Source organism: Carnobacterium funditum DSM 5970 (assembly GCF_000744185.1).
In the GTDB taxonomy this organism is placed as follows: domain Bacteria; phylum Bacillota; class Bacilli; order Lactobacillales; family Carnobacteriaceae; genus Carnobacterium_A; species Carnobacterium_A funditum.
Map to the genome: position 1 here is coordinate 1,512,672 of NZ_JQLL01000001.1, position 115,343 is coordinate 1,628,014.

The 115,343-nt window shown below is 35.3% G+C and carries 97 protein-coding genes, 2 tRNA genes, 3 rRNA genes, 4 pseudogenes and 1 other annotated feature (2 of these 107 cut by a window edge); of the genes and pseudogenes, 44 read left to right on the plus strand and 62 right to left on the minus strand.

Translation table 11 applies throughout. The features are described 5' to 3' along the window. From tyrS to BR44_RS07020, 3 genes are all read left to right on the plus strand, one after another. On the plus strand, positions 1 to 575 hold the 3' portion of the coding sequence (gene tyrS, locus BR44_RS07010; protein ID WP_034551509.1) for a tyrosine--tRNA ligase. Its footprint begins 688 nt before the window's first position; 575 of the gene's 1,263 nt are visible here — the last part of the coding sequence; the start codon falls outside the window, past its left edge; the stop codon is at positions 573 to 575. A 66-nt stretch (positions 576 to 641) separates the two neighbouring features. Further along, positions 642 to 1,139 (plus strand): GNAT family N-acetyltransferase, encoded by a 498-nt coding sequence (locus tag BR44_RS07015; protein ID WP_034551510.1) that lies wholly within the window; start codon positions 642 to 644, stop codon positions 1,137 to 1,139. Positions 1,140 to 1,182: 43 nt separating this feature from the next. Continuing rightward, on the plus strand, positions 1,183 to 2,643 hold the full coding sequence (locus BR44_RS07020) for an amidase (RefSeq protein ID WP_034551512.1): 1,461 nt from the start codon (positions 1,183 to 1,185) through the stop codon (positions 2,641 to 2,643). 55 nt (positions 2,644 to 2,698) lie between these two features. Here BR44_RS07020 and BR44_RS07025 read toward each other — a convergent pair whose 3' ends face one another. The 6 genes from BR44_RS07025 to BR44_RS07050 form a co-directional block, all read right to left on the minus strand. Beyond that, positions 2,699 to 3,346 (minus strand): SDR family oxidoreductase, encoded by a 648-nt coding sequence (locus tag BR44_RS07025; RefSeq protein WP_034551513.1) that lies wholly within the window; start codon positions 3,344 to 3,346, stop codon positions 2,699 to 2,701. A 107-nt stretch (positions 3,347 to 3,453) separates the two neighbouring features. Further along, positions 3,454 to 4,638, minus strand: a complete 1,185-nt coding sequence (locus BR44_RS07030) for an amidohydrolase (protein WP_034551515.1) — start codon at positions 4,636 to 4,638, stop codon at positions 3,454 to 3,456. Positions 4,639 to 4,894: 256 nt separating this feature from the next. Continuing rightward, positions 4,895 to 6,025: a sodium ion-translocating decarboxylase subunit beta gene (locus tag BR44_RS07035; protein WP_034551516.1), complete on the minus strand. Its 1,131-nt coding sequence runs from the start codon at positions 6,023 to 6,025 to the stop codon at positions 4,895 to 4,897. Between the two features lie 22 nt (positions 6,026 to 6,047). Continuing rightward, positions 6,048 to 6,416, minus strand: a complete 369-nt coding sequence (locus tag BR44_RS07040; protein ID WP_034551518.1) for a biotin/lipoyl-containing protein — start codon at positions 6,414 to 6,416, stop codon at positions 6,048 to 6,050. 14 nt (positions 6,417 to 6,430) lie between these two features. Then, positions 6,431 to 6,715 (minus strand): OadG family protein, encoded by a 285-nt coding sequence (locus BR44_RS07045; protein WP_034551520.1) that lies wholly within the window; start codon positions 6,713 to 6,715, stop codon positions 6,431 to 6,433. Positions 6,716 to 6,726: 11 nt separating this feature from the next. Then, entirely contained in the window at positions 6,727 to 8,115 is a 1,389-nt protein-coding gene (locus BR44_RS07050) for an oxaloacetate decarboxylase subunit alpha (RefSeq protein ID WP_034553085.1), read from the minus strand. A 366-nt stretch (positions 8,116 to 8,481) separates the two neighbouring features. On the opposite strand from BR44_RS07050, the gene BR44_RS07055 reads away from it, so the two are divergent. After that, the gene (locus tag BR44_RS07055) at positions 8,482 to 9,387 is read left to right on the plus strand and encodes a Gfo/Idh/MocA family protein (RefSeq protein ID WP_034551522.1); all 906 of its coding nucleotides are present in this window, start codon (positions 8,482 to 8,484) and stop codon (positions 9,385 to 9,387) included. A gap of 71 nt (positions 9,388 to 9,458) precedes the next feature. On the opposite strand, the gene BR44_RS07060 is transcribed toward BR44_RS07055, so the two are convergent. The 3 genes from BR44_RS07060 to BR44_RS07070 all read right to left on the minus strand — a co-directional run bounded on the left by BR44_RS07060 (position 9,459) and on the right by BR44_RS07070 (position 11,514). Beyond that, the gene (locus BR44_RS07060; RefSeq protein WP_034551524.1) at positions 9,459 to 9,641 is read right to left on the minus strand and encodes a hypothetical protein; all 183 of its coding nucleotides are present in this window, start codon (positions 9,639 to 9,641) and stop codon (positions 9,459 to 9,461) included. 10 nt (positions 9,642 to 9,651) lie between these two features. Further along, positions 9,652 to 10,344 (minus strand): NAD(P)H-dependent oxidoreductase, encoded by a 693-nt coding sequence (locus BR44_RS07065; RefSeq protein ID WP_034551527.1) that lies wholly within the window; start codon positions 10,342 to 10,344, stop codon positions 9,652 to 9,654. Between the two features lie 135 nt (positions 10,345 to 10,479). Continuing rightward, complete coding sequence (locus BR44_RS07070) at positions 10,480 to 11,514, minus strand: DUF7309 domain-containing protein (protein ID WP_051912592.1); 1,035 nt, start codon at positions 11,512 to 11,514, stop codon at positions 10,480 to 10,482. 249 nt (positions 11,515 to 11,763) lie between these two features. Here BR44_RS07070 and dhaK point away from each other — a divergent pair, with 249 nt between their 5' ends. The 3 genes from dhaK to dhaM are packed head-to-tail and all read left to right on the plus strand — an operon-like array spanning position 11,764 to position 13,723. Next, positions 11,764 to 12,753, plus strand: a complete 990-nt coding sequence (dhaK, locus tag BR44_RS07075) for a dihydroxyacetone kinase subunit DhaK (protein WP_034551529.1) — start codon at positions 11,764 to 11,766, stop codon at positions 12,751 to 12,753. Positions 12,754 to 12,768: 15 nt separating this feature from the next. Beyond that, positions 12,769 to 13,356 (plus strand): dihydroxyacetone kinase subunit DhaL, encoded by a 588-nt coding sequence (dhaL, locus tag BR44_RS07080; RefSeq protein WP_034551531.1) that lies wholly within the window; start codon positions 12,769 to 12,771, stop codon positions 13,354 to 13,356. After that, entirely contained in the window at positions 13,349 to 13,723 is a 375-nt protein-coding gene (gene dhaM / locus BR44_RS07085; RefSeq protein ID WP_034551534.1) for a dihydroxyacetone kinase phosphoryl donor subunit DhaM, read from the plus strand. The genes dhaL and dhaM overlap by 8 nt, the downstream gene beginning before the upstream one ends. A 141-nt stretch (positions 13,724 to 13,864) precedes the next feature. On the opposite strand, the gene BR44_RS07090 is transcribed toward dhaM, so the two are convergent. From BR44_RS07090 to BR44_RS07100, 3 genes are all read right to left on the minus strand, one after another. Then, positions 13,865 to 14,590 (minus strand): MIP/aquaporin family protein, encoded by a 726-nt coding sequence (locus BR44_RS07090; protein WP_034551536.1) that lies wholly within the window; start codon positions 14,588 to 14,590, stop codon positions 13,865 to 13,867. A 193-nt stretch (positions 14,591 to 14,783) separates the two neighbouring features. Further along, complete coding sequence (gene glpK / locus BR44_RS07095; protein WP_034551537.1) at positions 14,784 to 16,301, minus strand: glycerol kinase GlpK; 1,518 nt, start codon at positions 16,299 to 16,301, stop codon at positions 14,784 to 14,786. 711 nt (positions 16,302 to 17,012) lie between these two features. Next, a complete protein-coding gene (locus BR44_RS07100; protein WP_034551539.1) occupies positions 17,013 to 17,570 on the minus strand; it encodes an NADPH-dependent FMN reductase in 558 nt (185 codons plus the stop codon). Between the two features lie 175 nt (positions 17,571 to 17,745). Here BR44_RS07100 and BR44_RS07105 point away from each other — a divergent pair, with 175 nt between their 5' ends. Next, a complete protein-coding gene (locus BR44_RS07105; protein ID WP_342668068.1) occupies positions 17,746 to 18,087 on the plus strand; it encodes an OsmC family protein in 342 nt (113 codons plus the stop codon). A 202-nt stretch (positions 18,088 to 18,289) separates the two neighbouring features. After that, positions 18,290 to 19,249, plus strand: a complete 960-nt coding sequence (locus tag BR44_RS07110; RefSeq protein WP_034546336.1) for an IS30 family transposase — start codon at positions 18,290 to 18,292, stop codon at positions 19,247 to 19,249. A gap of 74 nt (positions 19,250 to 19,323) precedes the next feature. Here BR44_RS07110 and BR44_RS07115 read toward each other — a convergent pair whose 3' ends face one another. Next, complete coding sequence (locus BR44_RS07115; RefSeq protein ID WP_034551540.1) at positions 19,324 to 19,851, minus strand: YehS family protein; 528 nt, start codon at positions 19,849 to 19,851, stop codon at positions 19,324 to 19,326. A 329-nt stretch (positions 19,852 to 20,180) separates the two neighbouring features. Here BR44_RS07115 and uraA point away from each other — a divergent pair, with 329 nt between their 5' ends. Then, positions 20,181 to 21,443, plus strand: a complete 1,263-nt coding sequence (gene uraA, locus BR44_RS07120) for a uracil permease (RefSeq protein WP_034551541.1) — start codon at positions 20,181 to 20,183, stop codon at positions 21,441 to 21,443. 54 nt (positions 21,444 to 21,497) lie between these two features. Here the strand turns inward: uraA and BR44_RS07125 are convergent, their stop codons facing one another. From BR44_RS07125 to BR44_RS11915, 3 genes are all read right to left on the minus strand, one after another. After that, positions 21,498 to 22,070: an NUDIX hydrolase gene (locus BR44_RS07125; protein WP_034551543.1), complete on the minus strand. Its 573-nt coding sequence runs from the start codon at positions 22,068 to 22,070 to the stop codon at positions 21,498 to 21,500. 180 nt (positions 22,071 to 22,250) lie between these two features. Then, the gene (locus BR44_RS11910; RefSeq protein ID WP_245592939.1) at positions 22,251 to 22,469 is read right to left on the minus strand and encodes a hypothetical protein; all 219 of its coding nucleotides are present in this window, start codon (positions 22,467 to 22,469) and stop codon (positions 22,251 to 22,253) included. Between the two features lie 134 nt (positions 22,470 to 22,603). After that, positions 22,604 to 22,732 (minus strand): DUF488 domain-containing protein, encoded by a 129-nt coding sequence (locus BR44_RS11915; RefSeq protein WP_245592940.1) that lies wholly within the window; start codon positions 22,730 to 22,732, stop codon positions 22,604 to 22,606. 313 nt (positions 22,733 to 23,045) lie between these two features. Between BR44_RS11915 and BR44_RS07135 the strand changes: the two genes are divergently transcribed. Further along, on the plus strand, positions 23,046 to 24,236 hold the full coding sequence (locus tag BR44_RS07135) for a coenzyme F420-0:L-glutamate ligase (protein WP_034551544.1): 1,191 nt from the start codon (positions 23,046 to 23,048) through the stop codon (positions 24,234 to 24,236). A gap of 47 nt (positions 24,237 to 24,283) precedes the next feature. Here BR44_RS07135 and BR44_RS07140 read toward each other — a convergent pair whose 3' ends face one another. From BR44_RS07140 to gloB, 5 genes are all read right to left on the minus strand, one after another. Continuing rightward, positions 24,284 to 25,030, minus strand: a complete 747-nt coding sequence (locus BR44_RS07140; protein WP_169740197.1) for an FUSC family protein — start codon at positions 25,028 to 25,030, stop codon at positions 24,284 to 24,286. 421 nt (positions 25,031 to 25,451) lie between these two features. Then, positions 25,452 to 26,252 (minus strand): tryptophan-rich sensory protein, encoded by an 801-nt coding sequence (locus BR44_RS07145; protein ID WP_034551545.1) that lies wholly within the window; start codon positions 26,250 to 26,252, stop codon positions 25,452 to 25,454. A 268-nt stretch (positions 26,253 to 26,520) separates the two neighbouring features. Continuing rightward, positions 26,521 to 28,080 carry a histidine kinase N-terminal 7TM domain-containing diguanylate cyclase gene (locus BR44_RS07150; protein ID WP_034551548.1) on the minus strand — a complete coding sequence of 520 codons (1,560 nt, stop codon included), beginning with the start codon at positions 28,078 to 28,080 and terminating at the stop codon, positions 26,521 to 26,523. 324 nt (positions 28,081 to 28,404) lie between these two features. Continuing rightward, positions 28,405 to 29,409 carry an adenosine deaminase gene (gene add / locus BR44_RS07155; protein ID WP_034551550.1) on the minus strand — a complete coding sequence of 335 codons (1,005 nt, stop codon included), beginning with the start codon at positions 29,407 to 29,409 and terminating at the stop codon, positions 28,405 to 28,407. A gap of 644 nt (positions 29,410 to 30,053) precedes the next feature. Then, on the minus strand, positions 30,054 to 30,755 hold the full coding sequence (gene gloB, locus BR44_RS07160; RefSeq protein ID WP_034551552.1) for a hydroxyacylglutathione hydrolase: 702 nt from the start codon (positions 30,753 to 30,755) through the stop codon (positions 30,054 to 30,056). A 586-nt stretch (positions 30,756 to 31,341) separates the two neighbouring features. Between gloB and fabV the strand changes: the two genes are divergently transcribed. Then, positions 31,342 to 32,538: an enoyl-ACP reductase FabV gene (gene fabV / locus BR44_RS07165; protein ID WP_211249868.1), complete on the plus strand. Its 1,197-nt coding sequence runs from the start codon at positions 31,342 to 31,344 to the stop codon at positions 32,536 to 32,538. 93 nt (positions 32,539 to 32,631) lie between these two features. On the opposite strand, the gene BR44_RS07170 is transcribed toward fabV, so the two are convergent. The 12 genes from BR44_RS07170 to BR44_RS07225 all read right to left on the minus strand — a co-directional run bounded on the left by BR44_RS07170 (position 32,632) and on the right by BR44_RS07225 (position 44,451). Further along, a complete protein-coding gene (locus BR44_RS07170) occupies positions 32,632 to 33,543 on the minus strand; it encodes an EamA family transporter (RefSeq protein ID WP_034551553.1) in 912 nt (303 codons plus the stop codon). 560 nt (positions 33,544 to 34,103) lie between these two features. Further along, positions 34,104 to 34,574: a YbaK/EbsC family protein gene (locus BR44_RS07175; protein WP_034553093.1), complete on the minus strand. Its 471-nt coding sequence runs from the start codon at positions 34,572 to 34,574 to the stop codon at positions 34,104 to 34,106. A 189-nt stretch (positions 34,575 to 34,763) separates the two neighbouring features. Then, positions 34,764 to 35,552 (minus strand): glutathione-dependent disulfide-bond oxidoreductase, encoded by a 789-nt coding sequence (yghU, locus tag BR44_RS07180; protein WP_034551556.1) that lies wholly within the window; start codon positions 35,550 to 35,552, stop codon positions 34,764 to 34,766. Positions 35,553 to 35,632: 80 nt separating this feature from the next. Further along, positions 35,633 to 36,112 carry a 23S rRNA (pseudouridine(1915)-N(3))-methyltransferase RlmH gene (gene rlmH / locus BR44_RS07185; RefSeq protein ID WP_034551559.1) on the minus strand — a complete coding sequence of 160 codons (480 nt, stop codon included), beginning with the start codon at positions 36,110 to 36,112 and terminating at the stop codon, positions 35,633 to 35,635. 64 nt (positions 36,113 to 36,176) lie between these two features. Further along, positions 36,177 to 36,359, minus strand: coding sequence for a CxxH/CxxC protein (locus BR44_RS07190; protein WP_034551561.1), 183 nt, complete (start codon positions 36,357 to 36,359; stop codon positions 36,177 to 36,179). Positions 36,360 to 36,562: 203 nt separating this feature from the next. Continuing rightward, positions 36,563 to 37,813, minus strand: coding sequence for a S1C family serine protease (locus tag BR44_RS07195; protein ID WP_034551564.1), 1,251 nt, complete (start codon positions 37,811 to 37,813; stop codon positions 36,563 to 36,565). 253 nt (positions 37,814 to 38,066) lie between these two features. Beyond that, complete coding sequence (locus BR44_RS07200) at positions 38,067 to 38,879, minus strand: MBL fold metallo-hydrolase (protein WP_034551565.1); 813 nt, start codon at positions 38,877 to 38,879, stop codon at positions 38,067 to 38,069. 136 nt (positions 38,880 to 39,015) lie between these two features. Continuing rightward, positions 39,016 to 39,921, minus strand: coding sequence for a two-component system regulatory protein YycI (locus tag BR44_RS07205; protein WP_051912595.1), 906 nt, complete (start codon positions 39,919 to 39,921; stop codon positions 39,016 to 39,018). A 3-nt stretch (positions 39,922 to 39,924) separates the two neighbouring features. Beyond that, positions 39,925 to 41,217 carry a YycH family regulatory protein gene (locus BR44_RS07210; RefSeq protein WP_034551568.1) on the minus strand — a complete coding sequence of 431 codons (1,293 nt, stop codon included), beginning with the start codon at positions 41,215 to 41,217 and terminating at the stop codon, positions 39,925 to 39,927. After that, entirely contained in the window at positions 41,204 to 43,057 is a 1,854-nt protein-coding gene (gene walK / locus BR44_RS07215) for a cell wall metabolism sensor histidine kinase WalK (RefSeq protein ID WP_034551570.1), read from the minus strand. The genes BR44_RS07210 and walK overlap by 14 nt, the downstream gene beginning before the upstream one ends. 6 nt (positions 43,058 to 43,063) lie before the next feature. Then, a complete protein-coding gene (gene yycF, locus BR44_RS07220; protein ID WP_034551571.1) occupies positions 43,064 to 43,771 on the minus strand; it encodes a response regulator YycF in 708 nt (235 codons plus the stop codon). A gap of 161 nt (positions 43,772 to 43,932) precedes the next feature. Beyond that, positions 43,933 to 44,451: a PTS sugar transporter subunit IIA gene (locus BR44_RS07225; protein ID WP_034553097.1), complete on the minus strand. Its 519-nt coding sequence runs from the start codon at positions 44,449 to 44,451 to the stop codon at positions 43,933 to 43,935. Between the two features lie 278 nt (positions 44,452 to 44,729). Here BR44_RS07225 and BR44_RS07230 point away from each other — a divergent pair, with 278 nt between their 5' ends. Both BR44_RS07230 and BR44_RS07235 read left to right on the plus strand, forming a co-directional pair. Continuing rightward, the gene (locus tag BR44_RS07230; RefSeq protein WP_034551572.1) at positions 44,730 to 45,158 is read left to right on the plus strand and encodes a DUF948 domain-containing protein; all 429 of its coding nucleotides are present in this window, start codon (positions 44,730 to 44,732) and stop codon (positions 45,156 to 45,158) included. A gap of 46 nt (positions 45,159 to 45,204) precedes the next feature. Next, on the plus strand, positions 45,205 to 45,618 hold the full coding sequence (locus BR44_RS07235) for a YtxH domain-containing protein (protein WP_034551573.1): 414 nt from the start codon (positions 45,205 to 45,207) through the stop codon (positions 45,616 to 45,618). 70 nt (positions 45,619 to 45,688) lie between these two features. Here the strand turns inward: BR44_RS07235 and BR44_RS07240 are convergent, their stop codons facing one another. After that, entirely contained in the window at positions 45,689 to 47,146 is a 1,458-nt protein-coding gene (locus tag BR44_RS07240) for an alpha-amylase (protein WP_034551575.1), read from the minus strand. 141 nt (positions 47,147 to 47,287) lie between these two features. Between BR44_RS07240 and BR44_RS11315 the strand changes: the two are divergent. Next, a pseudogene (locus BR44_RS11315) lies at positions 47,288 to 47,504 on the plus strand (DUF378 domain-containing protein). Positions 47,505 to 47,660: 156 nt separating this feature from the next. Here BR44_RS11315 and BR44_RS07245 read toward each other — a convergent pair. The 15 genes and pseudogenes from BR44_RS07245 to dnaA all read right to left on the minus strand — a co-directional run bounded on the left by BR44_RS07245 (position 47,661) and on the right by dnaA (position 64,769). Continuing rightward, on the minus strand, positions 47,661 to 48,059 hold the full coding sequence (locus tag BR44_RS07245) for a general stress protein (RefSeq protein ID WP_245592998.1): 399 nt from the start codon (positions 48,057 to 48,059) through the stop codon (positions 47,661 to 47,663). Between the two features lie 260 nt (positions 48,060 to 48,319). Further along, a tRNA-Lys gene (locus tag BR44_RS07250) sits at positions 48,320 to 48,392 on the minus strand. A gap of 203 nt (positions 48,393 to 48,595) precedes the next feature. After that, positions 48,596 to 49,888, minus strand: a complete 1,293-nt coding sequence (locus BR44_RS07255) for an adenylosuccinate synthase (protein WP_034551577.1) — start codon at positions 49,886 to 49,888, stop codon at positions 48,596 to 48,598. Between the two features lie 187 nt (positions 49,889 to 50,075). Further along, positions 50,076 to 51,461, minus strand: coding sequence for a replicative DNA helicase (gene dnaB / locus BR44_RS07260; RefSeq protein WP_034551579.1), 1,386 nt, complete (start codon positions 51,459 to 51,461; stop codon positions 50,076 to 50,078). Positions 51,462 to 51,645: 184 nt separating this feature from the next. Beyond that, the gene (gene rplI, locus BR44_RS07265) at positions 51,646 to 52,098 is read right to left on the minus strand and encodes a 50S ribosomal protein L9 (protein WP_034551581.1); all 453 of its coding nucleotides are present in this window, start codon (positions 52,096 to 52,098) and stop codon (positions 51,646 to 51,648) included. A gap of 2 nt (positions 52,099 to 52,100) precedes the next feature. Beyond that, positions 52,101 to 54,097, minus strand: a pseudogene (locus BR44_RS07270) (DHH family phosphoesterase). Positions 54,098 to 54,296: 199 nt separating this feature from the next. After that, complete coding sequence (gene rpsR / locus BR44_RS07275; protein ID WP_034551584.1) at positions 54,297 to 54,533, minus strand: 30S ribosomal protein S18; 237 nt, start codon at positions 54,531 to 54,533, stop codon at positions 54,297 to 54,299. A gap of 33 nt (positions 54,534 to 54,566) precedes the next feature. Then, positions 54,567 to 55,094, minus strand: a complete 528-nt coding sequence (gene ssb, locus BR44_RS07280; RefSeq protein WP_034551586.1) for a single-stranded DNA-binding protein — start codon at positions 55,092 to 55,094, stop codon at positions 54,567 to 54,569. Positions 55,095 to 55,141: 47 nt separating this feature from the next. Beyond that, the gene (gene rpsF / locus BR44_RS07285; RefSeq protein WP_034551587.1) at positions 55,142 to 55,441 is read right to left on the minus strand and encodes a 30S ribosomal protein S6; all 300 of its coding nucleotides are present in this window, start codon (positions 55,439 to 55,441) and stop codon (positions 55,142 to 55,144) included. 414 nt (positions 55,442 to 55,855) lie between these two features. Beyond that, positions 55,856 to 58,417: a DNA gyrase subunit A gene (gene gyrA / locus BR44_RS07290; RefSeq protein ID WP_034551588.1), complete on the minus strand. Its 2,562-nt coding sequence runs from the start codon at positions 58,415 to 58,417 to the stop codon at positions 55,856 to 55,858. Between the two features lie 20 nt (positions 58,418 to 58,437). After that, positions 58,438 to 60,381 carry a DNA topoisomerase (ATP-hydrolyzing) subunit B gene (gene gyrB / locus BR44_RS07295; RefSeq protein ID WP_425393558.1) on the minus strand — a complete coding sequence of 648 codons (1,944 nt, stop codon included), beginning with the start codon at positions 60,379 to 60,381 and terminating at the stop codon, positions 58,438 to 58,440. Beyond that, a complete protein-coding gene (gene recF, locus BR44_RS07300) occupies positions 60,378 to 61,499 on the minus strand; it encodes a DNA replication/repair protein RecF (RefSeq protein ID WP_034551590.1) in 1,122 nt (373 codons plus the stop codon). Before recF ends, gyrB begins: the two co-directional genes overlap by 4 nt. After that, positions 61,499 to 61,750 carry a S4 domain-containing protein YaaA gene (yaaA, locus tag BR44_RS07305; protein WP_034551591.1) on the minus strand — a complete coding sequence of 84 codons (252 nt, stop codon included), beginning with the start codon at positions 61,748 to 61,750 and terminating at the stop codon, positions 61,499 to 61,501. Before yaaA ends, recF begins: the two co-directional genes overlap by 1 nt. Before the next feature lie 265 nt (positions 61,751 to 62,015). Beyond that, the gene (dnaN, locus tag BR44_RS07310; RefSeq protein ID WP_034551593.1) at positions 62,016 to 63,158 is read right to left on the minus strand and encodes a DNA polymerase III subunit beta; all 1,143 of its coding nucleotides are present in this window, start codon (positions 63,156 to 63,158) and stop codon (positions 62,016 to 62,018) included. Positions 63,159 to 63,431: 273 nt separating this feature from the next. Then, complete coding sequence (gene dnaA / locus BR44_RS07315) at positions 63,432 to 64,769, minus strand: chromosomal replication initiator protein DnaA (RefSeq protein WP_034551594.1); 1,338 nt, start codon at positions 64,767 to 64,769, stop codon at positions 63,432 to 63,434. 731 nt (positions 64,770 to 65,500) lie between these two features. Between dnaA and rpmH the strand changes: the two genes are divergently transcribed. The 4 genes from rpmH to jag all read left to right on the plus strand — a co-directional run bounded on the left by rpmH (position 65,501) and on the right by jag (position 67,753). Continuing rightward, a complete protein-coding gene (gene rpmH, locus BR44_RS07320) occupies positions 65,501 to 65,635 on the plus strand; it encodes a 50S ribosomal protein L34 (protein WP_034551597.1) in 135 nt (44 codons plus the stop codon). An 89-nt stretch (positions 65,636 to 65,724) separates the two neighbouring features. Next, complete coding sequence (gene rnpA / locus BR44_RS07325) at positions 65,725 to 66,063, plus strand: ribonuclease P protein component (RefSeq protein WP_034551598.1); 339 nt, start codon at positions 65,725 to 65,727, stop codon at positions 66,061 to 66,063. A gap of 36 nt (positions 66,064 to 66,099) precedes the next feature. After that, entirely contained in the window at positions 66,100 to 66,933 is an 834-nt protein-coding gene (gene yidC, locus BR44_RS07330; RefSeq protein WP_034551599.1) for a membrane protein insertase YidC, read from the plus strand. Between the two features lie 43 nt (positions 66,934 to 66,976). After that, entirely contained in the window at positions 66,977 to 67,753 is a 777-nt protein-coding gene (gene jag, locus BR44_RS07335) for an RNA-binding cell elongation regulator Jag/EloR (RefSeq protein ID WP_034551600.1), read from the plus strand. A 493-nt stretch (positions 67,754 to 68,246) separates the two neighbouring features. Here jag and BR44_RS07340 read toward each other — a convergent pair whose 3' ends face one another. From BR44_RS07340 to BR44_RS07365, 6 genes are all read right to left on the minus strand, one after another. Continuing rightward, positions 68,247 to 69,581: an amidohydrolase gene (locus BR44_RS07340; protein ID WP_034551601.1), complete on the minus strand. Its 1,335-nt coding sequence runs from the start codon at positions 69,579 to 69,581 to the stop codon at positions 68,247 to 68,249. Continuing rightward, positions 69,578 to 71,290: an adenine deaminase C-terminal domain-containing protein gene (locus tag BR44_RS07345; protein ID WP_034551604.1), complete on the minus strand. Its 1,713-nt coding sequence runs from the start codon at positions 71,288 to 71,290 to the stop codon at positions 69,578 to 69,580. The genes BR44_RS07340 and BR44_RS07345 overlap by 4 nt, the downstream gene beginning before the upstream one ends. A gap of 85 nt (positions 71,291 to 71,375) precedes the next feature. Beyond that, positions 71,376 to 72,437: an ABC transporter substrate-binding protein gene (locus BR44_RS07350; protein WP_051912597.1), complete on the minus strand. Its 1,062-nt coding sequence runs from the start codon at positions 72,435 to 72,437 to the stop codon at positions 71,376 to 71,378. A gap of 44 nt (positions 72,438 to 72,481) precedes the next feature. Continuing rightward, on the minus strand, positions 72,482 to 73,519 hold the full coding sequence (locus BR44_RS07355) for an ABC transporter ATP-binding protein (RefSeq protein WP_034551605.1): 1,038 nt from the start codon (positions 73,517 to 73,519) through the stop codon (positions 72,482 to 72,484). A gap of 55 nt (positions 73,520 to 73,574) precedes the next feature. Further along, positions 73,575 to 74,354, minus strand: a complete 780-nt coding sequence (locus BR44_RS07360; RefSeq protein WP_034551607.1) for an ABC transporter permease — start codon at positions 74,352 to 74,354, stop codon at positions 73,575 to 73,577. Beyond that, positions 74,347 to 75,186, minus strand: coding sequence for an ABC transporter permease (locus tag BR44_RS07365; protein ID WP_034551608.1), 840 nt, complete (start codon positions 75,184 to 75,186; stop codon positions 74,347 to 74,349). Before BR44_RS07365 ends, BR44_RS07360 begins: the two co-directional genes overlap by 8 nt. Positions 75,187 to 75,910: 724 nt before the next feature. On the opposite strand from BR44_RS07365, the gene treP reads away from it, so the two are divergent. Together treP and treC are read left to right on the plus strand one after the other, a co-directional pair. After that, positions 75,911 to 77,377 (plus strand): PTS system trehalose-specific EIIBC component, encoded by a 1,467-nt coding sequence (gene treP, locus BR44_RS07370; RefSeq protein WP_034551609.1) that lies wholly within the window; start codon positions 75,911 to 75,913, stop codon positions 77,375 to 77,377. Between the two features lie 23 nt (positions 77,378 to 77,400). After that, positions 77,401 to 79,068, plus strand: coding sequence for an alpha,alpha-phosphotrehalase (gene treC / locus BR44_RS07375; RefSeq protein WP_034551611.1), 1,668 nt, complete (start codon positions 77,401 to 77,403; stop codon positions 79,066 to 79,068). Positions 79,069 to 79,118: 50 nt separating this feature from the next. Here the strand turns inward: treC and treR are convergent, their stop codons facing one another. Then, positions 79,119 to 79,844: a trehalose operon repressor gene (treR, locus tag BR44_RS07380; protein WP_034551613.1), complete on the minus strand. Its 726-nt coding sequence runs from the start codon at positions 79,842 to 79,844 to the stop codon at positions 79,119 to 79,121. A gap of 253 nt (positions 79,845 to 80,097) precedes the next feature. Next, positions 80,098 to 80,916, minus strand: a complete 819-nt coding sequence (locus BR44_RS07385; RefSeq protein WP_034551615.1) for a 3D domain-containing protein — start codon at positions 80,914 to 80,916, stop codon at positions 80,098 to 80,100. A 907-nt stretch (positions 80,917 to 81,823) separates the two neighbouring features. Between BR44_RS07385 and mnmE the strand changes: the two genes are divergently transcribed. Both mnmE and mnmG read left to right on the plus strand, forming a co-directional pair. After that, on the plus strand, positions 81,824 to 83,212 hold the full coding sequence (gene mnmE / locus BR44_RS07390) for a tRNA uridine-5-carboxymethylaminomethyl(34) synthesis GTPase MnmE (protein ID WP_034551616.1): 1,389 nt from the start codon (positions 81,824 to 81,826) through the stop codon (positions 83,210 to 83,212). Positions 83,213 to 83,288: 76 nt separating this feature from the next. After that, entirely contained in the window at positions 83,289 to 85,178 is a 1,890-nt protein-coding gene (gene mnmG, locus BR44_RS07395) for a tRNA uridine-5-carboxymethylaminomethyl(34) synthesis enzyme MnmG (protein ID WP_034551617.1), read from the plus strand. A 79-nt stretch (positions 85,179 to 85,257) separates the two neighbouring features. Here mnmG and BR44_RS07400 read toward each other — a convergent pair whose 3' ends face one another. After that, on the minus strand, positions 85,258 to 86,793 hold the full coding sequence (locus tag BR44_RS07400; protein WP_034551619.1) for a ClC family H(+)/Cl(-) exchange transporter: 1,536 nt from the start codon (positions 86,791 to 86,793) through the stop codon (positions 85,258 to 85,260). Positions 86,794 to 86,952: 159 nt separating this feature from the next. Between BR44_RS07400 and BR44_RS07405 the strand changes: the two genes are divergently transcribed. Together BR44_RS07405 and BR44_RS07410 are read left to right on the plus strand one after the other, a co-directional pair. Further along, positions 86,953 to 87,025 (plus strand) — tRNA-Val (locus BR44_RS07405). 324 nt (positions 87,026 to 87,349) lie between these two features. Next, on the plus strand, positions 87,350 to 88,021 hold the full coding sequence (locus BR44_RS07410; protein ID WP_034551621.1) for a DUF3159 domain-containing protein: 672 nt from the start codon (positions 87,350 to 87,352) through the stop codon (positions 88,019 to 88,021). Between the two features lie 222 nt (positions 88,022 to 88,243). Here BR44_RS07410 and BR44_RS07415 read toward each other — a convergent pair whose 3' ends face one another. From BR44_RS07415 to BR44_RS07420, 3 genes and pseudogenes are all read right to left on the minus strand, one after another. Next, on the minus strand, positions 88,244 to 88,645 hold the full coding sequence (locus tag BR44_RS07415; protein WP_034551623.1) for a DUF2177 family protein: 402 nt from the start codon (positions 88,643 to 88,645) through the stop codon (positions 88,244 to 88,246). A 16-nt stretch (positions 88,646 to 88,661) separates the two neighbouring features. After that, a pseudogene (locus BR44_RS11520) lies at positions 88,662 to 88,814 on the minus strand (DUF1295 domain-containing protein); the annotation flags it as partial. A 297-nt stretch (positions 88,815 to 89,111) separates the two neighbouring features. Then, entirely contained in the window at positions 89,112 to 90,905 is a 1,794-nt protein-coding gene (locus BR44_RS07420; protein WP_034551625.1) for a DegV family protein, read from the minus strand. Positions 90,906 to 91,942: 1,037 nt separating this feature from the next. Between BR44_RS07420 and rsmG the strand changes: the two genes are divergently transcribed. The 18 genes and pseudogenes from rsmG to BR44_RS07510 all read left to right on the plus strand — a co-directional run. Beyond that, the gene (rsmG, locus tag BR44_RS07425) at positions 91,943 to 92,659 is read left to right on the plus strand and encodes a 16S rRNA (guanine(527)-N(7))-methyltransferase RsmG (protein WP_034551626.1); all 717 of its coding nucleotides are present in this window, start codon (positions 91,943 to 91,945) and stop codon (positions 92,657 to 92,659) included. Between the two features lie 137 nt (positions 92,660 to 92,796). After that, positions 92,797 to 93,558, plus strand: a complete 762-nt coding sequence (locus tag BR44_RS07430; protein WP_034551627.1) for a ParA family protein — start codon at positions 92,797 to 92,799, stop codon at positions 93,556 to 93,558. Next, on the plus strand, positions 93,551 to 94,441 hold the full coding sequence (locus BR44_RS07435) for a ParB/RepB/Spo0J family partition protein (protein ID WP_034551629.1): 891 nt from the start codon (positions 93,551 to 93,553) through the stop codon (positions 94,439 to 94,441). The genes BR44_RS07430 and BR44_RS07435 overlap by 8 nt, the downstream gene beginning before the upstream one ends. A 26-nt stretch (positions 94,442 to 94,467) precedes the next feature. Continuing rightward, positions 94,468 to 94,656 carry a DUF951 domain-containing protein gene (locus tag BR44_RS07440; protein WP_034551630.1) on the plus strand — a complete coding sequence of 63 codons (189 nt, stop codon included), beginning with the start codon at positions 94,468 to 94,470 and terminating at the stop codon, positions 94,654 to 94,656. A gap of 43 nt (positions 94,657 to 94,699) precedes the next feature. After that, entirely contained in the window at positions 94,700 to 95,800 is a 1,101-nt protein-coding gene (ychF, locus tag BR44_RS07445; RefSeq protein ID WP_034551632.1) for a redox-regulated ATPase YchF, read from the plus strand. Between the two features lie 61 nt (positions 95,801 to 95,861). Continuing rightward, on the plus strand, positions 95,862 to 96,545 hold the full coding sequence (locus BR44_RS07450; protein WP_051912600.1) for a DUF1129 domain-containing protein: 684 nt from the start codon (positions 95,862 to 95,864) through the stop codon (positions 96,543 to 96,545). Positions 96,546 to 96,767: 222 nt separating this feature from the next. Continuing rightward, the gene (gene guaB, locus BR44_RS07455; protein WP_034551634.1) at positions 96,768 to 98,249 is read left to right on the plus strand and encodes an IMP dehydrogenase; all 1,482 of its coding nucleotides are present in this window, start codon (positions 96,768 to 96,770) and stop codon (positions 98,247 to 98,249) included. Positions 98,250 to 98,403: 154 nt separating this feature from the next. Further along, positions 98,404 to 99,096: a response regulator transcription factor CroR gene (croR, locus tag BR44_RS07460; protein WP_034551635.1), complete on the plus strand. Its 693-nt coding sequence runs from the start codon at positions 98,404 to 98,406 to the stop codon at positions 99,094 to 99,096. Positions 99,097 to 99,135: 39 nt separating this feature from the next. After that, positions 99,136 to 100,293, plus strand: a complete 1,158-nt coding sequence (locus BR44_RS07465; protein ID WP_245592941.1) for a sensor histidine kinase — start codon at positions 99,136 to 99,138, stop codon at positions 100,291 to 100,293. 139 nt (positions 100,294 to 100,432) lie between these two features. Next, positions 100,433 to 101,752 carry a serine hydrolase gene (locus BR44_RS07470; protein ID WP_034551637.1) on the plus strand — a complete coding sequence of 440 codons (1,320 nt, stop codon included), beginning with the start codon at positions 100,433 to 100,435 and terminating at the stop codon, positions 101,750 to 101,752. Positions 101,753 to 102,297: 545 nt separating this feature from the next. Then, positions 102,298 to 102,538, plus strand: a binding site (T-box leader). Between the two features lie 76 nt (positions 102,539 to 102,614). Continuing rightward, a complete protein-coding gene (gene serS, locus BR44_RS07475; RefSeq protein WP_034551639.1) occupies positions 102,615 to 103,892 on the plus strand; it encodes a serine--tRNA ligase in 1,278 nt (425 codons plus the stop codon). A gap of 191 nt (positions 103,893 to 104,083) precedes the next feature. Continuing rightward, positions 104,084 to 105,022: an NADP-dependent oxidoreductase gene (locus BR44_RS07480; RefSeq protein ID WP_034551640.1), complete on the plus strand. Its 939-nt coding sequence runs from the start codon at positions 104,084 to 104,086 to the stop codon at positions 105,020 to 105,022. Positions 105,023 to 105,169: 147 nt separating this feature from the next. After that, a complete protein-coding gene (gene msrA / locus BR44_RS07485) occupies positions 105,170 to 105,706 on the plus strand; it encodes a peptide-methionine (S)-S-oxide reductase MsrA (protein WP_034551642.1) in 537 nt (178 codons plus the stop codon). A gap of 494 nt (positions 105,707 to 106,200) precedes the next feature. After that, positions 106,201 to 107,762: ribosomal RNA gene (locus BR44_RS07490) — 16S ribosomal RNA — on the plus strand. Between the two features lie 204 nt (positions 107,763 to 107,966). Further along, positions 107,967 to 110,887, plus strand: a 23S ribosomal RNA gene (locus BR44_RS07495). 88 nt (positions 110,888 to 110,975) lie between these two features. Further along, positions 110,976 to 111,091: ribosomal RNA gene (gene rrf / locus BR44_RS07500) — 5S ribosomal RNA — on the plus strand. The 16S, 23S and 5S rRNA genes sit together here, the layout of an rRNA operon. Before the next feature lie 136 nt (positions 111,092 to 111,227). Continuing rightward, positions 111,228 to 112,589, plus strand: coding sequence for a L,D-transpeptidase family protein (locus BR44_RS07505; protein ID WP_034551645.1), 1,362 nt, complete (start codon positions 111,228 to 111,230; stop codon positions 112,587 to 112,589). A 303-nt stretch (positions 112,590 to 112,892) separates the two neighbouring features. After that, a pseudogene (locus tag BR44_RS07510) lies at positions 112,893 to 113,438 on the plus strand (sugar O-acetyltransferase); the annotation flags it as partial. 117 nt (positions 113,439 to 113,555) lie between these two features. Here the strand turns inward: BR44_RS07510 and BR44_RS07515 are convergent. Next, a complete protein-coding gene (locus tag BR44_RS07515) occupies positions 113,556 to 114,659 on the minus strand; it encodes an ABC transporter ATP-binding protein (protein ID WP_034551647.1) in 1,104 nt (367 codons plus the stop codon). Between the two features lie 304 nt (positions 114,660 to 114,963). Between BR44_RS07515 and BR44_RS07520 the strand changes: the two genes are divergently transcribed. Further along, positions 114,964 to 115,343 carry the 5' portion of a dCTP deaminase/dUTPase family protein gene (locus BR44_RS07520; RefSeq protein ID WP_034551648.1) on the plus strand. Its footprint extends 154 nt past the window's final position, so the window shows 380 of its 534 coding nt (coding positions 1-380); its start codon is at positions 114,964 to 114,966; its stop codon lies beyond the right edge, outside the window.

The following is a 115,343-nucleotide window of genomic DNA, read 5'->3' on the forward strand; positions in this document are numbered from 1 at the left end:
AATTTGGGAAAACAGCTGGCGGTGCCGTCTGGTTAGACCCTGAAAAGACAACCCCATATGAGTTTTATCAATTTTGGCTAAATCAAGACGATCGTGACATTGTAAAATATTTGAAATACTTTACTTTCTTAACCAAAGAAGAAATTGATGCTTTAGCTGAAAAAGTAACAACTGAACCTCACAAGCGAGAAGCACAAAAAACACTCGCACGTGAAATGACTTTATTTGTTCACGGCGAAAATGCTTTAACTGATGCTGAAAAGATTACAGCAGCTCTTTTTTCTGGTGATGTAAAAAGTTTGACAGCTAATCAAATTGAAGAAGGCTTTAAAAACATGCCCACCTTTGAAGCTCCTAAAGAAGAGCGAAATATCGTTGAATGGTTAGTTGATGTGGTTGGCATTGAATCTTCTAGAAGACAAGCACGTGAAGACATTACCAACGGCGCTCTTTCAATGAATGGTGAAAAAATTGCGAGTGTCGATCTTATTGTTACTCCTGAAAATTCATTCGATGAACGGTTTATTTTAATTCGTCGAGGCAAGAAAAAATATTTTCTAATAAGATTAGTTTAATCACCACAAAAAAAGGACGTAGGTTTAATCTGCAGTCCTTTTTAGTGTATTTAGGAGGAAACAGCTGTGATTCAACTTAAATCCGTTACAACACCAGAAGACATTCAACTAGTTGTCCAATTAGCTAAAGAAATATGGACTGAGCATTACACTTCTATTATAGGAGCCCCACAAGTTCATTATATGCTTACCAACTTACAGTCTAAAGAAGCCCTTTTAAAAGACTTGAAGCAGGGCAAAGAATATATTTTTGTCGAATCAAATCATATCGCTATTGGATATGTTAGTTATGAATTAATACCTGATCAACTTTTTCTTAGTAAGTTGTATCTGAAAAAAAGTGAACGCGGTAAAGGTACTGGACGTTTTATTATGAATTACTTAAAGGAAATCGCTCGAGAAAATAAAAAAGATGCGATTGTTTTAACAGTTAATAAAAATAATCCTACTAGTATCGCTGCTTATAAAAAATTCGGATTTCTTTTACTAAAAGAACAACTAGTTGATATTGGGGACGGTTATGTTATGGATGATTATGTTTTTCACTATCCCATCTCTCATTAAGACGCATTCCATAAAAAAATTAGTTAGAAACGAGGTTTCTCATATGAAAATAGATCGAGAAAATGATGGATTAGCTAGTGCCAAAAGATTACACGAGAATAAAACAACTCCTTTTGAATTAGTAGAAGACGCCTTTAAACAAATTGAGATCGAGAACCCAAAATGGAATGCCGTTATCCATTCTCGCAAAGAAAAAGCATTACAAGAAGCCCTAAATAAAGATTTTTCCAATACCTTATTCGGTGGTTTGCCTATTCTAGTCAAAGGCCTGGGCCAAGATATCGCTGATGAACCCAGCACCTCTGGATCGCGACTTTTAAAAAATCATTATGCTAAACAAACTAGTAACTTTGCAAAAGCACTAGAAAAAGCTGGGTTCATTGTTATTGGTCAAACCAATACACCTGAATTCGGGTTTAAGAATATCACAGATCCTAGTTTGTATGGACCGACACGTAACCCTTGGAATAGGGATTGCACACCCGGTGGTTCAAGTGGGGGCGCTGCTGCTAGCATTGTTTCAGCTATGGTTCAAATCTCAGGAGCTAGTGACGGAGGCGGTTCTATTCGGATACCTGCAGCTTTTTCAGGGCTTGTTGGTTTAAAACCTACTCGTGGAAGAACACCAATTGGTCCTGGTTCTGGTCGTGGCTGGCAAGGTGCCTCTATCAGTTTTGCATTAACCAAATCCATCCGTGATACAGCTGCCATGATGGACGTGTTACAAACGGTTCAAGAACTTGCTGCTTTCCAAACGCCTCTTTTTGAGGTTGGTTACCTAAATACTTTACAAAAAACTGCTTCAAAAAAGTTTAAAATCGCTTATTCACTAGCTTCTCCTGTTCATGGACCGGTCAGTTTAGATGCTAAAAAAAGCGTCATGATGACGGTTGATTGGTTGCGCCAACAAGGCTACGAAGTTGTGGAATGTACTCCTGATATAGACGGAGTTGCTTTAATGCAAAGTTATTACACTATGAATGCAGGAGAAACGGCTGCCATGATGGAAAACTTAGAGAAGTCTCTCCAAAGAGCCTTAACCATCAACGACATGGAATTGATGACTTGGACCTTATACAATACAGGGAAATCTATTTCTGCTGCTACCTACTCCAATAGTTTAACTGCTTGGGATACTGCTGCAGAAACGATGGCACACTTTCATGAGACTTATGATTTATATTTAACGCCTACTACTGCTGATACAGCACCCTTGATTGATGCTAAATTACAAACTGATGAACAGATTGAACAGATGAAGCACGTTACTGAGCTTACAGCATCAGAACAACAAACTCTCGTTTGGGATATGTTTGCAGCAAGTTTAGCTATTACTCCCTTTACACAACAAGCTAATTTAACGGGGCAACCAGCTATTAGTTTACCCGTTTATTTGACTAAAAAGGGTCTACCGTTAGGAATCCAGTTCACTGCTCCCAAGGGCAAAGAAGACTGGCTGCTATCAATAGGATATGAAATGGAACAGGCAGGATTATTTATTTAGGTATAGAAAACAAAAAATAGCGCATCCTTAAAGCTTTTAAGGATGCGCTATTTTTTTATCCTATTTGATTTAAAGCTTCTTTGATTTCTGTATTACCTGAAATTAAATCAAATGCTTGACGACTTATATTTGAATGATCTAAAGCTGAAACAATTGTGCTCGCTACATCTTCTCTAGGAATAGATTCAATAGCTGTTTCTTTTCCAAGTTGGATTTTGCCTGTTCCAGGCTCATCTTTCAACATGCCCGGCCGAAAAATAGTGTAATCTAAATCACTTTTTTCTAGCATTTGGTCAGCATAATGTTTAGCCGCCATGTAAGGTTTCATGTCATCACTCCACTTTTCACGGTGATTCGATGCAATCGAACTAACCATTATAAAGCGTTTAACTCCTGCTTTTTCAGCAGCTTCTATTGTTTTTGCAGCACCGTCTAGGTCAATCATAATTGTTTTATCGTAACCGGTAGAGCCACCTGAACCAGCTGAAAAAACAACCGCATCTACCCCTTCCATTGTAAGCTGTATATCAGCCACAGAACCTTCTAAATCAGCAAGTTTGGCTGTTATTCCCTTGCTTTCAAAATCTGCTACTTGTTCTTCTTTTCGAACCATTGCTCGAACTTCATGTTGTTTACTTTCTTGTAGCTTTTCTACTACCATTTTCCCAATTTGACCATTTGCACCGACAACTAATACATTCATCTTTAAAATACCTCCTCATTTTATTATTAGTTTAACAAAAATATCAATATAAGCCACTGAAAGGAACTCAGTGGCTTTTTTTATTTGTTTTTTAAAATTAATATTGACTAGTCTAATGCAAAATAACCACATACTACATCACCTACTGCTTTTGCAGCAACCATAATTGTATCTTCATCTACATCAAATTTAGGGTGATGGTTATCATAATAGGTTTTCTTTCCTTTTGGTTGACAACCTACGAAGAAAAAACAACTAGGTATTTTTTGAGAATAATAAGCAAAATCCTCATTTGCCATTTGCATCGGAGTTTCAACCACTTCTTTTAAATAGTCATCAAGTCCATTCTCCAGATAATCTACTACACTACTGGTTAGTTCAGGATCATTGAACACTGACGGACATCCTTCTTCAACGGTCATAGTCGTTTGAACAGCAAACATTTCTTCTAAACCCTTTGCTAAACGTGCTACCTCACTGTTTAATAGTTCAAAAGTAGCTTCTTTCATATAACGCATATCACCCTCTATTATAACAGCATCTTTAATCACGTTAAAGGCTCCTTTACCCTCAAATGAGCCTACCGTTACCGTACCAACTTCAAAAGGATTTAACCGTCGACTGATGACTGTTTGGAGTGCCGTTACAAAATAAGATCCGGCTACAATGGCATCATTCGATTTATGTGGTGTTGAAGCATGCCCGCCTATTCCTCGAATAGCGATTTTAAACTTTGCCCCTCCAGCCATAGCTGCTCCGCTTCGATAAGCGACGATACCAACTGGATAATCAGGCATCACATGAATCCCAATAATATGATCTACATCATTCAAAACACCAGACTCCATCATATATTTAGCACCACCAGGAGGGACTTCTTCAGCATGTTGGTGAACAATTTTTATCGTCCCTGGAATTTCGTCTTTTAATTCAATCAAGCACTCCGCTAATACCATAAGATAAGCTGTGTGGGCATCATGTCCACATGCATGCATCACACCTTTATTTTTTGATGCAAACGGTAGACCCGTTTCTTCTTCAACCGGTAAAGCATCAAAATCAGCTCTCAAAGCTAAAGTCTCTCCAAACTTTCCTCCAGTGATGGTTACAACAACTCCATTTCCACCTACATTCGTTTCTAAAGTTGCTGCTTTATCTTGGTAGAAAGCTGCTATGTAAGCCGCTGTTTCTTCTTCTTGGTAAGATAATTCTGGATATGCATGTAAATATCTACGAATTTCAATCATTTCTTCTCTTCGTGCATCTAGCGTAGCCATTAATTTATCTCTCATCTAAATTCCTCCAATTAAATTCAGCTTTACCTATCTTTCTCCTTTTTATTTACTATAGCCTTTTTTGGGGGGCTAGGACAAACGTCTCAGCCTTTTTCATATATCCGAATTTTCATTCTAGAACGTGCTCCAAAAAGCAGACCCGATGTCCGCTTCACAAATAATACTTGATGGTCTGTGACGATCTTGCGCTTTTTCGTGAAGTGAGTCGGGTCTAAACGCTTTATGTTCCACTTTTATTTTTTTATCAGTTGATTTAACCAAAGAATTGCAATAAAACACCTGCGGCTACTGCGGACCCAATTACACCTGCAACATTGGGTCCCATCGCATGCATCAATAAAAAGTTTGCAGGATTAGCTTTTACTCCTTCTTTTTGAACAACTCGTGCGGCCATAGGCACTGCTGATACTCCTGCTGCACCAATCATTGGATTAACTTTACCCTTTGTCATTTTACACATTAGCTTGCCCATCAACACTCCCCCTGCAGTCCCAATTGCAAAAGCAAGCAGTCCTAAAATAATAATTTTAGCTGTTTGAACGGATAAGAATAACTCTGCTTCAGCTTTTGCTCCAACCGTAATCCCTAAAAATACAGTAATGATGTACATCAAAGAATTTTGAAGCATATCAGTAATATTAGGGACTCTCCCACTTTCTTTAATTAGATTCCCCAACATTAACATACCAATCAAGGGAGCTGATGAAGGCAATAGTAAGATAACAAAAATAGTAACAACTATCGGAAAAACAATTTTTTCTTTTTGTGATACTGGTCTTAACTGCTCCATTTTTATCTCTCGTTCTTTTTTAGTCGTTAGTAACTTAATAATTGGTGGCTGAATAATTGGAACAAGTGCCATGTAAGAATAAGCCGCTAAGGCAATACTTGAAAGTAAATGTGGAGCCAATTGGCTTGTTAAAAAAATAGCTGTTGGTCCATCTGCTCCCCCAATAATTCCTACAGAAGCCGCTTCTGGACCTGTCATCCCCATAGCTAATGCTCCAAAAAAAGCAATAAATATTCCAATCTGAGCCGCACCTCCAAGCAATAAAGTCTTTGGATTCGCAATCAATGGTCCAAAATCGGTTGCTGCCCCTAAACAAAGAAAGATTAACGGTGGATAGATACCAAGATTGGTTCCTTGATACAAATAATACAATAACCCACCATTGTTGCCATCAATAGGTTGTGCCATCAATCCTCCTATTGGTAAATTTACTAATAACATCCCAAAAGCAATCGGAATCAATAAATAGGGCTCATACCCTTTTTTTATAGCTAAATATAGAAATGTACAAGCAATTCCAATCATAATAGCCTGTTTATATGATAAGTTAGCAAATCCTGAATTTATCAGTATTTCTTTTATTGCTTCAATCATAATAATAGCTCCTCATCTGACATTATAGTCTGACTAAACTAGCACCTGCCTCGACTGCGGTACCTTTTGATACCATAACTTCTTGTACTGTCCCATCTTCAGGTGCTACAATTTCATTTTCCATCTTCATTGCTTCTAGAACACATAAGACTTGCCCAGCTTTTATAGTCTCCCCCAACTGAACAAGCACATGAATAATCGTCCCTGGCATCGGTGCTTTTACGTCAATTCCATTTGAAACTGCAGATGCAACTCGTTCTTGTTGACTAAACTCATTTTTGGGAGTAATTTCTTCATCTTTACTTTTATTATGTTTAACACTCGCTTCATCAACTTCTGCTACTGAAACTTGGTAAACTTTATTATTTACTGTAATTTCATAAGTTTTCATCCTACTAAGCTCCTTTATCTTATTCGTTTTATGGAGGTTACTTGATAATATTTATCTTGCTGATCTTCATTTGCTAAAACTAAAGCTGTCAAAGCTGCTACTGTTTTTGTTTCTTCATCTTCTTCTAAAGGATCTTTTTTTATTGGAAGAACGACTTTTTCTTTATTTATAGAGTTTTCTTCCTTAAAAATATATTTAAATGAAATTAAAATCAGCTGCAGTCCAAAAAGTACGAGAAAGACCATCACAATAGATGTAATGGATATATTGATGCCTTCTAATAAACTAATACTAGTCATCTTAGCCCTCCTTACATGATAGCGTTAATTTTAATAACTTCCTTGGTTGGTAATTGTTTAGGTTGATACTTGTCCTTTAAAAATTTTTCGCCTAATTGAGGAAACATCGCATAAATTAAAACATCCTCATCCGTCTTAGCGATATGGCTTATTTCATTTTTTTGCTTTTCAAACTCAGGTTCCAATAAATCTGCTGGCCTTCCTGTAATGACTTTTTCGTCGCCAATTATTTTTTGTTTCATTGATTCACTAATAGGCGCTGGTGGAGTACCATACAGGCCACGAACATAATCTTTAATCTCATTTGGAATCATTTTATAACGTTCGCCAGATAAGACGTTAAACACCGCCTGTGTCCCAATCATTTGGCTCATTGGTGTCACAAGCGGAGGGAAACCTAGGTCTTCTCGCACTTTTGGTACTTCACGCAAAACTTCTTCATACCGCTCTTGTGCTTTTGCTTGTTTTAATTGTGAGTAAAGATTAGATAACATACCGCCTGGGACTTGATAAATTAAAGCCTTTGGATCAACTGTCATCATCTTAGGATCTAAAATCATTTCTTTTAAATAATGGTCTTTGATTGGTTTAAAATAATCGGCAATTTCTTCTAAGATTTCTTTTTTTAAATGGGTATCGTAACCTAATTCTGTTAAAACAATACTTAAAGATTCCGTGGCTGGCTGACTGGTTCCTCCTGAAAAAGGGGAAATTGCGGTATCAATAATATCTGCTCCTACTTGAACAGCTGTTAAGTAAGTCATTTCTGATATACCACTTGTTGCGTGTGTATGCACTTCTATAGGCAAAGAAGTTACCTCTTTAAGAGCTGGAATCAATTCTTTCACCACATAAGGTGTCAAAATACCGGCCATATCTTTAATGCAAACCGAATCTGCTCCTAATTCGTCCAACCTTTTAGTTAGTTCTTTATAATAATTAATTGTATGAACTGGACTAATCGTATAGCAAATTGTTAACTGCACATGTCCTCCATATTTTTTGATAGATTTTACGCACGCTTCCATATTTCTACTATCATTTAAAGCATCAAAAACTCGGATAATATCTATCCCATTCTCAATTGTCTTCTCAATAAACTTATCTACAATATCATCTGCATAATGACGATAACCCAAAAGATTTTGACCACGCAATAGCATCTGCAGCGGTGTATGTGTCATTCTTTTCTTGATTTCTCTCAAACGTTCCCAAGGGTCTTCATTTAAAAAACGTATCGATGCATCAAATGTTGCCCCTCCCCAACATTCAACAGCGTGGTAACCTACAGCATCCATTTTTTCTAAAATAGGCAACATTTCCTCTGTTCTCATACGTGTAGCCATCAGACTCTGATGAGCATCTCTTAAAACCGTTTCTGTAAACTTAACTTCTTTTATCTTATTCAACTTCTTCACATCCTATCTTAGACAGTTACTTATGTCTTAAAATTCACTGGTCTAGAATGAAAATAGGCAATATCCATATAATAACCTTGCTCCCCAGCCCACCTTTCTGCTCATTTTTATATCAGACAGGCTATTTTTAACCACATGCATAGAACGCTTACACCACTTGGAAATACTTTTGTATTTATTTTAACATAAGATAGGATAATCATACCTATCATCCTACTCAATTCATTTATTTCTTTAAAATTGAATTTGGACTCTTATTAAAGTACACTTTAATCTCTACACAAATACTACGCGCCTTAACTAATTTTATTTTTATTACAAAATAAGTTTTAATGGAGGAAAAAATAAATGAGAATCGGAATTATTGGGTTAGGAGATATTGCTCAAAAGGCTTATTTACCTGTTCTTAGTGAAAAAGAAGGAATTGAACTTGTCCTTTGTACACGCAATCAGGAGAAATTAGAGCGACTTGCAAAAAAATATCGTCTTTCAGAATATGTACAAACAGTTGAGGAACTAATTGATCTAAAGATTGATGCTGTTTTAATTTGCACTCCTTCTGCTACTCATTTTGAACTAACTAAAAAATTATTAGAGAATGGTATACCTGTTTATATCGATAAACCCATTGCAATGAATTTGAAAGAAACAAAACAAATCGTTCAATTAGCCATAGAAAAAGAATTGATTGCGATGGTTGGGTTCAATAGGAGATTTGCTCCGATGGTTGCGGCTTTAAAAAATGAAGGAAAAGCTGATATGGTTGTAATACAAAAAAACAGGTATATTCTTCCTGGTGATAAAAGAGACTTTATTGTACAAGACTTTATTCATGTCGTGGATACATTGCGTTTCCTAATGGATACAGAAGTAGTTGATCTAAACGTCCAATACCTAGAAAAAGACGGCTTACTTTATAACGTCATTATTCAATTAATTGGAAAAGAATGCACAGCTATTGGTATTATGAATCGAAATAACGGCATAACAGAAGAGGTTATCGAATACATGACTGCTGGAAACAAGTTAGTTATTAACGATCTTGTTAAAACGACTCAGTTTTCAAATGATACTAAAACGTTCATCGATTTCAATGGTTGGGAACCAACTTTGGTAAAACGAGGATTTTATCAAATTATAGACCATTTTATTGAATGTGTGGATTTGAATAAACAACCTAATCCATCTATTTCTGATTCTCTTATTACCCACGAGATTTGCGAAGAAATCTATGAGAGAGTTACAAGACATTAAGATATCTCTTTATTGTTGAATGATAAAAGCCCTAAAAAATAGACCTTTTTTAGGACTTTTATTTTAATTACTTAGTCATTCCAATCTCTTGGACTCCATAACCGTCCATCTAACTCACCTTCCATTTGATTTATTCGCTTAAACTGTTCTTTTACTAACTCTATCGTTGCTTTAAGTAAAGCTTTTTGCTTATATTCTTGGCTACTAGAAAATAATGTATTTAATTCTAATAATAGCCATTCTTCTTTATCCATGATTAACCTCCTAATTCATATCATCTATTAAAAGTTTTAAATCATCGATTGTTTCTCTATTCTCTTCTATCATTTCAATTACATATTGTAATTTTTCTTCGTTTTCTATCCCTAAAGAAGTTACATTCGTTTTTTCTAGTTGATTTAATAGCCATTTTTCGCGGGAAAATAAACTTAGTTCAGTACCATGTGTCAAAAATAGTTGATAGTCAATCAGTAGAGTCATCTTTTCTTCTTCAGTCATATAAACAAACTGATGAACAGCAAATATTTTAAGAAACTTCATCCCGGTTTTATGAGCCATTGCTTGAAAAGGTTTTGTCAATTCGTCTATACTGTATAATTCTTTTCCACCAGCTTGGTAATCTGTTTTTGCAGCCCCTATTAATAAAACGAGTGCAAATTCTTTGTTTTGTAGTTGATTGCCTTTTTTACCGTATGCAAAATCATCTGTTAATACTTCATCTTGCCATTGTTTAAGCAATGCTGGCGAACTATACCAGTAAAGTGGAAATTGAAAAATAATTCGATCATGTGCAGCTAATAATTTTTGTTCATTAGCAACATCAATAGGGGTATTCGAATAGATTCCCTCTAAATGATGAATCGTTACATCTTGATCATCAGGAATTGAATGAAGTAAATATTGTTGGCTACTTGATTCTTTAATTTCAGGATGAGAAATAATAATTAATGTTTTCACTTATTTATTCTCCTTTTCACGCTCTATTTCTTCAATTAGTACTTATACTAGAAATAACCCACTCTCTATTATAAATAAACGGAATAAGAAAAGAAAGGAAATGGTCTCTATCTTTGTTTCTCTCTCATTTATCTACTATCTTAAGTATTCCAACATATTTTTTTTAAAGACAGAAATCATTGGCAATTTCCGGATAGGCACTAATTCTATTTCCAAACAAACCAATAGCTCTTTTAAGTATCTAGCAACTAGATTGTATTGATTTATGTCCACGACAATTTTTGGTGGTTTTTTATTTCCTGACAAAACTAGTTGCATGAACACGCGCTGGATAGCTTCACTGTCACCTGGCTTTACGAACTCACTACATATAATCTCATTACTTTCACTATCTACTATTAATAAAACTAGTGGAAAGTAGGGTCTCTCTCCATCTGGTGGAGCTATAGGCGAATTCACAAAGTCTATATCGATCTCCCATATAGCTGAACCGAATTTTTGATTCTCAACTCGTCTCATTTCGAACTTTGTCAATAAAATTGGCGTAGTTTCCTTTAACAGGGGCTTTCCAATTACAATTCTTTCAGGTAAAGACAATAAACCGTCTATGTATTCTCCATTTTTTTGATACGTCCGAATTAAAATTTCTGACTCAGTCTTTTTTTCTTTATAAAATGTCAACTTCTCTTCAAAATCCTTCGCTGTTTCTATTAATTTTTCCATTACTTCAATTAGCAATGGTATTTCTAATTTGTCTATAATTGAAGGATAATAACCTGGATAATAGTCTACAAAGATTGGATATGATTTTTTTCCGCGAAATGTTACCCCGCTCATTTCAATAAGCTGATGTTCTTCTTTACTAATAGCTTTTTTATTTTCAAATTCTAAAGAGAGGCAGTTTTGAAATGGGATTATGTCCAGCATAGGACGAAATTTCTGTAACTTTTCCCCTATATTCGTCTCAAAAAAAGTAGCTAAATCTTCTACGTTTCGATAAAATAAAAAACCATAATTTTGTTCATTTTCACCTAATACAGAAATGATTATCGGTTCTTTACGATTACCTAATTGAATAGCAATCAAATCACTTTTCAAATACTCGTCCCAAAATTTTTCTTCATATAGCTGTTTAGCAAGCTGAAACAAACGTTTTTGCTGATCCATCATATTCTGACTCCTCTCAAATAAACAAACGATTTATTATATTCTATTATACCAAATTAAATCGGTTACAAGTTGATTTTCTTTTTTCTAAAATAAAGCTACTATAAAAATATACCAACGTTTTTATCAACTTATTACCGTAACATTAAGCGGCAATCTCTCATCTTCTAATCGTTGTATTTGTCGTTGCTTGGAAAAACGGTTACAATAAAGAGGAAACGTGCATGAATAAACTATTAGGAGGAATTTTTAATGAAAAAAATTATTAATAATCCCTCATCTATCTTAGATGAGATGCTCGCCGGTATTGCATTTACTTATGATGATTTAGTAGAGCGTTTACCTGAAACGAATGTTATTCATCGAAAAACTGCTCATAACAAGAAAGTAGCATTAATTAGTGGTGGTGGCAGTGGTCATGAACCTTCACATGCTGGTTTTGTTGGACAAGGTATGCTTTCTGCTGCTGTCTGTGGAGAAGTTTTCACGTCTCCTACTCCAGACCAGATCTTAGAAGGAATCAAGGCTAGTGATGAAGGTAAGGGTGTTTTTCTTATCATTAAAAATTATTCTGGAGACATTATGAATTTTGATATGGCAAAAGATTTGGCTGAAATGGAAGACATAGACGTTGAATTTGTGGTTGTAGATGATGATATCGCTGTTAAAGATAGTACCTATACAGCTGGAAAAAGAGGAATTGCAGGAACTGTTTTTGTTCATAAAATATTAGGTGCTGCAGCAGATGAAGGGTTCTCTTTAAAAGAGATTAAAGTCCTAGCTGATCAATTAATTCCAAATATTAAATCTCTTGGTGTTGCTTTACGTGCTGCTACCGTTCCAGAAGTTGGTAAGCCTGGATTTGAATTAGCTGAAGATGAAATTGAATTTGGTGTTGGCATTCATGGCGAGCCCGGTTACCGTAGAGAAAAAATTAAACCTTCTAAAGAGTTGGCAAAAGAAATTGTTGAAAAATTAAAAGACGAGCTACAATGGAAAAAAGGAGAAAAATACGCTGTATTAGTTAATGGTATGGGTGGAACACCTTTAATGGAACAATTTATCTTTATGAATGATGTAAAAGTTTTATTGACTAAAGAAGGTATCGTGTTGGCCTTTAAAAAAGTAGGCGACTATATGACCTCAATTGACATGCAAGGCCTCTCATTAACCTTAGTCAAGTTAGAGGATGATAAATGGCTTGACTATCTAAATGCTCCTGTAAAAACTATTTCTTGGTGAGAAAGGATGGATAAAATGGTATCTGTAGAAAATACAAAAAAATGGCTGTCTCTTTTTACAGCTCAATTAATTGAAAATAAAAACTATTTAAGTGAATTAGATACGGTCATTGGTGATGGAGATCATGGCAATAATATGGCTCGTGGAGCAACAGCTTTGAATGAGGTATTGGACTCTAAAGTTCCAGAAGATGTACCCTCTTTATTGAAATTAATTGGAATGACTTTAGTCAGTAAAGTCGGCGGAGCTTCTGGACCATTATATGGATCTGCTTTCATCAGTATGGCGAAAGCTAGTCAAGAAAGCTTAGATTTAACAGCTCTCTTAGAAGCAGGATTGGATGGTATTCAAAAAAGAGGAAAAGCAACAGCCGGTGAAAAAACAATGGTAGATGAATGGCTTCCTGTTGTTGAAGCTGTCAAAGAAAAAAAATTATCTATAGAATTAATTGAAGAAAGTGTCGAAAAAACAAAAGATATGAAAGCTACTAAAGGACGTGCATCTTACTTGGGAGATCGTTCAATAGGTCATATTGATCCAGGTGCTATGTCTAGTAGTTATCTATTCAAAACCATGATTGAGGCAGGTGTTTATAGTGAGTAAAGAATATGGAATTTTATTAATTTCACACGTAGAAGGACTGGCAAATGGCGTTGCAACATTATTAAATGAAGTTGCAGGAAAAGTTACGATAAAAACAGCTGGTGGAACTTCAGAAGGAACTGTTGGAACTAGCTTTGATAAAATCCAAGAAACCTTAGAATCATTTGAAGAAGATAAAATTTTAGCTTTTTATGATTTAGGGAGCGCGAAAATGAATTTAGAATTAGCCATTGAAATGTCTGACAAAAAGGTTACATTTTACGATATAGCTTTTGTAGAGGGAGCTTATACTGCAGCTGCCTTATTACAAGCAGAAGCTTCCATTGAAGCCATTGAAGACCAACTTATGCCCTTAAAAATAAAATGATGGTCATTTGTTTAATCTATTTTTAAATTTACTTTTTTTATGAAAAATTTTAATCACAAACAAGCTGATTTCGAATTACTTGATTAAAAAACCCTCTAATCTGACGATTAGAGGGTTTTTATAATGAGACCTTTTGTCCATTTAGCTTAATGGAATTAAAAGATACAATAGTGCTGCAATAACTCCTCCAATAATCGGTCCAACAATAGGAACCCATGAATACTGCCAATCAGATGTCCCTTTATTTTTAATTGGTAGTAATTGATGAGCTATTCTTGGTCCTAAATCACGTGCAGGATTAATCGCATATCCTGTAGAACCACCTAGTGATAATCCAATAGAAACAATCAATAACCCTACAACAATAGGATCTAATCCGTCTGTGAAATCTCCTCTTGTAAAAGCCAATAATGAAAAAACCAAAACAGCCGTTCCTAAAGCTTCACTAAAAATATTCCAAACAGAATTTCTAATAGCCGGTCCTGTTGAAAAAATCCCTAAAATTTTAGCTGAATCTTTTGTTTCTTCAAAGTGAGGGTAATAATTTAACCAAACCAATGTAGCTCCAACAATTCCTCCAGCGATTTGAGCAACACTATAAGGTAACACTAATGACCAACTAAATTTTCCTGCTACTGCCATCGCCACTGATACTGCAGGATTTAGATGAGCTAAACTTAAAAAACTCGATGCATAAATACCCAAAGTTACTGCAGCTCCCCAACCCAGAGCAATCGTTATCCATCCACTATCTTCACTCTTTGATTTGCGTAGTAAATTAGCAGCTACGACACCATCACCCATTAAAACTAAAACCAATGTCCCAATAAATTCTCCGAGCATTTGCGACCATACTGATGTGTCCATTTAATTCCCAACCCCTTTTTTCACTATTTTTAAGTCATCTGATGCTAAAATCGTAGTGCCGGATTCAGTCATTCTCTCTTCAATAATTAGCAAATTTATTTGGTCATCTTTAAATTTCCTCTATTCACCACACTGGTTTTACTGAAAATAACAGTCTCTTTATTTTTCACTTGATTTTAAATGCATCACTCAATTAATTGGATTCTTTTAGTGGTTTGTGTTTAAAAACTCTAGTAGCTGCAACGGCATCTTTCCAGCCATCATACAGGTTTTCACGTAAGTCTTCTTTCATTTCTGGTTCAAATACACCGTTACTCTCCCAATATTTCTTAATTTCTTCTTGGTCTTTCCAAAATCCAGTAGCTAAACCAGATAGGTAAGCCGCACCCAAAGCAGTCGTTTCATTTACTTTCGAGCGTTCTATTGTTGTGCCCAGAATATCTGCTTGGAATTGCATTAAAAAGTCATTCATAGCTGCTCCACCATCTACTCGCATAGTCTTTGTTTCAATGCCAGAGTCTTTGTTCATCGTTTCGATAACATCACGGGTTTGGTAGGCTAATGATTCTAACGTCGCTCTAATCATATGCTCTTTTGTTGTCCCTCGTGTAATCCCAAAGAATGCACCACGAGCATCTTGATCCCAATAAGGAGCACCAAGCCCAACAAATGCTGGTACCATGTAAACATTACCAGATGAGTCGACACGTTTAGCGTATTTTTCAGATTCAGGTGATTCTCTAAAAAACCTAAGTCCATCACGCAACCATTGAATAGCTGAACCCGCAACGAAAATACTTCCTTCCAGAGCATAGGTAATCTCTCCGTTAATACCATAACCAATAGTAGTTAACAGTCCATTTTCAGATTTTATTGGTTTCTTTCCAGTGTTCATAATAATAAAAGCACCCGTACCGTAAGTATTTTTAACCATTCCTTTTTCATATCCTGTTTGACCAAATAAAGCTGCTTGTTGATCACCAGCGATACCTGCAATAGGAACCTCAGCACCATAGAAATGATAAGCTACTGTATGTCCATATATTTCTGAAGATGATCTAACTTCAGGAAGCATTTCTTTTGGAATATCCAATAATGCCAATATTTCTTCATCCCATTTTAAATCATAAATATTGAACATCATCGTACGACTAGCATTTGTATAATCTGTTATGTGTTTTACTCCCCCTGTTAGATTCCAAACAAGCCAAGTATCAATTGTCCCGAATAATAATTCCCCATTCTTTGCGCGCGCTCTCGAACCTTCAACGTGGTCTAAAATCCATTTAACTTTTGTTGCTGAAAAATAAGAATCTATGATTAAACCTGTTTTCTCTTGAATAGAATCTTTGTGTCCATCTTCAATTAATTGATCAGCAATTTCAGAAGTTTGCTTAGATTGCCACACAATAGCGTTGTAAATTGGTTTACCTGTTTCTTTATCCCAAATAACTGTTGTTTCGCGCTGATTTGTGATTCCTAAGCTATCTACTTCTTGAGGCTTTATTCCTGATTGAATTAAAACTTCAGCAATAACTGAAAGTACAGATAACCAAATATCATTGGCATTGTGTTCTACCCAACCTGGTTCAGGAAAAATTTGTTCAAACTCTTTTTGAGCTGACCATAATGGTTGTCCTTTCTTATCGAAAATGATAGCTCGTGTACTGGTTGTTCCTTGATCAACAGACATAATATAGTTCTTTTCCATTACTCAAACCTCCTAATTTTTAAAGCGCTTTCAATTCCGTTCGCTTTTATACTTTAATGTTAATTTTCTTTGATGTAAAGGGAAATGCATTTAAATTTTTAACCTATTTTTTAAAAAAATGGGCATTATTTTAAAATCTGTATTGTATCTTGAAAAGTTCGAGAACAAATCAAAATTTGACTCATCCATAGTTTGTCTAGAAACCTACTAAAAGTCTATTTTGACACTCCTTTCCTTTTTATTTTCCCACACCCTATGGCTGCACAAAAAGAATAGCTTTATTGAACTTATATACACTTCTCTTTGTAATACATGGCTCAGTTTGATACCAGTATGAATCTTATTTTCACATTTTCACTAGTTGCTAAACCATTTAGGTACTGCACTTTTTTAAATGAACCAGTTAGAAGCGGGAAATTTTTTTAACCTTGTCTATTTTTGTGAATACAATACGATAAGCTAACTAATATCAAATCAGTGTTATAACAAAGGCGAAGAAGAGGTTAAACAACTATTTTATGAGTGTGCATGCTAAAAACCTGTTTACTTTAATAATGATAAAAAGGCTATGAGTGCTTCAGGTCAAAGTTTCTCAAAATTAATTTTTTCCTTTTATTTTTATCCAATTATTTAAAAAAAGCTGATAAATTAGCAACTTCTTTTTTTTAAGTTTTCTCATTAAGTCTTGCGTTAAGATACATCCTTCTTTTTTTATTTACTATTTTTTTCAATCAAATCTATAAACGCGTTGACGATGGTCTGAAAGAAGTCTAATGTTTCTTTTTTCGTAATTGAACCATCTTCTTCTAAAATACTCAAAACATTTCCGATATAAGCTTCTGGCTGTTGAACTGTTGGCATGTTCAAAAAAACTAATGACTGACGTAAGTGGTGGTTTGCTCCAAAACCGCTAATTGCACCTGGCGAAACACTAACAATGGCTGCTGGTTTAGTATCCCAAATACTAGCACCATATGGTCGTGATCCAACATCGATTGCGTTTTTAAGAACACTTGGAACAGAACGATTGTATTCAGGGGTAGCAAATAACACAGCATCAATTGATTTCATCGTATCACGAAAAGTTTCCCACGAATCTGGAATAGTATTTTTGTCGTCAAAATCTTGATTATAAATAGCTAAGTCACCAATTTCGATAAACGATATGTTATAGTCATCAGGGAATAATGTTGCAATCGTTTTAGCGACTTTTTTTGTATAAGACTCAACACGTAAACTTCCTACTAAAATACCAATGTTCTTTGTCATCATCTCAGTCTCCTTTATTTTTAAACTCTATTGAAATTAAGCATAATGTTATTTTATTTTATTTGCAAATAATACTACTTTAACGATAATTTCTTCTGTTTTCCTCGTGAATAAACAAGAAAAAATAACGCTATCATGATACAATAGAATCATAAATTAATAGTAGGTTATTTTTATGGCAAACCAAACATTTCATGCAGTAGCTAAATCAATTGGTGGGATGAAAGTTTCATGCACATCAAGGAATTTTGAATTTATCCTAGATGAGCCAAAAAGCTTAGGTGGATCAAATGAAGGAATGAACCCAGTTGAAGCCCTACTATCCTCTCTTGGAGGATGTAAAGTCATTGTAGCTCGCTCTTTCGCTAAAATGCATGGCATAAATCTGAAAGATGTTCGTTTAGAATTAGAAGGCGAATTGGATCCCGATGGTTTCATGGGTAAAAATAAAGATGCTAAAATAGGTTTCTCTACAATCGTGTCTAAATTTTATATCGAAGCTGATAATACTGATTAAGAAATTTCAGATTTTGTAGCTTTCATTAACCGTAACTGTCCAGTAGCTGATACCATTAAAAATGCTCCTGCTACTAAAACGGAAATTCATAAAATTTAACTTTCAAATCGTGGATTGTAAGATTAAGCTATACAAATAAAAAAGCCATTCGTGATACACTCTAATTGTATTTCCAACCATAGAAAACAAGGAGTGATCACAAATGACCTATACCCATATTACCATGGATGAACTAGTGATGATAGAAGCTTATTACCATCAAGGTATTCCAGTTGCTAAAATAGCTGCTTACTTGAATCGTACTCGAACACCGATTAATAATGTTATCAGGTTCTTCAGAGCAGGACATACAGCTTTCGAGTATTACCTACGGTATAAGAAAAACAAGAAGCAGTGTGGACGCGAAAAAGTTGTTTTACCAGAAGAACAACATCTTTATATCAAGGAAAAAGTAGCTGAAGGCTGGACGCCTGATGTCATTATTGGCCGTAAAGAAATGACAATAGACTGTTCCGTACGAACACTTTATAGACAATTTAAAGAAAAAACATTCGATGAAGCTACCCTTCCAATGAAAGGGAAAAGAAAGCCTAACGGACATCAAGAACGTAGAGGTAGACAAGCTTATAAACGAAATATCTCTGAAAGAATAATAGATTATCCAACATTTAAAGAAGAATTTGGTCATATCGAAGGAGATACCATTGTAGGTGTCCGCCACAAAAGTGCGGTCATTACTCTAGTAGAGATTTTATCGAAAGCTATCATTACCTTAAAGCCCAAAGGGCGTAAAGCCTGCGACATTGAGAGTGCTATGAATCAATGGTTCCAATCCATACCAAAAAAATTATTCAAATCAATTACTTTTGATTGCGGTAAGGAGTTCTCCAACTGGAAATCTTTGTGCAACCAGCATGATGTCGCTATCTACTTCGCTGACCCTGGAACGCCTTCACAACGAGCTTTAAACGAGAATTCTAATGGGCTTCTTCGAAAAGATGGATTGCCAAAAGAAATGGATTTCAACGAAGTTGATCAGGCTTTCGTATCGTCTGTTGCACACAAACGGAATATAATTCCAAGAAAGTCATTAAATTACCAAACACCGCTGGAAGTTTTTATGAGTTACATGGATGAAGATATTTTGTATAGCTTAATTTGACAAATCAGAAATTAAAAAAATGTGTATTTTTCTCTTTAAATTCAGAGAAAAGCACACATTTTTTATCGTTCTTTTTAGTCATTCCGATAACGGTTTGCTAATCCTTTCAGGAAATTTCTGGCGTACCGATCTCCACATTCTTTGTAGTTGCGTTGTCCTTCTCTTCTTAGAACGGCGCTCAATTCACTTTTTGATAAATGAACGCCTGTTTCGTCTAAAATTTCCAATATATCATCGCTAGTCAAAGACAGAGCTATTTTTAATTTTTTAAGCAATACATTATTAACGCTCTGATCATTTTTTATCATGACTTCTGCCTTTTTTATCAGTTCTCCTGGTTTGGATTCTTGTTTTCCTCTTTTAAAGACAATCAACCCATTTAAAAAGGATTCTAATACAGCATTTTTGCATTTTTTCATGTATTCATTTACTGAATATCCTTCAGCTTCTTCTTGTTCTTGTTTTGTTTTAACTTTTGTTAACATTTTTTGAACGTCTTCTTTAGTAATCTCAAAATCACCTAATTTGAAAATATCAACCATCTCTGCATCTTTAATATCTAGCGCGTATCTTAAGCGTACAAGTCTATCATTATTATTCATTTTCATATCCTCCGAGTCTTTTTGAATTAGGATGTTTGTTTCTAACCTAATTGATTAGTCTATTTATTGCATTATGCCATGAAATAGTACTCTTGGCCAGTCAGGAAAAGACAGCGCCCCCTATATTGAATGAGCTATTTCAGTAAAAAAATTATTCCATTATTGTAATTATTATTTATTACTGCTAGAATAACTGAAGCGAAGTCCTTTTAAACTAGTCCAGAGAGATTAGAAAGGGTAACAAATCAATTCTTTGATACCTTAGGTCCTTTTGCGAATAATATATTCAAAAGGCATTTTTTTGTGCCTAAAATTAGGAGGAATTATAGATGTCAAAGAAGAAGATTATTCAAGTTGATGAAAAGGTCCCAGCAAAGTTGCTTATTCCCTTGAGCTTACAGCATACATTTGCCATGTTTGGAGCATCGGTTTTAGTTCCTATCATTTTTGGAATTGATCCAAGTATTGTTTTGCTGATGAATGGACTTTCGACATTGCTATTCATCTTTATTACAAAAGCAAAAGCTCCCGCTTATCTAGGTTCGAGCTTTGCATTTATCGGACCGACCAGTATTATTATTGCCAATCAAGGATTTCAATATGCGCAAGGAGCATTTGTTGTCTTAAGCTTGATCGGTTGTCTTCTAGCACTTTTCATTCATCGTGTTGGTACAGGATGGATTAACATTGTCCTTCCCCCAGCAGCTATGGGAGCTGTTGTGGCTTTAATTGGACTAGAGTTAGCAGGGAATACGGTTAATGGCGGTTCAATTGGTGCCAACTTAATGACAGATACTGCGACGACTCAAAATTTCATTGTTTTTTTCATCACTTTAGGCGTGGCCGTCCTAGGTTCTGTATTATTTAAAGGTTTTCTATCTACCATTCCTATCTTAATATCGATTGTAATCGGTTATATTTCTGCTATCGCATTTGGCATGGTTAACTTCACGCCTGTTTTGGAAGCATCTTTATTCACTATGCCTCACTTTCAATGGGCAAAATTTGATCTCCAATCTATTTTAACTATGCTACCCGTTCTTCTAGTCTTAACTTCTGAACACATTGGACACCAAGTTGTGACGTCTAATGTTATTGGTCGAGACTTAATGAAAGAACCCGGCTTACACCGTTCTTTATTTGCCGACTATCTAGCTTCTGCACTCTCTGGTTTAATTGGTGGTGTACCTACTACTACTTATGGTGAAAACATTGGAGTTATGGCTATTACGCGCGTTTATAGCGTGCGCGTTATTGCTGGCGCTGCTATCTTTTCTATATTTATGGCGTTTATTGGGCCATTAGCAGCCTTAATCTCTACCATCCCAGGAGATGTCATTGGTGGAGTGACCTTCTTACTTTACGGAATGATTGGAACTAGCGGTTTACGTTTGTTAGTTGAATCAAAAGTTGATTACAGTCAATCAAGAAACCTGATTTTAACATCAATCGTCTTTGTTGCTGGTTTAAGCGGCTTAACCATTAATTTTGCTGGCATCGAATTAAAAGGAATGATTCTTGCAAGTGTAGTCGGTATTGTTTTAAGTGTTGCTTTCTACTTATTTGATAAATTAGGTTGGATGAATGAATAGATAAAAAAAAGAAGATTCCATGTATACCTGCATGGAATCTTCTTTTTTTAATTTTTAACTATTAGTTTTTGTGTATTCTTTTAATTTTTCATTTAATTTCTGATAAATGACTTTCATTGTAGGCTCATTGCATGCCTTAATAGCACTATCTAGGCTCATCCATTCTACCCCACTATTTTCATCGGGTTTAATAGAGGTCTCTTCATTTTCATCCGCTTCAATTAAATAAGTGATATTTAAATGCAAATGTTCAGCGATTGGTTTATCTTTTTTTGAGTGCGTTGGAACGTTTAAAATCTCAATTGAGTAGATATTATCAGAGATAGAATGAATATTCTTCAAACCTGTTTCTTCTTGTGTTTCTTTTAAAGCCACATGTAGTAAATCTGCATCACCATCTGCATGACCACCAAGCCATGACCAAGATTGATAAATATTGTGATATGCCATCAATACTTTTGTTCTAGCTTTATTCACTACCCATGCTGACGAAGTAAAGTGAGCGCCTTTATTTTCTCTTGTCAATAAATTATCAAAAGTCGTTAAGTAACGCAGTATTTCTTTTTGATCTAGCGCCTCTTGATCGTTATATGGCTTATATTGGCTAATTTGTTCGTTTAAATTCATCTAAGATTCTCCTTTGGCTAAATCTATTAGTTAGTTGTAACGCTAATTTAGGTTATTGTCTGATATCCATTATATCAAAAGAATAAACTGTGAAAAGGTCATTTTTCAAAAAATTAATTTTCTATATTAAATCAAACCGTTTTTATCTCCATCTCGATTAGATAGAAATGAGTAACTTATTTATTTTCTATTGCCTTCATCTTTTTTAGTGCTCTCTCCTAGTTGCTTAGGATAAATGAGAGTAGACCCTTCTACAACAGTTTTTTTCCCATGCATCCCTATGTTTTGTAAGATCATTTTCTTGTCTGTCATGATATGTTGAATGGTCAAACTTTTCAGGGTTAAGGTATTTGAAATAATCAAACGATGGCGCTTCCAAGGAACACTTTCAGAACACATATAGCAGACTCGTTTTTCACTACTTAAAGCAATTAGATCTTTGATTGCTTTTTAGTATTCTTTTGTCAGACTGTATGCGGCCTAATTTTGAAAAGAAGTGTTCCGCCAACCGTTTACCACTGATTGATTATTGCCTAGTTTTTCTTTCTTCTCCCGCCCAATGCAGGCATATGATGGTAACTGATCCCGTTTTCTGGTAACCATTTTCCTATAATTTCTTTATTAAATTGAGGCGTATAGTTACTACCAGGATAAGAACGCACGTCGATTAGCGACTCTATACCTTATTTCTTAAGCAAAGAAATGAATTCATCACTGCTATGAGTTGGATATCCTACTCTATGACTATCCATTTAGAATCCTCTCCTTTATTTTTCTAATTTACTATCGTTTTCCAATCTATCGTGCTAGAGACTTAAACAGTTAAAGATTGGACCCCGAATAGTTGTATATATACTAACTATCTATTATAATATACCATTATACCTTTATCTATTCATAAAGGTATAATGGAAGAATAGCGTATAGATCGTTGTACCTACTTGTATATAAAGTAATTTATTAGGAGAGATCCTATTGGAAAGAGCAGTTGGAACAGTCGTACGTGGTCTTCGCGGACCAATTATTAATGAAGGCGACGATATTGAAAAACTCGTAGTCGATACTGTATTAAATGCAGCAAAAGTTGAAGGCCTAACTTTTGAAGATCGCGATATTATAACCATTACCGAATCAATTATCGCACGCGCACAAGGAAATTATGTCACCATTGATGATATTGCCCAAGACATTCGTGCAAAATTCGGAGATGAAAAAATTGGCGTTATTTTCCCGATTCTTAGCCGCAATCGTTTTGCAAATGTCTTACGTGGCATTGCAAAAGGTACAAAAAGTATCGTCTTGATGCTAAGTTATCCTTCTGATGAAGTGGGTAACCAACTTGTCGATATCGATGAATTAGACGTAAGAGACGTTAACCCTTGGACAGATGTCTTAACAGAAAATGAATTCCGTGAACATTTTGGTTATAAAAAACACAGATTTACTGGTGTTGATTATATTGAATACTATCGCTCAATCATTGAAGCTGAAGGAGCGAGTTGTGAAATTATCTTCTCAAATGATCCAAAAACTATTTTGACTTATACAAAAAGTGTCTTAGCAAGTGATATCCATTCAAGAGCTAGAACAAAAAGGATTCTTACCAACGCTGGAGCTGAAAAAGTATACGGTCTTGATGATGTATTATCAAAGTCCATTAATGGTAGTGGATTTAATGAAGCTTACGGTCTTCTTGGATCTAACAAAGCAACCGAAGATACATTAAAACTATTTCCTCATAGTTGTCAGCCTATTGTTGACCATATTCAAGAAAAAATGAAAGAAAAAACTGGCAAAACAATTGAAGTATTGGTTTATGGTGATGGAGCTTATAAAGACCCGGTTGGAAAAATTTGGGAACTAGCAGATCCAGTCGTCTCGCCTGCGTATACAGCAGGCCTTGCCGGTACGCCGAATGAAGTAAAATTAAAATATTTAGCAGACAATAACTTCTCACATCTTCGTGGTAAAGAGTTAAAACAAGCTATTTCTAGTTATATTGTAAACAAAAAAGAAGACCTTGTTGGAGCGATGGAATCCCAAGGTACGACTCCTCGTAAATTAACCGATTTAATTGGCTCATTGTCTGATTTAACTTCTGGTAGTGGAGATAAAGGGACACCTATCATCTATATTCAAGGTTATTTTGATAACTTTACAGAGTAACTAACTTTGAAAAAAAACGATTCAATAAAAAAGCAAAAATCCTAATTTTAAAATAGGGTTTTTGCTTTTTTTAAAATCGTACTTTCTATCGCTTCAAAATCCTTTAATTGTTTTTTAAAAATAAACTTGTCTACTATTAAAACTAGCATTGTACCTAGTAGTATATAACTTACCCTTTTAACAGCGGCATAAAGAGTATTGTTTATTAGGGCAGTTGATGCAATTACCGATACAGTGACACAAATCATTTTATCTCGATAATTTTTTGTGAAACTATCTAAGTAACCACCTGCCACTACAATCATCGTTCGTATCGTATTGTTTTTAATGAATAAAAATATAAATAAGATGACGAGTGCACCAAAAATTGTACCTTGTACTCTGTGTTTAGATTGGATAGTACAGTTTTCAGAGTATAACTCTGTTAATGAGAATACGGTATAAACAATCCATCTTGCTTCTTGTAAATCGAAAAAAGCTACCATAAAGGCCGTAATAGCTGTTATCAAGCAAATTCTAAAGGCATATGCCCATCTTACTGTATGAATTGAGTGCTTTCTTCTAAATATATTTACGGGCTTGTACAAGCTATTGTCTTCGTCTATTTCGATTAGCTCAGATAGTTCATTTTTTGTGTGACTGCTTTTCCTATGAATTGTAAATTGAACAATCATAATCAGTACTGCTCCAGCTACTAACCCTAGTAATCGATTGTTAAAATCCATTCCAGTTACTGGACTATACAACATAAATAAGTATTGCCATCCAAAAGGTACAACTATTATTTTATTCAATCTAGAGCTAAGAAAATAACCCATTGTAGATCATGCAATAAAATTTAAAATTAAGCCAAGCCACATATTTTAGCTTGATAAATGGGTTAGCCTTCCTGAAATTAAATTTATACTTGTTAACTTCACTAGATTTCCCACCGGTTTCTTAGTTAAATCTTCTTGCATAAGTACTAGTAGGGTATTCAAAATAGTCATCCCTACCAGGTTATTGTTTGTTTCAAATACATATCCAAAACTGTATTTGACACAATTTTTTCAACAGCTAGTCCCTTCTTTATGACCACACACAACATAGTCACAACGGAAAATGACTTACAAGTGTCATCTCTTGTCCTTGATCCTGATAAATAAAAAAATAGACCCCTTAAAATAGAAAGTAAACACTACTTTAAGAGAGTCTAGTTGAACTTATTTTATTTTTTTATAAATAGATGTTACGTTTTGGAGCAGGAATTAGCTTCCATTTATTTAGTTTAAATTGAATAATAGCTCCGCTGATTAAAAATATCATATAAATAATCGAAACAATTGGCAGTAGCGAGTAGTCGCTATTTGATCCGGTAGAGGAAACTAAAAAATGATAGATTCCGTAACAAGCCCAGGCTGCAGGGAGAGTAAATACAGCATTTTTTAACCAAGCCATCATCCCTACTGCGATTATGAATGCCATGCTTAATAAGACAATACCCAATATTTCTTGTGAAAGACCCCCTCTGTTCCAATTAATTTTCACTAAGTAAGCTGCTATATTAACAATTGTCGCTATCAAGAGCCAACCATTATATAATCCAAATGTAAAAGCTAGAATATTTTTCTTATTATCGTTGTTTCTTACTATTATTCGATTGATAAAGGTTAAAACAACTGTAAATGCTAAAATAAAAATTGTAGAAATCAAAATTTGATCGTATAAGAATAGAACTACCCAACCAATATTAAATAATGACGACACCCAAAATAAAGGAGAAATGGTATCACTAATTGTACGATAACTTCTTTTATTTCGATTTAAGATCATAAGAATAAGGGAAATAAAAATTAGCGTATAAATGACTCCCCAGATACTAAATGTAAATGAAGCTGGCGTAATCGGAGTAAGGTATTTATCCGACATTTCTTTTTGAGTTATATTATTAATTAAACCAACACTACTAGCATAATTGATAACTAATAGAATAGTAAATACAAGAATATTTATCCAAGCTTTAAGAGCTGTTTTCATGATGTATTCCTCCCGAGATTTCTATCTTTATTTAATGAATACAACCAGTAACCATTTTTACAACAAATTAAACGAACCTTTTTTAACTATGGGCGACCACGATTTCAGGTCAAGAGCAATAGCCCTTTTATAAGGCTGTTATTCTCAAACACATTGATTTCGCTAGTTGTATTAGGAAGATTTATCTTTCATACAAAGATAGTAAAAAAATAAAACCCCACAATATTCAAGACAAATCAGACTAAAAGTTAAACTTTTTAACTGCTCTTCACTTTTCCAACGTGTAAACGTGTACTTGGTTCCGTCCTGATTGCTTTGCTGAATACAATGCTTTATCCGCTTTGTTCAATAGCTGATCTACCGTTTCCTTTGTACCTGTTATCGCTTCAGCTACTCCCATACTCAAAGTAACTGGAATATTTCCCTCAGAAGAATCTAGACTTTGTCTCTCTAACTGTTTACGTAAGTTATTTCCTAATAACTCAGCCTCTAGTGCTGTATACCCATTTAAAGATAGAGCAAACTCTTCCCCACCATACCTAGCAAAAACCTGTCCTTCTGTTAACTGATTTTCAAATAAGGTTACGACATGTTTAAGCAATTGATCTCCTATATGATGTCCGTAAGTATCATTTACTTTTTTAAAATGATCAATATCCATCAGCACTACTGTAAATGGGGTAAAGCCTTGCTCTGCTATTGCAAAATCTTGTTCACACTGTTCCATAAAAGCACGGCGGTTGAATATTTGGGTCAGTTCGTCATAGTTAGCTTGATACTCCAATTTATTTTGTAATTCTCTCAGTTCAGTGACATCTGTAAAAATCAAGATTAAACCTTTTCTATTTTTTACCTTGATTAAGGGTGAGATACGAATTTGGTAAACGCGTTTTGTGTCGTCAATGGCCAACTGCACCTCTTGGTTATTCCCCGTTAGCTCCAATTCTAGGGGGAAAGAATTACCTGTTAGTTCTTGCCAAGCTTTATAGAAATTCATTCCAATCAACTTATTCGTTAATTGCGGAAAATATTTCTCACAAATTTGATTAAATTCGTTCAACTGAATAGACTCATCCAGTACCATTACTCCATCATTTATGCTATTAAATATGACATTTTTTGCGATAGGTATTAATGTAAACATCCGCGATGAACTGATAGACCATAAATACAAGGAAGAAGAAAGCCATAAGACCATCGGAACAGGATCCATTCCTTCAGGGGTAAGTTCTAATAAGTATAAAAGAGCTGTCAACATAGGGATAAACTGTCCCAATATTAAGGATAGTAGCTCCATTCGATGGACTTTCGCTGTTTCTTTCCAACGTGAAATCGCAAGCAAAAGCGCTACTAGCATGCAAGAAAAGATGTAGGTCCCATGAATCATATACCATACCCCAATCTCTTGCTGAACGTAGGGAGCTCCTAAAATAGGATCTATTTCGAGTACTTTATAATGCAGATGATGCAAATCATTCGTTGCTACCACGATTGAAGTGATAATTGGAATAATAAGTAGAGAAAAAGCTTTTATTTTTGAAATATGAATGCCTAAATAATGCATAACAAACAGTAACCCTAATGTCGTAGAAATTGGCATACCTACATATTGAATAGCTGTCCAAAACTTTATCTGTTCTAAAGTTGTAGTCAATAACATGATTGCTGAAGCAAAACAATAAATGGCTATTGTTACGGTATAGGCCATAAAAAAATAAGCAATTTTCTTATAACGATAGCGTCTAAAATAGACATACAAACACAAATATAAGTTCAGCACGCCCGATGCAGAATTAAGAGCAACATAAGCTGTCAGTGGTGAATTCATAATTGGATATCCTCTCTTAATAATTTTTAATTTTACTATAACATATATATTTGTATTGGGTGATTAAACTTAATTCATGTGATTTTGTATGTTTTAATTTTCTACAAGTTAAGTATACAATAAGTACCTTTAGCGCTACAGAAATCTTTAATATTTTAGATAAAGTGAAAAGACCAGCAGCACTCCTTAAAAGCTGTTGGCCCAAATATCATGATTTAATTCTAAATGATTAACAACTACTTGATCAGACTATCTTATCTTTTCATAATGAATCGTTTCGTTATCTCTCTTTGTTCGTACCGTTAGGTTTATTATTTTTCTTTATCACACATAAGGTGCATATGCTTTCTCAATCACACTGGAAAGCTTTGCCTTTACTTCTACAGTCGTAAACGCGCCTGACAAGCCACTTAGATTCAAAGATTTCATCGTTGCATAGCTGATTCCAAAATGTTCCGTCAAAAGCATGTATTCTCTCGTCAACGTCGTGTTGGAAACCGTACGATTATCGGTATTGATGCAACAGGTTATTCCTTTTTCCAAAAAATCAAGTAAAGGATAGTCCTTCCAGTCCTTAACCGCATTTGTCTGGATATTGCTTGTCGGGCACATTTCAATAACCGTTCCTTTTTCCAAACAAAACTCCTGCGCTGCTTCATCTTTTTGAATGGCTATCCCGTGGCCAATACGTTTTGCTCCTAAGCGTATCGCTTGAACAACATTATGAGCACAACCGCATTCACCGGCATGAAGAGTAATTTGTAGTCCTTTTTCTTGCGCATAAGTCGTCAAGGGTTCAATGTGATCATTTGCAAAATCAGGTTCTGGACCTGCCATATCGAAACCAACCATTAAATCTTCTTTCGTCTTCATTACTTCGGACAACATCATAAGATTATCTTCGTTAGAATGCTGGCGCATGCCGCATATTAATAGATTTACTATAATATCATACTGTTTCATGGCACGACGAATCCCTTCACTGACTGCTGCAATAACTTCTGGTACGGTTAAATCTGCTTCTATGTGCAAGAGTGGAGCAAAACGCAACTCCATGTAGCGAACATTTTCTAAAGCTGCAGCTTTCGCAGTCGCATAAGCTGATTCTTCCAACTGCTCATAGGTCTGCATAAGCTTATGAATAATGTCAAAGCCCTTTAAATAATCAACCAAGTCAGTGCATTTTGCTGGTGCAATAACTTGATCAAGTAAAGCCATATTAAATTGCTGTTTTTCTGCTAATTTTTTTAATGTTTCCATGGGCACAGAACCGTCTAAATGACAGTGTAGTTCCACTTTAGGTAGTTGTTGAACGATCTTTTTCTGCAAGTTACTAACGCCCCTTCTAAAATTATTCTATATTTCATTCGTTATCCCGACTACGATAAATTTCTTCCTATCTCTTAAACTTTGGCACCAGAATATGTCGTTGCATAGATAAAATAAACGTATTCTAGTCTTATCCTTTATTCGCTAAAAATTTTCACTATCTGTTGCATTCTTTTCAGCCGTTACGAGTTGTTATGTAGATAGTAAAAATACTTCGCTCTTGTTCATTTCTCACGATGAGCGGTTCGTATTCTATTTTATAATGAATTTAATACTTAAAAATAAATAGCAAGAGTCATTAAATTCCCTGAGTTTGATAAAGAATAAATGAAGAATTTAATAGTTATAAATATAGCAGAAGTCTTTGTATTTCACAATCTAAAGTATGACTTCTTTAATAATTTTGTCTGTACTATTCGTTTCTTCTTTGGTAGTTGAGACGTGTATTGACTTCGATAGAAGATATGACTATTTCAACGATAGTCAAAAAAAGCTATCGCGTGTCAGCTTTTTTTACTTATGACAAGGTCCTTCGTTGTTTACTTAAATGAGGTTGGTGTTGCTTATTTCTGAAATTAGTTATCCTGACTATAAAACAACACATCAGAGTTTCTGACCCGCTTTTAAAGATTTTTAAGAATACTCTAGAAATCATCACGAGCTTTACGTAACTCTTTAAAGTCTTTCATTTTCTCTGCTTGAAGGAATAGATTGATTTCTTTCTCCCTACCAATCGTTGTAGGTAAAGATGGTTGTCCTTTTACCCGCAAATCATTAACTTCGTCTAAGGCTTCAGAAATTAATATGTTAGACGGCTGTATAGAATGTGCAAAGCGTAAATTGGTCTGCGTATATTCATGAGCTGCATATACTTGTACTCCGTCGTCTAATTGGTTGAATTTCTGTAAGGCATCATATTGAGCTTGATAATCTTTTGTAAAAACTCGGCCGCAACCTGCTGAAAACAAAGCATCCCCGCAAAAGAGCGCCTCTTTTGTTAAGAAGCTAATATGTCCATAGGTATGTCCAGCTGTTTTTAATACCTGGAAATTTTTACCTAATAAATGAAAAGAGTCCCCTTCCTCTACGATATGATCAGCTAATGGCTCCGTTTCTTTCGGCCCATAAATTGAAATATCTGGATAAGTTTCTAAAATCTGTTGGACCCCACCGATATGATCATCGTGATTATGAGTTAACAAAATTGAGTTTAAGTGTAGTTGCTTTCCCTCTAGGTAATCCATCACATGTTCGGCTTCTCCTGGATCAACTACCACTGCCTCTATACCTTCTTCAATAATCCAAATATAATTATCAGAAAAGGCTTTTATTAGGTGAATATTCATAAATCTTACCCCCTTATTTGAATGTTTGATAGTATGCCAAATACATTTTTGAGAATTTTCATAATATTTTAAAGTGCGTACTAAATCCACTTGTTCTATTCCTTTCATAAGTCATTAGAACTCATTTTTTCAAAATATATTTTCCTAAAGTAAGTTACTTTTCTGTATGACCTCTTACACAATTTAATAATTTCTCGTCTATGCAACTTTTTTTTTGTTTATTTTCTAGTTCTCTAAAGTTCATTCTAACAAACAGCTTTTGATATTGCGAAAAAATAGCCTAGCCGTGAGAAAAAAATTATTAGCAAATCCATAGCATCAATAGGAATTTAAGCATCAAATGCTTTTTTAAGAGTTCCTATTTGTTTACATCAATGAAACTCTGTAGAATCGTAAATGAAAAGAGTGGGAAAAACTTCCCACTTCTTAAATTTATTCTTAAACAAACGCCAGTCGTTCAGTATCGTCTACCAACTGATAAGCACAGGTAAGTAACTTAGACTTAATCTTTTGGTAGATTAGTTAATCATGAGAAGCTTTTTCTGGTATCATATTCTTATTAAGATGTTATGGAGGTAAATAAACAATGCTGAAATTTGAACATAAATTACGTGGAAATGTAGCGCTAGGTATAAATCCGATTGGGTGTAAACAAGAAGTAATGAATGAGATTGACTACGTGAAAAAGAAAGGGCCTTATCAAGGACCGAAAAAGGTATTAATCATTGGTGCGTCATCAAGCTACGGTTTAGCCACTCGAATTAGCCTGGCTTTCGGTACGGGAGCAGATACAATTGGCGTTTCTTTTGAAAAGGGTCCTAAGAGCGAAAAGAATTTAGGTACAGCTGGCTGGTACAATAACATCGCTTTTAGAGAAGCAGCTGAAAAAGAAAGCTTAATTGCTAAAAACTTTGTCCAAGATGCCTTTAGTCATGAAAGCAAGCAAGAGGTCATCGATTATATAAAGAATGACTTTGGTGGCAAAATAGATTTAGTTGTTTATAGCCTGGCAAGCGGTGTAAGAAAGGATCCTGATACTGGAGAGGTCTATCATTCTTCCATTAAAGCTATTGGAGAACCCGTTATTGGTCCGACTATTGATATGCAAGAACAACTTTACTATACTGAAACACTGGATTACGCAACGGATCAAGAAATTGCCGATACAGTAAAAGTAATGGGTGGAGAAGATTGGCAACTATGGATGGAAGCATTAAAAGAAGCAGACGTGTTGGCTGATGGAGTATTAACAACAAATTATTCTTATTTAGGAACCGAGCTTAACCACTCCTATTATGGTGAAGCTACCCTTGGCTGCGCTAAGGCAGATTGTGATGAAAAGGCAACTACTATCAATACGTTACTATCTGATATAAACGGTAAAGCTCAGATTGTGGTAGCTACTGCTGTTACGACTAAAGCAAGTGCAGTTATTCCTTTCTTCCCTGTTTATTGTATTGCACTTTACAAAGTAATGGCTGATCAGGGTACCCACGAAACACCTATCATGCACCAAGATCGAATTTATCGAGAAATGATTTATGGTGGCAAACCCGAGTACGATGAATTTGACCGACTTAGACCTGATAACTGGGAAATTGATAAAGATATTCAAGCTAAAACAAAGGCGTTAGTTCAAAAAATAAATGCAGAAAACTTTAAATCTGATATAACAGCTTACGACATGCTTTTTAAAGAGTTCTCAATTTTAAGTGGCTTCTTAGTTGAAAACTATGTAGAGCGAGACGTCACTTTAGAAGAATTAAAAGCATTAAAATATTAATTTTTTAGTATCTAATTCGTTTATAACGCAGTTTATCAAAAAACGGTATTTATCAAGAGCTTATAACTTCTTGATAAATACCGTTTTTTTAAATTACCTATTAATTAGTACGAGAGCAATGACAGTCAAAATGATGGCTACTTGGTTTTTCCTGGTAATTTTTTCTTTGAATAGTAAATATCCGCCTATATTAATCAGTACAATACTCCCAGCACTGTAAATTGGGAATACGACAGAAGTTTTTAAAGTCGCTAATGCAAGAATTAAAAAATAAGAAGAGAACAAGTTAGGTATCCCTACCGCAAAGCCTGTTAGTATATCTTTTTTTGTTATTTCTCCTTTTTTTCTAAACGCATAGAAAATACTAATTAAGAATGCTACAAAAAATAGGGCAAAGAGAAAGATATCTTTGTATTCATTTAAGGCATATTTTTGGTAAATCTTACTTGAAAACTCTGCCATACCTCCAAAAATAAATAACAACATAATGGTGGGTTTAATATCAAATTTTTCGAGAGACTTCTGTGATAGATTAACAATTAAGATAGAAACTAAGGATAGTAAGATTCCTATCCATTGAATGGTAGAAGGAAACTCTTTCCATATCAAGATTGAAAAAATCATTGGAATCAATATGCCAAGTTTAGCAATCGTACCTGAAATGCCTACCCCATTTTCCTTTATACTTTTTTGGTAGTAGACAAATGAAAGAAAAAAGAACGATCCGAATAATCCTCCAACGATTAATCCCCATATTATACTAGAATAGGGAGATAAAATATGCTCATTATTGCTGGATAGTAGTGAAAAATCCTTTGCAAAAGATACCTCACGAGTAATACCAGTTAATAATCCTCTAGAAAAAATCATAAACAGACTAATGGCGAATGCGATAAAGTAGTTGGCACTTGTTATGACATATCTGTTTGCATTTGATTTTTCTGTATATTTAAAAATAAGAGCAATAGACGCACTACATACAATGGCTAATATTAAATAAAACATAACGGTTCCTCTTTAAATTGCGGCATATTTTTGTTGGGTTTAGGCTTCTATACACCACTGATACAGATGAATAAAGTAAGATTCTTTAAAAAGAGAATCGTATGGTAACAATTAAAGTCCATTTTTTCAACTGATCTTTAATTGATCTTCCGTGAAGAAGCGTTTTTAATTTTGAAAGATGGCTCTCTGAATACGGCATAACGAACAGTAAGCCTACTGTTTTAGAAATAGGATACCCATAATAAATGGTTATTGTAGCGGTATACGAATTAAAGTAATAGCCTATTTCTATTCTAACGGTCGCGCGATTAAAATAGACAGATAAACAAGTTCAGTACGGTCGATGCAGAAAATAAGAGCCGAATAAACTATCAATGGACCAACTCTTCAGAAATTACCTTGTTAGAAATCTGTATAGCTTTGTACCTCATCGTCTAAGAGTTTAAACTGATGTAGAGACCCACTAACTACCCTTATTTCTATTCCTTCTTCAATGATCTAAACGTCATTGCTAGAAGAGGTCATGATTGGATAGACATTCATCACCAATCCTCCTTATTTTAATTCTCACTGTAAATAAATAACTCGTTTTCAAGTAAATCAATCATTTCTCTCAAATCTTTAACTAAAATGACCATCGTTTGATCAGGTCTAGCAGGAGCAAAAACCAGCTTTTCTTGTTTAAATAACTCCTCATCTACTATTATCGGAATAGTATTTTCATATCCTAAAGGTGTTACGGCACCTGCTCTTTGACTGGTGACCGATTCCATTTCATCTTCTTTCACAACGGCTACTTTTTCACCTACAACTTGCTTTAGTCGTTTAAAATTGGTGCGTTTCGTCGTGAAAGTTACGAATGAATAATATTTTCCAGATTTTCCTTTCAGAAATAATGCTTTAGTCTCTGTACCTGTAAATCCTTTTTCTTCTTTCATAATCACAGCAGCTTCATTCGTGTAAATAGGATCATGATGATACAATTCAAAATAAATGGAGTGTTTTCTTAAAAAATCTTCAAGATTTACTATCACCTTTGTTACTCCTCCTCATATATATCTGTTCATTTATTTAAAGACTGTCTGCTTATAATGCACCTTGAAATCTATTTCTATATTCTAAAACCTCATCTACTTATGGTCTGGTTCTGCGTAGTATCTTTAAATGAGGTTTTAGATTTACCAATGAGGAAAAAAACTTTAATACACTCTTTTCTTGAATTACTCCCCTAGCGGTTGATACTTCGCTGCCAGACCTCTTTGAACGCCTGGCCGTTCTGCAATCCGGTGAGACCATTCCAAGAAATGAGGGTATTCATCCAGATTTAAAAATTCATAAGATCCTTTATATAGTTTTCCTAAAGCTAAAAGGCCGTACCAAGACCATATGGCAATATCTGCGATGGTATAGGTATCGCCAGCTACATAAGGACGCTGTGCTAAGGTTTTATCAAGTAAATCTAATTGACGTTTCGTTTCCATCGTGAATCGATTAATCGGGTATTTCATAGGCTCTGGAGCATAAGCAAAAAAGTGACCAAACCCTCCACCGACATATGCACCTGCCCCTATTTGCCAGAATAACCAATTAAGAGTTTCGGTCCGACCATGAATATCAGTTGGAATCAGTTGGTCAAATTTCTCGGCTAGGTAAAGAAGAATGGAGCCTGACTCAAAAATTTCCATACGAGGACTTTGGCTTTGGTCAACAAGAGCTGGAATTTTAGAATTAGGATTAATCTCGACGAAATCCGAACCAAATTGGTCGCCTTCTCCAATATTAATAGTGTACAAGTCATAGTCTACGCTCTCTACACCTAATTCTTTTAGCTCTTCAAACATAATCGTAACTTTAATGCCATTCGGTGTTCCTAATGAATAAAGTTGGAACGGAGCCTCTCCGACTGGTAGTTTTTGTTCGAAACGACTGCCAGCTGTTGGACGATTGCCACCTTTTTTTGAATTCTCTTCTTCCCACTGCCACACTTTTGGTAATTCATATGCTGTCATCTTAACACTCCTCATAATATTTTTTAATACCTTCATCATACTATTCATGCACCAATATTCCAAAAATTCAGCTTATTCATTTACTTATGATACGGTTCATTCTTCATAATACGAAAACTACGATAAATTTGTTCAATTAATACTAACCGCATTAACTGATGAGGAAGAGTCATCTTGCCAAAGGAGATTTTTGTATTGCTACGCTTCATGACAGCATCACTTAAACCTAAAGAACCACCGATAACAAATACTAAATTACTTTTTCCTTGAACACCTAATTGTTCCATTTCTTTAGAAAATTTTTCTGAGGTCCGTTGATCACCTTCAATAGCTAAAGCAAATACATACGCTTGATCAGAAATTTTAGCTAAAATCCGTTCTCCTTCTTTTTCTTTCACTTGGATCATCTCTGCTTCACTTAATTTTTCTGGAGCTTTTTCATCTGGTACTTCTATTAGTTCCATTTTACAATAAGCACCAAGTCTTTTAACGTATTCAGCAATACCCATTTTTAAATACTTCTCTTTTAATTTACCCACAGTTATAATTTTGATATTCACAGTTATCCACCTTCACAAATTAGTTATCCACATTAGTTATCCACATGTTCACAACTCGACCACTTCATATGGTAGGCGAATATTCGTTCTCTACCACATATATAGGTGACTCCTCGCAATAAGCACACTTATGGTTCTGTTTATCCACAGGAAAAAAAGCTTTCAAAACAGGTAACTTAAACCCTCCATAAACAGCGTCATCTAGAGCTTCCTCTATATGTTCTTTACATGACATTATTCTATCCATCCACAGCACCCCTTTTATTTTGTGGATAACTTTAGAATCCACAACTTCTTTCTTTCCTTATTTTACAGCACTTATACACAATGTCCAAAACTTTTTATTCTTTGTTATCCACAAAATAACGTTAAATGTAACCAAATCTCATTTTTTTCAATAAATAAAGCTCATTGCCTAGTTAGGCAATGAGCTTTATTTCAGAATAATTTTCAAGAAATTGTTTCAGAAATTGTCATCGTTACAGTCGTTTTTTCAAGTTTTCCATCACGATAATATTCTATTTCTACTTCTTTACCCAATTCTGATTTATAAATTCCTTTACGTAAGGAAATCGTATTTTTAACTTCTTCGCCATTAAATTTTACAATAACGTCATATTTTTGAAGTCCGCCTTTTTCTGCAGCTGAACCATCTTGGACTTGACCTACAACAACTCCTGCTGTTATATCTTTAGGCAACTTCAGAACACTTTCTTGTTGTTGTTCTGAGATTTGAGAGATATCTAATAGACTTATACCTAAAACTGGACGAACAACTTTTCCTTCCGTCTCTAGCTGATTAATAATATCGACAACATCGTTACTTGGAATAGCAAAACCTAATCCTTCAACTGTATCTGCGGAAATTTTCATTGAGTTAATTCCAATAACTTGTCCTGCGATATTAACTAAAGCTCCACCTGAGTTACCAGGATTGATAGCAGCATCCGTTTGTATGACTGTCATCTCCCAGTCCACCACATTATCACCATTTATATCTGTATCGACTGTTCTATTTTTGGCCGAAACAATACCTTGGGTTACAGAAGAAGCAAAGTTTGTTCCTAGAGGAGAACCGATTGCGATTGCTGGTTCACCTACTGCTAAACTGTCAGAATTTCCAAATGTTGCTGCTTGCTTTACGTTCTCGGCAGGAATAGATAGTACAGCTAAGTCTGTCCACACATCTTTTCCAATCACTTCTGCTTTAACTTTAGTGCCTTCTTTTAATAAAATTTCTATCGCATCAGAGTTCTCAATAACATGATTATTCGTTACGATATAAGCAGTATCGCCATCTATTTTATAGATAACTCCACTTCCTTCTCCTATCGTTTGTAGATTAGACTCTTTTGAAGAGTCGGGTGTTTCTGAACCAAATACTCCACCAAATCCTTCTAAATCTTGTTCCTTCATATTTATTACTGAAACGACTGAATCTTCAACTTTTTTTACTGCATCTGTCACTTTTGAAGTAACATTGACCGTTACATCTGTTGTTGTTACTTTTCCATTACCGTCTACTACTCCAGATTCTTGTGTAGAGGAGTTTCCTGTATCTAGTTCTTCAGTAGCATAGAGATAGCCACCACCTAGTACAGCAACAATCAAACCTCCAATTAACCCTCCTAAAATAGCAGATTTAAATGATTTATTTTTTTTAGGGCTTACATCTTTGATATCATTAGTTTTTTGTTTCATTTTACTCACCTCTTGTACTTATTTATACGCTAATTTTATCGTTATTTTTTGAATTTTTCATGAACAATCTTAGACTTAAATGAGTAATTTAACCTTAAAAAACTTATATTCGTTAAGATTACATACTTTTATTTTACCTTTATTCTTTTTATATGACCACTAAAGTAGCTTCAACTTTTTTAAAAAAAAATTTCAAACCCAACATTAGAATTCATTTGGGTTTGAAAAATTTTTTATTTTTTTAAATTTTTATTTAGACAATAAATAAAGAAGTTGGTTCACTAGGATCAGTATCATATACAGAAAAAGCTCCTCCAACATCTAATTCCTTTTCTTTTAAAATACTTTCAGCTGTCATATGAGCTAATTCTTTGATATTATTGTCTTTGCTTAAGTGCCCCAAGTAAATACGTTTTGTTCTATCCCCAATCATTTCAGCTAAAGCTAATGCTCCGTCTTCGTTAGATAAATGTCCTTTATCTCCTAGAATACGCTGCTTTAGATGCCAAGGATAAGCTCCCATCCGTAACATTTGTAAATCATGGTTGCTCTCAAATAAATAAGCATCTGCATCAGATAAGATACCACGCATCCGGTCGCTAACATAGCCTGTATCTGTTAACATAACAAAACGCTTATCATTCTTATGGAAACTATAAAATTGTGGTGCAATTGCATCATGTGAAACACCAAAACTCTCAATATCAATATCGCCAATAGTAAGTGTTTTACCCATTTCAAAAACAAATTTTTGTTCAGTTTTTATTGCTCCAATAATTGGTGACATAGCTTCCCATGTTTTTTCATTTGCATAGACATCTAAATGATATTTTCGTGCCAGAACCCCTACTCCATGGACGTGATCACGGTGTTCATGGGTTACTAAAATACCATCTAAATCTGCAGCATCTCGATCTATTTTTTTTAATAATTCTATAATTTTTTTACCACTCAAACCACTATCAACTAATAATTTTTTTTTCTCAGATTCAATATAGGTCACATTTCCAGAACTTCCGCTTGCTAGAATACTTACCTTTAATCCTTGATTTTGGTTATTCAACATCTTAATAAATCCTCCTCAATCATCTCCTCTAGTTTATATCAAACTAGCTGAAATATCTACAGGTCTGTCTTTTTTACGCCCGTTTTCAAACAAAAAAAGGTCAATGAAATTAGACTAACTTCATTGACCTTTTTCATTATTCTTTTAAAGAAGATTCGTTATTTGAATTTAGACTGGCTGAGTCAGCTTCAATAGATGATTTAAGTTTGCTTTTTGTAGCAGACTGAGGTTGCTCAAGTGTTGGAACTTTTAAAATAGTCCCATTAATCGCATCTACACGTTTAGTTTGTGTGTCCGTACTAGATTCTATCTCTATAAACCAAGCTGGCGCGTACATGCTTAATTCTTCCAAATTCAACGTTCGATAGTAACTTAACACTGGTTTTTTAACAATTGAATCAGTAGCTATTTCGTTATTTTGATACAGAATATCCACGGCGTTTTTATCGGTTATCACTTCTCGACTTTCTCCTTGAACGGTTACTGGTCCAGCGTAACTTTGTTCATAAGAAATAACTTTTTTAGAATTGTCTAAGTGAAATATAATTTCTGATGTTCCATCTGCAATAGGAATGTTATTTGCAATTTGTGTGAATACGACTTGTTGACTATTTTTTATATAACGGAAAAACTGGTACTGTTTGCCAAATAAAACTTGATTACTTTTGACGAAGAGAGCCAATTTCTCAATATCTTTAGCTGTAAATTCTTTCTCTTGTGTTAATGCAATTGGGGAAGATAAAATACTAGTGAAAACAGAACCATCTTTTTCAATCATACCTGTTTGATTGCTCAAAGAATCATAATTTTTTAATAGCAATTCATTTGCCTCAGCTTGAACATAAGGAATTTTATTTTTTTCATTTTGAAAAGTAGGCAGTTCGATATTTGATTTGTCCATTTCTTCTGTAAAATTCACTTCAGAGTTAGAAGTATTTGATGAAAAGTCATTGTAACTCTTATCGAAATAAGTTGTTAAAAGAAAAATATTGAGTGCGAGGAAGGTGATGACAAAAATGATTTCAATTCGTTTAAAGTCCATTGTCTAATCGCCTCCGTTCTCATCAAGATCTTGAACATTTACCCAATCGCCCTCAGTATAAATATACCAATTTGGCTCTAAGTTAATAACACGATCAGATTCTAGATTGTTCGTCCATGTATAGCCAATCTTGATATCACCAATTTTTTCAAGTGTATAATTTTTTTCAGCTAACTCCTTCAAAAGATCCTCGCCACTCGATAAACTTTTTTGATTTTCTTCATCAGATATCGGTGTTTGAGCGACAACCATAGGGACTTGCAACCTAGACATACCATCTTCTACTACAGTAAGGTAAGTTGCTCCATAACCTACTGGACTAAAAACAGGAAACCCTTCAATATAACGTCGGTAAGTGACTTCATTTTTTTGTTTGCTGTAATCAAAAAAATGTATTTCATCCGACCAATTTTCATAAAGCATTAAATCTTGGAATGAAAGCATTAAAGTCTTTGTCAACGGCATTGCATCTGAAGAAGAACGATTGCGATAGTAGTTTAAAATATTCGTTCCTTCATTTATTCTCATCTCGCTAATATAGTCAAGATACTGAACCGATTGCTCGCTTCGTTTTTCGCGTACTTCCGAAGTATCATCAAATAAACGTTCAATAAATAAATTATTCGGTTGCTTCTCAACCATATAGGTTAAACGAGGTAACTTTAGTTCATTAATCGGCAGATAAATATACTTATTTCCAATTTCTTTTATTTCCACAAAACGGTAAGGAGTGTCTTCTCTATGAACAATTGCCAATAATTTTTCCTGGTTTATTTCTTCTATTTTACTTGTATAGAGTAATTTTTCAGCTGTATTATAAAAAGATAGTTCACTCGGATTCGTTTCAGATAAATAGATGCGGTCAAACGTTTTTTCTTGATATTCTCCCGGCAAATTAGCAAATAAGTTACTTATTACACCAAAAGGAATACTCTTAAAATAAAGCCATTCAATTTTATCATCCGTTTGATTTAGTTCTGTCTGGTAATCCTCACTAGAAAAACGAATAGGATCTTCCAACCTATCTAATTTAACTTCACTAAACACTTTATTCGAAGAAGTTAGGACCGCTTTTTTCATTGTCATCCTAGCCTTCCCAGAATTATGCAAAACAATTTGGGAAGGTCCAAATACGCGAGAAATTTCTCGTTTTATCGTTACAGAAGATAGTTTTTTCTGTTCATTTTCAGATTGATTGTCATACTGATTCGGTCCGGTCCAAATAGCCCACATCAAAATAAGGCTGAGAAGGATTAGAACAATTAACAATGGTCGAATTAATTTAGTCCACTTCATCCCAATCATCCTCCTCATAAGGAATATAAGGCAACAAGATATAAAATGTTGTGCCTTCTCCCTCAATACTATTAACCCAAATTTTACCATTGTGTTTTTCGATTGCTTCTTTTGAGATAGCTAGTCCTAAACCAGTTCCGCCCATTGAACGTGCTCGGGCTTTATCCACCCGATAAAAACGATCAAAAATGTGTGGCAAATCTTTTTTAGGAATGCCCAGCCCTTTATCAGTAATACTAATCACTACGTTATCATGTGTTTCTTTTAAGCTACATTTAATGACGCTACCCTCAGGTGAATATTTAAGAGCATTGTTCATAACGTTATCAAAAACTTGTATCATTTTATCCGTGTCTAATTCCATCCAAATTTGACGATTTGTTATTTCTCGTTTAATCGTATATTTCTTATCAAATTGATCCCCAGTTTGAATCATCATGTCAAATCTATCTAGCACATGACTAAACAGTCGATTGATATTAACATATTCTAAATCTAATGTATTATCGCCAGCATCCATTCTAGATAAATTGAGTAAATCTGAAACCATCCGAATCATTCGATCCGTTTCTTCTTGTGTTACTTGTAAAAATTTTGGAGCAATAGCTGGGTCTTGCCATGCGCCATCAATTAAAGCTTCTAAATAGCTTCGCATACTAGTCAATGGCGTGCGTAGTTCGTGCGAAACATTCGAAACAAAATCTCTACGTTCTCGTTCAATTTTTTCTTGTTCTGTAATATCATGTAGCACACAAACGATTCCACTGATAAAACCAGTTTCTCTTTGTATTAAAGAAAACCCACCCTGTAATATCAACGGAGTATCAGGAGTTGAAAAATCAAAAGATAATTCTTGATCATTTTTCAATAGATTACGTAAAGTAAACTCATCTTCTTTTTTCAAAATCTTCAAAATAGATTGACCAACCGCTTCCTCTTGCGATGTATTTAACATCTCAAGTGCCATTTCATTGATAATAATAATTTTCCCTCTTCGGTCTGTAGCAATTACCCCATCTGTCATATGTGTCAGGACGCTATTCAACCTTCTCCGTTCAGCCTCTGTTGACTCTTGTGCATCTTCAACTTTAATAGAAAGATTATTAATTGCTGATGAGAGCTGGCCTAATTCATCTTCTCCATAAATTTTTACTTGTCCTGAATAGTTTCCACCTGTCATTTGAACAGTCTGATTGGTCATTTCGGTAATAGGTTTAGTAATCGCTCTTGAAATAAATAACGCTAAGATGACTGTTAATCCCATCGAAATTAAGGAAGCATTTAAAAAAATTAACGTAATCTCTTCAATTTGTTGATAAACACTTTCAATATTGGTTTTCAAAGAAATAACACCTAATACCTTATTTGATCCATCATTGGCAATAATTGGAGAAACCAACTTCCAGATTCGGTCGTTGGTTACTTGATCTTTATATTGGTTTGTTATTTTACTACTCAATAACAGTGCTTGATGAACATCACGATCATTAGAATTTTCACCAACAATCGATTGATTTGTACTATCACTTGTTCCTATAATATGATGTTCAGGATTAATAACTTGAGCTTCTAATACACCATTTCCAGAAAAATCTGTTAAGAGTCTACTAATTTCTTCATTCAAGTTGAGATTCCCATCATCTTTTAGAAGGGGTTGAAGAGTATTATCTAAAAACCCTACTTGGAGACGTCTCTCTTCTTGAAAATTATCAATTAACTTCGTTTCTAGTTGCCTAACAAAATAAGCACCAATTAATTCCAATGCAACCAACAATAAAACAATAAAAACAAATACAATTTTAAAGTCGATCGATTGGAAAAATCCGATTTTCTTTTTCATGAGATCCTACTCCTGTTCGGGATTTCTTAAATAATACCCAACCCCACGCCTAGTGACTAGCCAAGTTGGATGACTTGGGCTATCTTCAATTTTTTCTCTTAGTCTTCTTACCGTTACATCAACAGTCCGGACATCACCAAAATAGTCATATCCCCAAACCGTTTGTAATAAATGTTCTCTTGTCATCACCTGACCTAGGTGTTTAGCTAAATAATGCAACAATTCAAATTCTCGATGAGTTAGTTCAATTGTTTCTCCTCTTTTTGAAACAATATATGCATCTGGGTGTACTGTTAGCGCTCCGACTTCAATATCGTTTGTTTCTTCCTCTTCAACAACGACAGCTTTTGCATTACTGTGTCGTCTCAAATTTGCCTTCACACGCGCAACTAGCTCACGATTTGAAAATGGTTTCGTAACATAATCATCTGCACCCAATTCCAATCCAAGAACTTTATCAATTTCTGAGTCTTTTGCTGTTACCATAATGATAGGCATATCATGAGTTTTTCTTATTTCACGGCAAACTTCTAGACCGTCAATTTTAGGCAACATCAAATCTAAGATAATTAAGTCTGGCCCAACTTCTTTGACTTGTTCTAATGCTTCTTCACCATCATAAGCTGTAAAGACTTCATAGCCTTCTTTTTGTAAATTAAATTTTACAATATCTGAGATTGGCTTTTCATCGTCAACTACTAAAATTTTCTTCATTATAAACCCTCCTTGGAGTTTTGATCTTTCAGATAAGAGGATAAGATAAATCTACTCTGTTCTTCATTATACCTAACACGTTAGAGAAGTGCAAAACAAAGCAGTATCCGCTTTCTTTCCTAATACAAATAAAAATAGTTAATAAAAAAGACCTTCAAAATTTATCTGTCAGTTTTTTTTAAAACTGTTAACGCAATTGTTTTGCCGGCTATTGCATGTGCTTCTTGATTTAATTCATAATGATACAAGTCACTGCAGCCATTGATGATCACTACTGATATCGTCAGCTTTCTATCTTGTTCGATTAAGTAATCAAAATCTACAGTGGCTAAAGGCTCCCCACGTTTAATTAGCATACCAACTTTTAAAGAGCTTTTAAATCCTTTGGCTCCTAAGGTCACTGTATCCAAACCAATGTGAACCAATACTTCAATACCTTTATCCGTAATAATACCGTATGCGTGTAAAGCGTCTGCAACTTGAAACAATCTTCCGCTCACAGGTGCAAGTACACTATCTGATGTCGGCTCTACTGCAAAACCATCACCCATCATTTTCTCTGAGAACACCGGGTCTTTTACATCTTCAATTGAAATAATTTCACCATCTGTTACAGCGTACAATTCCATCTTTATAATCTCTTCTGCATTATTTCCTTGTTCTGATTTTTTTGATAACATACTCACTTTAATCATCCCCCAATGACTTAGCATCTTTTTATTTCAATAGATTTTTTATTTGTCATTCGTGTACCCTTTATTGTAACGGATAAAAAGCTATTTGACTATATGTTCAAATAAATCCGTTCATTTTAAACTCTGCTCTAACTCTGCTCTATTGATAAAAAAAATAGGTTAGGCTCTCGAATCCGATTACATATTATTTGGATATTCAAGTATTTAATGGTAATCTAAAGACATAAATTATCTTAAAGGATGGAAAGGAGCGCGAAAAATAGATGTCTGGTGGACTTATAGCCCTAATCATCGCTATTTTAGCTTTAATCGTCTTAATCATATTTGGCTTGATTATCTTTAAAAAAGTTTCTCATTTGATGAGAGAAATTGACAAAACAACTATTGTTGCTCAAGATAAAATAGATTTTTTTACTAAAGATACAGATGCTATTAGATCTAAAATAGATTTAATAACACAAAGAGTAAATGGAATGTCTCTAGAAATAAATGAAAAAATGAAGAAACTTGATTATTTTTCTGAGATGACAGCCGATTTTCAAAATGCTTTAGATGAATTAAAAAAATCTGGTAAAAATTTATTCTCACAGTTTTTTAGTTTTTCAGCTAAAAAATCCAATCAAAGCATACCTTCTATTACTATTTTAAAAAGAACGGCTGAAAAGGTATTAAAAAAACAAAAGATGGCTTAATTCTATTTTTTATTCCAATCTATTTTAATTAAAGGAGATTATAACTATGTCAAAAAATAATTTTATGGGTACCTTATTTGTCGGAGCAGCAGCAGCTTTTACAGCTTTACTATTTGCTCCAAAATCTGGTCGAGAATTACGTAGTGATTTAAAAGAAGAAGCACTATCTATGAAGAAACAAGCAATGGAAAAAGTAAATGAGCTAGCCGATGAAGTAAAAGTAGCTTACCAAGAGGTTGAAGAAGAAATTAATTACGATAACCAAGACTTAGCTGAAACCATTGAAAGTATTGAAGACGATTTGAATGCAAAGGCTACTTTTTCAGATGACTCGAATATTAAACTAGACCCAATGAATATTCCAAATGAAACGGATCATATGAATCCAGAGTATCCACCATTGGAAGATTTAGATTCTCAAAATGATTTGGAAATCAATGATCGTCGTGAAAAAATTTAATCGTTATTATTTAAAAAGGTCTTCTGCAATTTTAGCAGAAGGCCTTTTCTATTTTCTTTATTTTTTTATATTAAACGCCTTGCTTTATCCATACAGATATTGAACCAGCTTTAACTAAAAAGCGTCCCCACCCATTCTCATCAATCGTCACTAATTCTTGACTATTTTTCAGATAATCCGTAAATTGCTCTCCAGATTGCTCCTTACCCATATACATATCTTTATACCCTTTTTCTGCATTAGACAGTACAACTGCACATCCATCTGGGTAATCTTCATTACCGAATCGAGTCCAACCAATACAATTAGAATGGTCCAGATAATCGACTTGCTCTCCATAGGCATAGTTAGATCGAATATGAAGGAGCAAATCAATTATCTCTCTTTGGGGTTCTATTGGGTTGTCTCCTTGAATACCATAATAGTCACCATAGAAGAGGCAAGGATAACCTTTTTCTCGTAATAAAATTGAGCCATAAGCCATCGGTTTAAACCAAGGTTCAACAAATGATTCTAATGATTGACCGGGTTGGGAATCATGATTATCAACGAACGTAACCGAATGAGAATCATTTTTTTGCATTAGCGTTTCATCAAATAGTTGGCGTAAATCATACTTGTCTCCTGTTTTTGATGCTTGTTCAAAATTTGTATGCAAACTTACATCAACTAAATCGAACTCAAATTCTCCTTCTTTTAAATATTCTTCCATCTCGCCGTAAGTATTCCCCCAATATTCCCCAACTATGAAAAATTGTTTCCCGAATTTATCACGCATTTTTTTGATTAAGTCAAATATAAAATCTTCATTGATGTGTTTAATTGCATCTAATCTAAAACCATCGACTCCAGTCTCTTTAATAAACCATTCTGCCCAATTTTTTGTTTCTTCAATTACATCTGGATGATTATAATCGATATCCGCATACATCAAATAATCGTAGTTTCCATTTTCATCATTTACCTTATCATCATCTGCCCATCCCTTATCTTTTCCTTCAATACGATAGATAGCTTTCTTACCATTAGCTTGGTTGAAATCAATTCCTGTAAAGTGTTCCCATGACCATTTAAATTCTGAGTAGTTGTTTTGTCTGCCAGGATAGGTAAATTTAGTCCACCCTTCAATTTCATAAGCCTCACTAACTGGTTTATTGCGATCATCAGGATCTACTTCAATAGCCAAAAATTTTTCTGTTTCATCTGCTCCAGCTTTATGATTCAATACAATATCTGCATAAACTTGAATATTGTATTTGTGCAACTCATCTATAGCTAACTGTAATTCTTCTTTTGTTCCATATTTAGTTCGAATAACACCTTTTTGTTTAAATTCTCCGAGGTCATACAGATCATAAATACCATAGCCAACATCTGTTGTACCTGTAGCTTTAAAACAAGGTGGAATCCAGACACTTGTTACTCCGATTTCACTCAAATGCTTTGCATCTTCTTTCAAAAGTTGCCAATGTTTGCCATCATCGGCTATAAACCATTCAAAGTATTGCATCATAACACCATTTTTCATTGTTTTTATCTCCTTACTTTTTTCTTTTTCCTTATGCTAAATAATAAAGCTTAAAGAGAATTTTGGCAATTTTAAGCCGCATTAGACGATTTAAAAAAAGTGATTTACAGTAATAAAATAAAAAGGAAGGGGGATGGGGAAATGAAAATATTAGATAGCGTTGCCTCAGCTCCCTTAATCATTGGTGGTTTAAATTGGTTATTTAGTTAATCTTTTTGAATTCGATCTTGTAGCAACTATTCTTGATGGAGAAACAGCTCTTCTTTCTAAAATAGTTTACGTTCTCGTCGGACTTTGTGCTCTTTATTCTTTGAAATGCTTCCCATTCATCTCACACTCTGGACGAAGAGAAAGATAAAATAGTTTAGTGTGCTATTAATTTAATTAGAGATAACCAAGCATTATTTGTAAAGTAGTTATCGGATTTTATTTTTGTATCACATTCTGGAAAAACATGCAGATAGGTAAGAAAAGGCTAGGACATACATATGTCCTAGCCTTTTCTTACTATCCGTTAAAGCAATGAATCGTTTGTTGTTGAATCATTGTGCAGTTCTTTTTTATCATCTATAATAATTAAAATTTTTCCATCTTCTAGCTCTTTTTTATAGTTTAAATCGTTAGCAACACCATCTGGTACGCCGTATTCTGCCAAAGGATTATCGGCAGGATGACCTTTTTTATAGTGATCAACAGTGAACATATCTTTGATTTTCTCCCAAATTGATTCACTATCCTGATTTTCTTTAGTCACATCTGCTGTCGAGATGTTGGCGGACTCTAAATCTTTTAGCTCTGTGTTTTTACCTTGAGCAGTTACAACAGTAATTTCATTTGCCATATATCCTTCTGCTTTAAGTTTATTGATTTCGTCGAGTGTTTCCTGCGCGTTAGTATAGACACCTTTTACCATCTTACTCACTATCACCACTCCTATTTCTATTCGTTTTTTCTCTACAACACATTAATGGTATCTCTTTTATAACAAGAACTCAATTAATATGCTTTTTAGTTTATTTTCTAATAGATTGGATGATTTACAAAAATTGTAACTCATCTAAAATAATATATTTAAAAAAATTTATTTATTGCCAAAAAAAATGCACTACACAAAGATTGCACTACACAAAGATTCTAGAATCTTTGTGTAGTGCATTTTTTATCATTCAATAGTGGGCTGTGGGGGGATTGAACCCTCGACCCGCTGATTAAGAGTCAGCTGCTCTACCAACTGAGCTAACAACCCTAGTGTCAAATTATTTTAAAATACAACAGTAGTTTAACATAAAAAACACTTTTTTTACAATAAATAATGAATCTCTTTCTATTAATTAGGAGTCTAAACTTTCTTTTTCTTAAAGTATTTTTGGTTTACTTACATTATTTAAGAAAACCCATTAGCCTGTGTTAAGAGCTAATGAGTTCTATAATTATGCTCTATAGGAAACTTTAGAGTTGTGACCAAATATCTTCTAAAACATTAGTTTGATCCCGATCTGGACCTACTGAAAAAGTTAAGATGGATACTCCAACTAATTCAGAGACACGTTGAATATAATTCTGTGCATGAACAGGCAATTCTTCTAATGTTTTACAATTAGTAATATCTTCACTCCAGCCTGGTAGTTCTTCATAAATTGGTTTACATTCTGCTAATTCTTTCAAACTTGCTGGATAATGCAGAATATGCTCCCCATTTCGTTCATAAGCCGTACATATTTTGATTGTCTCTAATCCGCTCAAAACATCAATTGAATTTAGTGAAAGATTAGTAATTCCTGAAACTCGTTTAGAATGGCGCATAACTACTATATCAAGCCATCCAATCCGACGTGGACGTCCTGTTGTCGTTCCATACTCTTTTCCAATATCGCGAATACGTTCACCTATTTCATCATGTAATTCAGTTGGAAAAGGGCCATCTCCAACACGAGAAGTATAAGCTTTACATACTCCTACCACTTTATCTATCTTAGAGGGACCCACACCGCTTCCTATGGTTACCCCCCCTGCAACAGGATTAGAAGATGTTACAAACGGATACGTTCCTTGATCGATATCCAGCATAACTCCTTGAGCACCTTCAAATAACACCCGTTTATTAGCATCCAATGCTTCATTTAAAATAACTGAAGTATCACATATATATTTTTTTATTTCTTGACCATATTGATAATATTCTTCAAAAATATCTGAAAATTCAATTGGTTTTGAATCGAATATTTTTGTAAATAATTGATTTTTTTCTTCTAAATTACTGCGCAAGCGTTCTTCAAAAATTTCTTTATCTAGTAAATCCGCAATTCTTATCCCCACCCTGGCAGCTTTATCCATATAAGCAGGTCCAATTCCTTTAATCGTCGTTCCAATTTTCTGCTCGCCTTTTGAATCTTCTTGTAATTGATCTAGTTGAATATGATAAGGTAATATAACATGTGCTCGGTCAGAAATACGTAGATTTTCTGTGCTTATACCGTTCTCATGTAAATAAGCGAGTTCTGTAATAAGAGCTTTAGGATTGATTACTACACCATTTCCAATGACACTTATTTTTTTAGAAGCAAATATACCGGATGGAATTAAATGTAGTTTGTATGTTTTTTCATTAAATTTAATTGTATGTCCCGCATTATCGCCTCCTTGATACCGTGCAATAATTTCTGCATTTTCACTCAAAAAATCTGTAATTTTACCTTTTCCTTCGTCGCCCCATTGCGTGCCAACTACTACTACTGAAGACATTAAAACACCTCACCGATTATTATTTTCTGAAATACTCAATCAGTTTATCAGTATTTTTTAAAAATTTCAATAAAAATACGAATAATCATTAAAAAAAGTATATGTATTACGCAAATATACGAATAATCATTTTTTTTATCAAAAAAAATAAAGTTAAAAACGAACAATGTCGTTTCTAACTTTTTTCTTATCTTTGAGGTATATCTTCTGGGAAATAGGATAATGATGAAAATTTATTGTATTCCTTAATAAACAAGAGCTTAACTGTGCCACGTGCACCACTTCTATTTTTCTCAATAATGACTTCTATGATGTTTTCTTGCCCAGCCATATCTTTTTCTTCGTCTTCATCGCCTTCTTCACGATCATAATAATCATCTCGATAAAGAAAAGCAACAATGTCAGCATCTTGCTCGATAGAACCCGACTCACGGATATCACTTAATACTGGACGTTTATCTTGTCGTTGTTCTACGCCACGTGATAACTGAGATAAGGCCATCACAGGTACGTCCAATTCTTTAGCTAATTTTTTTAATTGTCGCGAAATTTCAGAAACTTCTTGTTGGCGACTCTCTCTTCCAGTTCCTTCTATCAACTGTAAATAGTCAATTAATATTAGACCTAATTCGCCTTTTTCTTGTTTCAAACGGCGACATTTGGCTCTAATTTCAGCAACTCTAATTCCAGGTGTATCATCTATATAAATACTCGCTTTAGATAAACTACCCATAGCAACGATTAAATTTTGCCATTCTTCCTCAGAGAGATTCCCTGTACGCAAATTACTAGCATCAATACTACCTTCAGCACAAAGCATTCGATTTACTAGTGATTCTGCTCCCATTTCTAAACTAAATATAGCTACTGTTTTATCTGTCTTTGTTCCAATATTTTGAGCAATATTTAAAGCAAAGGCTGTTTTACCAACTGCAGGTCTAGCAGCTAAGATAATAAGCTCTTCTTTTTGAAGACCCGCTGTCATCTTATCCAAAGCTTTATATCCCGTCGGCAACCCTGTAATTTCTTCATCATTTTGATACAATTCATCAATTCGTGCAATCGAGGTGTTCAACACTTCTGAGATAGACAAAAAACCACTTCTACTACGTTTTTCAGAAACTTCTAGTATACTGCGCTCTGCTTCATCTAAAATTGATGCAAGCTCGTCTCCTTCGTCATATCCCTTTGTAACAATTCCTGTAGCCGTTCGAATCAAATTTCTTAAAATAGATTTCTGCTCAACAATCTTAGCATAGTGTTCCATATTAGCAGCAGTCGGAACAATCATCGCTAGTTCAGCTAGATAAGACATCCCACCAACATCTTCCAATTGATTTTTGGATTCCAACGCATTCGTTATGGTCACAATATCAATAGCTTCATTATTATTATTTAGATCCAACATTGTTTGAAAAATAAGTTGGTGTCCACGTCGGTAGAAATCTTTTGCTTCAATAAATTCTAATGCCCCTACAACCGTATCAGGGTCTAAGAAAACAGAGCCTAATACAGCTTGTTCAGCTTCGATACTCTGAGGTGGTAAGCGATCCTGAAAAGTTTCATTTGCCAATTTTTCTCTTCCTTTCAACAACACTACTTCATTTCAAATTTTTTTAATAGATTATTGTTCTCATTTTACCTTAGTATTAAAATAAATACAATCACAAAGTACGAACATTCGTTCTTTTTCGATTGCTACGTTAAAAAAATGTTTAATCAGAGAAATACCTGATTAAACATTTTTAGTATGATTTTTATTCAGCCAAAATATTTACTGTCATTGTAGCAATTACTTCAGGATGAACTTTGACATCTAGTTTCATTGAAGTAACGGTACGAATTGGTACGTTTAATTCAATTTTACGTTTATCTAATTTTATACCTAATTGTTTCTGAGTCGCTGCCGAAATTTGTTTGGTCGTGATTGAACCAAATAACCGACCATCTTCAGCTGCTTTGGATTTAATAACTATCGCATTTGATTCTTTTTCTAACAATTCTTTTATCTCTTGTGCTTCTTGTTTAATTTCTGCTTGTTGTTTTTCTTCAGCATGTATTTTACCTTTTAGTTCACTCAAACTACCTGTGGTTGCTTCTTTAGCTAAACCATTTTTGATTAAGAAGTTATGTGCATATCCATCAGCTACATTTTTAACTTCCCCTTTTTTTCCTTTACCTTTTACATCTTTTAATAAAATAACTTTCATTTTTATTCCTCCTCTTCTTGGTTGGCTACTACCATACCTAATTTTTCTTTTGCTTCTGTAACAGTACAATTTTCTATCTGGGTAGCTGCATTTGACAAGTGACCACCACCGCCCAGTTTTTCCATAATGATTTGAACATTGATTTCGCCTAAACTACGTGCGCTAATTCCTACTTTTCCATCCATTCGCTTTGTGATAACGAAAGCTGCATCAACATCTGTCATGCCCAACATGGTATCTGCTGTCTGTGCTGCTACTACTGTATCATAAATCTTATCCTCTTCGCCAACAGCGACAGCCATTTTTTCACTGATAAATTCGATTGTTTTAATCAACTGACTACGAAGTAAATAGGTATCTTTATCTTCTTTTAAGAAACGTTGGATTAACACAGCATCTGCTCCACAAGACCTGAGATAACTAGCTGCATCAAACGTACGTGAACCCGTTCGTAAAGAAAAACTTTTAGTGTCTACTATAATACCACCTAGCATAGCTGTTGCTTCAATCTTATTGATTGATTCTGCTTCACTTGGCTGATATTCAAATAATTCTGTTACCAATTCAGCAGTTGAAGAAGCATACGGCTCAATGTAAACTAAGACCGGTTTTTCTGGGAATTCTTCACTTCTTCGGTGATGATCGATGACCACAATATTATTAATTTGATTGACTAATTTAGGTTCTATCGACAATGATGGTCTATGATGATCTACCATAACAAGTAATGTATTCGAAGTGATCATTTCCTCTGCTGTTTCAGGCGTGATGATATATCGACTAATCGAGTTATCTTTTTCTACTTCCTCAACCAATTGATTGATATCTTTGCTAAGATTATTGGGATCTATAATAATCCATGCTTCTTTATTGTTCATTTCAGCAATTCTTCGAACACCTAGTGCTGATCCTATAGCATCCATATCAGGGTAACTATGCCCCATAATAAAAATCTGATCAGCTTGTTTCATTAATTCTTGCAATGCTTGACTGATTATCCTGGAACGAACGCGCGTTCTCTTTTCCATAGGGTTAGTTTTACCACCATAATAGCGAGGCTCACCACTCGATGATTTTACAACAACTTGATCTCCCCCTCTACCTAATGCTAAATCAAGATTAATCTGAGCTTGCTTAGCTAGTAGGCTTAAATCATCATTATCGTAAGCTAATCCAATACTAAGTGTCAATGGGAAATTTTGCTTAGACGTTCTTTCTCGAATACGATCAATAATAGCAAATTTATCCTCTTCTATTTTCTCTAAGGACAATTGATGCATCATGACAATAAAGCGATCTTCTGATACTCTTTTCAAATAAATATGATGTTCTTTAGCCCAGTTAGATAATTCTGTAGTAATAAAATTATTTAAATTAGAAATACTTCGATCGTTCATTCCTTGAACAATTTCATCATGATTATCTACAAAAATATTTCCAATTACTATTTTTTCATTTTCATATTTAACTTTAATTTGTGCATACTCTGTAATATCCATTAAATAAACTACGCGGATATCTTCCTGAACAATAATTTGATAAACATTATCTCCCCAATGAACTGTTTTTAAACCTGAGGATTGACTACTTTGAATCACATCTGCTAATTCTTTATCAATTTCATTAATTTTTTACCTAAAACTTCTTGATACCCAAAATAATTTTGAAGATAAGGATTTGTCCATTGTACTTCATACTCTTCATTAAACAGTAAAATACCAATTGGCATTTTGATAAGCGCTTCTTGTTCTCCTCTTTTAATCCGGTATGATAAATCAGTAATATATTTATGCGTCTCTGTACTGATTTTTTTAGCCAAGTAATATAATGAGAGAACCGTAATGATAAAAGTAACTAACAAGACTATTCCAACCATAAAATGCACAATAAAACCTAATATGATTGTAACTAATTGTAATAAACCAATAACAACAGCAAACCATTTAAATTTTTCATCATTCAAAAAATTCGGGAGTTTTTCTGTAGACAACTTTTTCATAATTAACTCCTTTTTAATCTGTTCCTTTTTTAAGCAACAACTTCTATTTTAACATGTTTTCTATTTAGATACTAGACACTAGATTTCCCTAGAATTGTTTCATGTGAAACAATTCTAGGGAAATCTAGTGTCCAAATAGAAATCTTTTGAAATAAAAAAAGAACCATGATAAACTATCACGATTCTTTTTAACTATATTTTATTCAGCTGTGACGAATGGTAATAATCCCATAATACGTGCACGTTTGATTGCGACCGTTATTTTACGTTGGTTTTTTGCTGATGTGCCACTAACACGACGAGGTAAAATTTTACCTCTTTCAGAGATAAATCGTTTTAACAAATCTAAATCTTTAAAATCGATATGTTCAATGTGGTTAGCTGCAATATAATCAACTTTACGGCGCTTGCGTCCGCCTCTACGTTGGATAGCCATTTTTCTATTCCTCCTTTATGTTTCTAATTTAAATTAGAACGGTAAATCATCATCTGAAATATCAATCGGTTGGCTACTCTTCTCAAATGGATCAGAGTTTCCAAAATCAGGATATTGTGATTTTTGATTTTGAGGAGCTGCTTTTTGCGAATAATTATTTTGTGTTTGATTAGTTGAACTTTGCTGATGTGTTTTCGATGTGCTACCTGTATCATCTGAACCTCGACGTTGGTCGTTAGCAGATTTAGATTCCAACATTGAAAAATTATCAACTACTACTTCAGTAACGTAAACACGCTGTCCTTGTTGGTTATCATAAGAACGTGTTTGAATACGTCCCTCCACACCAATCAATGATCCCTTACGAGTAAAGTTAGCCAATGTTTCAGCCGTCTTTCTCCAAGCTACACAGTTAATGAAATCTGCTTCTCTTTCACCTTTTTGGTTTGTAAACTGTCTGTTTACCGCTACAGTAAACGATGCAACAGCTGCACCATTTGAAGTGTATCTCAAATCCGCATCTTTAGTTAATCTTCCAACTAAAACAACATTATTAATCACAATAATAGCTCCTTTCAAAAATTGTTTCACATGAAACAACCATAAATTTAAGCTTCTACTTTAGTAATCATATGACGTAAAATACCATCATTGATTTTAGCTAGACGATCGAATTCATTGATTGCTGCTGCATCTGTTGCTGATAGTTTTACGATATGGTAAATTCCTTCGTGGAATTTTTTAATTTCGTAAGCTAAACGGCGTTTAGACCAGTCTTTAGATTCAGTGATTTCAGCACCATTATCTTTTAAAATAGTATCGAAACGTTCGATTAAAGTTGCTTTTTCAGCTTCTTCAATGTTTGGACGAATAATGTATAAAATTTCGTATTTTGTTGTTTGGCTCATCTTGACTGTCACCTCCTTATGGACTTTGGCTCATTCTTTTGAAAGAGCAAGGAGAGCATCTATTTATAGATTACTCACGTTTGTTAAATATATCATATATTTAATTAAACATCAATACTTTTATAATGGAAGTTACTATTTAACTCTAACGGCACTAGTCAATAGCTACAAAGTATGTGATACGTCCATTCTTGACGATTTCGTCTTACTAAGATTCTCTTATATTTTTCCAAAAAAATAGTATCTTAGTTAGTTAATTTTTTCATCTTATTTTATTACTGCTCATTTGATGTGCTTAATAAATTTAAACTCCGTGTTTTTAGAACCTATTCTCACTCTTTAACTAATCAAAAACTAAAAAATAGATTTCAAACGAGAGTTAATCTGCTCACTTGAAATCTATTTTAATATTAATTAGTCTTCACGGTTATTGTCTTTATCTAGTAATGGTTGTTCTACAATAGAAGTTGATTCTGTATTCGATGATTGCTCAACATCAGTTTTTGCACTCTCTAAATCAGTTGTTTCCTCTTCAACATCTACTTCTTCTGCTTCTACTTTTGCCATAGTTGAGACCGTACCTTTATCTCCTACACGTATCAAGCGAACGCCTAAAGTTACACGACCTGTTTGTGAGATACTAGATGCACTAAAACGAATAATGACACCTGCGTTAGTGATTAACATGATATCCTCTTCACCTTTTACAGTTGTTAAACCAGCTAAGTTTCCGTTCTTTTCAGTGATATTAGCAGTTTTAACGCCTTTACCTCCGCGACCTTTAATAGCATACTCACTTGCACTTGTTCGTTTTCCATAACCTTTTTCAGTAATAATTAACACTTCAGAATCTGGTGTTAATAAATCCATACCAACAACATAATCATCTTCACGTAAACGAATACCGCGAACACCGCTAGCACTTCTTCCCATATTACGTACAACGGTCTCTTTAAAACTTACTGTATAACCTAAATGAGTTCCAATAATGATGTTTTGTTTTCCATCAGTAACAGAAACTTTCATTAGCTCATCATCTTCACGTAACACAATCGCTCTGATTCCATTACTTCGGATATTTGAAAAAGCAGAAATACTTGTTCGTTTAACGGTTCCTCGACGCGTTGTAAAAAAGAGGTAATGATCATCATCTGTTTTACCTTTTACGTTGATAACCGTTTGAATTTTTTCGTCAGAATCAATTCCTAACAAATTAATGACCGGGATTCCTTTAGCCGTCCGCCCATATTCTGGAATTTCATACCCTTTAGAACGATAAACTTTTCCACTGTTCGTAAAGAACAATAACGTATCATGAGTTGAACATGAAATTAACGTTTCAATAAAATCATCATCATGAACGCCCATGCCTTGAACACCGCGTCCGCCGCGTCTTTGGGTTTTAAACTCTGAGCTTGCAATACGCTTAACGTATCCATTATGAGTCAACGTTACTACAACTTCTTCTTCTTCAATCAAATCTTCATCTTCAAGACTTAGTACTTCTCCGACTAACAATTCTGTTCGACGAGCATCTCCAAAGCGGTCTTGCAAGTCCAATAACTCTGTTTCAATAATGGTGTGAACTCGCTCTGAATTGCTTAGAATATCTGTTAAATCAGTAATCAATGCAATCAAATCGTTGTATTCAGATTCTATTTTATCGCGTTCTAAACCTGTTAAACGAACCATCCGCATATCTAATATAGCTTGAGCTTGTTTATCTGATAAACCGTATGTCTCAATCAACGTATTTTTAGCAATTTCACCTGTTTTAGATCCACGGACGATACGGATAATTTCATCTATATGATCTAATGCAATACGCAAACCTTCAAGAATATGCGCACGTGCTTCTGCTTTTCGTTTATCGTATGCTGTTCTTCTACGAATAATATTTTCTTGGTGTTTCAAATACTCTTCTAAAATTTCTTTCAAACTCAATACTTTTGGAATGCCATTGACAATAGCCAACATATTAAATCCAAATGAAGTTTGTAAAGAAGATAATTTATATAAATTATTCAATACAACACTAGCACTCATATCACGACGGACATCAATAACAACACGCATGCCATCACGGTCTGATTCATCCGCTAAGTCGGTTATTCCTTCAATTCGCTTATCTCTGGCCAAATCAGCAATACGTTCAACTAAACGGGCTTTATTAACCATATAAGGCAACTCATGTACAATGATTCTTTCTCTGCCCGTTTTTGTAATTTCAATTTCTACTTTTGCACGAATCGTAATTGAGCCACGACCTGTTTCATATGCTCTTCTGATACCTGATTTCCCCATAACAAGACCACCGGTTGGAAAATCTGGACCGGGTAAAGCTTCCATCAAATCAGCTGTTGTCGCTTCTGGGTCTTTCATCAAAATATGAAGTGCAGAAATAACTTCAGTTAGATTATGTGGTGGAATATTTGTGGCCATTCCAACTGCGATTCCTGTCCCTCCATTAACTAAAAGGTTTGGAAAACGAGCTGGCAACACCTCTGGTTCTCGCTCTGATCCATCATAGTTATCACGATAATCTACTGTGTCTTTGTTTAAGTCACGCAACATTTCTAAAGCCATTCGAGTCATACGAGCTTCGGTATAACGCATCGCTGCAGCGCCATCTCCATCAACTGACCCAAAGTTTCCATGTCCGTCTACTAGCGGATAACGGTAACTAAAATCTTGCGCCATACGTACCATTGATTCATAAATCGCACTGTCACCATGAGGATGGTACTTACCCATAACATCTCCAACAATACGTGCTGATTTTTTATGTGCTTTATCAGGCGTTACGCCCAATTCACTCATTCCGTATAGTATTCTACGGTGAACTGGCTTTAAACCATCACGTACATCAGGCAATGCACGTGCTACGATAACACTCATTGCATAATCAAGGAATGAGGTACGCATTTCCTGGCTTAAATTTTTGTGTTCAATGTTTTCTTCAAATTCTTCGGCCATTCTTCATTATCCTCTCTTGATTAAATATCTAAGTTTTGAACATAGCGAGCATTGTCTTCAATAAATTTACGACGCGGTTCTACTCGGTCACCCATAAGCATATCCATTACCTGATCAGCTTCGATTGCATCTTCGACCGTTATTTGGAGTAGACGTCTATTTTCTGGGTTCATTGTTGTATCCCATAATTGTTCAGCATCCATTTCTCCCAGTCCTTTATAACGTTGAATGATAGGTTTTGGAGCAAGAGGCCATTCTTTTAATAAGTCATCCAATTCTTCTTCAGAATCAAGGTAAACCATTTTCTTACCTTGTTTTACTTGGTACAAAGGAGGCTGCGCAATATAAACAAATCCTGCCTCAACAACTGGACGCATGTATCGGTAAAAGAGCGTTAATAATAGTGTCCGAATATGTGCACCATCGACATCAGCATCTGTCATAATAACCAATTTATGGTATCGAGCTTTGGATAGATCAAAATCTCCACCAAATCCTGTTCCCATAGCTGTAAAGAGTGCTCGTATTTCCTCGTTTCCTAAAATTCGATCCAACGTAGCTTTCTCAACGTTTAGAATTTTACCACGGATAGGTAGAATCGCTTGAAATAAACGCGACCGTCCTTGTTTGGCTGAACCTCCAGCAGAATCTCCCTCAACAATAAATATTTCACTAATTTCTGGGTTTTTACTAGAGCAGTCTGCTAATTTACCTGGTAAATTACTAATTTCTAGACCGCTTTTTTTACGAGTAACTTCACGAGCACGTTTTGCTGCTAGACGAGCTCTAGATGCTAATAGACCTTTTTCAATAATTTTTCGTGCTGTTTGAGGATTTTCCATCAAAAATTTATCGAAATGCGCAGAAAAAAGACGATCGGTAATCGTTCTTGCTTCAGAATTACCTAGTTTTGTTTTTGTTTGTCCTTCAAATTGTGGATCTGGATGCTTAATAGAAACTACAGCCGTTAATCCCTCACGAACATCTTCACCGGTTAAATTATCTTCGTTTTCTTTTATTAATTTATTGCGTTTTGCATAGTCATTGATGACACGTGTCAAAGCTGTCTTAAAACCTGACTCATGTGTTCCACCTTCATAAGTGTGAATGTTATTAGCAAAAGTTAATAAATTAGAGTGGTATCCATCTGTATACTGCATCGCTACTTCAACTGAAATACCCTGTTGTTCGCCTTCTAAAAATATTGGATCTTCAAATAAAACATTTTTATTTTTATTTAAAAACCCAACGTAACTCTTAATTCCACCTTGGTAGTGATACTCTTGAAATTGAGGTTTTTCTGCTCTTTTATCCTCAATCGTTATTTTTAAACCACGATTTAAGAACGCTAATTCACGAACACGAACGGATAATCTTTCGTAATCAAAGACAATTGTTTCTTTAAAAATTTCAGTGTCGGGTAAGAAATGTACTGTTGTACCGTGGTGTTCTGTATCACCAATAATTTCAACATCGTTTAAAACGGCTCCTCTAGAGTAACCTTGGAAATAAATTTTCCCGTTTTTGTGTACCCGAACTTCTAGACTTGATGATAGCGCATTAACAACGGATCCACCTACACCATGTAACCCACCAGAAACTTTATATCCTCCGCCACCAAATTTTCCTCCAGCATGAAGGATGGTAAACACTGTTTCAAGAGCAGGACGACCGGTTTTCTTCTGAATATCGACTGGAATACCACGACCGTTATCGATTACACTGATACTGTTATCTGCTTCAACAACAACATTAATTTCATCCGCAAAGCCAGCTAAAGCTTCATCAATTGAGTTATCTACAATTTCCCATACCAAATGATGTAGGCCTTCTCCACTAGTTGATCCGATATACATACCAGGTCGTTTACGGACTGCTTCTAAACCTTCTAATACTTGGATTTGACTTGCATCATAATCTTGAGCAAGATCATTTTTACTTCTAATTTCTTCAGACAAACTCATTCACTCTCCATTTCTACATGACCATTCTCAATACGGAAGACTTTGGGTGCTTCCAACATTTCTTTTTTAACTCCATCTAAACTAGTGGTTGTTAAAAAAGTTTGAACTTTATTTTGAATCGCCTTTAACAAATGTGTTTGACGTTCATCATCTAGTTCAGACAGGACATCGTCCAGTAATAAAAGTGGGTATTCACCTGTCATTTCTTTCATTAAATCGATTTCTGCTAATTTCACACTTAGAGCAGTTGTTCTTTGTTGACCTTGTGAACCATAGGTCTGCACGTGTCGTCCATTAACTTTAAATTTTAAATCATCTCTATGAGGTCCGAAAAGTGTTATCCCTTGATCTAATTCACGTTTTTGTCCTTCTTTATAGGTTTGAAGCAAGTCTAAGTAAATTTGTTTTTTATCTCGTGTATTGGATAAAGCAAAACCGCAATGATAATCAATTTCTAATCGTTCTTTCTGTTTAGAAATTTCATAATGAATAGGCTCCGCCCAATTACCTAACTTTTTTATAAATAAAAATCGTTCCGCTAAGATAGCTGCTCCATGTTCTGCTAATTGCTCAGTTAAGACATCTAAAAAAGTAAGATCTTGTTTTTTTTGAAAAGCTAATTGTTTTAAATATTGGTTCCGTTGTTTTAATATCCGCTGATATTGGACTAAATGGTGTAAATAAATAGGGCTCATTTGCCCCATTTCCATATCTATGAATTTTCTTCGGACTGAAGGAGACCCCTTAACTAAAGACAAATCCTCGGGAGCAAAAAGAATAACATTTAAATTACCAATATAGGCACTTAACTTTTTTTGCTCCAAATGATTAAATTTAGCCTTTTTTCCCTTAGTAGAAATTGAAATTTCTAGTGGAAAATTAGAGTTTTTTTTCTGAATTCTGCCGCTCACGCGTGCGTTATCTTGCTCCCAGCGAATTAATTCTTTATCGTTTACCGTTCGATGACTTCTTGCCATAGCTAATACATAGATAGCTTCCATTAAACTCGTTTTCCCCTGTGCATTCTCTCCTAAAAAAACATTAATTCCCTGAGAAAAAGTTACTTTTGCACTTTCATAATTACGATAATTTAACAGTTGAATATCTTTCAAAAACATTAGAGTTCATCCTTAGTCGCTTGTTTAGCTGAATTAACAGATTGAATGAAGAATGTCCCTTCACCAGGAATTTCTATAACTGCACCTGGGTAAAGCTTTTTACCTCTTCGGTTTTCTAGTTCTTTATCCACTAAAATAGTGTGTTCAGCTAAGTATCCCTTTGCCATTCCACCGCTACTGATAATATTAGCATGTTTTAAAAACTGACCTAAAGTAATGAATTCACTACTAATTAAAATGTTCTTTTTCATTAAATCACCTGCTTTCATTGAAATAAGCGCGGAGTATAAAAACCACGCAAGACGCACTTACTTATTAGTATCATTATACTTCTTTTTCACAAAGAATACAATCTCTACTAGAATTTAGATATGGTTCTTTACATTTTAATAGATAAATACGAAAAGACCTTAAAAATTCGAAAGTTGCTTAAAAGTGAAAATAAACCTGTTTTTGAACAGTTCAATAAAAAACTACTCCTCTGATGATTCAGAAAAGTAGTTTTTTTACTAGTCATTAAAATGTACGGACAGGCGTAATCAGTTGAATAAATGTTTGATCATTTTCACTCGGCACTAAAATGAATGGTCTAACCGGAGAAGTAAACTTAATTTTAATTGTTGTTTGACCAAATGTTCTTAATGCATCTTTCATATAATCTGGATTAAATGAAAGTTCAATTGGATCCCCGTTGACAGAAATATAATCTAATTCTTCTTGAACATTACCTATATCTGGTGAATTTCCTGAAATTTCAACTATATCTGGGTTAATGGTAATTTTAACAACGTTATTTTTTCCTTCATGAGATAACAAAGATGCTCGTTCAATAGCACCTAACAAAATATTCGCATTGAACTCGATTTCTGTTGCTGATGTTTCAGGAATTAATCGTTTAGTATCTGGATAGTACCCTTCAAGTAAACGAGAATAGAAAAACATATTTTCTGTTTTAAATAAAACTTGGTTTTCAGTAATCATCAATTCAATTGTTTCAGAATTATCATCTAACGTTCGAGATAACTCTACTAAACTTTTACCTGGAATAATGACATTATATTTTTTCCCTGCTTGTTCTTCAGTCATTTCCAATGGAATAATGCGTTGGCTTAAACGATGACTATCTGTAGCAACAGCAAGAAGTTGGTTGTTTTCTATAACCATGTTAACTCCAGTTAATATTGGTCGGCTTTCATGAGTGGAAATAGCAATAACTGTTTGACTAATAACTTGTTTAAATAAGCCGACTGGCAAAGTAAACGATTCATTTGTATCGATAACGGGTAAATGAGGATAGTTGTTAGCATCTAAACCATTAATGGTAAAAGAAGCTGTAGCTGAAGTAATCAAGGTTTGGAAATGATCAAGAACTTCAATTTCCATTGTTTCTTCAGGTAATTTTTTTACAATTTCGCTAAAAAAGCGAGCTTGTAATACGATACTGCCTGTTTTTTCGATAATTAAAGTGTTAGATTCTTCTGCTACTGGAATAAATGTTTCTATAGAAATGTCTGAATCACTACCCGTTAAGGTAATTCCCTCTTCATTCGCCACAATTTTTATCCCTGTCAAAATAGGGATGGTTGTTCTTGAAGAAATAGCACGCTGAACATCAGCCATACTTTTCAAAAAAGCACTTCTTTTAATTGTAAATTTCATTAAGTAAACCTCCAAAATTATAGTTAATTAATTTAATAAGATCTTTAGTAATAGTAGTAGGGCTTGTGGATACTGTTGGTAAGTAAGTTGAGCTCATTTACTCCAAGGTTTTCCACATGTGGATAAGCTGTGGAAAAAACAAGGATAACTTTCATAGTTATCCACATGTGAGTAAATTGACTTTAGCGAATAAGGAAGAAAAATTAGCTAGAAATAAAATTTTAAACTCATTTAACGAGAATAATAAAATGATAGCTGTTTTTAAAATAACATTTAGTTTAGTTTATTTTTTATCTCTTCTATATCTTGTTTCAGTTGGTGATCCTTTTTAATAGCCTGATTAATTTTTTCGTAGGCATGAATAACAGTAGTATGATCTTTTCCACCAAATTCAGCACCAATTTTTGGTAAAGAATTAGCTGTCAGTTCACGTGAAAGGAACATCGCAATTTGTCTTGGTAAAACGATAGCTTTAACACGTTTTTTACCTTTTAAATCGGTTAAAGAAATCTGATAATACTTAGAAACAACATTTTGAATATCTAAAATAGATAAAATGCTTGGTTTATTGGAAGGAAGCATACTTTTTAAAGCATCAGCTGCTAGACTGGTAGTAATATCACGACTTTCAATCGCTGCAAATGCTTGAACTCGAACTAATGCTCCTTCTAATTCACGAATATTAGAATCAATTTGCCCTGCAATATAGCTCAAAGTATCATCAGGAATTTCTAATCTTTCCGCATTAGCTTTTTTTCGTAAAATAGCAATACGTGTTTCAAGATCAGGCGGAGTAATATCAACAGATAAGCCCCAAGCAAATCGCGAAATAAGGCGTTCTTGTAATTTCGGAATTTCATTAGGCAGTCGATCACTAGTTAAGACAATTTGTTTACGATCATCATATAAAGCATTAAATGTATGGAAGAATTCTTCTTGTGTTCCTTCTTTGTCTGCAAAAAATTGAATATCATCAACCAATAATAAGTCAACACTGCGGTATTCATTTCTGAATTTTTCTTGTGTTTTATTTTGGATAGAATTAATAAAATCATTTGCAAAAGTTTCGCTACTTACATACTTTACTTTTGCATCCGGATTAAGTAATAACATTTGGCGGCCAATGGCATGCATTAAATGCGTCTTGCCTAATCCAACTCCACCATAAAAAAACAAGGGATTATAGATAGTTCCTGGTTCTTCGGCAACGACTAATGCAGCAGCATGGGCCATTTGGTTGCCTTTACCAATAACGAAAGTATCAAAGGTATATTTATCGTTTAATTGTATATCTTTTTTAAAAGAATTTTTTTGCATTAAAGATTGGCTTTTTTGTTTTCCATTGTGATTAGAATTTTCTTGTTCATTTTTAATAACAAATAATGGAGATATTTCGCGACTGGAGTATTCATAAATATTTTCAACAATACGAGTGGCTAAATTATTTTCCCAATATTCTTTATGCAAAGAGGATGGAACTTCAATAATAATATTGTGTTCAGTTATACGAATTGGGTTAGCACTTTCAATCCAAGTATCGTAACTGACCTTTGAAAGTGACTCTTTAAACTTTTCCTTTAAAAAATTCCACAAAGATTGTAAATCATCCAAACAGAGAACCTCCTTTATAAATAGGTCTGTTTCATTTTAGCACGTTAATAAAAAGTTTTCCACAAGTAGTTTAAACCTGTTAAAAACTCATCCCGAGGCTGTAGATAGAGTTATGCACAGGGCGTTAATAACTGTGAACAACTATTTCTTTTACACAGCTTTTAAATTTTAAAGTGGATAAAAACAGATTCAAAACACTTTAAGTAAAGCTTTAATAGCAGTTATCCACAAGGCGTTATAATTCGAGTTGTGGAGATGTACACATGGTGTTGATTTGTGGATAACAGTATTGTAACTCAAATCTAATAAAAGCACAAAAAAAAGTTATACTTGAGCATGTGGATAATAAACAGCAGCTGTGGATATCTTTTTATAGGATTAGGACATTGGAAAACGAACTATAACGAAAACCTTATAGTCACTTTTTTTGAAGATACTTTCTGATAACAAAATGGAGATTCGATAACAAATAAGTTACTTATAAATAGTAGAAAATAAAGTATTCTAGGTTAAATGAGCTAAATGTAAGATTTTAAAAAATAAATTCATTAAAAATATGAAAAGAAGGTTTCATATTTTTTTTATTTATGCTATCATGTTGAAGTGAATGATTGAAAATATGTTGTTCTTAATTTAGATAGGACTATTTTTATTTCGTTGTCATAAATTAAAACTGTCTTATACTGATAAAAAATTAATGAGAGATAGTTATCGTAGGAGGTGTATTACGAATGAAAAGAACTTACCAACCTAAAAAACGTAAACGTCAAAAATTGCATGGCTTCCGTAAACGTATGAGTACAAAAAATGGACGTAATGTATTACAAAGTAGACGCCGTAAAGGCAGAAAATCATTGTCTGCATAGATCACTGAACGTCTCAGTGGTCTTTTTTTCTTTTTTTTATTGGTTTTATAAAAGTGCATTTAAAGAAAAAGAGATGAGAGGTTATTTGAATGAGAAAAGCCTATCGTGTCAAAAAGGAATCAGAATTTCAAAAAGTCTTTCATCATGGAAAATCTACAGCCAACCGACAGTTTGTTCTATATATACTAGATAAAAAGGAACAACCTCATTTCCGTGTAGGGTTATCTGTTGGGAAAAAAATTGGCAATGCTGTTGTAAGAAATAGTGTTAAACGAAAAATACGACAAAGCTTAACAGAATTAAAGCCTAAATTAAAAACGGAGAAAGATTTTATTGTTATCGCCCGCAAACCAGCGGCAGATATGTCAGTAAAAGAAACTAAAAAAAGTTTGATTCACGTTTTGAAATTGGCTAAGATGTTAGATTAGCTTATTTTTTTATTTACAGAATGTGGAGGGAAATCTATGAAAAACCGTAAGCGATTACTTCTTTTGCTGGGAACTGTGTTATTAGCCATTGTATTAGTAGGTTGTGGAACAGCCCCTATCAATGCTGAAAGTACGGGTTTTTGGGATCGATATGTTGTATTAAATTTTTCTCGTGTCATTATTTGGCTAGCTGATTTATTTAGTGGAAGTTATGGACTAGGGATTATCGTCTTTACTTTATTAATCAGAATTATCTTATTGCCTTTAATGCATGGACAAACTAAAAGCACACGTAAAATGAGTGAAATACAACCTCAATTGAAAGCTTTACAAGCTAAATATCCTTCTAAGGATGCCGAGACTCAAGCTAAGCTAAAAGAAGAAACTTCTAAACTATATTCTGAAGCAGGTGTAAATCCAGTTGCAGGATGTTTGCCTTTAGTCATTCAAATGCCAGTTTTGATGGGTTTGTATCAAGCTATTAGTCGAACTGAAGCGTTGAGCACAAGTGATTTCTTATGGGTGAATCTTGGAAAGCCAGATCCAATGTTTGTGTTGCCAATTGTAGCCGCTGTTTTAACCTTTGCAACAACTAAATTATCGACTATGAGTCAAGTGGAATCAAATCCTGCGACTTCATCAATGTTATATATGATGCCTGCTTTGATTTTATTTATGGGTATCACCCTGCCAAGTGCCTTATCTTTGTACTGGGTTGTAGGAAATGCGTTCTCAGTTGGGCAAACCTTGCTTTTGAATAATCCATTCAAAATTATAAAAGAACGTGAAGAAAAACTTCAATCTGAACGTGACCGTCAACGTACATTAGAAAAAGCGCTAAATCCGAAGAAGAAGAAGAAAAAGAAATAATCTTTACTATCGATTAATAGAAGATAGAACGGAGGATGAGCAGATGGAGAAGTACACAGCTCAAGCAGCAACGACAGCAGAAGCCATTCAAAAAGGATTAGAAATTTTGGGTATCAATAAAGAAAATGCTTCTATTAAGATTGTTACTGAAGGAAAAAAAGGTATCTTTGGTTTTGGTAAAAAAGATGCGATAGTAATAGTGGAAAGACGCTTAGTTGATAAAGAAAGAACCAACGAACAACCAAAGGCATTCATTCAAGACAATTCTTCAACACTTACTGAAGATATAACACTACAAAATAAAAAGGTAGAAGAAGTATCGGATGAAAGTGAAGGGATGGAAGGCCATGTTATTAGAGATGATGACAAAGCCTTACAATTGGTTTCTGATTATTTGGTAGATGTTTCTAGTAAAATGGGAATTAAAACCACTGTAACGATGGATGTTAGTTCGACTGAACGACAAGTAACTTTTCATATCCATACTGAAAATGCGGGTTTAATCATTGGCAAACATGGAAAAATTTTAAATGCTTTACAATCACTTGCACAAGTCCTGTTGTATCAACATGCAAAAACCAAGTTTACTGTTGTTGTAAATGTTGGTGATTACCGTGAACGTCGTGAAGCAAGTTTGAAAAACTTAGCGGAGCGAACGGCTGAAAAAGTTGTACGTACTAATTCACCTGTTTTTTTAGAACCGATGCCTGCTTTTGAAAGAAAGCAAATTCATTTTTACTTAAGCAAAACTAAACGTGTGACAACACACTCTGAAGGAAACGAACCACATCGTTACTTAGTGATTGAACCGTTAAAGTAAAAAGGGAAAGCCTAATATTAAGCTTTTTAGGTACTTATTCAAATGAAATGGATGAGTTAAATCAAAATGAAATACCCGTTTAAGCATCTTGAGTAGAATAATATACTCAAGATGCTTTTTGATTTGATTTCAAAATGGATTGAGGTGTTCTATCTAGAAATCTGAAAACAGTGTTATTTATAAGCAACTTATTTGAGAATATTCTCTATACAAAATAGTTCTATCTTTCAGATTTAGAGAAGGTTAGCAAAAAAGGATACAATCTATTTGTGATAAGAATGGTGTACTTTAAAAAATTAGTCATTAGTAATAGCGGATAAGTTAGGGAATACTTGTGTTACACAATTATTCCGCACGTAAAATAAATAAAAGCATCTAAAACGATTTTCATAAATTATCAATCAAAAGGGCTAGGACAAAGCCCCAGCCTCTTTCACATATTCTGATTTTTATTCATGAAGTGATTCTGGTCTAAACGCTTTGTGTCCTACTCTCATTTTTTTATTAAGTAGTCTTTTTTATCTATTTCAAAGGCAATTTTACGGAAATCAGTCATCTGTTCTGAAAGATGATGGCGTAATTTTGATAAATCCTGCTGAACGAGCTTTTTCTCACGCACGACCCATTTTCCGTTGACCATAACATCTTGCACATTACTAGAATTAGCTGAATAAACGAGTGTGGAATAAGGATCAAAGATGGGAAACATATTGACAGAATGGGTTTCCACTAAAACTAAATCAGCTTTTTTTCCTTTTTCTAAGGAGCCAATTTCATTAGCTATTCCTACCACTTCAGCACCTCCAATGGTTGCCAGCCGAACGATATCGCGAGCCGGAAAAGCAGAACGGTCTTGTAAAGTTGTTTTATGAAAATTAGCAAACAGTCTCATTTGAATAAATAAATCTAATGTATTCCCACTACTAGGCCCGTCTGTTCCCAGTCCAACTCGTAAACCGGCTTGTAGCATTTTTTGGACGGGCGCTACTCCTTTAGCGGATTTAGTATTAGCGCCAATGCAATGGGCTACTGCTACATCATTCTCTTTAAGAATCGTGATATCTTCATCAGTAAAAAATATACCGTGAGCTGCTATTACTTTTTCACCTAAAATACCTAAATCAGCTAAGTATGCGACAGGTGTTTTACCAAATTCTTTAGCATACTTGCGCATTTCAAAATCCATTTCGCTCACATGAATGGTGAATGGGACTTTGTATTTACGGGCGATACGAGAGGCTTCTTTTAAAGATTCATCTGTATTTGTATACGGTGCATGAGGTGCAATAGCAGGAGTGATGCGTTCATGATTCAGCCACTTAGAGATAAATTTCTCGGAATAAGATAATCCGCCAAATGGCTCTGTTACATCACAAGCGTTCTCTAGAACGCTTTCTCCCAAAATGGCGCGGGCGCCCATCTCATCGGTTGCATGAGCTAATTCATCTTCATAATAATACATATCTAAAAAAGTTGTAATGCCAGCCAGTTGCATTTCGGCGATGGCGTATTTTCCGCTGTGATAGGCCAGTTCTTTGGTCATACAGGCCTTTTCCAAAGGAAATAAGAGACGAGTCAACCGGTCAGGTGTGTCATCTCCTAGTGAACGGAAAGGAATCATCCCAATGTGAGTATGGGTGTTTACCATTCCTGGAATAGCAATAGCTCCTTTGCCGTTTATCGTGTGAATAGCAGGATGAGTAGGGGCTTCAGACATCGTTCCTGTTTCCAGAATGATTTGATTTTCGAGAAGGATATAACCAGAAGGATATTCGTTAAAGGTCTCATCCATTGTCAATACATGTACATGAGTAATCAATGTTTTCATTTGTTCGCCTCTATTAGTGGAACGTGGGCATGTGTATGCACATCCATCATTCCAAAATCAGTTATTTTCAACTTTGGCGAAACGGGTAGAGAAAGAGTAGAAAAGGACATAATTTCATTGGTATTTTTATAACCTAAATTAATCATTGCTTGTCTTACTTTCTTCAATTGACGGCCTAACTCATAAACGGTTTCATCACTCAAGATACCACCAATAGGTAACGGGCAGCTTGCAGAAAGTAGCCCATTTTTGCTGACAACATAACCGCCTTTTAAATCCAATATTTTATGTTGTGCGATCATCATGTCCTCAGCAGAAGTACCTAGCACCATTAAATTATGATGATCATGTGCCCAAGTTGTCGCAATAGCCCCTTTTTCTTTCAAAGTATGTTCCACTAGTCCATAACCGATATTGCCATTTTTACCATACCGGTCCATGACAATAATCAAAGAAAGTCCACTGTTTTCCCAATCCAACAGCCCATTTTTTACTGGAACCTCTCGTTGCACATGCTCAGTAAAAGTACCAACTTCCTGAATTTGGATGACATTACAAATGACAGAATCGTGATTTCCCTCCACCTGAATTTGTAAATCTGTCTCCACTAAAGATTTACACTGGATACTATCGTAAAAATAGGTAGGAAAACTAGGTTTAGTAGAAGGATAGGCAATTTCTCCCTCTTTTTGATGAACACATCTACCTTTTTTATAAACACGTTCAATTGTTAGTTGTTCCAAATTATCCACTAGCATAAAATCAGCTAGAAAACCTGAAGCAACTGCTCCACGGTCTTGGAATCCCATTCGGTGAGCCGGCGTGTAAGTTGTGATGTAAATAGCTTCTTCTACAGGCATGCCATACTCAATAGCTAGGCGTACATTAGCATCCAAGTGGCCTTCCAGCAAATCGTCAGCCATAATATCATCAGTGATAATAGCAACGTGTTCATAAAGATGATGGTCTACTATTATCTGAATATTCTCTGGAGTAATGGATTTCTTTTGCAGCTCTAAGAAAATCCCGCTAGTTACTTTTTCTAAAATCGATTCTGGTGTCTGCTGGGTATGGTCAGCAGTAAGGCCGGCATACATGAACTTGGCCAATACTTCTCCTGATACACGTGGGATATGTCCTTCCAGAGGCATCAATGGTTTTATTTCTTGGATTTCTTTTAAAATTTGTCTGATTAAAGAATCTGGTTCATCAGTAAGGCCTTTGAAGTTCATGGCCTCACCTAACGCAATGACTTTCGGATGTTTTGAAAGTGAGGCAACTTCTTTTAAACCAATCAATCCACCTGTTGTTTCCAATTTAGGAGTAGTAGAAGGAACCGAAGAAGGGATAGCGTAAAAGATATCTAAATCTGTTTCTTCTTGTAGGAATGCTTCCATTCCTGCTTGTCCGAATACATTGGCAATTTCGTGGCAATCTGCCACAATTGTAGTGATTCCATACGAAAGGGCAACTCCCGAGAAAATAGATGGGGGAATCATGGAACTTTCAATATGCATATGAATATCAATGAAGCCCGGAATGATATATTTTCCTTGTGCATTCAAAATTTCTTTTGGTTGAAGATAACGTAAATTTTCCTCACTGATAAAATAAAATTTCTCACCAGCTATAGCAATATTTTTCTTTTCAAAAGTCTTTATAAAGACGTTAAACACAAAAGCTTCTTCTATTAATAAATCGATTTGCATACTGGTTCTCCCTTCATGATGAACTAAAAAATAAAAACCGGAACAGATGTCCCGGCAAGAGCTGCTTTAAGACAGCAAAGATAATTTATTGATTCAAAGTTTGGTTCCACGTAGTAATCCATTTTTCCAAATGGCTGTTTACAAACTTATAGTCAATAGCTTTAGCGCGTTTAGCTATATCACCGTAGGTCTTATTAATAGCTACTTCATCCTCTAGTTCTACATCTTTGTTAGTAGGGGCTTCATTAAGAGAAGCTGCAGTTGTGGTTTGCAGTTCTTGGCTAAGTTTCCAATTGATAAATTCATAAGCTAATTCCTTGTTTTTAGAGGCTGCAACAACATTTAGTGTATTGAAGTTTGCATAGGTGCCTGATTCAGGTACAACGTACTCTACATCAGGATTTGCCCCAGAAATAATGGGATAAGCAAAATCACCTACTACAGCTGCTACAATCTCACCTGATTGGAATAAGTTAGCTAAATCAGAAGATTTTGTATACGTTTTGGTGATATTTGGCTTTAGTTCAGTTAAGGCTTCAAAAGCTGCATTACCTTCGTCACTAGTGATGTCTACGTTTTTAAAGTCACTAGCTACATGAAGCATCGCAGGGCCAAATGTAGTTGTAATATCAGGGATAGAAATTTTTCCAGCTAGAGAAGGATCCCACAAATCAGACCATTCAGTAATTTCCATACCGGCGGCTTCTTTATTGTAAATGATTCCGATGCTGTTCATCGTATAAGGGGCTCCAGATGTAGCAAGGGCATCTTTTGCGCCATCCATTAAGTTAGCAAGATTCGAAATTTTGGTTTCATCCAACGGTTCAAATAATCCTTCTGCCACACCAGTAGCTGCATTAGCTTGAGAAAGTTCAATTACATCAATGGTAGAATTTGGATTGTTTTGGAGTTTAGAGAAACGCTCTCCTGAATTTCCCACTTCATAAACTAGTTCAATTCCCTTGTCTTTCTTAAATGGTTGGAAAATATCACGGTCAACGATATCTTCGCTTAAGGCAAATGTAGAAACAACCAATTGCCCATCTGTTCCTGCTGCATCTGAACCTTCGTTTGAATCGTTATTTCCACATGCTGCTAACAAGGCAACTGTTGCAATCGATAGTGTAGCTATTTTCCAAATTTTCATGATTTAAATAATCTCCTTTTTTGTATTAGATTTTTTTAAAGAGTTTAAACTAGGATTATTTTTTCAGGGGTTAAGAACAGATTTACTTTTCCCCCAGTTTGATAGGTGTCTTCATTCTCATCATTGACAAGTAAGTTTCCTAGAGCAGTATTTATTTCATATTGATAACTTTTCCCTAAGAAAGTACGGATAAGAACGGTCCCAACGATTATATTTTCTGCTAGTTCGCTAGCAGGAAGGATATGAATGTCGTCAGGACGAATAGTTCCTTTGATATCAGGATGACTTGCTGTCTGGGTAGTTCGAAAGAGTGAGCCATTTTCTGCTACATAACAATAATCATTTTCTTTTGCTAAATGAATGAAGTTCTCGAAACCAATGAAGCGTGCTACAAATTCTGTCTTTGGATTCTGATAAATTTCTTCAGGTGTATCAAATTGTTCGATAACTCCTTTGTTCATGACAGCTACTTTATCTGAAATGGAGAAACATTCCTCTTGATCATGGGTTACGAACACAGTAGTGATGCCCAATTTACGTTGAATTCGTTTGATTTCCATCCGCATTGTGATGCGTAATTTTGCATCTAAATTACTGAGTGGCTCGTCCAATAATAGTAATTTTGGTTCTATCACCAAAGCTCGTGCCAAAGCAACACGTTGTCTTTGACCTCCAGATAATTGCTTCGGATAGCGGTCAGCAAATTCATCTAGACCAGTGACGTCCAACATTCGTTTGACCTTTGCCTTCATACTGGACTTACTTTCTTTACGAAGCTTTAAGCCGAATTCTATATTTTCGCGAATGGTTAAATGAGGAAAAAGAGCATAAGATTGGAAGACCATTCCAAAGTTGCGTTTGTGAACAGGTACTTTCGTTAAGTTATTATTGTCAACGACGAAAGTCCCGTCGTTTGGTTCAATCAATCCTGCAATTGTTCGAAGAGTTGTGGTTTTCCCACAGCCAGATGGTCCTAAAAGAGAAACCAACTCTCCTTTTTGAATGGATAATTGCAGGTCTTTTAAGACATCCGTCTTTCCATCGTAACTGACGCGAATATTATCTAAACGTACAAATGCCATGAGATGGCGTCCTCCTTTTTGTGGGTAGTAGTCATGTAATTCGGTTTCTGCTTTTTTATGAAATAGAAGCAAGTCCCAAAGTTTTTTCAATTAAGACCATCATGCCAATGGTTGCAACCATCAGCATCACGGATAAAGCCGAAACGGTAGGATCATAGTTGTATTCGATATAGCTCATTAAATTAGTTGGTAAAGTGATGATACCCGGTCCGGTTAGAAATTGAGAAACCGGGATGTTATTAAAGGAATTGATGAAAGCCAACATGAAAGAGGCAAAAATTCCTGAAGAAATATTGGGCAAGATTACTTTGAAGAAAGCTGAGATACGTGTACTTCCTAATGTCCAGGCAGCTTCTTCAATGGAAAAATCTAATTGTTCCAAACTGCCGCCTACGACCCGAATAATATACGGCAAACTGATGATAAAGTGTCCTAACAATAATCCTTGAAAAATAGGCAATTGTAAGCGAATCACAATAAATTGGAATAAGGAAAAACCAACTACGACTCCTGGAATAATGGTGGGAGAAAGAAAGAAACTCTTCAAACCCTTTCTCCCAAAGAAATCATGACGAGAAAGAGCGTACGCCGCTGGTATTCCAATGATCAATGCTAACAGAGTTGCCAGCATTGAAATTTTTAGACTTAGCCAAAAACTACGTAAAAATCCGGAGACTTTAAAAACATTTGCATACCATTGGAACGTAAAGCCTTTAATTGGAAATTGAATACTCGGATTTTCACCAAAAGAAGTAACAACAACAATTAATAAAGGTAAAAATAAGAAAAGAAATACCAAGAAAACGAAGAATAGAAGCTTTTTTTGTTTACGCATGAATATCTCCTCCTCTTCGGTCAATACGCGCTGCTAACCAATTAAACACCGTCATGACTAAGGAGGTAGTGACAATCATGATTAACGCAATAACTCCTGCATTATTCCAATTTCCTAATGTCATCGCATTTTGATAAAGGAACGTCGACATCATCATGTTCTGATTTCCCCCCAAAAGTTGAGGAGTAGTATAAGCCGTTAAGGTGCCGGTAAAAACGAGGATACTACCGACAATCACGCCAGGAATACTAAGCGGGAAAATAACTTTTATAAAGGCACGTAAAGGATTAGCTCCTAAGGTTTCAGCAGCTTCCATAATCTCAGTGTCAATATTTTCAATGGTTCCTACTAGTGTTGTAATCATTAAAGGAAGAAATAAATAAAGTGAACCAATCGTGATAGCAAACTCGGTATACAACATTCGGATTGGCTCTGCAACCAAACCGGTTGTTAGCAGTAGCCGGTTAATGATACCGTTTGTTCCTAAGATATTGATCCAAGCAAAACTGCGGACAATTGAATTTGTCAGCAAAGGAAAAAGGACAAGGCCCATCATCAAACTACGGTACTTGCGATCACTTCTAGCAATGAAGTAAGCGGTAGGTAATCCCAGAAGAATACTGAACAGTGTTACTAGTAAGGAAAGTCGGATGGTGCGCCATAAAATACTTACATTATACGAGTCTGCAAAAAAGTTTTGGTAGGAAATAAGGGTGAATGCTCCATCATAGAAAGTTGGCCAAATGATCGATAATAAAGGCAACACTAGAAATACAATCAATAAAATTAAACCAGGTGTAACGATGATAATTGGGATATTTTTCGATGACACGTATAAAGCCTCCTTTTATTTTATTAGTTAAGACGAACGTTTATTTACAAAAAATACTTATTGTTCACTTATGTCTACTGATGAAGTATATAATAAACTGAGACTGGTTTCAAGAAAAAAACGAACCAATTTAGATAAAAGCAAACATAATGTTCGTTCTTTATGGGTATATTCTTTTATTTTATTACCAAATATCATTTTTTGAAGGAAATAAAATCATAACAGTCTAGTTTCACTTATTTTAATTTTTTTTACAAAAATCTTATTTACGTATATAATTGTTTTAAAAAGCTTTAAAAGCAACTTTTGAAGAAACAAGGTTTTAGAGTGTAAACTCAGATAATATAGTTTTAATTATTTTTTTCTTTTTTGCTATGAGCCCGATTTGGGATACTAGTTACGTTATCGCATCTGGTTCATGAAAATAGACAAGTTTTAATGAATTTCTTTCAAACTCATCCATTTAGTATAAAAATGGACAAGATGACTATTTTTTTATTTCTAACTCGTCTATCGGAAAGAGAGTAGCCGCTATATTTACAAACTGCTCAATTAGGCTTTAAATAATGAGAATGTAAAAAAGGGCTTAGTACGGGCACTAAGTCAATTCCAATCGATTGCATCAAAAGTAGATAAAACGCTTGCATTTTTATTTCAGATAGGGTACATTCAACTTGTATATACAAGTTAGGTGTAACTCATTTAAAAAAGGAGGAAAAAAATAATGGCAGATTATACTCAAGATGCTAAACAGTTATTAGAATATATCGGAGGTCCAGACAATATTTTGGCAGTCAGTCACTGTGCTACTCGAATGCGTTTTGTCTTAAAAGATCCAGCAAATGCAGATAATAAAAAGATAGAGGATATTCCAGCAGTTAAAGGAACATTTACTCAAGCAGGTCAGTATCAAGTCATCATCGGAAATGACGTTGCTACTTTTTACAATCAATTTACAAAAATTTCTGGAAAAGAAGGCGTATCAAAGGACGAGGTAAAAGCGGCGAGTAAACAGAATCAAAATCCAGTTCAGCGAGCTATGTCCGTTTTAGCAGAAATATTTACTCCCATTATTCCCGCTATTGTTGTGGGTGGTTTAATTTTAGGATTTCGAAATATTCTTGACAGTGTCCCTATGGGCTATTTGGATGGTCAAACCATTGTACAGGTTTCTCAATTTTGGAGTGGTGTGAATAGTTTCTTATGGTTAATTGGAGAAGCCATTTTCCACTTCTTACCAGTAGGGATTACATGGAGCATTGCTAAAAAAATGGGAACCACTCAAATTTTAGGAATTGTTTTAGGTATTACATTAGTTTCACCGCAATTATTAAATGCTTATGGTGTAGCAGGAACTGCAGCAGCAGATATTCCATTTTGGGATTTTGGTTATTTCCAAATTGATATGATTGGGTACCAAGCTCAAGTTATCCCAGCAATGCTTGCTGGATTCTTATTAGCTTATTTGGAATTAGGCCTAAGAAAAATTGTACCACAAGCGATATCAATGATATTTGTTCCATTCTTCGCTTTAGTACCAACAGTGTTGATTGCTCATACGGTTTTAGGACCAATTGGTTGGGTTATTGGAGGTTGGGTTTCAAGTTTAGTTTACGCTGGTTTAGGCAGTTCAGTAAACTGGTTATTCGGTGCGTTATTTGGATTCTTGTACTCACCGCTAGTTATTACAGGGTTGCACCATATGACAAATGCCATCGATTTACAATTAATTGCTGACTTTGGTGGAACGAATCTATGGCCGATGATTGCTTTATCGAATATCGCTCAAGGTTCAGCTGTATTAGCGATTATATTCTTACACCGTGGCGATGAAAAAGAAGAACAAATTTCTATTCCAGCTGCTATTTCTTGTTACTTAGGTGTAACAGAACCAGCAATGTTTGGGATTAATATAAAATATGTCTATCCTTTTGTAGCTGCAATGATTGGTTCTGGAATTGCTGGAATGATTGCAACGATATTTAACGTTACAGCTAATTCAATCGGAGTTGGCGGATTGCCAGGTCTTCTTTCAATTCAAAACGAATACTGGGTTATCTTTATTATTTGTATGGTCATTGCCATTGTTGTGCCATTCATATTAACCTTAGTTTTCCGTAAGTACAATGTGTTTAATAAATCAGATCAAACAGAGCAATTAGGTGTTGCTGAACCAGAATTAGGCCAATAAATTAGTAGAAAGTAGGAATAAAAGTGAGTACGTTTCATGAAAAAGTCGTATATCAAATCTACCCCAAATCTTTTAAAGATTCGAATGGAGACGGAATTGGAGATTTAAAAGGAATCATTGAAAAGATTCCTTATTTAGCCAGTTTGGGAGTGGATATGCTTTGGATTAATCCATTTTTTTCTTCACCTCAAAAAGATAATGGATATGATATTTCCAATTATACTGAGATTGATCCTTTATTTGGAACGATGGAAGACTTCGAAGTACTCGTAAAAGAAGCAAAAACGAATCAAATGGAAATTATGTTAGATATGGTTTTAAATCATACCTCCATTGACCATGAGTGGTTTCAAAAAGCATTAACAGGAGACAAGAAGTTTCAAGATTATTATATTTTGCGCGAACCAAAATCAGACGGTAGTCATCCTACTAACTGGGCATCCAAATTTGGTGGACCAGCTTGGGAGCCATTTGGTGATACGGCAAAAGAGTATTTACATTTATATGATGTTTCGCAAGCAGATTTAAACTGGCGTAATCCTGAAGTTAGAAAAGAAGCCTATAAAGTTGTTAATTATTGGCTAAATAAAGGAGTAACGGGTTTTAGATTTGATGTGATTAATGTCATTGGAAAAGATGCAGTGTTAAGCGATGCAATAGATGGTGTGGGTAAATCACTTTATACAGATCGGCCAATAGCACATGAGTATATCCATGAGTTAAATAAAGAAACATTTGGAAGAAAAGAAGCCATCATGACAGTTGGTGAAATGTCTTCTACCACGATTGAAAACGGAGCAGCATACTCAAATCCTGAAAACGAAGAATTGTCTATGCTATTTAGTTTCCATCATTTAAAAGTAGATTATTTAGATAGTGAAAAATGGAGTTTAATGCCTTTCGACTTTATGGAATTAAAACAATTATTAAATGATTGGCAAACAGGTATGACAGAAAAAAATGGCTGGAATGCGTTATTTTGGAATAATCATGATCAACCTCGTGCGATTAGTCGTTTTGGTGATCCTGAACATCATTTTTATGCATCAGCAACCTTACAAGCTCAAACGATACATCTGTTGCGAGGAACGCCTTATATCTATCAAGGAGAAGAAATAGGGATGACAAATCCAGGCTTTTCAGAACTAGCTGATTATGTTGATATTGAAACACATAATGCTTATACTGAGTTGATAGAAAAAGGTTTGTCTTCAAATGAGGCCATGGCTATTATTAAAGAGAAATCACGAGACAATAGTCGTACTCCTATGCAGTGGTCAAATGAATTGAATGCTGGTTTTACAACAGGTCAACCGTGGTTGAAAGTAGCGGAAAACTATCCACAGATTAATGTCGAAGAAGAACAAGCAACAGGGAAAATTTTGTCGTATTATAAAAAATTAATTCAATTACGCAAGGAAATGAAAGTTATTTCGGAAGGAAACTATCGAGGGATTTTGTTAGAACATCCAAGCGTCTACGCTTATGTAAGGGAATTTGATGGGACACAATTACTGGTACTAAATCATTTTTATGGTGAATCTGTTAGTCTTGAGATTCCTGAAGAATTTTCAAATCAACAAAGTCGTTACTTAATTGGAAATGGTGAAAAACGAGAGTTGACTCCTACATTCGTATTGGAGCCATACGAAACAGTAGCCTTTTATTTTAACGCTGAAAACAACGGATAAAGAACGCAAAAAGACAGCTTCCTACTATAGGAGCTGTCTTTTTGCGTTCTTTATTTTAATTCATTTGGATTTTTACGACGAGCAAAGTCTACAAAACGAAACCGGTCTAAACGATGTCTAGACTCTGTATATTGAAATAAGGTAGTATCTTCCAAATAAACATCACTACGGACAACCACGACGTGTGTATCACCGTGTAAATCCATCAACCGTTGATCTTCAGAAGTAGCTGGTTCTACTATTATTTCCTTTTGTGCGTAGCTTATAACCAACCCCAACTTATTTTCGATATAGCTATACAAAGAATCTTTAGCCGCTTCATTTGGCACAGCAGAAATAACTGAAGTCAAAAGATAATCTTTATCTAAAATAACGACTTCACCATCAACTTTACGTTGTCTTTCTATGTAGACAACTTGAGTGCTCTCAGGTAGTCTTAACCGTTCAACTAAATAATCAGGTAACTCCATTTTGGTATTTGAAGAGACAACGGTTTGACTATTTATGTGTTGAGCGGTTTGCAGCTCTTTATAGCTAGTTAAGCCAGAGATTGGAAAATCAAAACGTTTCACATCTAAAACGATAGAACCTTTACCTTGTTGTTTTTGGATATAACCATTTTCTAACAATAAAGCCAATGCTTTTCGAATAGTTTCACGAGAAACCTCATATTTTTTTGCTAGTTCATGTTCACTAAGTAAAAGATCTCCCGGCAAATAAATTTGATTAATAATAGCGTTTTGAATTTCCAAAGATATCTCGTTAAATTTATTCATGATAAAATACCTCACATTCCTTGTTTTCCTTATACAGTTTAGCATATTTAGCAACAAAAAGAGTTAAACCGAATCAATTCCTTCAGAACTAGTTATTATAGATAAGATGTAACGCGTTAAAGTAGCAAATAGGCTAAGAAAAACCAAAAAAATACTCTCCCGAATATAAAAAGCATAAGCTTAATTATTTCAGGAGAGTATATTATATACTGAATCTACTGTTAAAAAGGTGATTTAACAAATATAAAACAGATTATTTAGAAACTTGGATGTCCAATGTTTGTCTACCGAAGTTAATTGCTTGATTAAGGTCAGTCATATGAATATCAATACGATTTCCTTTAATAGCACTACCGGTATCTCCAGCAATAAATGTTCCGTGTCCTGGGATAGTGATAGTTGAACCTAGAGGAATGAAGTTTGGATCAACAGCAATAACGTTAGGATTAGAATTTAAATTAATCCCTGTTGCAGTAGTATCGCTTAACTCAGGTTGGTTAGTTGAATAAGCTGTTGCTTGAACGGTAACTGTTTGTCCAGCTGTTTGTTGAGCGGGCTCCGCTGCTGCTGGAGCCGGAGCTTCTGCTGCCGGAGTTTCTGCAGCCGCTACAGGTGTTTCTACAGGAGCTTCTACAGGAGCTTCTTTTTGAACAGGCACTTCTTGTTTTGGAGCTTCTGCTTCAACAGCATCTTTTGAAGGACTTACATCATAACTAACTTTTTCCTTTTCCTTTTCGACGGTAACAGTCGAATGGTCAGCAGATAGAGAAATCGTATTTCCTGTATAAATGATGTTCGCGTTATTTATATCATTAACGTTTACTAAAGAAACAAGAGAAGTTTCGGTTGCAGCTGAAACGGAAGAAAGAGTATCACCCCACTGAATAGTGTATTCAGAGCTACCATCTTCATTATTTTGGATTCCTTTTTTAATCTCAGTGACTGAACGTGCTTCCCATGTAGAAGCGTTATATTCTGCTGCTGCTACTTCTGTTGGGTTTGAAACAGCGATGACACCAGTTAGAGCTAAAGTTGCACTTGCAATAAATAATTTTGATTTTAAGTTAAACATATAAATTTAATCTCCTTTTTTGTTTTCCATGTAGTAGATAGTAATATTTTGACTACATCCGTTAAGAGCAATTGACTATAGTTTTAAAAGCGGCATATTTAATTATGAGCTATTCTATTACTTAAACGAAAGGTTCGTTCCTTCAACATATGCTATCCTACCATGAATAAATGTAAAATAAAGAGAAAAGCCCAATCGTTATACCTTCTTATCATGTTTGTATTATTTGGCTAAAAAATCATCAAAAAAAGTAAAAAATCAGTTTTTTTGTAAGAAAGAGCTCTCTTTGTAATTTTTTAGAAATGTTAATGAATTATTCGTAAAGAACAAGGCGTTTATTCTGAAAAATGATGCGATTTATTGTTATAACCATTAGCAAATAAAAAGAATCGGTATCAGTATGAGCCAAATAAGCAAGAAATAATTCTTATTTAAGGCAATAAGTGAAAAATTTGTAATATAATAACGTTCGTTTTTGAAAGGATTTTGATTGATTCGTACATACACTTTTGATTGATTCGTACATACACTAAGAAATGAATACATTTGAAAATGCTAAATCTCATCGTTCCAGTCGCTTTGCAAAAGAAATAGATTAGGAAATAGATTAGATTGAAGAAGATGCCTATTATAGTAGAAATAAGTTGAGAAGCAATTAAAAAAAGACCAACAGAAGTGAAATAGACAATAGGAAGATAAAACATTAAGTCTATTGTAGTCAAGTTATTGACAAATAGTTAGAGAGCTTGTATAGTCTAAACGGAGCAGTAATAAAAAAATTAGCAACTAATATAAATTTATCTGAATGATAAAAGTAGTCAAAGTGCTTTATCCATTCCATTTGGGGTCAACAAATGGGTGGAGTGGGCGCTTTTTTCGTGCAAAAAATTAAAAGGAGTGAAGGAGTTTGTCATTAGAATTTGAAACAATAGCAGCTATTTCAACACCGCCAGGAGAAGGTGCCATAGGGATTGTTCGTTTGAGCGGAGAAGAAGCATTAAAGATTGCTGATTGTGTTTATAAGTCAGGTACAAAAAAACTAAGAGAACAAAAGAGTCATACCCTTCATTATGGGCATATTGAAAATCCAAAGACAGGTGAAATAGTTGATGAAGTAATGATTTCAGTGATGCGAGCTCCTAAAACCTTTACACGTGAAGACGTTGTTGAAATAAATTGTCATGGTGGAATTACATCTGTTAATCAAGTATTGCAAGTTGTTCTTCAATTTGGTGCTCGTTTAGCTGAACCAGGAGAATTTACTAAGAGAGCATTTTTAAATGGACGGATTGATTTATCACAAGCAGAAGCTGTGATGGACTTGATTAGGGCTAAGACGGATAGAGCTATGCATGTAGCGCTGCAACAATTGGATGGTAATTTATCTACATTAATACGTAATTTACGTTCAGACATACTGGATACTCTTGCTCAAGTAGAAGTCAATATTGACTATCCTGAATACGATGATGTAGAAACACTAACATCACAGTTGTTAGTTGAAAAAGCAAAAATAGTTAAAATTCAAATTCAACAATTATTGCAAACAGCTAGTCAAGGAAAGATACTAAGAGAAGGATTAGCTACAGCGATTATAGGACGTCCAAACGTAGGGAAATCAAGTTTGTTAAATTTTTTATTGCAAGAAGAAAAAGCAATTGTAACTGAAGTTGCCGGAACAACTCGAGATGTTATCGAAGAATACGTAAATGTTAGGGGAGTCCCTTTAAAACTAGTGGATACTGCTGGAATACGTGAAACAGAAGATATCGTAGAGCGAATTGGCGTAGAAAAAAGCCGTCAAGCATTGGCCAATTCAGATTTAGTGTTACTTGTTTTTAACCAAAATGAAAAGTTAACAGAAGAAGATAGTCTATTAATAAAAGCAACCGATCAAAACCATCGTATTGTCATTTTAAATAAAATGGATTTACCGAATAAATTAGATTTAACAAAGCTAGAAACGCTAGTTGAGCCCGCTTCTATTGTAAAAACATCTATTCTAACTAAATCAGGCATTGATATATTAGAAGAAAAAATTGCTAATCTGTTTTTTGCAGGGCAAACAGGTGAAAAAGATGCCACGTATGTTTCTAATGTACGTCATATTGCCTTATTAAACGATGCAGAATCTGCTTTAGACGATGTGATTACGGGAATCGAATCTGGTATGCCGGTCGATCTCGTTCAAATAGACATGACTCGTTGTTGGGAATTACTAGGTGAAATTACCGGAGACAGCGTTCAAGATGAACTATTAACCCAATTATTCAGTCAATTTTGCTTAGGAAAATAATAACTATCCAAAGAAAAGTTATTTTTATATAAAAGATAATAAATGAAACGAAATATGAAATGAGAGGTATGATTTGATGCAACAATACGAAGCAGGTAGTTTTGATATTATAGTAGTAGGAGCAGGACATGCTGGTTCTGAAGCAGCTTTAGCTTCGGCAAGAATGGGGAGCAAAACATTATTAATTACTCTTAACTTAGATATGATTGCTTTTATGCCATGTAATCCATCATTAGGTGGTCCAGCTAAAGGAGTTGTCGTTCGAGAAATAGACGCTCTTGGTGGAGAAATGGGACATAACATTGACAAAACATATATCCAAATGAGGATGTTGAATACTGGTAAAGGCCCAGCTGTGAGAGCTTTACGTGCACAAGCAGACAAATTTATGTATGCAAATGAAATGAAGCGCACGATTGAAACGACTGAAAATCTCGTTTTAAAACAAGGAATTGCAGAAGAATTAATTATAGAAGATGGTATTTGTAAAGGGATTATTACGCATACTGGAGCTATCTACCGTGCAAAAGCTGTTATTTTAACAGCAGGCACCTCTTCTCGTGGACAAATCATTATTGGTGAATTGAAATATTCTTCAGGTCCAAATAATTCTCAACCTTCAATTAAACTTTCAGAAAATCTAATCGAACACGGCTTTGAACTAAATAGATTTAAAACAGGAACGCCCCCACGGGTTAAGGCGTCTACCATTAACTATGAGTTAACAGCAGAACAACCAGGTGATATAAAAGTGAATCACTTTAGCTACGAGACATCAAATAACGTTTATCTAAAAGATCAACTATCTTGTTGGTTAACTTATACAAATGAAAAGACACATAACATCATTCAAGAAAATTTGTATCGTGCACCAATGTTTACAGGTATTGTTGAAGGAGTCGGAGCACGTTACTGTCCGTCAATTGAAGATAAAGTCGTACGTTTCAGTGATAAACCAAGACATCAGTTGTTCTTAGAGCCAGAAGGTCGCCATACAGAAGAAGTTTATGTACAAGGTCTATCTACTTCGCTTCCTGAAGATGTCCAAGAAGATATTCTGCACACGATTGAAGGCTTAGAGAATGCTGAAATGATGAGAAGTGGCTATGCAATTGAATACGATGTCGTTGTTCCTCACCAGTTGCGTCCTTCATTAGAAACAAAAGCGGTTGAAAATCTTTTTACAGCCGGACAAATGAACGGGACATCAGGATATGAAGAAGCTGCGGGCCAAGGGATTATGGCAGGGATTAATGCTGTTCTTAAAATTCAAGGCAAAGAACCTTTTGTGATGAAACGTAGTGCAGGTTATATCGGCGTAATGATTGATGACTTAGTAACAAAAGGGACAAATGAGCCATATCGGTTATTGACATCAAGAGCGGAATACCGGTTGTTGCTACGCCATGATAACGCTGATTTCCGTTTAACAGAAATAGGTTACCAATTAGGCTTAGCTTCAAAAGAGCGCTACGATGCCCTTCTTTTAAAAAAGGAAAAAGTAGAACAAGAGTTGAATCGTTTAGGTCATATTCGATTGAAACCAACAGTAGAAATTCAAGATTTTTTAACAGCAAAAAATATCTCGCCATTAAAAGATGGCATTTTAGCACTTGATTTCTTACGTCGACCAGAAATTTCATACTGGGATATTCTTAAATTTGCTCCATTAGACGAAACGTTGCCTAGAGATGTAGAAGAACAAATTGAAATCCAAGTAAAGTATGAAGGTTATATAAAAAAAGCCATTCAAAAAGTAGACAAGCTAAAAAGAATGGAAAATAAACGAATTCCAGAGAATATTGATTATTCGGTTATCAATGGAATTGCAACCGAAGCAAAACAACGATTAACACTTATTCAACCTGAAACGATTGCACAAGCAAGCCGTATTAGTGGCGTTAATCCAGCTGATATTTCAGTTTTAATGGTTTATGTAGAACAAGGAAAAATTGTAAAAGTATAGGGATAGAATAATAGCTACAATAAAAGCCGGTACAATTAAGGATTAACTTAATTGTACCGGCTTTTATTCATTCAGTAAATTAGATTTTTTTTTCGTTTAATAAATCTTGAATAGCATTAGCATTCTTTAAATCACAAGTAATAATAAGATGATCACCAACATGAATAATAGTGTGTCCATGAGGAAAGATATATTCATTCCCCCTACGCATGGAGGAGATGATGATTTCTTCTGGCCATTCCACGTCATTGATAGCTTTTCTAGATAAAAGGCTATCAGGTCCGATAGTATGCACAAAAGAGTGAGGTTTGCTCACTACTACATTATCGTCATCCGGAATTAAATTTTTCAATAAACTTTCGTAGATTGGTTTAACTCCTAAGAAGTCGGCCATCATATACGCTGTTAAAGAAACAACTGCTAACGGCATTAATTGATTCAAGCCTCCAACCATTTCAGTAACTAATAAGATAGCTGTTAAAGGCGCTTTCCCTATAGCAGTAAAGTAACCAGCCATAGCAAATAAAATAAAATGAGTTAAATACTGAGCATCCATTTTAAAATAATAAATCATAAATTGAGCAAATAGCGCACCAAGAATGGCACCCAGAGATAAAATGGGTAAGAAAATACCTCCAGGAACACTAGCTCCATAAGATATCATCGAGAAAATAAAACGAAAAACAAATAATCCAACTAAAATAGATAGAGATAAATTCCACTTCGGCAGTTGCGAAATAATCCCATGCCCCCCTCCAATCAGTTCTGGCAAATAAAAGCCCATTGGGATAATTAGTAAAAGAGGAATAACCGAATTAAAATGCTCAGGAATAAAGGAAAATAATTGATAAAATTTTGGAAGGATATCTAATAAAACTTTAGAGTAAATCCAGCCTCCAAAACCGAGGAGAATTCCTAATAATGGCAAGTAAATATAATATTTAAGTGGAAGATTTGTTACTGTTCCGATGTCCAATATAGGAGCTAAACCAAAAAAGTTTAAAGAGACGAAGTTGGCAACAACCGCTGATGTAAATGTTGTTATAGCAACTAAAGGAGAGAAGTTGTGATGAACTTCTTCCAATATAAACATTAATCCTGCTATAGGTGCATTAAAAGCAGCTGCTAAACCTGCTCCAGCTCCACTCGATAATAAAACCTTCTCTTCTGTTTCATCTCCTTTTGTTAATTTGCTGACACCCAATCCCACTGAAGCTCCTAATTGAATAGAAGGACCTTCTCTACCAAGAAAAAGTCCAGATCCTATAGCTAATAGTCCGCCGATGAATTTTTTCCATAGGACAGACCACCATTGAACATGAATAATACCTTGAACTTGACCTTTTACTTGAGAAACCCCACTCCCTTTAATGTCTGGGTCGCTTTTAACAAATAAACCAATAATAATAGCGATAGTAATGGAGATAAAAGTCCAAGGAATCAACCATAGAGGTTCTGAATGGAAAAATGTGTATAAAAGGATAATATTTTCAAAAATAATTTCTACACCTAAACGGAATAAACTTACGATGAAGCCCACCAACACCCCAACTACTATTGCTTTAGTGATGTATCGGATTCGTCGATCTTTAAGTGTAGTGAACAATCTTTTCATGCGTTAATCTTCCTTCTCTAAAATATATTTTAAGTCTCACTTAACCATACTACTACTTTTAGGTGGACAGAAACAAGGTTAATAGGTAATTAAGAAAAATTACTTTGCTTTAATAACGAGAGTAGGGTATAATTGATAGCGGATACTTTAATAAACAAAGGTTCCATAGCTCAGTTGGGAGAGCACTACCTCGACAAGGTAGGGGTCGCTGGTTCGAGCCCAGTTGGGACCATAACGAATTGGATAGAAGCCCTTAAAATTTTGGCATAAGTGATTTTCCGCCATGTTTTAGGGCTTATTTTTTTGTCACCCCCTTTTCTACTTACTGGTCCATCCTCGATTGCCATCGTACGAAAGCCACCTTCTAAATTTCCTAATAAAATTTTATTGTAATTTTCCGTCTTATGACCTGTGATCGCAGAGTTTTCGTTGTGAGATTCGCAGTTCCTTGAGTATGAAAAGGCATCCTATAATCACGCAGTAGCGAAAGCTACCTTTAAAGTTATTAAGTCAGATGATGTATGCTATAATTTAGTAAAGATTTAAAGGAGAAAAAATGAAAAAATTAGTTAAGGATATTGGAGATGAATTAAAGCATTTTTTATCCGGAAAGACAATAGATGCGGTTATTCCACCGATAATATATGTAATAGGAAATAATCTGTTCGGACTTAAAGAAGGAATCATACTGGCTCTATCTATTGCTTCTATTTTAGCTCTATTTAGGTTTTTAAAAAAAGAAAAGATTCTTTATGCTCTGGGAGGTATTGCCGGGGTAGCTCTGGCTTCTGGATTTGCATTAATTGCGGACGAGGCAGCAAATTATTTTGTGCCTAAGATAATAGGGAGTGGAGGTTTATTTTTAGTATCTATTATAAGTGTTTTTGTTGGAAAACCTCTTGCAGCAATTTTAAGTCATCTATCAAGAGGTTGGCACTTTGATTGGTTTTTAAGAGATGATATAAAACCAGCTTATAGAGAAGTAACAGTTGTATGGGCAATTTTATTTTTAGGAAGAATGATTCTTCAAATATTTCTATATAACAGAGGGAACTTAACGGAGTTAGGATGGGCAAGTATTTTACTTGGTTTTCCAGCAACTCTGACAGTGTTAATTTTAACACTAATTTATGGAGTATGGAGACTTAAAAGATTAGGTGGGCCTGGTATAGATGAGTTTCAAGAAGGAAAAAATCCACCATGGGAAGGTCAGAAAAAAGGGTTTTAAACGTGTAAATACATTTTTTTAAAAGAATGAGAAAAATGAACTTCAAAAGAGTGTTAAAATTTACTGAATCGTTTACTGATGGCAGTTTCGAGGTTAACAAATGGTGCTCCTAATTAGAGCTACTAAGAGTGGACATAAGCGAATAGTAAATAAAACATGCCCGTTAATGATTTATAAATCATTAACGGGCATGTTTTATTTATCAGCTTTATCAGAAACAACTTAATTAAATAATCTAGCTATAAAAAATGTAATAGTAGAAACAGCTCCCCCTAAAGAGGTTCCCCAAATCAGGTCAATGATAGTAATCTTAAGAGGCCAATCTTTTAGAGTTGCTAAATTGGTTAAGTCATAGGTAGCATAGGTTAACAGTCCTAGGAACATTCCTGCAAATAAAGCATATGTCCAACTATTGTTTTCTATTGCGGGATTAATTACAAAAAACAATAATCCAGCTATAAAAATTAAATAGAAAATAATGGCGGCAACCCAATTAGGTTTAGCACTCATAATAAAACCCAGCTCCCGTTGATACAAATCTTTAGCAATAAACACTAGCCAAATAAGATCAATAATTAGAAATGTAACAAAGGCTATTAAATATTGTGTTAATAATTCCCACATAATTATTCTCCTCCTTTTATGAGTGGTTATTTTTAGGAAACCAAGGAATAAAAGTATTTGTTCTCAATTGATAAGCATCGTAATCTGCTCGTCCTTTATATTTCTTTTCCAACATCCTGACGCCAGAAACGAATACAATAAAGGTTGTCATTAACAAAGACCCACAGACTAGCGACCATTTATTTTTTCATCATTTTCTCATGTGGATAGACTTATAATTCTATGATTTACCTATGTTTCGTTTCACAGGATGGACGGTTAACTTGGAGCTTCAACATAATGTAGCATTGTTACATTATGTTGAAGCTCCAAGACTTCACCGAATATAAAAATATAGCCAGCCGCAACAATAAATCCAAATTCCCACCAATGTCAATAATGTAATGGTTCTTTATAATTTTCCTTACGATAAAAAGTGCAAATAAATAAAACTACAAATACTTGTAATTAGATAAGTTTAAACCACCTATTTTTTTAGTATATAAGATAGTGCAACTGCTCCAGCGCCAGCCCCTACAGCTACAACTGATGAAGTCTCCACAATATATCTAGGTTCTTTACCAATTAATCCTGTGAATAAATGCTCTAATTCTTTGGCCTCTTCTAAATTATTGATGTGAACAATATTATATGATTCTATAGTGTTACTTTTCATTATTTTCCTAACATGTTGCACCAACTTGTTGAGACTACCTTTAGTTGTAAAAGAAATACTATCCAGTTTCCCCTCGCCTGCCTCATCCAAGGTTACAATGGGTTTTAATCCAACTTTTTTCCCTATTCTACCCATAGTTGTGCTTAAGCGGCCAGATTTTATCATATTATCTAAGGTTTTTACACGAACTAATATTTTACTTTTTGGTATATCATTAGTTACTATATTGACTATTTCATTGTGTTTATAGCCTTGACCAATTAAATCAGCAGCTTTTGCGACCAATAATCCTTGGGCTCCTGAATTTTGTTTTGTGTCTATAACATCTATTTTAAAGTTATTAAACTTCGTTCTCTTAGCCACTCTGTTAATCGTATTGTAAGTGCCGCTTAATTGCTTGGAAACTGTCATAATAACCAAGGATTTATAATAAGTAGAAAGATAAATCAAAATATTTTCTATTGTCTTTTCATCCGGTTGTGACGATGTCGGTAAGTCTTTACTGTCTTTAGAATAATCCAATAGTTGTTCAGGCGTTATAGTTAATTTATCAATAAAGGAAGTCTTCTCGAATAATATATTCATATTGATGATATGAATTTGTTCCCTATCTATAAACTCTTGAGGGATATCGGCTATACTATCTGTCAATAGAGCTATGTCTGATTTTCTTCTCAATACAACATCTTGTTGTTTTTTCATATCATCTACTTTTTGGTATTCTATATTGCCATTTTGACGAAGTATTTCAAATACACGCTCTGGTTCGTTGGAATGGATATGAATTCTCATTTGGTTATTATTCGCTGCAACTACTAAAGAATCACCTAAATTATTTAAAATCTTCTTCATGTTTTTTGTGTCTAATTCATTTCCTCTTAGTAAACATTCTGTACAATACCTATAAGTAATCTTAGAATTCATGTCGTGTTCAACTGCGACGTGGATGGTTTCTCTTTGTACTTTATTAATGGATTCTATATCTATCAGATTCCCTTTTTTAAAGTATTCTAGCATGCCATGGATAAAAAAGGCGAAACCGCTGGCGCCTGCATCAACAACTCTTGCTTTTCTTAGCTCTTTTAATTGATATTGTGTCTTTGTCACTGCCGCATTCAATACTTCTGTTGCTGAGGACATGAGTTCTGTAATGTTATTATTTGAACCATCATGTCGGTTTAAAGCTTCTCCCCATTCTCTCATAACCGTTAAGATAGTACCTTCAATAGGTTGTTCTATTGACTCATATGCATAGTCAGCTGCTTTTCTACTAGCTGAAGCATATTGATTGTAATCTATAAATTCTTGATCAGATATTTCCATGCTTAATCCGTAGATATATTGGGCAAATATTATACCTGAATTCCCTCTAGCCCCTCGTATTGCAGCATCAGAAAAAGATTCTAAGGTCTGTTTAACCGTCTCACCCTTCGTTGAATCATTGATAATTGTTTCCATCAATGAAGAAAGGTTAGTACCAGTGTCACCATCTTGTATTGGAAATACATTTATCCTGTTTAAAAATTGTCTATTTGAAACTACTTCATGTGCTCCATGTAAAAATGCATTATACATATCGCCACTAGTTATATTGGTAATTACCATTATTCCCTCTTCCTCCCACGGCTGCACTTATTATGAAATTAAAATATCAAAAGAGTGCATTTAAATCACTAATTATACAGCCTAAATCATGTGTATAATATTAACTCGCATAAGTTAGAATGATTTTACGAATAATTTGGGCTTTTACTATGAATTTATGCCCTTTTCGTTACTACATTTCAATTAGTTTGATAATTAATGTTTTCAATAAATATTGTTAGGTGTTAAATTAAACATAGCTTGTTTTCCAAAATGTGTCAAGCAACTAAGGCCGGGGTTCTATGGTCTAATACTTTGCGTGAGTAACCATCTAACCAACCTAGCAGATAAGATTATCTTCCAAGCCTTCTAGTTACTGTAGATGGGTCTTTCAACTTCAGCATAACTCACTAATTAACACCTGCTATCCATTATCGGTATTTTGAATGGTGGGGCAAATCCATTGCAATCATTTAATGCTCTGAAATATACTGAGGGAGAAAATAGGATAAGACACTTTCTACCTGAAATTGATTGGATACTTGAATGGGTATATGATAGTTGCTTGTTAAATTTTGTTAGTCAAGAGAGGTTTTTTTCTTATTTAACGATTCTAGGTAGAGTCTTATACATCAAAAATCAGTGAAGATCCATGAAATTAGTAACATGCTACATTTCTAAATCACGACCACTATATACGAATTCACTTATATATTCGACTTTGGTGTTTTTTCTATCATAAAGTTAATTTATTCGAATGATGTAATGTGGTAGGTTGTGTGAGATGAAATTTTTCTTCTATATAACATACTAAATAATATACTAAAATAACAAGTTTTTTTAAATGATATTAAACTGTTACATGCCTATTAGTTGGGATCATAACGAATTTTATTTTAAAAAATTCGATGTGACTAACCGTTTAATCTTTATTTATTTATAAAATTTATCATAAAAAATGTGGTTTAGGCATTGCACTTAGACTTGATTTGTTATACAGTTAGACAGATGAACCTGTGAAACAAATTAGTGTTTCACACTATCAAAGGAGTTGTCTTATGAATCCGGAAGAGTTTAAATTAGCCCTTCAGAATAAAGGGATTGACGTTAACGAGAAACAAATGAAGCAGTTTGATAATTATTTGATACTTTTGCAAGAATGGAATGAAAAAATTAATTTAACCGCGATTACTGAAAGTGAAGAAGTCTATTTAAAGCACTTTTACGATTCAATAACAGCTGGATTGTATATGGATTTTAATAAAGGGGTCCAAAGCTTATGTGATGTAGGTGCTGGTGCTGGGTTTCCGAGCATCCCCCTAAAAATTATTTTCCCAAAATTGAAAGTAACAATTGTAGATTCTTTAAATAAAAGAATTCAATTTTTGACTATTTTAGCAGAAACGTTACAATTAGAGGATGTTCATTTTTATCATGATCGTGCTGAATTGTTCGGTCAAAATCAACAGTTTCGTGAAACATTTGATTTTGTAACAGCTCGTGCTGTTGCTCGGATGAGTGTTTTAGCCGAGTTATGCTTACCGTTGGTAAAAAAAGGTGGAATTTTCATAGCTTTAAAAGCTAGTAGTAGCGATAGTGAAATGAAAGAAAGTAAAAAAGCTATTGCAACACTTGGCGGGAAGTTTCGAAAAGAATTTATTTTTGAATTACCTAAAGAGGCAGGGGAAAGACACATCCTATTAATAGATAAGAAAAAAGAGACACCCAAAAAATACCCAAGAAAACCAGGAACACCTAACAAAAGTCCTTTATAAAAAAATTGAATAAAGAGCGAAAAATGATGGATCATTTGGAACAAATGCGTAAGAGAAAGATACGCACTTGTATTCTTTCTCTTTTTTTAATTTTTTAAAAACAAGATACAGTCACAATCATAGATGGAGGGAAAAGAATGGCACGAATTATAGCAGTCGCAAACCAAAAAGGCGGAGTGGGGAAAACTACTACAACAGTCAATTTAGGCGCTTGTTTGGCTTATTCTGGTAAAAAAGTCTTATTGGTCGATATTGATGCTCAAGGAAATGCAACTAGCGGGTTAGGTGTTCGTAAAGTTGATGTAGAAAAAGATATCTATGATATTTTAGTAAATGAAACCCCAATTGAAGAAGTTGTGTTGCCTTCTTCTAGAGAAAACTTATGGGTTGTGCCCGCTACAATTCAATTAGCCGGTGCAGAGATTGAACTGACGAATCAAATGGCACGTGAGACTAGATTAAAACAAGCGTTAGCCAAGATTTCGGATGACTACGATTTTGTTCTAATCGATTGTCCACCTTCATTAGGCCACTTAACCATCAATGCATTTACAGCAAGCGATACAATTTTAATCCCAGTTCAATGCGAATATTATGCTCTTGAGGGATTAAGCCAGTTATTGAATACCGTTCGTTTAGTGCAAAAACACTTCAACCCAGATTTGAAAATTGAAGGCGTATTGTTGACGATGTTAGATGCAAGAACCAACCTTGGTTATGAAGTAGTCGATGAGGTTAAAAAATATTTCCGCGAGAAGGTATACAAGACCATTATTCCTCGCAATGTCCGTTTGTCGGAAGCTCCAAGTCATGGCTTATCCATTATTGATTATGATCCGCGCTCAAGAGGAGCAGAAGTTTATATGGAGTTAGCAAAGGAAGTGTTAGCGAATGGTTAATAAAAATAGTAAAGGTCTAGGCAGAGGAATTGACGCTCTTTTTAGTGAGTACTCTGACTTGGATAAAATTGATGTCTCAAGTGAACGGATTCAAGAGATTAATTTAGAAGAAATTCGGCCCAATCCTTATCAGCCTCGTAAAACTTTTGATGAAGAAGCGCTCAATGAATTGGCTCGTTCAATCAAACAATCTGGCGTATTCCAACCTATAATTTTACGTGAATCAACGATTAAAGGTTATGAAATCATTGCAGGGGAACGACGTTTTAGAGCTTCTAAGCTAGCAGGCAAGTCAACGATACCTGCAATCATCCGTGAATTTGATGAAGAAAAAATGATGGAAGTTGCTGTTTTAGAGAACTTACAAAGAGAAGACTTAACGTCACTTGAAGAAGCAGAAGCTTATGATATGTTGATGAAAAAGTTGAAATTAACACAAGAAGATGTAGCTGCTCGTTTAGGGAAGAGCCGTCCATACATTGCAAATTATTTGAGATTACTAGGCTTGCCAGAAATAGTCAAACAAATGCTTCAAGCTAATGATATCTCAATGGGACAAGCGCGAACGTTATTAGGGCTAAAAGATAAGAAACAAATCGTTAAACTAGCCAAAAAGGTCATGAAAGAAAATTTAACGGTTCGTCAATTAGAGCAATTAGTTAACAAAATGAATCATCCTAAAGAACAAATTGAGAAAACAGAAAAAACAGCTAAAAAACCTTACTATATTCGTGAAAGTGAAGAAAGATTAATGGACAAGTTTGGAACGTCTGTTATAATTCACGAAAAAGATAAAAAAGGAAAAATCGAAATTGAGTATCTTTCGACCGAAGATTTAACTCGTATTTTAGATGTTCTAGATATTCAATTTGATGATGAATAGGTAAATTGAAACAGGAGTGTGAAGAGATGTATGATCTAAATGATGTGGTTGAAATGAAAAAAGCTCATCCATGTGGAGAAAATCGCTGGGAAATTATTAGGATGGGTATGGATATTCGTATCAAATGTTTAAAGTGTGGACACATGGTGATGATGCCAAGAAGAGAATTTGAAAAGAAGATGAAAAAAGTATTGGAACATACTGAGAAAAAATAATAAGGCACTAAACTAAAATATGAAAAGAAAGAGTGAAATAAGAATGGCATTAACAGCAGGAATTGTAGGATTACCAAACGTAGGAAAGTCAACTCTTTTCAACGCAATAACAAAAGCAGGAGTAGAAGCAGCAAATTATCCGTTCGCTACAATCGATCCCAATGTAGGAGTTGTTGAAGTACCTGATTACCGTTTAGATCGTTTAACGGAGTTAGTTGTACCTAAAAAGACTGTACCAACAACATTCGAATTTACAGATATTGCTGGTATCGTGAAAGGTGCGAGTAAAGGAGAAGGTTTAGGGAATAAATTTTTAGCCAACATTCGTCAAGTAGATGCTATTTGTCATGTAGTGCGTTGTTTTGATGACGATAACATCACTCATGTAACGGGTAAAGTTGATCCCTTATCAGACATTGAAACGATAAATCTCGAATTGATTCTAGCAGATCTTGAATCTGTTGAAAAACGCTATACTCGAGTAGCTAAAATTGCTAGAACAAAAGATAAAGAAGCTTTAATAGAAGCGGCTATCTTAGAAAAAGTGATAGCTACACTAGAAAAAGGCGAGTCTGCTCGGACACTTGATTTTGATGAAGAAGAAGAAAAATATGTTCAACAATTATTCTTGTTAACTACAAAACCTGTTTTATATGTAGCCAACGTTGCCGAAGAAGAAGTAGCAAATGTAGATAATAACAAATACGTAAAATTAGTTCGTGAATTTGCTGAAAACGAGAAATCTGAAGTGGTTGTTGTCTGTGCTCGAATTGAAGAAGAAATTGCTGAATTAGAAGATGATGAAAAAGGAATGTTTTTAGAAGATCTTGGAATTGCAGAATCAGGATTGGATAAATTGATTCGTTCGACTTATTCATTACTAGGATTGGCAACTTATTTTACAGCTGGGGTTCAAGAAGTAAGAGCTTGGACGTTTAAACAGGGAATGAAAGCTCCTCAAGCCGCTGGAGTTATCCATACAGATTTCGAAAGAGGATTCATACGTGCAGAAACGGTTTCGTTTGAAGACTTAAATAAATATGAAAACATGCAAGCTGCCAAGGAAGCTGGACGTGTCAGATCAGAAGGAAAAGAGTACATTGTTCAAGATGGAGATGTTATGTTGTTCCGCTTTAATGTATAATAAGAGAGTTAATAGCTCTACCTATGATTAATTTGTAAGATTCAATAAGGAGGCTTTTCGATTGGTAGTAGAAAACATAAATGAACAAGCAGCTGTACAAGAAGAAAATAAAAAACTCTTTCAAGAGTTGACTAAAAGAAACGAGCAATACATGATGAACTTGGATAAAGCTTTGATTGCAGCGAATATTTCTGAAGAAAAACGCGACGCTGTCTATAATGAGATGTTAAAGAGCTTAATTAAAGGTCAAAAATCTGGTCAAACAGCTCGTCAATTATATGGAACGGTAACAGAATACACGAATGTATTATTAGCTTCTCCAAAAGAAAAGGATAAAGGACGTTCTGAAGACTGGAAAATCGTGTTAGATGGTGGTTTATTAATGGGAGCTATGTTTGCTTTGATTACTGGGTTATCTGCTTTCATTGGTAGTGGGCAAGGGTCTGAAATGGGTATAATAACCATGATTTTAAACTTTATTATCGGTGGTTTTGTTATTCTATTGATTTCTAAAAATGTACCTGATAAAAATAAAGACAAAAAAATAAGTACATTCCGCTATATACTAATCTCAACAGCTGGCATGTTAGGTTGGATGTTTGTTATGACCGTTTCAATGGCTCTTATTCCAAGTTCTATCAACATTTTGATGTCAGCAGGTGTTAATATTGCTATTGGGATAGCGGCGTTTGCAGCTAAGATATACTTTAAGCGTAAATTGGATATTCATGGTGGTTTATTCTAAAAAAATAAGGCTTTTAAACTCTTAACAGGTCAAAGAGTTTAAAAGCTTTTTCTAACAATTTCACCTTAAAAATCTAAGTTTCAACCTAAAAAAATAGAGTGGATCATTAGAGGCACTTCATTTTTAAAAACTAGTCTTGACGGACGGTTGTATCTCTGTTATTTTTGTAAGTAAAATATTAACCGGATTTTAAGTGGAAAATAAAAAGGAGTGTTTAACTAAATGTCGAATTGGGAAACGAAATTTGTAAAAAAAGGCTTCACGTTTGATGATGTTTTATTGGTTCCTGCCGAAAGTCATGTTTTACCAAATGAAGTTGATTTGAGTATTCAATTAGCTAAAAATATTAAATTGAATGTTCCAATTATGAGTGCCAGCATGGATACCGTTACTGATTCAAACATGGCTATTGCTATGGCTCGTCAAGGTGGATTAGGTGTTATTCATAAAAATATGAGTGCAGAAGAACAAGCCGGCGAAGTCAGAAAAGTAAAACGTTCTGAAAGTGGCGTCATTATAGATCCTTTCTTCTTAACTCCCACTCACTTAATTTCTGATGCTGAAAAATTGATGGGACGTTACCGTATTAGCGGTGTTCCAATTGTTGATAATATGGAAGATCGTATCTTAGTAGGGATATTAACGAATCGTGATTTGCGTTTTGTTACGGACTATACTACGCCGATTAATGATATTATGACAAAAGATCATTTAGTTGTCGCTCCCAAAGGAACTTCATTGAAAGAAGCAGAAGAAATTCTACAAAAACACAAAATCGAAAAATTACCAATTGTTGACGAAACTGGTCGTTTAAGCGGATTGATTACCATTAAAGATATTGAAAAAATTCTTGAGTTTCCTAATGCAGCAAAAGATAGTCACGGTCGCTTGTTAGTAGCAGCAGCTGTTGGTGTTACTACGGATACATTTGAACGGACGCAGTCTTTAATTGATGCAGGTGTTGATGCAATTATTGTGGATACTGCGCACGGACACAGTGCCGGAGTTATACGTAAAATTAAGGAAATACGTGATGCATTCCCTGGGATTACATTAATTGCTGGGAATGTAGCTACTGGAGAAGCAACTAGAGCGCTATATGATATTGGTGTTGATGTTGTTAAAGTTGGAATTGGTCCTGGATCTATTTGTACAACTCGTGTTGTTGCAGGAGTAGGTGTTCCTCAACTTACCGCTATTTATGATGCAGCAGAAGTTGCTCGAGAATACGGTCGTACTATTATTGCTGATGGTGGGATTAAATATTCTGGAGATATCGTTAAGGCGCTAGCAGCCGGTGGACATGCTGTCATGTTAGGGAGTATGTTAGCAGGAACAGATGAATCTCCTGGGGAATTTGAAATTTTCCAAGGGCGTCGTTTTAAAACCTATCGCGGAATGGGTAGTTTAGCTGCAATGGAGCATGGGTCAAGTGACCGTTATTTCCAAAGTGGCGTAAATGAAGCTAATAAAATGGTTCCAGAAGGAATTGAGGGACGAGTTGCTTATAAAGGAGGCGTTTCAGATATTATCTTCCAAATGCTTGGTGGATTAAGATCAGGGATGGGATACGTTGGAGCAGCAAACTTAAAACAACTACGTGATGATGCACAATTTATTCAAATGAGCGGTGCTGGATTAAGAGAGTCTCACCCACACGATATCCAAATTACGAAAGAAGCACCAAACTATTCTATTCAATAATAGAATAAGTAAAAACCGTTTCTAAAATTTTATGCTTAGCTAAACTAAGTTAGCCACTGTTTCTTTATACAGTTGTGCTAACTTAGTTTTTTAACAAAAACTTTAGTAATTTCTGGTATGCTAGATGAAAATATGGCCAAAATGAGGTGGAAGTATGAAGATTTTAGTAGTTGATGATGACAAAGAAATTGTTGAACTGTTAAGTATTTATATTAAAAATGAAGGTTATGAAGTAGAGAAGGCTCATAATGGCAAAGATGCATTAGCTAAGCTAACAAACCAAAAGGATATTGATTTAATGGTACTAGATGTGATGATGCCAACATTAGATGGGATTGAAGTAGTTAAAACTGTCCGTCAAGATTCACAGATACCTATTTTGATGTTAAGTGCTAAAACAACGGATATTGATAAAATTAAAGGATTAATTTCTGGAGCAGATGATTATGTAGCAAAGCCATTTAATCCTTTGGAGGTAATGGCCCGCATTAAGTCACTCTTGAGGCGGAGTACGTATAAGAATGCTCAAGAAGAAGGATTAGATAAATTAGAAATTGGTCCTTTAATTATTAGCAAAGAATCTCACGAAGTCTGGACACTGACAAATCAATCCATTCAGTTAACTGCTTTAGAGTTCGGGATTTTATATTTATTGGCCAGTCATCCAAATCGTGTATTTAGTGCAGATGAAATTTTTGAAAGAGTATGGCAACAAGAAAGTTTGATCTCTGCTAAAACCGTTATGGTTCACGTTAGTCATTTACGTGACAAAATAGAAGAAGCAACAGGTGGAGAAAAAGTCATTCAAACGGTTTGGGGCGTAGGGTATAAAATTGAAAATCGTTAAATTAAAAAGCCGTTCAAAGTATAGGAGTTGAAGCAGAGCTTGAAAATTACTAGAAAAGAAAAAAGTCAGTTAATTCTTGAAGGGTTAATCACAATGGGAATGATTGGTCTATTATACTATGCTGTATTTATTATTCTTAGTCGGGTGGTATTGGCTTTTCCAGAAATAATCCGTTCACTATGGATATTTGGTGATGCAATCATTAGCATTCAGAGCAATCAAGTGATTTCGATTACTCCATTCTTCGGGTTCATTCTTTTTATCATTGCAACGATTGCAATTAATTGGCGTCTAAAAAGACGGTATAGACAAATGCAACTAAATCATATTATCAGCGAACTTCATTATATTGCAGATGGTCATTATGAACACAGAATTGCGACAGACTTCAGTAGCGATATGAAAAAAGTAGTAGAGAGCATACACGTGTTGGTAGATAGTACTGTCCAAGCGATGGAAGAAGAACGTAGGATAGAACAATCTAAAGATGAACTCATTACAAATGTTAGTCATGATATTCGTACGCCATTGACATCAATTATTGGTTATTTAGGGTTAATTGAACAAGGCAGTTACAAAGATGAAGAAGAACTATTGAAGTATACGCACACCGCTTATAAAAAAGCCAAACAAATGAAAATATTAGTTGAAGATTTGTTCGAGTATACACGAGTTCGTCAAACAACAACTCCTTTAACACTAAGTGAATTTGATATGGTGCAATTGTTAGAACAATTAGCAGCTGATTTTGAGCTAGAATCTAAAAAGAAAAATATGCAAATTGAAGTAAACTCTAAACAAAGCATTATTATGATGGAAGCTGATACAGAAAAGATTGTGCGGGTATTTAATAATTTAGTCTCAAATGCTTTGAACTATGGAGATGATGGATTACAGGTTTCAATCGAAGTTGAACAAGTTGGGAATGAAGTCATCGTTTCTGTTAACAATGATGGTAGCCCTATTCCGGCTCAATCATTAAATCAGTTATTTGATCGTTTTTATCGTGTAGAAGAATCCCGGTCACAAGAAACGGGTGGGACGGGTCTAGGTCTAGCAATAGCACAAAGTATTGTAGAGCTTCATGGCGGTTATATCTATGCTAAATCTGATGAAAACTTGACTCAATTTATTGTACATTTTCCGCTACATCCAAGACAAAAAAACACCCGAATTGTTTCACGTGAATCAAAATGAGATAATACATTTAAAAACAAGCGCCATTTAACGAATAATGAAAAATAAGGTTGTTTTTTTCACTGGAATTCGCTAACATAGAAAAGTGAGTGGGAAATCCCATTTAAATCGTAAAATTTATTGAGGAGAATTTAATCAAATGAGAAAAACAATGAAATTTGGACTGGTAACAGTCATTACATTAATGATTGGAACCTTCCTTCCCGTTTCCAATTTAACATCAACAGTATCTGCAGCAGCAGCGACTCCGGAAATTGAAGCTGAAGCGGCCTTTATTCTTGAACCTAGTACGGGCAAAATTTTAATGAACCAAAATGGAGATAAAAAATTGGGAATTGCTTCAATGACGAAGATGATTTCAGAGTACCTTATTTTTGAAGCTCTTGAAAAAGGTGATATTAAATGGGATCAAGCTGTACCCATTAGTGATTATGCTCAACAACTCAGTCAAGACAATTCTTTATCGAATGTTCCATTGAGACAAGATGAAACGTATACGTTTAAAGAATTATATCAAGCGATGGCAATCTATTCCGCAAATGCTGCGACTGTAGCGATGGCTGAAGCGGTTGCTGGAAGCGAACCAGAATTTGTGGATATGATGCGAGAAAAAGTTGAATCTTGGGGAATTAAAGATTATGACCTGTACAATAGTACAGGTTTATCTAACTCAGATTTAATGGGTCATATGTATCCTGGTAGTAACGAAAACAGTGAAAATGCTATGTCAGCTCGTTCTATCGCACTTGTAGCACAGAAATTACTGAAGTCTTATCCAGAAGTATTAGAAACAACATCTATTCCTAAAATGACTTTCAAAGAGGGAACCTCAGATTTTATCGAAATGGATAACTGGAATTGGATGCTAAAAGGATTAGTGTCTGAGCGTGAAAACGTTGATGGATTGAAGACAGGCACAACTGATTTTGCTGGAGCGACCTTCACGGGAACAGCAGAAGAAAATGGAATGCGTATTATCACGGTAGTCATGAATGCTACTGATGGACAAAAAGACTTGCAGAAACGGTTTGTAGAAACCGACAAAATGATGGACTGGGCTTTTTCAAATTGGGAGAAAGTTCAAGTTTATAAAAAAAATGATCGTTTAGATGAAATCAAACCATTAGAAGTTGAAAAAGGGAAAACAGACAACTTGAAAGTTGTAGCAGCTTCAGATATGTCTTTGTTAGTCCCTGTTAACACGGACTTGAAAGATAAAGAAGTTACTTTTACTGCTAAGAAGAAGGCATTGAATGAATCTAAAAAAGTAGAAGCACCCATTAAAAAAGGTGCGAAACTAGGCACTGCTGAAATTTTAGTAAAAGGCGATGATTTAGGTTATATCAATGGTGATTCAGGTGAAAAAGTAGAAGTTATTGCTTCTGAAGAAGTAGAAAAAGCAAATGTTTTTGTGTTAGCTGGACGCTGGATTAAAGTGTTTGTTTCCGATTTATTTTAGTTGAGAATCAAATAAAAAAGTGAAAGAACAAATTCTTTTTATAAGGAATTTGTTCTTTTTTTGAATAAATCAATCAGGAAGGTATGACATAAATAGGCTTTTAGACTACGAACTCACAAAAGGGAGTGTTAATCTTTCCTCCTTCTTTACTCTGATTTGATAGTAGTATTGTATTGTATTCACAAAAACGGATGATTTCCAGATAATGTCTTTCTAACTTATCCATTTTAGTGAAAATGGATAAGTATAGGCTATTTCTCATTCAGCTTGTCAAAAAAGAACAGAGACGGACAAGGTAAGGCCAAGTGACAAACAAAAATTGTTCTAGTAAAAAAATAGTGCTATAAGCCCAATAAATCGATTTTTTTATACTTAAAAGGTGCAAAGGAATCAAAAGGAGAGGAGTGTTAAAATAAACTTTTAGTAGGTTTCTAGAAAAGCTATAAATTATTTAGAAGAATAATAGAGTGTTAAATGACAAAGCTTATTTTCGTTGACTTAACAGCAAAGTTTAGGTAAACTGTAGTCATATAATTAAATAGATTTGAACGTTAGTAGTGCGAGATAGTAAAGTAAATAAATACAACCAGAGAGTCAGTGGTAGGTGCGAACTGATGGTTTATTTATTTGAATCCGTCGTATGAAGTAAACAATGAAATCAAGATAAAATTTGACTAAATTGTTTCAGCTCCAGACTGTTATCTGATGTAAAGTGTAGAAGTGAGTTATAAAATACTTCTAAATTTGGGTGGTACCGCGATTATTCAAGGCCATTTCGTCCCTGTGTTTTATTTGGGATGGAGTGGTTTTTTTGTTTGCTTAAATAGGATAGAAAAAATAGTATGAAAAAGGAGAGATTGAGATGTTAGATGTTAAAAAATTACGCAATGATTATGAGAATATAGCTATTAAATTAGTAAACCGTGGTGTAAAACAAGAGGTTTTAGATAGGTTTATGGCATTGGATGAAAAAAGAAGAAAACTTTTAGTTGAAACAGAAAATTTAAAAAAATACCGTAATGATGTTTCAGGAGCAATTGCCTCTTTAAAACGCAATAAAGAAGATGCAGATAGTAAAATTAAAGAAATGCGTGAAGTTGGAGACGAAATCAAGCTTAAAGACAATCAACTTGAGATAATAGATCATCAAATAGAAGATATTGCTTCAGGGTTACCTAACTTGCCCCATGAATCTGTACCGGTTGGCAATGATGAAGCAGATAACCTTGAGATAAGAAAATGGGGAACACCAAAAACAGTTGATTTCGTAGTTAAGTCCCATTGGGAAATTGCAGAATTACTTGATATTGTTGATTTCGAACGAGGTGCAAAAGTTGCTGGTAGTCGTTTTGTATTCTATAAAGGACTCGGTGCTCGATTGGAACGTGCAATCTATAACTTTATGCTGGACTTGCATACAGAAGAACATGGTTATACCGAGATGATTACACCTATTCTAGTTAATGGTGAATCTATGTATGGAACTGGACAATTTCCTAAGTTTAAAGAAGACGTTTTTCAAATTCAAGATAGAGATTTAACTTTAATACCAACAGCAGAAGTACCGTTAACAAATTATTACCGAAATGAGATTTTAAAAGAAGAACAGTTGCCAGCTTATTTTACAGCATTAAGCCCTTCATTTAGATCTGAAGCAGGAAGTGCCGGAAGAGATACTCGTGGATTAATTCGACTACACCAATTTAATAAGGTTGAAATGGTTAAGTTTAGTAAACCAGAAAATTCATATGATGAACTCGAGAAAATGACAAATAACGCTGAAGCTGTGCTACAAAAACTAAATCTTCCGTATCGAGTTTTAGCACTGTGTACTGGAGATATGGGCTTTTCTGCAGCTAAGACCTATGATTTAGAAGTGTGGATTCCTGCTCAAGACGTTTATCGTGAAATTAGCTCTTGTTCAAATACAGAAGCTTTTCAGGCTAGACGTGCGAAAATTCGTTATCGTAATGAAGCAACAGAAAAATTGGAGTACGTACACACGTTAAACGGTTCGGGATTAGCTGTAGGAAGAACATTTGCTGCTATTTTAGAAAATTATCAAGAAGCAGATGGAACTGTTAAAATTCCGGAAGTTTTGATTCCTTATATGGGTGGAATTACTGAAATCAGAAAATAAAAATCATAACTGACTCTTTCAAGACGTATCTTGATACTAGATTTTTTAGTCTACTATTAAAATACGTTTTTGTATATTTATTTTAAATAGCTCAAGTCAAATAATTGGTAATTTGAACGATATTCATTTAGTATAAGTTAAATATTAGCTAACAAAAAATAAGTATACTAAATGATATCGGAGGAAAAATGATGAAAGCAATAGTAATTGAAAATTATGGTGGCAAAGAAGAATTAAAAGAAATGCAAGTAGAAAATCCTAAAGCTAAAGCAAAACAAGTAGTTGTTGAAGTGAAAGCTACATCTATCAACCCAATCGACTGGAAGCTACGTGAAGGTTACCTACAACAAATGATGGATTGGCCATTCCCAATTATTCTTGGGTGGGATGTAGCAGGAGTAATTAGCGAAATTGGAGAAGGAGTAATAGATTGGAAAGTAGGAGATGAAGTCTTCGCTCGTCCAGAAACAACTCGTTTTGGCACGTATGCTGAATACACAATAGTAGATCAAGCTCTACTTGCTAAAATTCCAGACAACGTTAGTTTTGAAGAAGCAGCAGCTGTTCCGCTTGCTGGTTTAACAGCTTGGCAAGGTTTATTTGATCATGGTAAGTTGAAAAAAGGTGAAACAGTTTTAATTCATGCTGGTGCAGGCGGAGTCGGAACTTACGCGATTCAGTTAGCAAAATCTATTGGTGCTAAAGTGATTGCCACGGCTAGTAAAAAAAATCGTGAATTATTAGTTGAATTAGGTGCAGATCAAGTCATTGACTACAAAACAGAAAACTTCGCAGAAATTTTAGATGGAGTAGATTTAGTTTTAGATACAATGGGTGGAGAAATACAAAATGATAGTTTTAAAGTCTTGAAACCAAAAACGGGTCGAATGATTTCTATTGTAGGTCTTGCTGATGAAGAAGTTAGAAAACAGTATGATGTAGAATTTGAAAGCATTTGGCTAGACCCTAATGGACAAGAGCTAACAGAGATTGCGGATTTAATGGCAGCGGGAAATGTTAAATCAATTATTGGTTCAAAATTCCCACTCTCTGCAAAGGGAATTTATGATGCACATGAACTAAGTGAAACACATCATGCTCTTGGGAAAATCGTCATTGTTGCTAATTAAGGCAGTATATGGCCTATGAAAGATAGTTAGATAAATCGTTATTTTTTAAAAAATAATTGTGTTCTTATATAAAAGAACCATATAATATCTTCTCTTAAATTGTCGTGATATAATCTATCTAGAATTGTAATGGAGGGGGAAATAAAGTTGAGTGAGCAAAATTTTCAAAAAGCTACATTTGCTGGAGGATGTTTTTGGTGCATGGTGAAGCCATTTGATACACAGCCAGGCATACAGGCAGTTATTTCAGGATATACTGGTGGACACACGGTTAATCCCACTTATGAAGAGGTTTGCAGTGATACAACAGGGCACACAGAAGCTGTCCAAATCACTTTTGATTCAGAGATAATGAGTTACAAAGATTTAGTAGAAATCTATTGGAGACAAACTGATCCAACAGATGCAAGTGGCCAGTTTGCAGATAAAGGTTCATCTTATCGCCCGGTAATTTTTTATCATAATGAAGAACAAAGGCAGATAGCGGAATCTTCTAAATTAGCTTTACAAAATAGTGGACGATTTAAAAAAACAATTGTCACAAGTGTTGAACCAGCAGAAACTTTTTATCCTGCTGAAATCTATCATCAAGAGTTCTACAAAAAAAATCCTACACATTATTCACGGTATAGTAAAGGATCTGGTAGAGTTCGCTTTATCGAAAAGAAATGGAAAGATAACTAGCAAGACAAAAAATAAGAATTCTTCGTTTTTTTAAACGAAGAATTCTTATTTTTAAAAAAACGAACAATAACGAACGGAAATAAAGAATTGATTAGTTTTTATAGCTATGAAGGAATGAATTTCAGCTTTAATAAAATGAATGTTTGTTTTTAAAAAACAACAACTTTATTGTCTGAAAATCATTGACGGATCTATGCTTAGCTGTTATATTAGTAGATGTCGCAGCGATACAACGCAGCAACGAAACAAAAAAATATTTAAAAGTTGTTGACAAGTTAAACAACTTCTGGTAATATTTAGAAGTTGTCAAAACGACAACGGCAAACAAATTAGACCTTTGAAAACTGAACAAAGTAAAACAATAAACTGTGTACGGCGGTTCGACCAAGGGTCGAACCAAAAGAAACAAAGTGAAAGTAATTTCGCTAGCAAGTCATTTTAATGAGCTTCAAGCATCGTTAAAAAGCGAAGCAATCCTAACGGGTTGGTTCAACTTTTATGAGAGTTTGATCCTGGCTCAGGACGAACGCTGGCGGCATGCCTAATACATGCAAGTCGAACGCTTCTTTTCTATTGAGTGCTTGCACTCGACTGGAAAGAGGAGTGGCGGACGGGTGAGTAACACGTGGGTAACCTGCCCATAAGTGGGGGATAACATTCGGAAACGGATGCTAATACCGCATAATTCTGATTGCCGCATGGCGAACGGATGAAAGGTGGCTTCGGCTACCGCTTATGGATGGACCCGCGGCGTATTAGCTAGTTGGTGAGGTAATGGCTCACCAAGGCAATGATACGTAGCCGACCTGAGAGGGTGATCGGCCACACTGGGACTGAGACACGGCCCAGACTCCTACGGGAGGCAGCAGTAGGGAATCTTCCGCAATGGACGAAAGTCTGACGGAGCAATGCCGCGTGAGTGAAGAAGGTTTTCGGATCGTAAAACTCTGTTGTTAGAGAAGAACAAGGATGAGAGTAACTGCTCATCCCCTGACGGTATCTAACCAGAAAGCCATGGCTAACTACGTGCCAGCAGCCGCGGTAATACGTAGATGGCAAGCGTTGTCCGGATTTATTGGGCGTAAAGCGAGCGCAGGCGGTTCTTTAAGTCTGATGTGAAAGACCCCAGCTCAACTGGGGAAGGTCATTGGAAACTGGAGAACTTGAGTGCAGAAGAGGAGAGTGGAATTCCATGTGTAGCGGTGAAATGCGTAGATATATGGAGGAACACCAGTGGCGAAGGCGACTCTCTGGTCTGTAACTGACGCTGAGGCTCGAAAGCGTGGGGAGCAAACAGGATTAGATACCCTGGTAGTCCACGCCGTAAACGATGAGTGCTAAGTGTTGGGGGGTTTCCGCCCCTCAGTGCTGCAGCTAACGCATTAAGCACTCCGCCTGGGGAGTACGGCCGCAAGGCTGAAACTCAAAGGAATTGACGGGGACCCGCACAAGCGGTGGAGCATGTGGTTTAATTCGAAGCAACGCGAAGAACCTTACCAGGTCTTGACATCCTTTGACCACTCTAGAGATAGAGCTTTCCCTTCGGGGACAAAGTGACAGGTGGTGCATGGTTGTCGTCAGCTCGTGTCGTGAGATGTTGGGTTAAGTCCCGCAACGAGCGCAACCCCTATTATTAGTTGCCAGCATTCAGTTGGGCACTCTAGTGAGACTGCCGGTGATAAACCGGAGGAAGGTGGGGATGACGTCAAATCATCATGCCCCTTATGACCTGGGCTACACACGTGCTACAATGGATGGTACAACGAGTCGCAAGATCGCGAGGTCAAGCTAATCTCTTAAAGCCATTCTCAGTTCGGATTGCAGGCTGCAACTCGCCTGCATGAAGCCGGAATCGCTAGTAATCGCGGATCAGAACGCCGCGGTGAATACGTTCCCGGGTCTTGTACACACCGCCCGTCACACCACGAGAGTTTGTAACACCCGAAGTCGGTGAGGTAACCCTTTTGGGAGCCAGCCGCCTAAGGTGGGATAGATAATTGGGGTGAAGTCGTAACAAGGTAGCCGTATCGGAAGGTGCGGCTGGATCACCTCCTTTCTAAGGATATAACGGAACCGTCACAGTTGTTTTACTTTGCTCAGTTTTGAGAGGTCTAATCTTCTCAAACAGTAAGTTAGTTGTTCTTTGAAAACTGGATAGTGTTTAACATGTAAGAAAAGCAAGAAACCAAGAAAACATCGCGTTTTATTTTTTAATGTATTTCTTCACCATGAGGTGAATGAAGTAGTTAACATGACCATAGGTTAAGTTAATAAGGGCGCACGGTGGATGCCTTGGCACTAGGAGCCGAAGAAGGACGGGACTAACGCCGATATGCTTTGGGGAGCTGTAAGTAAGCTTTGATCCAGAGATTTCCGAATGGGGAAACCCAGCACTCTTTATCGGGTGTTACTATTGACTGAATACATAGGTCAATAGAGGTAGACGCAGAGAACTGAAACATCTAAGTACCTGCAGGAAGAGAAAGAAAAATCGATTCCCTGAGTAGCGGCGAGCGAAACGGGAATAGCCCAAACCAGAAAGCTTGCTTTCTGGGGTTGTAGGACTGAACACATAGAGTCATAAATGAACGAAGTAGGAGAAGCGACCTGGAAAGGTCCGCCAAAGAGGGTAAAAGCCCCGTAACTGAAACTTCGTTCACTCTGATCAGTATCCTGAGTACGGCGGAACACGAGAAATTCCGTCGGAATCCGGGAGGACCATCTCCCAAGGCTAAATACTCCCTAGTGACCGATAGTGAACCAGTACCGTGAGGGAAAGGTGAAAAGAACCCCGAAAGGGGAGTGAAACAGCACCTGAAACCGTGTGCTTACAAGTAGTTAGAGCCCGTTAATGGGTGATAGCGTGCCTTTTGTAGAATGAACCGGCGAGTTACGATCCCATGCGAGGTTAAGTTGATGAGACGGAGCCGTAGCGAAAGCGAGTCTGAATAGGGCGAATGAGTATGTGGTCGTAGACCCGAAACCAAGTGATCTACCCATGTCCAGGTTGAAGGTGCGGTAATACGCACTGGAGGACCGAACCCACGTATGTTGAAAAATGCGGGGATGAGGTGTGGGTAGCGGAGAAATTCCAATCGAACTTGGAGATAGCTGGTTCTCTCCGAAATAGCTTTAGGGCTAGCCTCGGAATTAGAATCATGGAGGTAGAGCAACTGTTTGGACTAGGGGCCCTTCTCGGGTTACCGAATTCAGATAAACTCCGAATGCCATTGATTTATATCCGGGAGTCAGACTACGAGTGATAAGATCCGTAGTCGAGAGGGAAACAGCCCAGACCACCAGCTAAGGTCCCAAAGTTTATGTTAAGTGGAAAAGGATGTGGGGTTGCTTAGACAACTAGGATGTTGGCTCAGAAGCAGCCATCATTTAAAGAGTGCGTAATAGCTCACTAGTCGAGTGACCCTGCGCCGAAAATTTACCGGGGCTAAACATAACACCGAAGCTGTGGATAGAACTTAGGTTCTATGGTAGGAGAGCGTTCTAAGGGCGTCGAAGCTAGACCGTGAGGACTGGTGGAGCGCTTAGAAGTGAGAATGCCGGTATGAGTAGCGAAAGACGGGTGAGAATCCCGTCCACCGAATGACTAAGGTTTCCTGGGGAAGGCTCGTCCTCCCAGGGTTAGTCGGGACCTAAGTCGAGGCCGATAGGCGTAGACGATGGACAACAGGTTGAGATTCCTGTACCAGTTTGTTTTGTTTGAACAATGGAGGGACACAGTAGGCTAAGGAATACGCACTGTTGGATATGTGCGTCCAAGCAACAAGTCTTGAGGTGAGTCAAATGCTTGCCTCTATTAAGGACAAGTTGTGATGGGGAGGGAAATTAAGTACCGAAGTTCCTGATGTCACACTGTCAAGAAAAGCTTCTAGTTAGAAACAATCTGCCCGTACCGCAAACCGACACAGGTAGTCGAGGAGAGAATCCTAAGGTGTGCGAGCGAACTCTCGTTAAGGAACTCGGCAAAATGACCCCGTAACTTCGGGAGAAGGGGTGCTGACCAATTGGTCAGCCGCAGTGAATAGGCCCAAGCAACTGTTTATCAAAAACACAGGTCTCTGCTAAATCGAAAGATGACGTATAGGGGCTGACGCCTGCCCGGTGCTGGAAGGTTAAGAGGATGGGTTAGCTTTCGAGCGAAGCTCAGAATTGAAGCCCCAGTAAACGGCGGCCGTAACTATAACGGTCCTAAGGTAGCGAAATTCCTTGTCGGGTAAGTTCCGACCCGCACGAAAGGCGTAATGATTTGGGCACTGTCTCAACGAGAGACTCGGTGAAATTATAGTACCTGTGAAGATGCAGGTTACCCGCGACAGGACGGAAAGACCCCATGGAGCTTTACTGCAGTTTGATATTGAGTGTTTGTACAGCTTGTACAGGATAGGTAGGAGCCTATGAAGCCAGGACGCTAGTCTTGGTGGAGGCAATGGTGGGATACTACCCTTGCTGTATGACCACTCTAACCCACAGCCATAATCTGGCTGGGAGACAGTGTCTGACGGGCAGTTTGACTGGGGCGGTCGCCTCCTAAAGTGTAACGGAGGCGCCCAAAGGTTCCCTCAGAATGGTTGGAAATCATTCGTAGAGTGTAAAGGCAGAAGGGAGCTTGACTGCGAGACCTACAAGTCGAGCAGGGACGAAAGTCGGGCTTAGTGATCCGGTGGTTCCGTATGGAAGGGCCATCGCTCAACGGATAAAAGCTACCCTGGGGATAACAGGCTTATCTCCCCCAAGAGTCCACATCGACGGGGAGGTTTGGCACCTCGATGTCGGCTCATCGCATCCTGGGGCTGTAGTCGGTCCCAAGGGTTGGGCTGTTCGCCCATTAAAGCGGTACGCGAGCTGGGTTCAGAACGTCGTGAGACAGTTCGGTCCCTATCCGTCGCGGGCGCAGGAAATTTGAGAGGAGCTGTCCTTAGTACGAGAGGACCGGGATGGACACACCGCTGGTGTACCAGTTGTTCTGCCAAGAGCATCGCTGGGTAGCTATGTGTGGACGGGATAAACGCTGAAAGCATCTAAGCGTGAAGCCCCCCTCAAGATGAGATTTCCCATCACGTAAGTGAGTAAGACCCCTGAGAGATGATCAGGTAGATAGGTTGGAAGTGGAAGTACAGCGATGTATGGAGCGGACCAATACTAATCGGTCGAGGACTTAACCAATTTTTAAACGATGAAGAAACGGTTTTAAGCCCTTATAGTTAAACACTATCCAGTTTTGAGAGAACAACGTTCTCTTATATGTAAGATGTGTGGTGGCGATGGCAAGAAGGTCACACCTGTTCCCATGCCGAACACAGCAGTTAAGCTTCTTAGCGCCGATGGTAGTGAAGGGTTTCCCTTTGTGAGAGTAGGACGCTGCCGCGCATCTTAAAAAAAGCATCATCTTCGGATGATGCTTTTTTTTATTTTTTATTTTTTGTATAAACCTCTTATTCAAAACAAAACATGATAGAATAAGAGGGATAAAATAAAAAATGTTTTTTTAAAAAGGATGAATACAATGAATAGGAAAAAATTAGTTGTTTCGGGATTGACTCTTTTTTTAGTGTTAATTGGAGGCTTCTACTTAGCGATAAGTATGAAGTATGAAAATCAATTTTTAGCTAAAACAGCTGTTGATGGCATATCGATTGGAAATGAGACAGCTGAAGAAGCCAATCAGACAATGAAAAAGCACTATCAAGGAAAAAGATTCAAAGTAGTTGAAGATAAAAAAGAATTATTTACTTTTGTAGGAACAGATATTGGTGTTGCGTCTGACTTTACAAAAACACTAGAAAAAGAAATAAAAAAACAAAATAACTGGACATGGCTAATAAATAAAGTCAGTTCCAATAATAAGCAACTAACGGTTGAAAGTTTAGCCTTTGATGATAAAAAAGTTGAAACATTCGTATCTAGTTTACCGCTAGATCAAGAACATCGTAAAAAATCTGTCAATGCAAAGATAATCAAAAAAGATGGTAAATTTAGTATTCAACCTGAAGTGACAGGCGACTTTTTTGATAAATCTAAAGTTAGTGACTTGCTAATGGAGTCTGTACGAGAAGGGGTAACAAAAATTGACCTAAAACAGGGATATGCTAAACCTACTGTAATAATTTCTGATAAGACATTACAATCTAATTTAAATGAACTAAAAAAATTAAACAGTCTGTCTATTGCCTATACTATTTCTGGTGTAAAAGAAGTTGTACCACGTGAAACATTATTCAACTGGTTAGACTTAAATGAAACAGGATCAATAGTGGTAAATAAAGAAAGTGCTACTTCATACATGCAAGAATTAAGTAATAAACATAGCACTTACAAAAAAACACGAAACTTTAAAACAACAAAAAAAGGTATAGTCAAGGTACCCCCTGGAATATACGGTTGGACATTAGATGTAACTCGTGAGACAGAATCTTTAACGAATGATATCTTGCTTGGAAAGAATATCGACCGAACACCACGTTACAATGGATCAGGCTATTCGGATGATGGAAATGAATTTGGAGAAAGTTATATTGAAATTGACTTAAGCTCGCAGCATATGTGGGTTTATGAAAACGGGAAATTATTTTTAGAAACAGATGTTATTTCTGGGAAACCAAAAACTCCAACACCAAAAGGAGTTTTTTATGTTTGGAAGAAGGAGCGTAATGCTACTTTAACCGGTGAAGACTATGCTACCCCAGTTGATTATTGGCTTCCAGTTGATTGGGATGGTGTGGGTATTCATGATTCCCCATGGCAATCTAATTATGGGGGGAATACTCATTTAACCAAAGGTTCCCACGGTTGCATCAATACGCCACCTGCGGTCATGTTGAAAATATACAATCAAATTAAAACGGGTATCCCGGTAGTCATTTATTAAATAACAGATAGGTGCAATGGGAATAGATACCTATTATACATTTTAAAAAAATATTAAGTAAAAGTTTATCTCTTGAAGCATTCATAAGCATCTTTTACAAGAATATTTTCATCACTAGTGAAGAAATAGAGGTTCAGGGTGCAAACTCAAAAAATGTGTTTTTAACCTTTTTTTGCTTTGCGATGACGACGTTTCGATCATGGCAGTTAGGTTATCGTTCGGCTAGACTAGTCTGTATAAAAGACTATCTATAATTATAATAGGTATAAAATTTACAATAAGGAAATAAGGAGATATAAAAATATGCGGACAGAAAAAGAAAAGATGATTGGTGGGGAAATGTATGAGGCGTCTGATTTAGAATTATCGATAGCTAGAAAACATGCACAGCAAGAATTGAGAGCGTTCCATCAAGCACAAGATCCAGAGCAAGGTAAGGCCATACTAAAAAACTTATTTGGAACAACAGGCAATAAATATCATATAAATAGTGGTCTGATAGTAGATTATGGATTTAACATCCATATTGGAGAGAATTTCTATGCGAATTTTAATTGTACGTTACTAGATAGTTGTCCAATAAAAATTGGGGAGAATTGTATGTTAGCTCCGAATGTTCAGTTATATACTGCTACTCATCCACTTGATCCAGTTAAACGCAATACGTCAATTGAGTATGGCAAGCCTATTACGTTTGGAGATAATGTATGGGTTGGTGGAGGAGCCATCATTATTCCGGGTGTAACGTTAGGGGATAATGTGATTGTTGGGGCGGGATCTGTTGTAACGAAATCATTTCCTGATAATGTTGTCCTTGGAGGCAATCCTGCGAAAATAATAAAAGTGTTGAATTTATAAAGTAAAAATCTAAGTTTAGGACAGTAGTCCTAAACTTAGATTTTTTTGTTAAAAGTAAAGGACTAATTTATTTATCTATAATGAATTAAGTTGAGATAATAAGGATGTTTAACGAAGAACTTCCTCTGTTTCAAGATCAAAGAAGTGGCTCTTATTAAGGTTAAATGCCAAGTCAATAAATTCTCCAGGCTTATGATAATCACGTGCATCAACTTTAGAAATAAATTCAGTATTGTCTACACGTGTGTACAACATTGTTTCAGCACCTAATAATTCTGATACAACAACTTCAGCATGAACAACACTAGTAGGATCTGCATCTAAAGCAATTTGTTCGCTATGAATGTCTTCTGGGCGAATACCAAAAACTAATTTTTTGCCATCATATCCTTTAGAAATCAAGAATTTACTTTTTCCTTCTGGAATAACTAATTTTAAGCCAGCTCCATTAGTCAAAACATTTCCATTTAATGTTACATCGAAGAAGTTCATTGCTGGAGAACCAATAAAACCAGCCACGAATTTATTAACCGGAGTGTCATAAACGTCTTTAGGAGATCCAATTTGTTGAACAAAGCCATCTTTCATAATAACGATGCGATCAGCCATAGTCATGGCTTCAGTTTGATCATGAGTAACATAAATAGTAGTTGTTTCAAGACGACGATGCAACTTTGCAATTTCTGCACGCATAGCTACACGTAGCTTAGCATCTAAGTTAGATAAGGGTTCATCCATAAGGAAAACTTTAGCATCACGCACGATAGCGCGACCTAGTGCTACACGTTGGCGTTGTCCGCCTGATAATGCAGCTGGTTTACGTTGTAAGTATTCAGTAAGGCCTAAAATCTCACCGGCTTCTTCTACACGACGATTGATTTCCTCTTTTTTATATTTACGTAATTTTAGTCCAAAAGCCATATTATCATAGACGGTCATATGAGGATATAAAGCATAATTTTGAAAAACCATTGCGATATCACGGTCTTTAGGAGCGACATCATTCATCAATGTATCGCCGATAAATAGTTCTCCTTCAGAAATATCTTCCAATCCTGCAATCATTCGTAAAGTTGTAGATTTTCCACAACCAGAGGGTCCAACAAAAACGATAAATTCTTTGTCTTTAATATTTAAGTTGAAGTCTGTAACAGAATAATTTTCATTATTTTCATATTTCTTATTAATATTATTTAAAGCGATTTCTACCATCCTGATCACCTATCCTATTTTTTATTGTTAGTTATATAACATGTTCGTCAATATATCCAGTATAATGTAAACGTTATCTTTTTGAAACGGAGCAATGCACAAGTTTTCTGCTATTTTTTGTGCATAGTGCCCATTCAGGGTATAAGAAGTTGAGTATAAACTGGCGGATATTCTTTTGAATAAATAATTGCAGGTATCGTAATGCGATTAAATATTTGTTATACTATATAAGATATTTTTAAATAAATAAGATACGATAAATCAAATTTTTTGTTTTCAATCGATAGAATAAAGGGGACCGGAAATGACTAAACAACGTGGTTTTGAAATTGTGACAGCTTATCAAGAAAAAGATGTTAAGATGCCTATTAGAGCGACCAATTATGCAGCAGGATATGACTTCGAAGCAGCTGAAGACTGTCTAGTACCTTCTATTTGGAAAGTTTTATTAAAGAATAAACAGCCACTAAATAATAAAAATGATTTTTCTCTTGCAGAAGAAAATCGCAAGTACTTGCAATCGACCCTAGTGCCAACAGGCATAAAAGCCTATATGGAAGAAGATGAATTTTTACAGCTAGCCAATCGCTCAAGCAACCCGATTAAGAATCAATTAGTACTTCCTAATGGAATAGGTGTGATCGATTCAGATTATTATAACAATGCATCTAATGAAGGCCAAAT

Bases quoted from the DNA above. Each gene is read 5' to 3' on its own strand.
- BR44_RS07355 (WP_034551605.1), bottom strand. From the start codon at position 73,519: ATGGCATTTGTACGTTTAGATAATATTCGCGTCAGTTACGATGGAAAG.
- rpsF (WP_034551587.1), bottom strand. From the start codon at position 55,441: ATGAGCCAAACAACAAAATACGAAATTTTATACATTATTCGTCCAAAC.
- BR44_RS07025 (WP_034551513.1), bottom strand. From the start codon at position 3,346: ATGAATGTATTAGTTGTCGGTGCAAATGGTCAAATTGGGAAAATGGTA.
- BR44_RS07440 (WP_034551630.1), top strand. From the start codon at position 94,468: ATGTATGATCTAAATGATGTGGTTGAAATGAAAAAAGCTCATCCATGT.
- BR44_RS07340 (WP_034551601.1), bottom strand. From the start codon at position 69,581: ATGAAAACATTGATTACTCATGTACATGTATTGACAATGGATGAGACC.
- BR44_RS07205 (WP_051912595.1), bottom strand. From the start codon at position 39,921: ATGGACTTTAAACGAATTGAAATCATTTTTGTCATCACCTTCCTCGCA.
- BR44_RS07190 (WP_034551561.1), bottom strand. From the start codon at position 36,359: ATGGATAGAATAATGTCATGTAAAGAACATATAGAGGAAGCTCTAGAT.
- BR44_RS07470 (WP_034551637.1), top strand. From the start codon at position 100,433: ATGAGAAAAACAATGAAATTTGGACTGGTAACAGTCATTACATTAATG.
- rnpA (WP_034551598.1), top strand. From the start codon at position 65,725: ATGAGAAAAGCCTATCGTGTCAAAAAGGAATCAGAATTTCAAAAAGTC.
- BR44_RS07055 (WP_034551522.1), top strand. From the start codon at position 8,482: ATGAGAATCGGAATTATTGGGTTAGGAGATATTGCTCAAAAGGCTTAT.
- BR44_RS07110 (WP_034546336.1), top strand. From the start codon at position 18,290: ATGACCTATACCCATATTACCATGGATGAACTAGTGATGATAGAAGCT.
- BR44_RS07090 (WP_034551536.1), bottom strand. From the start codon at position 14,590: ATGGACACATCAGTATGGTCGCAAATGCTCGGAGAATTTATTGGGACA.
- rpsR (WP_034551584.1), bottom strand. From the start codon at position 54,533: ATGGCTATCCAACGTAGAGGCGGACGCAAGCGCCGTAAAGTTGATTAT.
- BR44_RS07105 (WP_342668068.1), top strand. From the start codon at position 17,746: ATGGCAAACCAAACATTTCATGCAGTAGCTAAATCAATTGGTGGGATG.
- BR44_RS07255 (WP_034551577.1), bottom strand. From the start codon at position 49,888: ATGTCTTCAGTAGTAGTAGTTGGCACGCAATGGGGCGACGAAGGAAAA.
- dhaL (WP_034551531.1), top strand. From the start codon at position 12,769: ATGGTATCTGTAGAAAATACAAAAAAATGGCTGTCTCTTTTTACAGCT.
- BR44_RS07150 (WP_034551548.1), bottom strand. From the start codon at position 28,080: ATGAATTCACCACTGACAGCTTATGTTGCTCTTAATTCTGCATCGGGC.
- BR44_RS07230 (WP_034551572.1), top strand. From the start codon at position 44,730: ATGTCTGGTGGACTTATAGCCCTAATCATCGCTATTTTAGCTTTAATC.
- rsmG (WP_034551626.1), top strand. From the start codon at position 91,943: ATGAATCCGGAAGAGTTTAAATTAGCCCTTCAGAATAAAGGGATTGAC.
- dnaN (WP_034551593.1), bottom strand. From the start codon at position 63,158: ATGAAATTTACAATTAAAAGAAGTGCTTTTTTGAAAAGTATGGCTGAT.
- BR44_RS07035 (WP_034551516.1), bottom strand. From the start codon at position 6,025: ATGATTGAAGCAATAAAAGAAATACTGATAAATTCAGGATTTGCTAAC.
- uraA (WP_034551541.1), top strand. From the start codon at position 20,181: ATGTCAAAGAAGAAGATTATTCAAGTTGATGAAAAGGTCCCAGCAAAG.
- yycF (WP_034551571.1), bottom strand. From the start codon at position 43,771: ATGAAGAAAATTTTAGTAGTTGACGATGAAAAGCCAATCTCAGATATT.
- gloB (WP_034551552.1), bottom strand. From the start codon at position 30,755: ATGAATATTCACCTAATAAAAGCCTTTTCTGATAATTATATTTGGATT.
- walK (WP_034551570.1), bottom strand. From the start codon at position 43,057: ATGAAAAAGAAAATCGGATTTTTCCAATCGATCGACTTTAAAATTGTA.
- BR44_RS07030 (WP_034551515.1), bottom strand. From the start codon at position 4,638: ATGAGAGATAAATTAATGGCTACGCTAGATGCACGAAGAGAAGAAATG.
- ychF (WP_034551632.1), top strand. From the start codon at position 94,700: ATGGCATTAACAGCAGGAATTGTAGGATTACCAAACGTAGGAAAGTCA.
- BR44_RS11910 (WP_245592939.1), bottom strand. From the start codon at position 22,469: ATGTGTTCTGAAAGTGTTCCTTGGAAGCGCCATCGTTTGATTATTTCA.
- BR44_RS07125 (WP_034551543.1), bottom strand. From the start codon at position 22,070: ATGAATTTAAACGAACAAATTAGCCAATATAAGCCATATAACGATCAA.
- BR44_RS07020 (WP_034551512.1), top strand. From the start codon at position 1,183: ATGAAAATAGATCGAGAAAATGATGGATTAGCTAGTGCCAAAAGATTA.
- BR44_RS07200 (WP_034551565.1), bottom strand. From the start codon at position 38,879: ATGTTGAATAACCAAAATCAAGGATTAAAGGTAAGTATTCTAGCAAGC.
- treP (WP_034551609.1), top strand. From the start codon at position 75,911: ATGGCAGATTATACTCAAGATGCTAAACAGTTATTAGAATATATCGGA.
- jag (WP_034551600.1), top strand. From the start codon at position 66,977: ATGGAGAAGTACACAGCTCAAGCAGCAACGACAGCAGAAGCCATTCAA.
- BR44_RS07435 (WP_034551629.1), top strand. From the start codon at position 93,551: ATGGTTAATAAAAATAGTAAAGGTCTAGGCAGAGGAATTGACGCTCTT.
- BR44_RS07360 (WP_034551607.1), bottom strand. From the start codon at position 74,354: ATGCGTAAACAAAAAAAGCTTCTATTCTTCGTTTTCTTGGTATTTCTT.
- BR44_RS07410 (WP_034551621.1), top strand. From the start codon at position 87,350: ATGAAAAAATTAGTTAAGGATATTGGAGATGAATTAAAGCATTTTTTA.
- BR44_RS07060 (WP_034551524.1), bottom strand. From the start codon at position 9,641: ATGGATAAAGAAGAATGGCTATTATTAGAATTAAATACATTATTTTCT.
- rplI (WP_034551581.1), bottom strand. From the start codon at position 52,098: ATGAAAGTTATTTTATTAAAAGATGTAAAAGGTAAAGGAAAAAAAGGG.
- BR44_RS07070 (WP_051912592.1), bottom strand. From the start codon at position 11,514: ATGATGGATCAGCAAAAACGTTTGTTTCAGCTTGCTAAACAGCTATAT.
- gyrB (WP_425393558.1), bottom strand. From the start codon at position 60,381: ATGAGTTTGTCTGAAGAAATTAGAAGTAAAAATGATCTTGCTCAAGAT.
- treR (WP_034551613.1), bottom strand. From the start codon at position 79,844: ATGAATAAATTTAACGAGATATCTTTGGAAATTCAAAACGCTATTATT.
- gyrA (WP_034551588.1), bottom strand. From the start codon at position 58,417: ATGGCCGAAGAATTTGAAGAAAACATTGAACACAAAAATTTAAGCCAG.
- BR44_RS07235 (WP_034551573.1), top strand. From the start codon at position 45,205: ATGTCAAAAAATAATTTTATGGGTACCTTATTTGTCGGAGCAGCAGCA.
- recF (WP_034551590.1), bottom strand. From the start codon at position 61,499: ATGTTTTTGAAAGATATTCAACTGTTAAATTATCGTAATTATGAAAGT.
- yghU (WP_034551556.1), bottom strand. From the start codon at position 35,552: ATGACAGCATATGAATTACCAAAAGTGTGGCAGTGGGAAGAAGAGAAT.
- BR44_RS07045 (WP_034551520.1), bottom strand. From the start codon at position 6,715: ATGACTAGTATTAGTTTATTAGAAGGCATCAATATATCCATTACATCT.
- BR44_RS07225 (WP_034553097.1), bottom strand. From the start codon at position 44,451: ATGTTATCAAAAAAATCAGAACAAGGAAATAATGCAGAAGAGATTATA.
- yidC (WP_034551599.1), top strand. From the start codon at position 66,100: ATGAAAAACCGTAAGCGATTACTTCTTTTGCTGGGAACTGTGTTATTA.
- BR44_RS07420 (WP_034551625.1), bottom strand. From the start codon at position 90,905: ATGGTAATTACCAATATAACTAGTGGCGATATGTATAATGCATTTTTA.
- BR44_RS07385 (WP_034551615.1), bottom strand. From the start codon at position 80,916: ATGTTTAACTTAAAATCAAAATTATTTATTGCAAGTGCAACTTTAGCT.
- croR (WP_034551635.1), top strand. From the start codon at position 98,404: ATGAAGATTTTAGTAGTTGATGATGACAAAGAAATTGTTGAACTGTTA.
- BR44_RS07115 (WP_034551540.1), bottom strand. From the start codon at position 19,851: ATGAATAATAATGATAGACTTGTACGCTTAAGATACGCGCTAGATATT.
- BR44_RS07345 (WP_034551604.1), bottom strand. From the start codon at position 71,290: ATGCAAATCGATTTATTAATAGAAGAAGCTTTTGTGTTTAACGTCTTT.
- BR44_RS07350 (WP_051912597.1), bottom strand. From the start codon at position 72,437: ATGAAAATTTGGAAAATAGCTACACTATCGATTGCAACAGTTGCCTTG.
- BR44_RS07400 (WP_034551619.1), bottom strand. From the start codon at position 86,793: ATGAAAAGATTGTTCACTACACTTAAAGATCGACGAATCCGATACATC.
- BR44_RS07240 (WP_034551575.1), bottom strand. From the start codon at position 47,146: ATGAAAAATGGTGTTATGATGCAATACTTTGAATGGTTTATAGCCGAT.
- serS (WP_034551639.1), top strand. From the start codon at position 102,615: ATGTTAGATGTTAAAAAATTACGCAATGATTATGAGAATATAGCTATT.
- BR44_RS07480 (WP_034551640.1), top strand. From the start codon at position 104,084: ATGAAAGCAATAGTAATTGAAAATTATGGTGGCAAAGAAGAATTAAAA.
- yaaA (WP_034551591.1), bottom strand. From the start codon at position 61,750: ATGAAAAAGAACATTTTAATTAGTAGTGAATTCATTACTTTAGGTCAG.
- BR44_RS07040 (WP_034551518.1), bottom strand. From the start codon at position 6,416: ATGAAAACTTATGAAATTACAGTAAATAATAAAGTTTACCAAGTTTCA.
- fabV (WP_211249868.1), top strand. From the start codon at position 31,342: ATGCTGAAATTTGAACATAAATTACGTGGAAATGTAGCGCTAGGTATA.
- BR44_RS07245 (WP_245592998.1), bottom strand. From the start codon at position 48,059: ATGGTAAAAGGTGTCTATACTAACGCGCAGGAAACACTCGACGAAATC.
- BR44_RS07100 (WP_034551539.1), bottom strand. From the start codon at position 17,570: ATGACAAAGAACATTGGTATTTTAGTAGGAAGTTTACGTGTTGAGTCT.
- guaB (WP_034551634.1), top strand. From the start codon at position 96,768: ATGTCGAATTGGGAAACGAAATTTGTAAAAAAAGGCTTCACGTTTGAT.
- rpmH (WP_034551597.1), top strand. From the start codon at position 65,501: ATGAAAAGAACTTACCAACCTAAAAAACGTAAACGTCAAAAATTGCAT.
- BR44_RS07145 (WP_034551545.1), bottom strand. From the start codon at position 26,252: ATGAAAACAGCTCTTAAAGCTTGGATAAATATTCTTGTATTTACTATT.
- BR44_RS07195 (WP_034551564.1), bottom strand. From the start codon at position 37,813: ATGAAACAAAAAACTAATGATATCAAAGATGTAAGCCCTAAAAAAAAT.
- glpK (WP_034551537.1), bottom strand. From the start codon at position 16,301: ATGGAAAAGAACTATATTATGTCTGTTGATCAAGGAACAACCAGTACA.
- BR44_RS07515 (WP_034551647.1), bottom strand. From the start codon at position 114,659: ATGGTAGAAATCGCTTTAAATAATATTAATAAGAAATATGAAAATAAT.
- mnmG (WP_034551617.1), top strand. From the start codon at position 83,289: ATGCAACAATACGAAGCAGGTAGTTTTGATATTATAGTAGTAGGAGCA.
- BR44_RS07505 (WP_034551645.1), top strand. From the start codon at position 111,228: ATGAATAGGAAAAAATTAGTTGTTTCGGGATTGACTCTTTTTTTAGTG.
- BR44_RS07210 (WP_034551568.1), bottom strand. From the start codon at position 41,217: ATGAAGTGGACTAAATTAATTCGACCATTGTTAATTGTTCTAATCCTT.
- BR44_RS07170 (WP_034551553.1), bottom strand. From the start codon at position 33,543: ATGTTTTATTTAATATTAGCCATTGTATGTAGTGCGTCTATTGCTCTT.
- BR44_RS07430 (WP_034551627.1), top strand. From the start codon at position 92,797: ATGGCACGAATTATAGCAGTCGCAAACCAAAAAGGCGGAGTGGGGAAA.
- dhaK (WP_034551529.1), top strand. From the start codon at position 11,764: ATGAAAAAAATTATTAATAATCCCTCATCTATCTTAGATGAGATGCTC.
- BR44_RS07415 (WP_034551623.1), bottom strand. From the start codon at position 88,645: ATGTGGGAATTATTAACACAATATTTAATAGCCTTTGTTACATTTCTA.